Consider the following 112,070-nt stretch of genomic DNA (forward strand, 5'->3'; position numbering starts at 1 on the left):
TTTGATCCGATAAAGACGTTCTCGCCGATGTCGGTATGGTGTTTCATCACGCCGTCATAGTTGCAGGTGATGGTGCCCGCACCGATATTGGTGCCGCGCCCCAAAGTGGCATCCCCGATATAGCTGAGGTGGTTGACCTTGGTGCCGGTGCCGATCCGCGCGTTCTTGATCTCGACAAAATTACCGACACGCGCGTCTTCGCTGAGTTCGGCCCCCGGACGCAGCCGCGCATAGGGCCCGACGATCGCGCCACGGGCAATGTGACAGCCTTCCAGATGTGAAAACGCCCGTACCGTCACCCCGCTTTCCACGGTGACACTGGGGCCAAAAACCACATTGGGCTCAACAAGGGTGTCGCGGCCGATGACGGTGTCAAAGGCGAAATGCACAGTCTCCGGTGCGGGCAGGGTCACGCCATTCTCGAAGGCGTCGGCGCGGGCGCGGGCTTGAAACGCGGCCTCGGCCCCGGCCAGCTCGGCCCGCGTATTGATGCCCAACGTTTCTGCCTCGTCACAGGTGACGACCGTGGCGCTCAGCCCGCGGGCGCGGGCCAGCCCGACGATATCGGTCAGATAGTATTCTTCGGAGGCGTTATTGTTGTCGACAGCCTCGATCAGGTCGAACAGCAGCGGCGCCTTGCAGGCCACGACACCGCTGTTGCAGAGGGTGATCGCGCGCTCCGCCGCATCCGCGTCCTTGAATTCGACAATCCGTTCCAGCGTATCGCCCGCCATCACCAACCGGCCATAGCGACCGGGATCTGCGGCCTCAAACCCCAGAATGACAACGTCATGAGACGCCTGCGCCTCCATCATCGCGTCCAGCGTTTCAGCCCGCACAAAGGGCGTGTCGCCAAAGAGCACGATCGCCGTGCCATCAAATCCTGCAAGCGCATCGCGTGCCTGTGCTGCGGCATGGGCCGTGCCAAGCTGCTCGGTCTGGGCCACCACCTGCGCGGTCTCGTCATAGGCCAGTGCGGCCTTGCGCACCATATCCGCGCCGTGACCGGCGACCACGACAGTGTGCTCCGGTGCCAGGCTGGCACCTGCCTGCATGGCATGCACGAACAAGGGGGCACCGGCGAGCGGGTGCAGGACCTTGGGCAGGTCCGAATTCATCCGGGTGCCTTTGCCTGCGGCGAGGATGACCAATGCGGTTTTCATGTCGTTTCTCTTTGTGTTCTGCTCCGGCCCTGTTTATCCGTCTGGCGGGGTGGCGCAAGTCACGCGGCCATCAAAGAAGGTTGCGGCTTGCAACATCCCGTGGCGGGGTTACGTGCAGACTACAGCCCGGGGAGCAGGCATGAAAACGGTAATTTTCGATCTAGATGGCACGCTTGCCGACACCAGTGGCGACCTGATTGCCGCGGCAAACCACTGTTTTCGGGACATGGGCGCGGGCGATGTTTTAGATGCCGAGGGGGATGCAGGCACCGCCCTGCGCGGGGGGCGGGCGATGCTGCGTCTGGGAATGGCCCGGCTGGGCCGCGCCGAAGAAGAAGCCACCATCGATACCTATTACCCGGTGCTGCTGGAAGCCTACGGAGCTGCCATCGACGTCCATACGCAGGTCTACCCGCGCGCGATGGCAGCGGTGGAGCAGCTGAAGGTCATGGGCTACGGTGTGGGGATCTGCACCAACAAGCCCGAAGGTCTGGCAGACACGCTGTTGCGCCGTCTTGGCGTGCGCGATGCATTTGGCGCGCTGATCGGAGCAGACACGCTGCCGGTGCGCAAACCGGACCCGGAACCGCTCTACGAGGCGGCACGCAGAGCCGGGGGGGATCCGATGAAATGCGTGCTGATCGGGGATTCCGATACCGACCGCAACACGGCCAAAGCCGCTAATGTGCCCTGCGTTCTGGTCACTTTCGGCCCTGCGGGCGGGGACATGGCGGCGCTGTCACCTGAGGCGCTGTTGCAGGATTACGCCGATTTGCCGGAGATCGTGGATCGCCTGCTGGCTTGACCAAAGGCATTGGCATCGGCAGAGTTTCAGCCAAGAAGAGGCGCGCTATGACAGAAGTTTTCAAAGGCAGTTTCACCCAGCAGGAACCGATCCCGGAGGCCGGTATCGAGGCTGCGATGGCGGTTTTGCGGCACGGTCGTTTGCACCGCTACAACACGGCACCTGATGAGATCAGCGAGACGGCGCTGCTGGAGCAGGAGTTTGCGGCAACCGTCGGGGCGAAATACTGCCTGGCGGTGGCGTCCGGCGGCTATGCCATGGCCACGGCCCTGCGCGCGGTTGGGGTGAAGCCGGGCGATCCTGTCTTGTCCAACGCCTTCACGCTGGCGCCAGTGCCTGGTGCGATTGCTGCTGTCGGGGCGCGGCCGGTGTTTGTCGGCGTGACCGAAGCGCTGACCATCGATCTTGATGATCTTGAGGAAAAGGTCGGTGCGGCCCGCGTGTTGTTGCTCAGCCACATGCGCGGTCACATCTGTGACATGGACCGGTTGATGGCGATCTGCGAAGCAGCGGGCGTCACAGTGATCGAAGATTGCGCCCATACGATGGGGGCCGCCTGGAAGGGTGTGCCCTCGGGGCGTCAGGGCGCCGTGGGCTGCTATTCCTGTCAGACCTACAAACATGTGAATTCCGGCGAGGGCGGATTTCTGGTCACGGATGATGCAGAAATTGCGGCGCGTTCGGTGATGCTGTCGGGGTCCTATATGCTTTACGAGCGTCATCTGGCGGCACCGCCGAAGGAGGCGTTTGACGCCATTCGCTATGAAACGCCGAATATCTCGGGCCGGATGGACAATCTGCGCGCTGCGATCCTGCGCCCGCAGGTGGCTGATCTGGCAACCCAATGCGCGCGGTGGAACGAGCGCTACCGGTGCCTTGAGGACGGGCTGCGCGGCACACCGGGGTTGACCGTGATTGAACGGCCCGCGCCCGAGACAATCGTGGGCTCGTCCATTCAGTTCCTGTTGCTCGACTGGGGCGCGGCGGATGTGCGCCAGGTATTAGCCCGCTGTGCTGCGCGGGGTGTCGAGCTGAAATGGTTTGGCGGCGCAGAGCCCGCAGGCTTTACCAGCCGGTACGACAGTTGGCGTTATGCGGAGACACCGGCCATGCCCAAGACCGACCGTGTGTTGGCGGGGATCGTGGACATGCGGGTGCCGCTGACCTTCTCGCTGGAAGATTGCGCGCTGATTGCGCGGATCATCCGCGCTGAGGTGAGCGCGGTGTTCCAGGGACAGTCCACCGCCGCCGAATAGGCCGCACGCCCATCGCTAAAATGCGTGCCGTGTGACGGTTGCGTTGATCTGCCTGCCGTTTGCTGGCTTGACCGAGCGCGCGCGCTGTGGCATTTATGAACGAGTGTTCAATAAACACCGAGGGGAGTGCGGCGCGATGTTTATGGCAACCATGGCTTTCGATCTGGGCGAAGATGTGAACGCGCTGCGCGATATGGTGCACCGATGGGCGCAGGATCGTGTGAAGCCCATGGCCGCCGAGATCGACGCGAAAAACACCTTCCCGTCCGAGCTTTGGACCGAAATGGGCGCGCTGGGTCTGTTGGGCATCACTGTGGATGAGGAATTTGGCGGCGCGGGCATGTCCTACCTGGCCCATACCGTTGCCATCGAAGAGATCGCGCGGGCCAGTGCCTCGGTGTCGCTGTCCTATGGCGCGCATTCCAACCTCTGCGTCAATCAGATCAAGCTGAACGGTACGGATGAGCAGAAACAGAAATACCTGCCCGGTCTGATCTCAGGGGAACACGTGGGCGCGCTGGCGATGTCCGAAGCGGGGGCGGGATCGGATGTTGTGTCAATGAAGCTGCGCGCGGAAAAGCGCAACGACCACTACCGCCTGAATGGCACGAAGTATTGGATCACCAATGGTCCGGATGCGGATACGCTTGTGGTCTATGCCAAGACCGACCCCGACGCCGGATCCAAAGGCATCACCGCCTTTCTGATCGAAAAGGAGATGGTCGGATTCTCAACCTCCCCGCACTTTGACAAGCTGGGCATGCGCGGATCGAACACCGCCGAGCTGATTTTCGAGGACGTGCAGGTGCCGTTCGAGAACGTGCTGGGCGAAGAAGGCAAGGGCGTGCGCGTGCTGATGTCGGGGCTGGACTACGAGCGTGTGGTGCTGGCCGGGATCGGCACTGGCATCATGGCGGCCTGCCTGGATGCGGTTATGCCGTACCTGAGTGAGCGCAAGCAATTCGGCCAGCCCATCGGGAATTTCCAGCTGATGCAGGGCAAGATCGCCGATATGTATACGGCGATGAATTCCGCGCGGGCCTATGTCTATGAGGTGGCCAAGGCCTGTGATCGTGGCGACGTGACGCGACAGGATGCGGCGGCCTGTTGTCTCTATGCCTCAGAGGAGGCGATGAAACAGGCGCATCAGGCGGTGCAGGCCATGGGGGGCGCGGGGTTCCTGAACGACAGCCCGGTGGCGCGGATTTTCCGGGATGCAAAACTGATGGAAATCGGCGCGGGCACGTCCGAGATCCGGCGCATGCTGGTGGGCCGCGAACTCATGACGGCAATGGCGTGACCCGATGGGATGCACCGGGTCAGCCTTGAGCGAGGATTTGGTCCCTTCCTGCCGGGCCAAAGACCTAGAATTTATGGACGTAGGCCACGCCAACGAGGATGGGATCGATCTCGGCGGTGCCAATCGACGCGCCGTTGAGCGTGGCGTCGGTGTCGATGTCAAACCACCGCACGTTCAGCCGCAGCGAGCCTGCATCGCTGATCTGGTAGTCCACACCAGCCTGAAGCGAAACGCCGAAGGAATCGTCCAGCTCAAGGGTGCCCAAAGCCGATTCTTCCTCAAAGAAGGTGGTGTAGTTGATGCCCGCGCCCACATAAGGGGTCCACGCGCTGGCATTCGCAAAGTGGTAGTTCAGCGACAGGGTCGGGGGCAGATGTTTGGTGCTGCCCGCCGCCGCGCCGCCAATCGAGATGTCATGCTCGAACGGGGTGGCTGCCAGCAGTTCAATGCCAAGATTGTCCCGAATGAAATACTCGAATGTGAAGGTAAGCGCGATGTCGTCGTCAATATCCGCTTCACTGCCCGCGAGGGTGCCATTGCCCGATTTGGGGTTCACGTTGGCAAGCCCCAGACCAATTGTCCAATCGCCCTGAGACTGCGCAAGCGCGGGGGCGGCGAGCAATGCAAGCGCGCTGGAGAGAAGGAGGGCTTTGGGGGTGAGTTTCATGGTCGTTCTCTTTCCTTGTGTTGTTTCGAAGAGGTGATGCGCCCCGCCGGTTGCAATCGCATTGACGCAGATCAAGAGGGTCACGAAACAGCCTGTGCAAAATTGCCGCAGCCGCAGTGTGCTCCCACGCAGCTGGGGCGTGAAACCGACCAAAAAAGCAGCGGATACCGGTTGGCGACGCGCGCGCTTCCGCGCCGCCCGGTGAGCTGATGCCGCGCTGGATGTGGTTCCTGCCCCTGGCCGTTTTGGCCACCGCATTGGCCGCCTGGGGCTTCAGATGGGGATGGATCGCCGCGACGATCACCGAGACCGATGTGATCACCACCTATGCACAGCGCTACCTGGATGAAACCGGGCAAAACGCGCGCCTAACGGATTGCGCAGGCGTGCCGGGTGGGCAATCGGGCGTTTGGATCGTGGTCAGATGCATCCGGGACGGCGCGCGCTACGACTACCCGGTGGACCGGTTCGGACGGCTGCTGGATGTGCCCGGCGACCCCGAACGACCCGCGGAACCCCAAACATGAATGATGCTCTGACGCAGCCCCGCGTGATATAGGAGAGACTATGAGATTAACGTCACAGGCTTTGCCCTCGTCAGAGAGTTTTCAGTCGAACCGGGCCGCGCATCTGGACGCCTTGGCGGAGATCGCAGAGGTCGCGCAATCGGCAGCGCTGGGCGGCGGCGAGAGATCCCGCGCACGGCACGTGAGCCGGGGCAAGATGCTGCCCCGCGACAGGGTGGCGAACCTGCTCGACCCTGGCAGCCCGTTTCTGGAGGTGGGCGCGACAGCCGCGCATGGGCTTTACGACGGTGCGGCCCCCTGCGCGGGCGTGATCGCCGGCATTGGTCAGGTGCGGGGCCAAGAGGTCATGGTCGTTTGCAACGATGCCACGGTGAAGGGCGGCACCTATTACCCGATGACGGTGAAAAAACACCTGCGCGCGCAGGAGATCGCGCAGGAGAACCACCTGCCTTGCGTCTATCTGGTCGACAGTGGCGGGGCGAACCTGCCCAATCAGGATGAGGTGTTCCCCGACCGCGATCATTTTGGCCGCATTTTCTACAATCAGGCGCGGATGTCGGCGCTGGGCATCCCGCAGATCGCGGTGGTCATGGGGTCGTGTACGGCGGGGGGCGCTTATGTTCCGGCGATGTCCGATGTAACAATCATCGTGCGCGATCAAGGCACGATCTTTCTGGCCGGTCCGCCGCTGGTCAAGGCCGCGACCGGCGAAGTTGTCAGCGCCGAAGACCTTGGCGGCGGCGATGTCCACACCCGGCTGAGCGGGGTGGCGGATTATCTGGCGGAGGATGACGCTCATGCGCTGAGCCTCGCGCGGCGGGCGGTGGGGTCGCTGAACCGCGCCAGGCCAACAACCGTGCAGTGGGAAACACCCGAAGACCCGGCCTATGATCCGGAGGAAATCCTCGGCGTGGTGCCTGCCGACCTGCGCACGCCTTACGACATCCGCGAGGTGATTGCCCGCCTTGTGGATGGATCGCGGTTCGACGAGTTCAAACCGCGGTTTGGCGAGACGCTGGTGACCGGGTTCGCGCATCTCAAGGGCTGCCCTATCGGGATCATCGCCAACAATGGCGTGCTGTTTTCCGAATCCGCTCAGAAAGGCGCGCATTTTGTCGAGCTCTGCTCGCAACGCTCTATCCCGCTGGTTTTCCTGCAGAATATCACCGGCTTCATGGTCGGGCGCAAATACGAAAATGAAGGCATTGCGCGGCACGGGGCCAAGATGGTGACCGCCGTCGCCTCCACCGAGGTGCCCAAGATCACCATGCTGGTGGGTGGCTCATTTGGGGCGGGCAATTACGGCATGGCGGGGCGCGCCTATTCTCCGCGCTTCATGTGGACCTGGCCCAATTCACGGATTTCGGTCATGGGCGGGCCGCAGGCGGCGGGTGTGCTGGCGACCGTCAAACGGGAGGCGCTGGAGAAGGCGGGCGAGAGTTGGTCAGCGGAGGACGAAGCCAAATTCAAGCAGCCCACCATCGACATGTTCGAACGGCAGAGCCACCCGCTTTATGCCTCCGCGCGCCTTTGGGATGACGGGGTGATCGATCCACGCAAAAGCCGGGACGTGTTGTTCCTGTCGCTCTCTGCGGCGCTGAATGCCCCGATTGAGGAGACGCGGTTCGGCGTCTTCCGGATGTGAAGAGGATGAGCGCTCTGCCTCCCGTCGGATGTGCAACCCGATCGGATCGCTGCGCCAGGTGCGGAGGTTCAGGAAGATGGTGACATGTGATGAAGCCAAACAGCGTTACCCGGAAGCCGAAGTCTTCAGCTTTGGCGACACGCCGGAACTGATCGCCGAACTCACCGCGCTGGTCCGGTCAGGTGCCAAACGGGCGACCTGTTCGGCCATGGCCGACATCGAGGCCGGACGACAGGCGCCGCCCCGTGTCGGGCGGCGCGACATTGCGCTGGCGCCGGATGGTACGCCCGCACTGGTGATTGAAACCCTGGAACTGCGCGAGACGACCTGGGAGATGATGACCGAGGAGATGGCGCTGGCAGAAGGCGAGAATGAGACGTTGGCGGGCTGGCGCGAAGGGCACAAGCGCTACTACACGCGTCAGGGCATCTTCGACCCGGACATGAAGCTCATCTGGGAGCGCTTCGAGGTGGTTGAAGATTTCGGAGCAGACGGATGAAGGGCATCAAGGGCCTGGGCGACAGGATTGCGGAAACGGTCAGCGGGTTGAAACTGCCGACGCTCGGGCGCGAAGTGGAACTGCCGGTCTATGTGATTCACAATTCCCCGGATGCCGAAGACTATTTCTTCATCTTCGATTTTGAGGACTTCGTGGAACAGTCGCGTCAGGGCTGGTTTGTGCGGCCCAAATTACGGCTCTGGGCCGGGCGGTCGGATTTCAACCGCCGCGCCTTTGCCCGTCAGTTCCGGCAAAGTTTTGCGCAGGAATTCGAAATGGCGCGCGCGGATCTGGCCGCGCAAAAGGATGTCAAGCGCGGGTGGTTTGGCGGTCTGCCGGGCTTTTTCCGCGATATCGCCGCCCCCACCTTGCCGGGGGTGCTGTCCAATCTTGTCTTGCTGGTTGCGCTCTCCGCCGGAAGCAAGGTGCTGACACAGATTTTGCCAGCGGGCTGGATGCGGCAGAAAACCGATGCGCAAAAGTTGGAAGACGGCATTCAGGAGACCAGGGATAAGGTCGATGCCGCCCTCGGACAGATCGAGATCACGCTGCATATGGACCTTTATCGCCATGCGTGGCGGGGCCAGCCGCCCGGTCGGATGACGGGGGTCGACTATGACGCCTGGCCGCTGCCGCAATACGTACAACAACACTTGATGGATGGGACATCCGGCTCATGGTGGTAACTCATGTTTGATACAATTCTGATTGCGAACCGGGGCGAGATTGCCTGCCGGGCTATGGAAACCGCCCGCGCCCTGGGGGTCCGATGTGTGGCGGTCTATTCCGATGCGGATGCAGGTGCAAAGCATGTCGCGATGGCTGATGTGGCCGTGCATATTGGCGGGTCCGCCCCGGCGGACAGCTATCTGCGCGGCGATGTGATCATTCAGGCCGCACGTGAGGCAGGTGCCCAGGCCATCCACCCCGGCTACGGGTTCCTGAGCGAAAACCCCGATTTTGTCGAGGCCGTGGAAGCGGCGGGTCTGACCTTCATCGGACCCTCCGCATCGGCGATCCGGGCAATGGGTTTGAAGGATGCAGCAAAGGCGCTGATGGTGGAGGCGGGCGTGCCCGTGGTGCCGGGCTATCATGGCGCAGACCAGGATGATGGGCTGCTGGCCGCAGAAGCCGAAAAGATCGGCTACCCGGTGCTGATCAAGGCGGTGGCGGGCGGCGGCGGCAAGGGCATGCGTCTGGTCGAAACGGCAGATCAGTTTGCCGCAGCTCTGGCATCGGCGCGCAGCGAAGCGCAGACGGCATTCGGCAATTCGGATGTGTTGGTGGAGAAATTCGTGACCCAGCCGCGTCACATCGAAGTACAGGTCTTTGGCGACGGCAGCCGCGCTGTGCATCTGTTTGAGCGGGACTGTTCGCTGCAGCGCCGCCATCAGAAGGTGATCGAAGAGGCCCCCGCGCCCGGCATGACCGAAGAGATGCGCAGCGCGATGGGCGCAGCTGCGGTACGTGCGGCGGAAGCGATCGGTTACAGCGGCGCGGGCACCGTCGAATTCATCGTTGATGGGGCAGGCGGGCTCAAAACGGACGGGTTTTTCTTCATGGAAATGAACACCCGCCTGCAGGTCGAACACCCGGTGACGGAAGCGATCACAGGCGTCGATCTCGTCGAGTGGCAGCTGCGGGTCGCCGCAGGCGAAGGCCTCCCGACCGCGCAGGAGGACCTGAAGATCGAAGGCCATTCCTTTGAAGCGCGGCTTTATGCCGAAGACGTGCCCGCCGGGTTCCTGCCCGCAACCGGTACGCTCAGCCATCTGTGTTTTCCAGAGGATGTCCGCGCCGACAGCGGCGTGCGGGCTGGCGACGTCATCAGCCCGTTCTACGACCCGATGATTGCCAAGCTGATCGTGCATGGCCCCAATCGCGATATCGCCTTGGCCCGTTTGCGCCAGGGTCTGGCAGGCACCGAAGTCGGCGGAACGGTCACGAACCTCGCTTTTCTGGGCGCCTTGGCGAGTCATACCGGGTTCGGGCGTGGGGAGGTGGATACCGGGCTGATCGGTCGTGAGATTGATGCGCTGACACGCCCGCCAAAAGCCGCGCCGCACCACATCGCAGCGGCGGGCATGGCCGCCCTGACCCTCACCAATCCAGCGGACAATGCCGGGTTCAGCCTCTGGCACCCCTTGCGCCACGGGGTGCAACTGGTCTGGCAGGAAGAGATCTTAGATCTCTCCGTCGAGGTCATCGATGCGGACCACCAACGCTGGGATGTCGTAGGAGAGATCGTCGCGGCGCACCGCCGGGACGGACGATGGCAGATCGCCGGACAGCCTGCGCCAAACGTAAGCGTCGCCGGGGCCGTCATCACGGTGTTCGACGGCTATGGTCTCGCCTTTCGCCACGTCGATCCACTTGACCGGGCCAGTGGGGCGGCAGGCGATGGCAACCTGATCGACGCGCCGATGCCGGGGCTCGTCAAAACCATTGACGCCACGGTCGGGCAATCGGTGACACAGGGGGATCGTCTCGCCGTCCTGGAGGCGATGAAAATGGAGCACGCCTTGCTGGCGGCGCGCGACGGTGTGGTGGCCGAGGTGCTGGCGCAGGCTGGTGATCAGGTCGAAGCGGGCGCCGCCCTCATCCAGCTTGAACCCGAGGAGGCGTCATGATCACCTTGCACCACTGCCCGCAGACGCGGTCAATGCGCACGCTTTGGGTGCTCAATGAATTGGACGTGCCGTTTCAGCTGCGCAGCTACCCCTTTGACCGCACGCTGCGCAGCCCGGAATTTCTGAGTCTGTCGCCCGCTGGCCGGGTGCCCGCGCTGGAAATCGACGGGGAGCGGATGTTTGAAACCGGTGCCATCACCGAATACCTCTGCGAGCGCTTTAGCCCTGAGCGTTTGGGCCGGATGCCGGGCAGCCCGGATCGGATGTCCTGGCTGGTCTGGCTGCATTTTTCCGAAACCCTCAGCCAGCACACCGCCGCCCTGACCCAGCAGCATGTGGCCCTTTACGAAGACCGGATGCGCAGCCCGATTGTCATGAAACTGGAAGCCGCGCGAGTTCGAAAATGCTACGGCGCCATCGAGGCGCGGCTGACAACGCCGGTTGAAAACCGCGACTACCTGCTGAACTCGGGGTTCACGGCGGCGGACATCTCGGTGGGGCAGGCGGTCTATATGGCACGGCACTTTGCGACGCTGGATGATTTCCCAGCCACTGCCGATTGGTATGCGCGGATCACCGCGCGCGACGGCTTTCAGGCCGCTCTGCCAAAAGGTGACGGCATTTATGACCGAGACTTTTACGCGCCATGGCCGTTAGAGTGATCAGAACGGTGATCAAAGGGGAGGGTGTCGGGTGAGTCTAGGGCCATGCGAAATATTCGAGGTCGGTCCGCGGGACGGGCTGCAAAATGAGGCACGCGATATTCCCGTGGCGGAAAAGGTGGCGCTTATTGACAGGCTGAGCCGTGCCGGGTTCCGCCGCATAGAGGTTGCGAGCTTTGTATCCCCGAAATGGGTGCCGCAGATGGCGGGATCCGGCGAGGTGCTCGCCGCCATAAAGCGCGCCGACACGATACGCTACGCCGCCCTCACCCCGAACATGCGCGGGTTTGAGGATGCCAAATCTGCAGGTGCGGATGAAATCGCGATTTTTGCCTCCGCCTCGGAAGGGTTTTCCAAAGCCAATATCAACGTCAGCATCGCCGAAAGCATCGAACGTTTTAAGCCCATCCTGGAGGAAGCGCGCCACATTGACCTGCCGGTGCGGGGCTATGTCTCTTGCGTCGTGGAATGTCCCTACGACGGTGCGGTGGCACCCGCGGCAGTGGCCGACGTCGCCGACCGGCTTTTTGGCATGGGGTGTTATGAGGTCAGCCTTGGGGACACCACGGGGGCGGGCACACCCGATAGCATCGCACGCATGCTGCTAGCGGTGCGCGATGTGGTGCCGGTGGGCCGGCTCGCTGGGCACTATCACGACACCCACGGCCGCGCGATGGAGAACATCGACGCCTCGCTCAGCCTTGGTGTCCGGGTGTTCGACGCAGCGGTCGGGGGCTTGGGCGGCTGCCCCTTCGCGCCCGGTTCAGCCGGGAATGTCGCCACGGAAAGCGTGGCGCGCCATCTGGCGACCCTTGGCTATGAGACCGGTCTTGATCTTGATGTGATCGAGGAAGCCGCGGAAATGGCGCGCGCCATGCGCTCCGGCTGACAGGACCTGCGCGGTGGATTTCTTCAAGGGCACAGAACGGATGATGACCATGGACGATGGCGTCTGGTTGCGCCATGCCAACCCGTGGTCGGGCTGGACACGCATGCTGACCTGCCTGCCGTTTCTGGTGCTGGCGATCTGGAGCCGGGTCTGGATCGGCACATGGGCCCTGATCCCTGTGGCGTTGGCGATCTTCTGGATCTGGGTTAATCCGCGCGCCTTTCCGCCCCCCGCACGTCTGGACAGCTGGATGAGCAAGGGCGTGCTGGGGGAGCGCATTTTTCTCAACCACCGGGCGGAGGTCGCAGATCATCATCGCCGTGCCGCCATCGTTCTGAGCCTGCTCAGCCTGCCGGGTTTTGTTGTGATGGTCTGGGGGCTCTACGGGCTGTGGTGGGAAGGGGCCGTTTTTGGCACCATCCTGACGGCGCTGCCCAAGATCTGGTTCGTCGACCGCATGGTCTGGATTTATGAAGATTGGGTGCGGGACGGGCGTTCTGTGCCGGGATTGGAGAGCAGGGATGTTTGACACAATCACCATCGAAACCGACGCGCGGGGCGTGGCGACGCTGACCCTGAACCGGCCGGAAAAGCACAACGCCATGTCGGCGCAGATGCTGGCGGACCTGACCGAAGCGGCGTCTCTCTTGGGGGCGGATGACGCCGTGCGGGTGGTGGTGCTGACCGGGGCGGGCAAGAGCTTTTGCGCAGGCGGCGATCTGGCCTGGATGCAGGCACAGCGCGAGATGGACGCGGAAACCCGCTCTGCCGAGGCGCGCAAGTTGGCGACCATGCTGGGCGCGCTCAACAGCCTACCGAAACCGCTGATTGGTGCGGTTCAAGGCAACGCCTTTGGGGGCGGTGTCGGCATGGCCTGCGTCTGCGATGTGGCCATCGCGGTGGAGGGTGCGAAGTTTGGCTTCACCGAGACGCGGTTGGGCATCATCCCCGCCACCATCGGCCCCTATGTACTGGCGCGTATGGGCGAGGGCCGTGCCCGCCGCGTGTTCATGTCCGCGCGGATTTTTGGCGCGGCGGAAGCAGTCGACCTGGGGATACTGGCGCGATGCGTTCTACCGGAAGGCCTGGCCGAAGCCATCGAGGCGGAAGTGTTACCCTATCTTGCCTGCGCGCCGGGGGCTGTGGCGGCGGCCAAGCAGCTGGCCCGCGATCTGGGCCCTCGGATTGATGCCAGCGTCGTCGATCACACGATTTCGGCACTCGCCGCACAGTGGGAAACCGAGGAAGCCGCTGAGGGCATTGCGGCGTTCTTTGACAAACGTAAGCCCGGTTGGGTCGGGTGATTGGCTCCTGGAGAAAACTCTATTGGTTTTGAAGAAACGACAGGTCCGTCAAGTGTGTTCTTACAATCCGATGACAAGAAATACATGGCCAACGCCTCGATTTCTAAACCCGCGGCGGCTTGATTTCGGGGGCTCGGTCGTCCTGGGTGGTTTAGAATGCGCCCAACCAGCTCGCGAGCGCGAGCGTTACCGCCAGAGCCACAACCGGGATTGCGACGGAAACAACAAAGATCGGGCCATAAGCCTCCTTGTGGGTCAGTCCGGCGATCCCAAGCAGGGTCACAACCGCCCCGTTATGCGGCAGCGCGTCGAGGCCCCCGGTTGCCAAAGCAACAACCCGGTGCAGCGCCTCAGGATCAATCCCCTCGGCAAGAGCGATATCCAGATATCGTGCGCCCAGGGCATCAAGGGCAATCGACATACCGCCTGAGGCCGAGCCCGTGATCCCGGCAAGCAGGCTGGCCGATGCCGCAAGGCCGATCAGCGGGCTGCCCGGTATCTGGTCGGTCAATGCATTCACGGCGGCAAAAGCGGGGAGAGCAGCCACAACCGCGCCAAAGCCTACAAGCATGGCTGTATTGAAGAGCGGCAGGAGCGCGTCTTGCGACCCATCTGATAGCGTCTGCCGCGGATTGGCCAGTCGCCGCCACGACAGAGCCAGCAGCAGTAGGATCGCAAGCATCAGTGCACCGATCAATGCCCAAACCCCGATGACCCGAGACGGCGCTACCCCGCCCCAGGACGGGTCCGCCAGATAGCCCAGATCAAGGCGCGGGAACGCCAGCTCGGCGAGCAGCCAGTTCATGGCGAAAACCGTCAAGATTGGCAGCAGTGCCAGCCATAGAGAGGGCAGTTCAGCATCGTCGAATGCTCCCGCGTCCAGTACGGACTGTGCGGTGTTTGGCGTTACTTTACCGGCGGCATAAGATAGGTAGAGCAGCCCACCCATCCCCATGATGAGGCCTGCGATCACGCCCAGGCCCGGCGCTGCGAAGGCCGTTGTTCCGAAATACGGCATCGGGATTGCATTCTGAATGGCGGGCGATCCGGGCAGCGCGCTCATTGTGAAGGTAAAGGCACCCAAGGCGATGGCTGCCGGGATCAGCCGATGGGGCAGCCCGGATGCGCGGAACAAAGCGACAGCGAGAGGGTAAATTGCAAAGGCCACGACGAAGAGCGAGATGCCACCATATGTCAGAGCTGCGCAGGAGAGCACCACAGCGGGCAGAGCCTGAGCTGGCCCAAGTTTCGCAACGATCGCGCGGGCCAGAGCCATCGCTGCGCCGGAAGCCTCCATCAGTTTGCCAAAGACCGCGCCAAGCAGGAACAACGGAAGGAAAGCAACCACAAAACCACCGGTTGCCGGCATGAAGCGCTGCGTCAGCGTCGCGAGCAGCGGATCGGTGGCGAGTAAGGCGGCCAGCAACGCCATGACCGGTGCCGCCAGGAGCACCGGCCAGCCGCGATAGACCGACCAGATCAGCAATCCCAAGGGCAAAAGAAGGGTGAGAAGCGGCAGCATGGCGCCAACCTAGTCGCGAATAGATCGGGAATTAGCACGGCAATTTGCCGCAGTGCAGAATGAAGCGGCAGCCAAGTTGCTTCCGGTCAAGAAGTGGCCGGTTCCTGACGTTCGGGAGCTTGCGCCGCAGCCCGCAATGCCAAGCATCCGCAGCACGGTCCCGAGCGACTGAAGGTCGATAACACGCGCTCAAGCGGTCCTTGATGGACATCCGGCATGCCAGATGGAAAGCTTGTCTCAAGGAGAGCAAAAATGAAGATCAGAGACGCAACAACAGAAGATGTGGCGGAGATGAGCGCCTTTCTGCAACAGCTCGCTGCCTTGGGGAAGCGAACGAGCCGCAGCGATCCCGCGTTTGTTCTATCGAATTACATTCACGATCCGAACAAGGTGCAATGCGCCGTGGCAGAGGATGATGACGGAACAATACTTGGCTTTCAGTCCCTGAAATTCGCAACGGAAGCGAATATCTATGGTGTGGAGCCGGGGTGGGGGATCATCGGAACACACATCCGTCCCGACGCAGCCCGCCGCGGTGTGGGCAGAGCGCTTTTTGCAGCCACGCGTGAAGCGGCCCAGAGATCGGGGCTGACAAAGATTGACGCAAGCATCGCGGCGACCAACCCTGAGGGGCTTGCATATTATGAAGCGATGGGCTTTCGCAGCTACAGGACATCTGACGGCACGATCTGCAAGTGTCTTGATCTGACGTCTTAGTCGCTGGCTGTCCAAAGTTCTATGGACGCGCTTCCTAGAGGTCTTCCCAGCGGCTCAATGCGTATTTCCACTGGCTGTAGGCGAAGTAGATCAGCATGGTCGAGCCCAAAGCCAGCCCGATCAAAACCGTCCTGATCCCGAACTCGGTGACTGATCTGCCGTCAGGTCCGGCGGCGGTTGAAAACGAGACAAACCCCATCAAAAGGGTGAAGAAAACGCTCTGCCCCAGGAAACTACGCCAAAGCGGTTTGTAGTGGGGTGGCACGGGTCTCAACCCCAACCTGCGCAGGAACCTTGTATAGGGCGGTACCGCATTGGACGGCCAAATCCCCGCTTGCTCTAGTTCGGCTTCTGCAGCTTCAAAGCGGCGTTGATAGTCGGACATCGGATATACCTCCTTGCGCTTGAAACATCGCAAGAACGCAAGCGCCTTTCAAGCTTGGTGCAGGCCCATATGGCGTATGTTTGCCGACGCTTTCAGTACGCCAAGGGCGCTCCTGCATTCACTATTGCGCTGCTTGTTGCGGGACAGAAACCTCTGGAAGTTGGAGCGTCCAGGCTTCTCTTTTGTCTGAGAGCGCGGGTTCAGAGTCACACGCAACACCAGAGTGCAATTGGGCTGGGCGCAGAACTTCTCGCAGCAGATCCACCGCTCCAATGCAGAGTCCAAATCTGCCTGGCGCGGCCATGTAAAGCGGCTTCCATCGTGGGGCGAAGGCTGATTTGAATTGGTACAGTCCCTTTGCTGCCCAGTTTTCTCTGAGGCAGGCGAGTGTCTTTCGCCAAATCCCATTTTCATCACTGCAATCGGCGGGCACTGCTGCCAAAGACAGCTCATCGACCTGTGCTGCTGCGGCCATTTGGATTGCATGGTGGACGAGAAGATACATTGTGCCATCTGGCGCCGATGGATCGTCCCGCATCAAATCGAGTGCCCATTCTTCCAATCCTTGATGAAGACTGATGAAGGCGACGGGAGTGCCATGATGCTCTGCGACCAGGACCAGCTGATTTGCCAGATAACAGCGACAGAACCGGCCCATCGTTCCGCCACGCGCACCACCGCAGCGCGCTTGCCACGCAGCGTCGATCGCTGCCAGTGCGGTCATGTGGTCAGGTCGCAATGGCTCAATGGTGACACCGGCACTTGTAGCCTTGCGCAATTTACGACGCAGCCCGGAGAATTTTGACCCCTCAACATGGAAGGTCGTGGGGGTAAGGATCGCGTCCTTGGCCACGCTGACTACGCGCCAACCGTGCTTGCGAGCCATCGCTGCGTTGCGGGCGGAGCACTTGTAGATAACAGGTAGCAAGTTGCGTGATCGGGCATAGTGTTTGAAATCCCGCAACCATGCTGCACCCATTGGCTTGGTCGGATCAAACAGTGAAACGAGGCTGTTTCCTGCGGGCCATAAGGCCGCTGTTCCCGACGCAAGCGCAATCATCTGCCCGCCATTCTGGGCAATGACCTTGGTTTCAGCATGGGGTGCGCGGTGCGTCGAGACATAGCGCGGCGTTACTCCCAATTTTGGAGCAGCAGTGGGCGCGCGCAAAACGAAGAAAGCGGCGATAAGCGCAGGCAGCAGATAGTAGACGGCGCGGAAGCCGAAGATCGCTGTCAAAAGACACGTTTGATCAATAGGTGCGGGGAATTCCGGTGCGGTCAGACCCAACAACACAAGCTCAAACGGCCCAACGCCGCCCGGAGCACCAGACAGGATACCAGCAGCCAGTGCGATACAGAATACTGGCAGGAAGGACAGGAATGTAATCTCCACACTCGCAGGTAAAAGTATGTAAAACGACGCGGCGGCGGCCACGACATCCGCAACTGCCCAAAAGATGGATGCGGCGACCGCAAACAGGCCTGGCATGGCTATCTCTTTGTGCCAGAGGCGCACCCGGGGGCGCAGCAGCGTCAACACCATCATGCATGCAACCAGACCTAGCAAAGCAACAATGCCAAAGGTGCTGTCAATCAGCGTGCCGGAAATCGCAATCGCAAATACTGTTGCGAAAGTCATACCGGTCAGGAAAAATATCGTCACCAATCCAGTGACCTGACCTGCGCGCAGCGCGCCTTCATCCGGGCGAAGCCGGTACCGCACGAGACCGCCCGTGATCAGACCAAACCCGAGCACCTGAGAAAGAGCTACCGTCATCATTCCATTTTGACGTGCGTGCGCCTCTGATCCTGACAGGCCAAGGTGGCGTCGGGCAAGGACATCATATTGCCCAACAGCATAAAAGCTCAGCACGGTGAAGAGGATGGCCGTAAGCCAGACCCAGGCTGGAAGGCCCCCGATGAGTGCAACCACATCGGGCAGAGAAACGGTGGTCAAAAACTGGGGGGTCGAATAGAGACAGATAGCCACCAATGCGAGCGGCATTCCGTGGCGGAGAACAGTTTCCGCCGACGCGTTCATTACTCGTACACTCATCTGTCGTCACCACTCCCGTGGCTTTGATAGAGCAGACATCTCACCAAAGTCCTAAGAGCGCTGAAACGCGCGGATGGATACGTAACAAGCCGCTAGCGCCCCTTGAAATCCATTCTGGCATTGGGCGCGTTGCGATCATCGCATACGGCGCGGCGTGGGGGCCTTACGCTGGTGTTTTCCGCCTAGGTGCCGGACTGAAAAGCACCATTCGCAGGATGCGTGACTGGAAGAGGACGCCTTCGACTACTGGCGTTGATCGCCCGAAAAGGCGCCAACCAGTCTGTCCATTGCCGCGAAAACAAGTTCCACAGAATATCCGGCCACAAAAGCCAGCGCTAAAGGTTGCAGCGCTTCCAACCCACTCGTCGCTTCATCCGGGCGAAGCAATAGCCCGACGGCGATGCCCGCCAGCCCGCCCAGCGGTAAGCGTATCAGATAGTTCAGCATGCTCCCCAGACTAAGTGACTGGGATTGCAGGCCGACCGAGATTTGCCGAAGCACGAAAGCGACCGTGCCGAGCAACCCATAGATCGAAGGTAAGATGAAGTCGTTCAGCAAACGGAGCTGGGAGAGCGCCTGCTGCACACCGTACTGAAATTCATGCGGATCGAGCCTTTCCTGACTTAGCCGCCATTCCGCGTAGGCCACGTCATAGGCGGCTTTGTCTTCGGCTGACGAAAGCCATCCCGGCTCTTCGGGCGCGGGACCATCATCCAATCCCGTCACCCATTCGGAGAGGATCGCATATTGCGCGCGCAACTGTGTTTCCAGCCGATCAATCTCCAGGTTCAGGGTCGCTTGCTCGCGGGTGAGTTCGGAAATCTGCGTTTCCATCGCGTCGGTGCGTTCGATCCGCTCCTGTGGCTCTGTGGCCTGATCCTGTGCTGAGGTGCTCTGCGACCTAGGCGCCGATGCGCTCAGTCCCTCCTGAAGCGCTGGCAGTGTCGCGCCAACTTCAATGAGCCTCGCTTCTTTGAGGGTCAATGCCTCTTCTGTTTCGACATAGCTCGAAGAAGAATCGTGCAGATAAATGACCCGGTATTGCAACAGGATCAGTGCGACGAGCGCCGAGAATCCAAGGACTGCGACCGCTAAGGTGACATAACTACCGTATGTGCGCGACCATTCTATGGATTCGCTGCTGACGTCACCAAGTTCGCGCGACATGCGGCTGTAGGCTGCAAAAAACTCGTCTTCGAGGTTACCGGTCCATTCGTCGGTCCCATAAGCCCGCACCGCCGTATTTATTGGCGTGACGACCTCTGCGTTGAGCTCAATCCCCTTGTCGATCGCAAAAGTGAGCATGCTCTGTGCCTTCCGCAATGCCCTCACGATATTCTGCTTGCGAATACTGCTTAAGTCTTCGGCAGAAGGCACGCCGTCTTGATTGTTTTCAGAGGCACCATCCTCGCGAGCATCCGCGTCGATGTCAGCGGGTGTGTTTGCTGTTTCGGCGGCAGTATTCGGAGCTGGTGCGGCGGGCTCTGTTGTGCTGTCAGGACCGTTGCCTGAACTTGTGTCGACAGGGTCTTTCTCGGGTTCAGCCAGATCACTGGCGACTTTTGCGGTCACCGTCATAGTGTCACTTTCAAATAGTGTTTTTGTTAAATTAATACTCTAAAATCACAGCTTTCGTGCCAAAGTAGTATGCCATTGGTGCATTATTCGATCAAGTTGTTAGGCGGATATCGTGTTTTTCGGTGCTTCAAGGCTAAGAATGCCACCTCGATACGGTGCCAGAAGGATTCTTCCAGACAGTGAAAAAACCTCAGTATAAAAATGCTGCACAGCTAGGCGTTGAACATGAAGAAAGCTCAGGACGCCGCCGCGAGCTCTGTTCAAGCTGCCAAAAATTCGCTAGGTTTTTGCGATCCGTAAGAACGGCCTCGCTATGCTCGCTCTGTATGGATCGGTGGCAACCGGTAGTTAACCAGACATCGCGTAAAGCAGTATCCCGTTACTTCAATTCGGGCTCATTTCGGAACAGTTAAATTGCCAGCGTTTGGAGAAAGCAGAGGTGGCACCCGCTGCGGCGAAGCGGCGGGTGCTTTGATGCGGCCAGCAGGATTATTGCGGCAGCAGCACTTTGTCGATTGCGTGGATCACGCCGTTGGTTGCCAGAATATCCGCGGCGATCACATTGGCATCGTTGACCTTGACCGCTGGTCCGAGCTTGCTGCCTGTGCCATCGACGCGCACGGTCTGGCCCTGCACGGTGGCCACATTGGTCACCGATCCCAGCACGTCGCCCGATTGCACGGAGCCGGGCAGCACGTGGTAGGTCAGGATGCTGACCAACTGATCCTTGTTCTCCGGCAGCAGCAGGCTTTCGACGGTGCCAGCGGGCAGGGCGGCAAAGGCTGCATCCGTGGGGGCAAAGACCGTGAACGGGCCGGGGCTGCGCAGGGTGTCCTCAAGACCGGCGGCCTGTACGGCAGCCACCAGCGTGGTGAAATTGCCGTCAGAGGCGGCAATGTCGACGATATCACTGCCCTGCTCTGCGGGGGCGCAGGCGGTGAGGGCCGCGAGGGCGGCGCCAGCAAGGGTCGCTTTGAGTGCAAAACGTCTGTTCATGGTCAGTCCTTTTTCCCTGGGTTTATCGGGCCACCGCAGGCATATGCGCGACGATTGGTCCCGACGATAGAACGGAAGATACGCAGATTTTTGGGCGATGGATCATATATGAATATGGCAGGGATCAGTTTCGGCGAACTCTTGCACAGATGCCTGATGCCGTGGGCGGAAAAATTCGGGGCAGAACAAGGGGTTTTCCCAAGCGGCATCTGTTGACCCTGCGGGGCCACAAGCGTAAACCCTTTGCAGCCCCTTTCGCCGCGGGGCAGCGTGACGTCTTTCACGCGTGAGCAGACTGAGAGGAGCCAACCCTTGGACGAGATGCTGCGGGAATACCTTCCCATCCTGATGTTTCTGGCTGTGGCCATAGGCTTAGGGCTTGTTTTGATCCTTGCTGCCGTCGTGCTCGCGGTGCGCAATCCGGACCCTGAAAAGGTCTCTGCTTACGAGTGCGGGTTCAACGCATTTGACGATGCGCGCATGAAATTCGATGTCCGCTTCTACCTCGTCTCGATCCTCTTCATCATCTTCGATCTGGAGATTGCATTCCTCTTCCCCTGGGCGGTGGCCTTCAAGGACATCTCGATGGTCGGTTTCTGGTCGATGATGGTATTTCTGGGAGTGCTGACCATCGGGTTTGCCTATGAATGGAAAAAGGGAGCACTGGAATGGCAGTAGCCGCCGGAGCCAACGTCGCGGGCGCTGACCGCGATGTCGCCACGCAGGAGTTGAACCGCGAATTGCAGGACAAGGGTTTCCTGCTGACCTCGACCGAGGACATCATCAATTGGGCGCGCACCGGCTCGCTGCACTGGATGACCTTTGGACTGGCGTGCTGCGCGGTGGAGATGATGCACACCGCCATGCCGCGTTACGACATGGAACGTTTCGGGACCGCCCCGCGCGCCAGCCCGCGCCAGTCGGACCTGATGATTGTGGCGGGCACGCTGACCAACAAGATGGCGCCGGCCCTGCGCAAAGTCTACGACCAGATGCCGGAGCCGCGCTATGTGATCTCCATGGGGTCCTGCGCCAATGGCGGCGGCTATTATCACTACAGCTATTCCGTGGTGCGCGGCTGTGACCGCATCGTGCCGGTGGATGTCTATGTCCCTGGCTGCCCGCCCACAGCGGAAGCCTTGCTTTATGGCATCATGCAGCTGCAACGCAAAATCCGCCGTACCGGCACGATCGTTCGCTAAGGGGGCCTCATGTCTGATGCATTGACCGAACTGGGCGGCTACATCGAGGCTAAGCGCACCGATTGCGTGCTGGCCTGGGATGTGACCCATGGCGAGCTGAACCTCGATGTCACGCCCTCAAACATCACCGGCCTGGTGGAGTTCCTGAAAACCGACCCGACCTGCAGGTTTTCCACATTGGTGGACATTACGGCGGTCGATTATGCAGGCCGCGCAAAACGCTTCGATGTCGTCTACCATTTCCTGTCGATGTATCAGAACCAGCGCATCCGTCTGCGGGTCAGCATCCGCGAAAACCAGATGGTGCCGTCAGTCAACACGGTCCATCCTTCGGCGAATTGGTTCGAGCGCGAAGTTTTCGACATGTTCGGTATTCTGTTTTCCGGCCACCCCGACCTGCGCCGCATCCTGACCGATTACGGCTTCCGGGGGCACCCGCTGCGCAAGGATTTCCCCACCACGGGCTATACCGAGGTGCGCTATGACGAGGCGCAGAAACGCGTGGTCTATGAGCCGGTGTCCTTGGTCCAGGAATATCGGCAGTTCGACTTCATGTCCCCCTGGGAAGGCGCGGAATACATCCTGCCGGGAGATGAAAAGCAGGAGGCGAAGTAATGGGCGGCATCTGGTGGCTGATCCTCTCGGCCCTCACGGCAATCCCGATGATCAAGCTGCTGCCGTTTTTCGGCATCAACAAATACTGGGCGGCGGCGTGCCTGATTCCGCTCGGCACCGTTGCCTTGCTGTGGTGGATGGGCCTCAAGCTGCAAGAGCTGGAGAAGTTGTGATGGCGAACTCCTCTTCGTTTACTGCGTTGTTTGTCGAGGGATTTAAACTCGTTTTCTTTGGTCCCGTCATTTTGGTTTTGTACTTCTGTGCCATTGGTTTCTTCTTCGGTGGGAGAAGCGGCGGTTTTCTATATGTTTCAATCTTCTTTTTCTCGATTGGGTTGATTGGGGCTATTAAATTTCTTTTCGACCCAGAGGCAGGTTTTGATTTTCCCGTGCCTGACGGCACCGCGTGGCAGCGCACTACGAGTATATTTGGCAATATATTTGGGTATTCGTGCCTGATCGTATCTGGGTACATAGCAAGGCGAATTTATGATCCTTGCAAAACACTGGTCTCCAAACTGCGAGGGTCTGCATAATGGACGGCACCAAAGGTTTCGAAGACGCCCTGACCGGCGAACAGAAAATCCGCAACTTCAACATCAACTTCGGGCCACAGCATCCGGCGGCCCACGGCGTGCTGCGGCTGGTGCTGGAGCTGGATGGCGAGATCGTCGAGCGCTGTGATCCGCACATCGGTCTGCTGCATCGGGGCACCGAAAAGCTGATGGAGAGCCGGACGTATCTGCAAAACCTGCCCTATTTCGACCGGCTCGACTATGTGGCCCCGATGAACCAGGAGCACGCCTGGTGTCTCGCCATCGAGAAGCTCACCGGCGTCGAAGTCCCACGGCGCGCCTCGCTCATCCGCGTACTCTTTTGCGAGATCGGTCGGGTGCTGAACCACATCCTCAACATCACCACCCAGGCGATGGACGTGGGCGCGCTGACCCCGCCGCTTTGGGGCTTTGAGGAACGTGAAAAGCTAATGGTGTTCTACGAGCGGGCCTGCGGTGCGCGCCTGCACGCGGCCTATTTCCGTCCCGGCGGTGTACATCAGGACCTGCCGCCCGACCTGATCGATGATATCGAGACCTGGGCCAAGGAATTCCCCCGTGTGATGGAAGACATCGACGGGCTGCTCACGGAAAACCGCATCTTCAAGCAGCGCAACGCCGACATTGGCGTGGTGACCGAAGAGGATATTCTCGAATACGGATTTTCCGGCGTGATGGTGCGCGGGTCGGGGCTGGCCTGGGATCTGCGTCGCGCGCAGCCCTATGAATGCTACGACGAGTTCGATTTCCAGATCCCCGTAGGCAAGAACGGCGACTGCTATGATCGCTATCTGGTGCGCATGGAAGAAATGCGCCAGTCGGTCTCGATCATCCATCAGGCCATCGAGAAATTGCGCGCGCCCGACGGGCAGGGTGATATCCTCGCCCGTGGCAAGATCACCCCACCATCACGCGCGGACATGAAAACCTCGATGGAAAGCCTGATCCACCATTTCAAACTCTACACCGAAGGCTTCCACGTGCCTGCGGGCGAGGTCTATTGCGCCGTCGAGGCCCCCAAGGGCGAGTTTGGTGTCTATCTGGTGGCCGATGGCACCAACAAACCCTACCGCAGCAAAATCCGCGCGCCGGGCTTTTTGCACCTTCAGGCGATGGACCACATGTCGCGCGGCCACCAGCTGGCGGATGTGGCGGCGATTATCGGGACGATGGACGTTGTGTTCGGAGAGATCGACCGATGACCGTCAGATTGATCGCCCTCTCTTTCTGCATTGTTCTTGCCTTGGTTCTTAAGGTGCACGGCCCCGGTGACCGCCATGAGCGGACCGTCGAAATGCACCCGCAGGCGCCCTGTGAGCAACCGAAAATCTGGACAAACCCGCAGGCGGGTAGCCCCTGCTATCAGCCACCGATTGTCTGCCCGACGGATCACACAATCTGTGACACGGCCCCGCAGCTTTGGACAAACGCAAACCCGCGCCCATCTGTGGACAGGCTCTAACGACATCGACGTGCCTTGGCGCGTTCAAAGGACACCGAAATGCTTCGCAGACTTCATCCCGACCAACCCGAAAGCTTCGCCTTTACCGCGGCCAATCAGGCCTGGGCGGAAGGGCAGATCACGAAATACCCCGAGGGCCGTCAGGCTTCTGCGATCATTCCGCTGTTGTGGCGCGCGCAGGAGCAGGAGGGGTGGCTCAGCCGCCCCGCCATCGAACACGTGGCGGCGATGCTGGGGTTGAGCTACATCCGTGCGTTGGAAGTGGCGACCTTCTACTTCATGTTCCAGCTGCAACCCGTTGGCGCCATTGCCCATATTCAGGTCTGTGGTACCACGTCCTGCATGATCTGCGGCGCAGAGGACCTTGTGGCCGTGTGCAAGGAGAAGATCGCGCCGAACCCGCATGAACTCTCCGCCGATGGCAACTTTAGCTGGGAAGAGGTGGAATGCCTGGGCTCCTGTTCCAACGCGCCGATGGCGCAGATCGGCAAGGATTACTACGAGGATCTGACCACCGAGCGCATGAGTGAGATCATTGATGAGCTTGCCGTCGGCAAGGTGCCCGTGCCCGGCCCGCAGAACGGACGTTACGCGGCAGAACCGCTGAAGGGTCTGACGTCGCTGACCGAATACGACAGTGGCAAAACGCAGTACAACGCCTCTGCGCAACTGGCCGTGGACATTGGCGACACTGTCAAGCGCATCGATGGCACGGAAGTCCCGCTGGTGATGCCGTGGCAGGGCAAGGCCGCGAATAAAGCGGCCAAACCTGCAAAGCCCGCCAAAAAGGCAGCGCCCGTTGCAGAAACAGGTACGAAACCGCAGGTCATGACGGCCGCGCGGGACGAGGGCGCTGATGATCTGAAAAAGATCAAGGGCGTCGGGCCGAAGCTGGAAAAGATGCTGAACGGCATGGGGTTCTTCCATTTCGACCAGATCGCAGCCTGGAGCGCGGATGAGGTCGCCTGGGTGGACGAGAACCTTGAAGGCTTCAAGGGCCGGGTCAGCCGGGATCAATGGGTATCGCAGGCGCGTGCGCTGGCCGAAGACAAAGCCACATAAGTTTTCCAATGGCGGGGAAAATCGTTAATCATACAGTTTGAGATGCGAATAACCGGAGAGTGAGACAGCAATGGACAACAATCAAGGTTTGATCGGAATGGCGCTTGGCAGTTGGCTTGTGGCCGCCGCCGCGGGCGCGCTGGTGGCGATTTTGCTGTGGGTTCTGGGAAGCTGGAGCTTCATGCAGGGCGCGTTCATGGGATTTGTCGTATTCGCCGTTTTGGGCGCCGTCGTTAGCTGGATCATGACCCGGCCGCTGCCAGCCCCGCAGGGCAGGACGCCTGCGGCGGTCGATAAACCCGCACCTGCCGCGGCGCCGAAAGCAGCGCCACAGGCTGCCCCGACTGCCACAGCCGCGGCATCAACCGAGCCCAAGGTGAAACCGACAACGCGCCTGCCGGGTCAGGAAGATCTGGCCGCCCGCAAAGGCAGCTGGAAATACGAAGGCGAGGCAGAGGCCAAGCCTGCGCCCAAGAAGAAGGCACCAGCCAAGAAAGCGGCACCAGCCGCTGCCTCTGGCGACCGGCCCACGGGCTTCTCTGATGCCGCGCGTGAGGACGGTGCTGATGATCTAAAGCTGATCAGCGGTGTTGGCCCGAAACTGGAAGAAACTTTGAACAGCCTCGGCATCTGGCACTTTGATCAGGTGGCGGGACTGAAAAAGAAAGACATCGCCTGGGTCGACGAACGCCTGCGCTTCAAGGGGCGTATCGAGCGGGACGACTGGGTCGGTCAGGCAAAGACCCTTGCCAAAGGTGGCGAGACGGAAGCCTCCAAGAAGAAACGTAAAAGCTGAGAGAAGGGCGGGAAACCGCAATGAGTGCGCAAAATCAACCGGATGAGACGCAGGAGGCGTCTTTGGCTGCCAAGGGGCGGCTCGTTAGCATTGTGATCGTGAGCACGATGGTTTTGTGGCTTTTGTCTTTGTGGCTGGGCCCAAAACTGGGGTTGCCCGGGCGCTACGCGTTTCTTTTTGATTTTGCGGCACTGGCGGGGCTCTTCTGGGCGCTGATGGTGTCTTTACAGATACGGCGCGCGCGCAAAGCCGCGCGTGGCAACGAGTAAAAGGGGAAGCGTGATGCTTCAGGACAAGGACCGCATCTTTACCAATATCTACGGCATGCATGACCGCACGCTGAAGGGCGCGCAGCAGCGTGGCCATTGGGACGGGACCGCCGGGATCATCAAGAAGGGCCGCGATTGGATCGTGGATCAGATGAAGGCCTCTGGTCTGCGCGGGCGCGGGGGCGCGGGTTTCCCCACGGGGCTGAAGTGGTCCTTCATGCCCAAGGAAAGTGACGGGCGACCTGCCTATCTGGTGGTCAACGCGGACGAATCCGAACCGGGCACCTGCAAGGATCGTGAGATCATGCGCCACGACCCGCACACGCTGGTCGAGGGCTGCCTGATTGCGTCGTTCGCGATGAATGCCCATGCCTGCTACATCTACATTCGCGGCGAATACATCCGCGAGAAAGAGGCGCTGCAGGCCGCGATTGACGAGGCCTATGACGCCGGGCTGATTGGCAAGAATGCGGCGGGGTCCGGTTGGGATTTCGATCTCTATCTGCACCATGGCGCGGGGGCCTATATCTGCGGTGAAGAAACTGCGTTGCTCGAAAGCCTTGAGGGCAAGAAGGGCATGCCGCGCATGAAGCCGCCGTTCCCGGCGGGCGCGGGGCTTTATGGCTGCCCGACCACGGTGAACAACGTGGAATCGATTGCCGTGGTGCCGACGATCCTGCGGCGCGGGCCGGAGTGGTTTGCGGGTTTTGGTCGGGCGAACAACGCGGGCACCAAGCTCTTTGCGATCAGCGGTCACGTGAACAACCCCTGCGTTGTCGAAGAGGCGATGTCGATCACCTTCGAGGAGCTGATCGAGACCCATTGCGGCGGCATTCGCGGCGGCTGGGACAACCTCAAGGCAGTCATCCCCGGTGGGTCCTCGGTCCCGATGATCCCGGGCAAGGACATGAAAGACGCGATCATGGATTTCGACTACCTGCGCGAGCAGCGGTCAGGTCTGGGCACGGCAGCGGTGATCGTGATGGACAACTCCACCGATGTGATCAAGGCGATCTGGCGGCTGTCGAAGTTCTACAAGCACGAAAGCTGCGGCCAGTGCACGCCCTGCCGCGAAGGCACCGGCTGGATGATGCGGGTGATGGACCGTCTGGTCACCGGCGAGGCCGAGCCCGAAGAGATCGACATGCTGCTGGATGTGACCAAACAGGTCGAAGGCCATACGATCTGCGCCCTGGGCGATGCGGCGGCCTGGCCCATTCAAGGGCTGATCCGGCATTTCCGCGACGAGATCGAGGACCGCATCAAGCACAAGCGCACGGGCCGCGTCAGCGCGGTGGCGGCGGAGTGATGGCAAGCCGAAACGCGCTGGCTTTCGCCGCACTCGTGATGGTCATGGTCGCTTTGCCGCGCGTCGCCGTTTCACAGAGCGCCGCCTATCAAGATGCGGTCGGGCAAGTCTATGCCGCATTTCATATAAGCAGACGTTGCGAGGGGTTCGGAACGATCACTGTGGAAGGTTACAACGGCTATCAGGGTCTTGTAATCGGTGCGTCGAATGCGATGAAGGCCCAAGGGCTGCGCACGCAAAAAATCCGTAAGTACCTGTTTTATAGCAGAAATGAATGGATCGTATACCAGATGGAACGGATTTTGGCAGATCGGCAAGTCCCGGCGTTTGCACCCAGCAGGCTGTGTCCATTCGCAAGAAAGATTGCCGGAAAGAACGACACCATTGGTCGTTTCCTGGTGCGGGAGTAGCGTATGACTGACTATCACCTCGCCGAACTGAACGTCGGACGCCTTGTCGCTCCCACGGACGATCCAAGGGTGGCGGACTTCATGGCCAATCTCGACCGGATCAATGGGCTCGGCAAGCGCATGCCGGGGTTTGTGTGGATGATGGAAGGGTCTGGTGCGCCGGGCACTGGCAATACCGACAACGCCATTGGGGGCGATCCGCTCTTTGTGCCGAACCTGAGCGTTTGGGAGAGTGCGGAGCAGCTCGAAACCTTTGTCTGGGGCACGATCCACAAACAATTCTACGCGCGCCGCGCGGAATGGTTCGAGGTGCTGGGAGAGATGCATTTCGTCATGTGGTGGGTGCCGGAAGGGCATCAGCCGACGCTTGAAGAAGCACTGGACCGGCTGGAGCATCTGAAAATCAACGGAGACAGCGACCACGCTTTTGGCTGGGCGCATTTGAAGGAAGCAACCCAGTGGCGCGACAACGGATGCGCCCCGGTGGCGGCGGAGTAGGCGGGATGAGAACGGTTGTAAGTATTTTGATGCTGAGCGGGGCCTTGATGGCCTGCACCAGCGAAGCCGAAAAGATCACCTTTGACGGGCAGTTCTACCGCACCGACCTTGATGATCTGGACGAACGGCATAAGTTTCAGGTGACGGCCTCGCCCGTTTCCGCGTCCCTGCTGGGTGCAAAGGAAGCCGCGCGGTACGAGGCGACGGTGTTCTGCGTGAATGAATACGGCAGCTCCGCGATTGACTGGGTGATTGGCCCGGATGACGCTGACGAAACGCTGCCCATTGCCAACGACACGCTGACGCTGCAGGGAGCTTGCCCGCTGTGATCCGCGTCATGCAACATCAGGCCGCGCCGGATCGGGCACCGCTGATATTGCATATCAGCCCGGTGGCCTCACATGTGATCGCTCAGCAAGGGGGCATGTCGCCCCGGTTGGGAGAATGATGATGCGTCGTAAAATGTTGCCTTTGTTTGTCGCAGGCGTGCTGTCGGTCACAAGTGCTATGGCCGATATTGCCCCGCTCAGAGACGTGAAATCCATTGACGATGGGCTCTTTGTGATCGGGCTGGCTGATCAGATCCGCAAGAATTGCCCCACGATTTCCGCACGTGTTTTCAAAGCCTTGGGTGCCCTGCAGGACCTGAATAATCAGGCGATGGCCATGGGCTACACCAAGGCGGAGATCGATGCGCATGTGGAATCGGATGCGGAAAAAGACCGGTTGCGTGCCCGGGCGCGGGACTACATGGCGGCGCAGGACCTGAAGCCGGATGAGGCAGGGTATTGCGCGCTCGGTCAGAAGGAGATCGAGCGGAATTCGAAGGTGGGTGCGCTGTTGAGGTCGTCGCAATGAAATGGCGCTTCGTGATATCATTGTGCGTGCTGTCGGCGCTGGCGGCACCGGCATGGGCGCAGCCCAATGTCCGGCTGGCGATTCAATTCGAGAAGTTCCCCAGGGGCACCCAATGCGGGGTCGAGGATTCCTACAACCCGGTGCGGATCTTTGATCGCAAGGGCAAGCCGCGCCTGCTGATGGTCGGCTTCGTCTCGGTGGGGCAGGTCTATTGCGACTTACCGGGCGGCAAGCGCATCGGTGTTGATGTGAACAAAAGGCTGCGGCCGCAGACCCGCACCGTGGGGTTCCGGGTTTTTCCCAGCGGACGGGCCGTCATGACGACAAGTGTTGTCGGCGGGATCATCAAAGATGAACTCCAACGGGTGATCACCCCTTGGAAATGAACAGAAATCAGCGCGCAGTGCAGCGTGTGCGACGCGATAAAAGGCAAATGATATGAGCGACTTACGCAAGGTCATTATTGATGAGCAGGAAATCGAGGTGGATGGCGCAATGACGCTGATCCAGGCCTGCGAAGAAGCGGGAATCGAGATCCCCCGGTTCTGCTACCACGAACGCCTGACCATCGCAGGCAACTGCCGGATGTGTCTGGTCGAGGTCGTGGGCGGCCCGCCCAAACCGGCGGCATCCTGTGCGATGCAGGTCAAGGACCTGCGCCCGGGGCCGGAAGGGCAGCCGCCGGTGGTCAAAACCAACTCGCCGATGGTCAAGAAGGCCCGCGAGGGGGTCATGGAATTCCTGCTGATCAACCACCCGCTGGATTGCCCGATCTGCGATCAGGGCGGCGAATGCGACCTGCAGGATCAGGCGATGGCCTACGGGGTGGATTTCAGCCGCTATCGCGAACCCAAACGCGCGACCGAAGACCTCGATCTGGGCCCGTTGGTCGAAACCCATATGACGCGCTGCATTTCCTGTACCCGCTGTGTGCGTTTCACCACCGAGGTGGCGGGCATTCACCAGATGGGCCAGACCGGGCGGGGCGAGGATGCGGAAATCACTTCCTATCTCGGCCAGACCCTGGACAGCAATCTACAGGGCAACATCATCGACCTGTGCCCGGTTGGAGCTTTGGTTTCGAAGCCTTACGCCTTTACCGCGCGCCCGTGGGAGCTTACTAAAACCGAGAGCATCGACGTCATGGACGCGCTGGGATCCAACATCCGGGTGGACACCAAGGGCCGCGAAGTCATGCGGTTCCTGCCGCGCAACCATGATGGCGTGAATGAGGAATGGATTTCTGACAAGACGCGTTTTGTCTGGGACGGGCTGCGCCGTCAGCGGCTCGACAAACCCTACATCCGCGAAAATGGCAAGCTGCGTCCGGCCAGCTGGCCCGAAGCCCTTTCGGCCGCTGCAGCAGCGATGGACGGTAAATCTGTCGCTGGCCTGATCGGTGATCTGGTGCCGGTGGAAGCCGCCTTTGCGCTGAAACAGATGATCGAGGGTCGCGCCGGGGTTGTTGAGTGCCGGACGGATGGGGCAAAGCTGCCTGCGGGCAACCGCTCGGCCTATGTCGGCACGGCCAGCATCGAAGATATCGATGACGCCAAACGCATTCTGCTGATCGGCACCAATCCGGCCATCGAGGCGCCTGTGCTGAACGCGCGCATCCGCAAGGCCTGGACCATGGGCGCAACCGTCGGTCTAGTGGGGGAAGCGGCGGACCTGACATATGAGCATCTGCATCTGGGCACCGATCGCGCGGCGCTGAAGAAGATCAGCGAGATGGATCACTCCGATCAGCATGACATCCCGGGCATCATCATCGTGGGGCAGGGCGCGCTGCGCGAAGCGGATGGCCCGGCTGTGCTGGCGATGGCCATGCAACTGGCTGATGCCGCCAAATCCAAGCTGCTGGTCCTGCACACCGCTGCCGCGCGTGTTGGTGCGATGGACATCGGCGCCTGCAATGACGGCGGGATGGAGGCGGTCGCGGCGGCAGGCGTGATTTACAACCTCGGCGCGGATGAGATCGACATCGCAGATGGCCCTTTTGTGATCTACCAGGGCAGCCACGGGGACCGCGGCGCGCATCGGGCGGATATCATCCTGCCGGGCGCTGCCTATACCGAGGAACCGGGGCTATTCGTCAATACCGAAGGACGCCCGCAATTGACCCTGCGCGCCGGGTTTGCGCCGGGGGAGGCCAAGGAAAACTGGGCGATCCTGCGGGCGCTCTCCGCCGAGACAGGCGCGCAACTGCCCTATGATAGCATCGCCCAGCTTCGGCAGGCGCTGGTGAAAGCGGTGCCGCATCTGGCAAAAATCGATGAGGTCATCAAAAACGACTGGCAGCCACTGGCGGCCGGACCGTTGGGCGATGCTACCTTTAAACCCGCTATCACGGATTTCTACCTGACCAATCCGATCGCGCGGGCCAGCCAGCTGATGGCGGAACTCAGCGCCAATGCCAAAGCGCGGCGCGAAGAGGCCATTGCGGCGGAATGAGGCAACTAGCGCTCATATCCCCTCTGGCGCTGGCGGCCTGCGCGCCGCCCGTGCCGGTGGCAGAGGATTTCATCCCCGACTACCTGGGTGTTGAAACCGCGCTGTTGGACGGGGATCTGGTGCAATTCAACGTGGCCATGACCAAGGCGCAGTCTGAAAAAGACGTTCAGCGCTACGCCGAATGTGCCGCCGCGCAATACGCCTTGATCCGCGGATACGGATTTGCACGACATTTGCGCACAAATGTGACGGAAGAGGGTGGCGTGTGGGCGGCAGATGCTGTTTACACCATCTCGCCAACCCTGCCTGACGGGCTAGCTACAATCGACGCCGAAGTCACCGTGGCCGCCTGTGAGGAAACTGGAATACCGACGGTGTGAGGACCTATGGCTGACTTCTTTACCACCCCTGGCGGCATCGCCGTCCTGATCCTGGCGCAGGTGCTGGCGGTCGTGGCCTTTGTCATGGTCTCCCTGTTGTTCCTGGTCTACGGCGACCGCAAGATCTGGGCCGCGGTGCAGATGCGGCGCGGGCCCAACGTGGTGGGCACCTTTGGGTTGCTGCAAACGGTGGCGGATGCGCTGAAATACGTGGTCAAAGAGGTCGTGGTGCCCGCGGGCGCGGACAAGACCGTCTTTATGCTCGCCCCGATGACATCCTTTGTACTGGCGCTGATCGCCTGGGCGGTGATCCCGTTCAACGAAACCTGGGTGCTTAGCGACATCAATGTCGCCATCCTGTTTGTCTTCGCGGTCTCCTCGCTGGAGGTTTACGGCGTGATCATGGGCGGCTGGGCGTCGAACTCGAAGTACCCCTTCCTCGGGTCCCTGCGATCTGCGGCGCAGATGATTTCCTACGAAGTGTCGCTGGGCCTGATCATCATCGGGGTGATCATCTCCACCGGGTCGATGAACTTCGGCGGCATTGTCGCGGCCCAGGATGGCGCCTACGGGTTCTTCAGCTGGTACTGGCTGCCGCATTTCCCGATGGTTTTCCTGTTCTTCATCAGCTGTCTGGCGGAGACCAACCGTCCGCCCTTTGATCTGCCTGAGGCGGAGAGCGAACTGGTGGCGGGGTATCAGGTGGAATATTCCTCGACGCCCTTCCTGCTGTTCATGGCCGGTGAATATATCGCCATCTTCCTGATGTGCGCACTGACCACGCTGCTCTTCTTTGGCGGCTGGCTGTCACCCATTCCGGGCCTGCCCGATGGCGCGCTGTGGATGGTCGCCAAGATGGGCTTCTTCTTCTTCCTCTTCGCGATGGTCAAGGCCATCACCCCGCGCTACCGCTATGACCAGCTGATGCGGCTGGGCTGGAAAGTCTTCCTGCCGTTCAGCCTCGTCTGGGTGGTCTTCGTGGCCTTTGCGGCCAAATTCGACTGGTTCTGGGGCGCTTATGCGCGCTGGGGCATGGGAGGCTAGTGATGGACCGATTGGATAATGTCCTTGCAATGCGCAAAGCGCATTGCATCGCGCCCGACCCCGCCCCCCAGGGCGGGCGCGATTGCGCCCCCCCTCGGTGCCGGGCGCGATGCTGGGGTGTCGGAGGTGAACGATGACACAGATCGACTATACACGCGCCGCCAAGTATTTCCTGCTGCAGGATTTCTGGGTCGGTATGAAACTGGGGCTGAAGTACTTTTTTGCCCCCAAGGCCACGCTGAACTACCCGCATGAAAAGGGTCCGCTCAGCCCGCGCTTTCGCGGTGAGCATGCGCTGCGTCGGTATCCGAACGGCGAGGAACGTTGCATCGCCTGCAAGCTTTGCGAGGCGATTTGCCCCGCACAGGCGATCACCATCGACGCGGAGCCGCGCGAGGACGGTAGTCGTCGCACCACGCGCTACGACATCGACATGACCAAATGTATCTACTGCGGCTTCTGTCAGGAAGCCTGCCCGGTGGATGCGATTGTCGAAGGGCCGAACTTCGAGTTCTCTACCGAGACGCGCGAAGAGCTTTACTACGACAAGGAAAAACTGCTGGCCAATGGCGAGCGCTGGGAGGCCGAGATCGCCCGCAACCTCGAACTGGATGCCCCTTACCGATGAGCAGCACGGACGCATACACCCGTGGCAAGGCGATGGCGGAGGCCACAAACCCAGGCATCGAGGAGGCGCTGGCGGCGCGCTATGATGCCATCCTGCCGGGGTTTTCGACCACGATGATGGAGGTGGCTTTTGGCCATTACTACACGCGCGAGGGCCTCGACGACAAAACCCGCTATCTGACCACGGTGGCCGCGCTGACGGCGCTTGGCGGGCAGACGGGGCCACAGCTCAAGGTACACATTCGCAACGCGCTACGTTCCGGGGCGACGCAGCGCGAGGTTGCCGAGGTGATCAACCAAATGGCGCTCTACGGTGGGTTCCCGGCGATGATCAACGCGCTCAACGCGGCGTTGGAAGTGTTTGAAGACGAGGCGGCCGCATGAGCGATCCCAAGAACCCCTTTGAAGGCACAAACCCTTTTGCCGCGATGATGGCGCAGGCGCAGGAGATGGCGAAGAGCTTCCCGGCGATGGAGGCGTTTTCGCCCAAGGGGTTCGAGAAGATGATGGGCACCATGCCCAAGGACATGATGGAAATGATGTTCGGCAACGCGCTGAACGAAGGTTCGCTGGACGCCCGCACACGGATGCTGTTGACGCTCGCAGGGCTGACCATGCAGGGCGCGCAGAATGACGTGGCCTTCCGGCAAGCGGTGCGCCATGCGCTGGAGGCAGGGGCCTCCGAGCAGCATATTGTCGAGACGATCGGGCAGATGTCGATGTTTGCAGGCCTGCCCGCCATGACCCGCGCGCTGGAACTGGCGCAGCAGGTATTGGACGAAGAGAAGGACAAGGAATGACGGTTTTTGCCTTTTACCTGTTTGCGATCAGCGTAATTGCCGGGGGGCTCTTTACGGTCATCAGCCGCAATCCGGTGCATTCCGTGCTCTGGCTGATCCTGGCGTTCCTCTCCTCGGCGGGGCTCTTTGTGCTGCTGGGCGCGGAGTTCGTCGCCATGCTGCTGATCATCGTCTATGTGGGCGCGGTCGCGGTACTGTTCCTCTTCGTGGTGATGATGCTGGACGTGGACTTTGCCGAGCTGAAGGCGGAGATGGCGAAATACATGCCGCTGGCGCTGCTGATCGGGCTGGTGATCCTGATGCAATTCGTGATGGCCTTCGGGGCCTGGGAAAGCAACGCTGCTGCCGAAGGGCTGCGCGCGCAGGTGATGCCGGTCGACCGACACAACACCGAAGCGCTGGGGATGATCCTTTACGATCAATATTTCCTGCTCTTCCAACTGGCGGGTCTGATCCTGCTGGTGGCGATGATCGGGGCGATTGTGCTGACGCTGCGCCACCGCTCGGATGTGAAGCGGCAGGATGTAGTTGCCCAGATGATGCGCGACCCCGCCGTCGCGATGGAACTGAAAGACGTCAAGCCGGGGCAGGGCTTGTAATGGACGGAGACCAGATAGCCATACTGGTCGCTGTAGCTGTCGCAGTCCTTGCGGCACTTGGATACTTCAACCGGACCTAGATGCCGGGAGGGACGAAATGATTGGACTAGAACATTACCTGACAGTGGCGGCGACGCTCTTTGTCATTGGCATCTTCGGGCTGTTTCTCAACCGCAAGAACATCATCATCCTGCTGATGAGCATCGAATTGATGCTCTTGGCGGTGAACATCAATCTGGTCGCCTTCTCCAGTTTCCTCGGGGATCTGGTGGGCCAGGTCTTCACGCTCTTTGTTCTGACGGTTGCTGCTGCGGAGGCGGCAATCGGTCTGGCCATTCTGGTCTGTTTCTTCCGCAACCGCGGCACCATCGCCGTGGAAGACGTCAACGTGATGAAGGGCTAAGGCACAATGGAAACCATCATCCTCTTTGCCCCGCTGGTGGGCGCGCTTTTGTGCGGGTTCGGCTGGCGCGTCTTTGGCGAGACCGCTGCGATGTGGATTGCCACCTCGCTGCTCTTTGTCTCGGCGATCCTGTCCTGGGTTGTGTTCCTCACCTTCGACGGCACGACCGAACAGATCCAGATCTTGCGCTGGATCGAAAGCGGCACGCTCAGCACCGATTGGGCGATCCGCCTTGACCGGCTGACGGCGATCATGCTGATCGTAATCACCACGGTTTCCAGCCTCGTACACCTCTATTCCTTTGGCTACATGGACCACGATCCCCAGTGGAAAGAGGGCGAGACCTACAAACCCCGCTTCTTTGCTTACCTCTCGTTCTTCACCTTTGCGATGTTGATGCTGGTGACAGCGGACAACCTGGTGCAGATGTTCTTTGGCTGGGAGGGTGTCGGTGTCGCCTCCTACCTGTTGATTGGATTTTACTACCGCAAGCCCTCCGCCAATGCGGCGGCGATCAAGGCCTTCGTGGTCAACCGCGTTGGCGACTTCGGCTTTGCGCTTGGGATCTTTGCGCTGTTCTTCCTGACCGATAGCATCAATTTCGACGATGTCTTCGCCGCCGCGCCGGATCTGGCGGAGACGCAGCTGACCTTCCTCTGGGGGGAATGGAACGCGGCCAATCTGGTGGCTTTGCTGCTCTTCATCGGGGCCATGGGTAAATCGGCACAGCTGCTGCTGCACACCTGGCTGCCGGACGCGATGGAAGGGCCGACCCCGGTTTCCGCGCTCATTCACGCGGCGACCATGGTGACCGCAGGCGTTTTCCTCGTTTGCCGCATGTCGCCGATCATGGAATTCGCGCCGGAGACCGCGGCCTTCATCACCGTCATCGGCGCCACCACGGCCTTCTTCGCCGCGACGGTTGGCCTCGTGCAGACCGACATTAAACGGGTGATTGCCTACTCAACCTGCTCGCAGCTCGGCTATATGTTCGTGGCGGCGGGCGTCGGCATGTATTCGGCGGCGATGTTCCATCTCTTCACTCATGCCTTCTTCAAGGCGATGCTGTTTTTGGGCGCGGGCTCGGTCATCCATGCGATGCACCATGAGCAGGACATGATGAACTACGGCGGGCTGCGCAAAAAGATCCCCTATACCTTCTGGGCGATGATGATCGGCACGCTGGCCATCACCGGCCTGGGTATTCCGGTCTGGATTCTCACGCTGGGCGAGATCCCGATTGGTTTTGCGGGCTTCCAGTCCAAGGATGCGATTGTCGAAAGCGCCTATGCGGCGGGCTCTATGTATGGGTTCTGGGCGCTGGTGGTCGCGGCGCTCTTCACCAGCTTCTACAGCTGGCGGCTGATGTTCCTCACCTTCTACGGCGAGCCACGCGGCGACAAACACACGCATGACCACGCGCATGAAAGCCCGATGACAATGATTGTCCCGCTGGGCGTGCTGGCGCTGGGGGCGATTTTTGCGGGCATGGTCTGGTACGGGTCCTTCTTTGGCCACACCGACAAGGTCGCGAAATTCTACGGTATTCCTTACGCGGAAGCCGGGGCGCATGGCGCGGGTCACAGTGACGAGACCCACGCAGAACATGTGGCGGATGGCACCGCCGATGAACACCATGGCGATGCGGCAGAGGGTGCGCATGCGGACGACGGCCATGGCGAAGCCAAAGGCAAAGACGGTGAGCATCACTATGCCTTCACCGGCCAGCCGGGGGAAGGCGCGCTCTACATTGCCCCTGAGAACACGCTATTGGATGATGCGCATAAGGTACCCTATTGGGTGAAAACCTCACCTTTCGCCGCCATGCTGCTGGGCTTCCTGACCGCCTATTGGTTCTACATCAAGAACCCGTCGCTGCCCGGTCGTCTGGCCGAAAACCAGCGGCCCCTATACCTGTTTCTCAAGAACAAGTGGTACTTTGACGAACTCTATGACGTGATCTTCGTTGGTCCCGCAAAATGGATCGGCAGCTTCCTGTGGAAACGCGGTGATGGCGATGTGATCGACGGCGGCCTGAATGGCGTGGCCATGGGGATCATTCCGTTCTTCACCCGCCTCGCGGGCCGGGCGCAGTCGGGCTACATCTTCACCTATGCTTTCGCGATGGTCATTGGCATCGCGGTGCTTGTCACCTGGATGACGATGAGCGGAGGAGCAAACTGATGGACAATCTTCTGTCGATTGTGACCTTCATCCCGGCGATGGCGGCGTTGATCCTCGCGGTGTTCCTGCGCGGCGATGATGAGGCGGCGAACCGCAATGCCAAATGGCTGGCCATGGCGGCGACCTCGATGACCTTCTTGGTGTCGCTTTTCATTCTCGCGGAATTCGATCCGAACGACACGGGTTTCCAGTTTGTCGAACAGGCGCCGTGGCTTCTGGGCCTGCAATACAAGATGGGCGTCGATGGCATTTCCGTGCTCTTCGTGATGCTGACTACCTTCATGATGCCGCTGGTGATCGCGGCCTCCTGGAACGTGGAAACCCGCGTCAAGGAATACATGATCGCCTTCCTGCTGCTGGAAACGCTGATGCTGGGTGTGTTCATGGCGCTGGATCTGGTACTCTTCTATCTGTTCTTTGAGGCAGGGCTCATTCCGATGTTCCTGATCATCGGCATCTGGGGGGGTGCGAACCGCATCTATGCGAGCTTCAAGTTCTTCCTCTACACCTTCCTCGGCTCGGTGCTGATGCTGGTGGCGATGGTGGGCATGTTTGCGGATGCCGGTACCACCGACATCGAAGTGCTGCTGAACCACCAGTTCGCCTTTGAGACCTTTTCCATCGCCGGGGTGACCATCGTTGGCGGGCTGCAGACACTGCTCTTCATCGCTTTCTTCGCCAGCTTCGCGGTCAAGATGCCGATGTGGCCGGTACACACCTGGCTGCCGGATGCGCACGTGCAGGCGCCCACCGCAGGCTCCGTCGTCCTGGCGGCGATCCTCTTGAAAATGGGGGGCTATGGTTTCCTGCGCTTCTCGCTGCCGATGTTCCCGGTGGGTTCCGAGGTGATGACACCGCTGGTCCTGTGGATGTCGGCGATTGCGATTGTCTACACGTCGCTTGTCGCCCTTGTTCAGGAAGACATGAAGAAGCTGATCGCCTATTCCTCGGTGGCGCACATGGGCTTTGTGACCATGGGGATTTTTGCCGCGAACCAGCAGGGTGTGGATGGCGCGATTTTCCAGATGATCAGCCACGGGTTTATCTCCGGCGCGCTCTTCCTCTGCGTCGGCGTGATCTATGATCGGATGCACACCCGTGACATCGATGCCTATGGCGGGCTGGTAAACCGGATGCCGGCATATGCGCTGATCTTCATGCTCTTCACCATGGCCAATGTGGGCCTGCCGGGCACCTCCGGGTTTGTCGGTGAATTCCTGACACTGATGGCGGTTTTCCAGGTCAACACCTGGGTGGCGGCGGTAGCGACCACAGGCGTGATTTTCTCGGCGGCCTATGCGCTCTGGCTTTATCGCCGGGTGGTCATGGGGGACCTGATCAAGGAGAGCCTGCGCTCGATCACCGATATGACGCCGCGGGAACGCTGGATCTTTGCGCCATTGGTGGTGATGACGCTGCTGTTGGGGGTCTACCCGGCGCTGGTGCTGGACATCACCGGGCCTGCCGTTGCGGCACTGGTCGGCAATTACGATACGGCACTGGCCGCAGCCGAAGCTGCGTCCCAGTTGGCGTCGAACTAAAGGACGGACATCATGGTATCCGCTGATTTGACACTTGTGCTGCCGGAAATTCTGCTGGCGGTTTATGCCATGGTCATGCTGCTGGTGGCCGTCTACACATCCAAGGACGGGCTGGCCTCGACGCTGCTGTGGATGACCGCGGCGGTGATGGCCGCTCTGGGCCTCTGGATCGCAACCACCGGCGAAGGATCGGCCACGGCCTTCAACGGGATGCTGATCCTGGACGGGTTCTCGCGGTTTGCAAAGGTCACCATTCTGCTGTCCGCCGCTGCCGTGCTGATCATGTCGGAAGGCTATATGAAGGCCCGCGACCTGCTGCGGTTCGAGTACCCGCTGCTGGTGGCGCTGAGTGCCGTGGGCATGATGGTCATGGTGTCGGCGGGCGATCTGATGGCGCTTTACATGGGGCTGGAACTGCAATCGCTGGCGCTTTATGTGGTCGCCTCGCTGCGCCGCGATAGCGTGAAATCGACCGAAGCGGGGCTGAAGTATTTCGTGCTCGGCGCGCTCTCTTCCGGCTTGCTGCTTTATGGGGCGTCGCTGGTTTATGGCTACGCGGGCACCACGCTCTTCTCCGGCATCATCGAAACCGCGCAGCATGGCGAGGTGTCTCTGGGCCTGCTCTTTGGTCTGGTGTTCCTGATCTCCGGCATGGCCTTCAAGGTCTCCGCCGTGCCCTTCCACATGTGGACGCCGGATGTGTATGAAGGCTCGCCCACACCGGTCACCGCCTTCTTTGCCACCGCCCCAAAGGTGGCGGCGATGGGTCTCTTTGCGCGCGTGCTGCATGATGCGTTCGGCAATGCGGTCAGCGACTGGAGCCAGATTGTGGCGCTGCTCTCTGTGCTCTCGATGTTCCTGGGCGCGGTGGCGGCCATTGGACAGAGTAACATCAAACGTCTGATGGCGTTTTCCTCGATTGCGCATATGGGCTATGCGCTGATGGGATTAGCCGCGGGCACCGTGCTGGGGGTGCAGGCGATGCTGATCTATATGGCGATCTATGTGACGATGAATGTCGGCACCTTTGCTTTCATCCTGATGATGGAAAAAGATGGCCAGCCGGTCACGGATATCGCCTCCCTCAACATGTATGCCAAACGCGAGCCGGGCAAGGCGCTGGCCATGCTGGTGCTGCTTTTCAGCCTTGCAGGCGTGCCGCCGATGCTGGGGTTCTTCGGCAAGTTCTACGTGCTGCGCGCAGCCTATGAGGCGGATCTCGCCTGGCTTGCCATTGCCGGCGTGATCGCCTCAGTGATCGGGGCCTATTATTACCTGCGGATCGTCTTTTTCATGTATTTTGGCGACGAAAGTCAAGAAGGGCTCGATTCCGGTGGATCGACGACGGTCCTTTGGGGGTTCCTCATGGCGTCTGCTGCGATCATGGTTCTGGGCATCGTGAATATGTTCGGTGTGGAATCGGCAGCAGCAGCAGCGGCTGCGACGTTGGTCAACTGACCTGGGCGCTGCACGTTTTGGCTGACCGACCCTTCGGGGAGGATATTTTGGGCCAGAAGAAATCATGAAAGGCTGGCCTGAGGGATATGGCCGTGTGGTTCTGGAGCGTGTTGGCTCGACACTGGACGAGGCGGCGCGGCGTGCCCCTGAAACACCCGGTGCGTTCTGGGTTCTGGCCCATCATCAGACAGTTGCGCGGGGCAGGCGGGGTCGCGCTTGGGTCATGCCGGTTGGCAACTTTGCCGCGACCCTTCTGTTGCATCCGACTGAACAGCCCGGCGTGGCCGCCTTGCGCTCTTTTGTGATGTCGCTGGCGGTTTACCGGGCATTCGTGGATGTCACCGGGGAGCCTGATGCCTTCACCCTGAAATGGCCCAATGACGTCTTGCTCAATGGCGGTAAGGTTGCGGGCATCCTTTTGGAAAGTGCGGGTCAGGGCGGGCAGATGGGGCCATTGGCCATTGGCGTGGGGGTCAATTTGATCGCAGCACCAGAGGCCTCCGAGGTGGAAGCACATGCCATTGCGCCGGTTTCGCTGAAGGGCGAGACCGGGGCTGAGGTGGGACCTGAGGGGTTTTTGGCGGTTCTGGCGGGTCACTACGCCGTGCTTGAGGCGCAGTTTACGAATTTCGGTTTTGCGCCGATCAGAACCGCATGGCTCGCTCATGCCGCGCGTTTGGGTCAGCCGATTGTTGCGCGCACGGGCCGCGAGGAAATTGCCGGTACCTTTGAGGACGTGGACGCCGATGGTAACCTGATGCTGCGCACATCGCGCGGCTTGCGCGCCATTGCCGCTGCGGATGTGTTTTTTTAACCCATGAAGGAGGGTACCCATGCTCCTGGCGATTGATTGCGGGAACACGAACACGGTCTTTGCCATATGGGATGGTGAGCAGTTTCTGGCCTCCTGGCGCACCTCGACGGAATGGCAGCGCACGGCGGATCAATACTACGTCTGGCTCTCGACCCTGATGCGGCTGCAGGGCATTGAGGCGCAGATCACCGATATGATCGTCTCATCAACCGTGCCGCGCGTGGTCTTCAACCTGCGTGTTCTGGCGGATCGCTATTTCAACACCCGGCCTTTGGTGGTGGGCAAATCCGATTGCCTTTTGCCCGTGGACGTCCGCGTCGATCAGGGCACGCAGGTGGGCCCGGACCGCTTGGTCAATACCGTCGCAGGCCATGATCTTTACGGCGGTGATCTGATCATGGTGGATTTCGGCACGGCCACCACCTTTGATGTGGTCGATACCGATGGGGCCTATATCGGTGGCGTTATTGCTCCCGGCGTGAACCTGAGCCTTGAAGCCTTGCACCAGGCCGCCGCCGCTCTGCCACATGTGGACATCTCCAAACCACAGGCGGTGATTGGCACCAATACGGTGACCTGTATGCAATCTGGTGTTTTTTGGGGTTATGTCGGGCTCGTGCGTGAGATATGTGCCCGGATTAAAGCAGAGCGTGATCGAGAGATGCGCGTGATATCAACGGGGGGGCTGGCCCCGCTTTTCCAGCAGTCCGAAGCGCTATTTGACGCTTTTGAGGACGATCTGACGACACACGGCCTGACCGTGATTCACAAGTATAACAAGGACAACGCTTAACTCTTATGAGCAATGAAAGACTGATCTACCTGCCTCTTGGAGGGGCGGGGGAAATAGGCATGAACGCTTATGTGTATGGCTATGGCCGCCCGGGCAAGGAACGCCTGATCGTGGTGGATATCGGTGTGGCTTTTCCGGATATGGACACCAGCCCCGGTGTCGACCTGATCCTGGCGGACATCAGCTGGCTGGTGGAACGCCGCGACCAGATTGAGGCCGTGTTCATCACCCATGCCCACGAGGATCACATCGGCGCGGTGGCCCATACCTATGCGCAGTTGAAGGCCCCCGTTTTTGCCCGCGCCTTCACCGCCAACATCGCCCGGCGCAAGATGGAAGAGCATGGCCATCCCGATGACGCGGTTACCGTTGTTTCGGCCTGGCCGGAAAAGGTGACGGCGGGGCCCTTCACGGTTGGGTTCCTGCCGATGTCGCATTCCATTCCGGAAAGCTCTTCGATGGTGATCGACAGCCCCGAGGGCCGGGTGATCCACTCCGGTGACTTCAAGCTGGACGAAACACCTCTGGTCGGCGAACCCTTTGATCCCGACCTTTGGGCGGAGGTGAGCAAGGATGGGGTCAAGGCACTGATCTGCGACAGCACCAATGTGTTTTCGCCCAATCCCGGACGGTCCGAGGCCACGCTGGGCCCGGACATCACCAATCTGGTGCAGGGGGCGAAGGGCATGGTTGTTGCCACCACCTTTGCCTCCAATGTCGCGCGGGTCAAAACGCTGGCTGAGGCCGGGGTGCGGGCCGGGCGCTCGATCGTTCTGATGGGGCGCGCAATGAAACGGATGATCGAAGCTGCGGTTGAAACCGGTGTGCTGACCGACTTCCCGTCAACGGTGCCGCCAGAGGATGCAAAATCGATCCCGCGCGAAAATCTGATGTTGCTGGTCACCGGCAGTCAGGGTGAACGCCGGGCGGCTTCTGCGCAATTAGCGCGCGGCAAGTATCAGGGGATGGAGATGAAGGAGGGCGATCTCTTCCTCTTTTCCTCCAAGACGATCCCCGGCAATGAAAAAGGCGTGATCCGCATCATCAATGCTTTCTCGGAGCAGGGCGTGGATGTGGTCGATGACAGCACCGGGCTTTATCACGTGTCGGGGCACGCAAACCGGCCCGATCTGGAACGGTTGACCGCCATCGTGAAGCCGCAGGTGCTGATCCCGATGCACGGCGAACACCGGCATCTGCGTGAACATGTCAAGATCGCCAAGGGCAACGGCGTGACCGGGGTGCTGGCGGTGAATGGGATGATGGTCGATCTGTCGGGCAACCAGCCGACGATTGCCGACTACATTGAAACTGGGCGCACCTACATTGATGGCACGGTGCAGATCGGCGCCATGGATGGTGTGGTGCGCGACCGAATTCGCATGGCGTTGAACGGTCATGTGGTGGTGACGGTCATTCTAGACGATGAGGATGAACCGTTGGGAGAACCCTGGTGTGAACTCAAGGGGCTGCCTGAAACCGGCACCAGCCGTGCGGCGCTGGTCGATGTGATGGAAGCTGACCTCGGGCAATGGCTGGGTCGCGCTGGGGCAAAGACCCTGCGCGACGATGACAAGCTGCATGACGGGCTGAAAAAGGTCGTGCGTCAGACGGCGCTGGAAGAGATCGGGCGCAAGCCGGAAGTGACGATTGTGGTCAGCCGGCTCAGCTAAGTTTCTTGAAAGCGAATATGGGCGCGGCGTTTATGCCGCGCCCATACCGTCTTGATATCTCGTGCTTTGGGGCTGTTTGAGTGGGCAGCGCCCGCTCTTAGCCAGCGGCGCTGCGTTCCTTGAAACTCAGGCCGATGAACTCGGGGGTATGATCTCCCAGACCCACGACCTTGTTGCCGCCCCGATCCCCGCCTGACGACCGCCCCCGGCTGGAGGACCGTCCGCGATTGCCGCGCTTGCTATCTTCGCTTTTGCTTTCTTGCGACACGGCTGGGGCTTCTTGCACGTCCGCCGGTTGCTCTTTGGCCACGTCATCCGTTTTACGGCTGCGCGACCGGCTGCGTTTTGGTTTTTCGTCACCCTTTTCCGCCGTCTCGGGCCTCGGGTCGTCTGCTTTGGCAGCTTTCGCGGCAACCGGGTTTTCGATGCGCGGAATTTCCCGCTGCACCAGCCGCTCAATATCGCTCAGGTTCTTTTCATCGCGCGGTACGCAAATCATGATCGCCTTACCATCGCGGCCCGCGCGACCGGTGCGGCCAATCCGGTGCACATAGTCCTCGGCGTGGCTTGGGACATCAAAGTTAAACACGTGGCTGACGGAGGGTACATCCAATCCGCGCGCCGCCACATCGGAGGCGACAAGAAAACGCAGCGTGCCTTCGCGAAACCCGTCGAGGGTCTTGGTCCGCTGGCTTTGATCCAGATCACCGTGGATCGGTGCTGCGTCATAGCCGTATTTTTTCAAGGACTTGGCGACGATATCCACATCGACCTTGCGGTTGCAGAAGACAATCGCATTGGTGCATTTGTCGCCTTCCGCATCGATCAGGCCGCGCAACACCTTGCGCTTTTCCGTTGCCTCGCGGTCGCGGCGGCTGCCCTTGAACATCACCACACCCTGTTGAATGTTTTCGCCTGTCGTGGCCTGACGGGCCACTTCGATCCGCTCGGGGGCAGACAGGAAAGTGTTGGTGATGCGTTCGATCTCGGGTGCCATTGTTGCCGAGAAAAACAGGGTCTGGCGTGTGAAGGGCGTGAGGCCAAAGATGCGTTCGATGTCCGGGATGAAGCCCATGTCGAGCATCCGGTCGGCCTCATCCACCACCATGACTTTCACATCGTTGAGGATCAGTTTACCGCGCTCGAAATGATCGAGCAGCCGACCCGGTGTGGCGATCAGCACATCGACACCCTTGTCGATGAGCAGGTCTTGTTCCTTGAAGCTGACGCCACCAATGAGCAGCGCTTTGGTCAGCTTGACGTGTTTGGCATAGGTATCGAAGTTTTCGGCCACCTGTGCTGCCAACTCGCGGGTGGGGCAGAGCACAAGGCTGCGCGGCATGCGCGCACGGGCGCGGCCGCGGGCCAGTTGGGTGATCAGCGGCAGCACGAAGCTGGCGGTCTTGCCGGTGCCGGTTTGGGCGATGCCCAGAACGTCCTTGCCTTCGAGGGCAGGGGGAATCGCACCCGCTTGAATGGGTGTGGGGCTCTCATAGCCCGCTTCGGCGATGGCTTTCAGGACTTTTGGATTCAGGCTCAGGTCAGAAAATTTGGTCATATGTGTCCGGTTTTGGCGGACACTCTCTTGGCCCGCAGCAGCGTTCATGTCGGCCCGCATGGCCCAAGGGGCGACTTCTGTCGCGACATGCTGCGCGTAACTAGCAACAAGTGCTGCCTGCGTCAAACAGATGCGCTATCCATTTGTGAAATCAGGAAAATGCGGGATCAGATACCCGTCAAGGTAGAAAATTCAGCCCCTGATCCGATTGCTGATGCGAGTCTGCCCCGAAATCAGCCCGGTCAGACCATCATTTCCTTTGTCGCCGTCAGGGTGATGTCCGGATAGTCGCGCGCCACGCGGTCGATGTCCCACTGCAAGCGGGTCAGATAGACGATGTCGCCATCGTGGTCATGCGAAATATGCTGTTTGTTGCTCTCGGTGAATTTATCAACGGCTTGCTTGTCGCCGTTCACCCAGCGGGCAGAGGTGAATTGCGAGGCCTCAAACCGCACCGGCAGCCCGTATTCCAGCTCGATCCGGCTGGCGAGCACTTCAAATTGCAACTGCCCGACCACACCGACAACAAAGCCGGAGCCAATCGAGGGTTTGAAGACCTTCGCGGCCCCTTCTTCGGCAAATTGCATCAGGGCTTTTTCCAGATGCTTGGCTTTCATCGGGTCGCCCGCGCGCACGCCTTGCAAGAGTTCGGGCGCAAAAGACGGGATGCCGGTGACCCGAATGGCTTCGCCTTCGGTCAGCGTGTCGCCGATGCGCAGCTGCCCGTGGTTGGGAATGCCGATGATGTCGCCCGCCCAGGCCTCTTCCGCCAATTCGCGGTCAGAGGCCAGAAACATCACCGGGTTGGTGATCGCCATCGGTTTTTTCGACCGCACATGGGTCAGTTTCATCCCGCGTTCAAAATGCCCCGAGGCCAGACGCACAAATGCCACGCGGTCGCGGTGTTTCGGATCCATATTGGCCTGCACCTTGAAAACGAATCCGGCCACTTTCTTTTCTTCGGGCAGAATCTGGCGCGGCTCGGCTGACTGGATTTGCGGCTGCGGCCCATAGGTGGCGATGCCCTCCATCAACTCTTTGACACCAAAGGAATTGATCGCCGAGCCAAACCAGATGGGCGTCAGCGACCCTTCATGCATCGCGGCCATGTCCAGCGGCGGCAGGAGTTCCCGCGCCATTTCCAGATCTTCGCGCAGCTTTTCCAAAAGATCCGCGGGCACATGTTCGGCAAGTTTCGGATCGTCCAGACCGTTGATCTCGATAGATTCGGCGACACGGTTGCGGTCCGCACGGTCCATCAGTTCCAGACGGTCGCGCAGCATGTCGTAACAGCCCAGAAAGTCTCGCCCAACACCGATGGGCCAGCTTGCAGGTGTGACGTCGATGGCGAGGTTTTCCTGGATTTCATCGATGATCTCGAAGACATCGCGGCTTTCGCGGTCCATCTTGTTACAGAAGGTCAAAATGGGCAGATCGCGCATCCGGCAGACCTCGAACAGCTTTTGCGTCTGGCTTTCAACCCCCTTGGCTCCGTCGATGACCATGACCGCCGCGTCCACGGCGGTGAGAGTGCGATACGTGTCTTCGGAGAAATCCGAGTGGCCGGGTGTGTCCACCAGATTGAACCGGAACTCCTTGAAATCAAAAGACATGGCAGAGGCTGAGACAGAGATGCCCCGGTCCTTTTCCATCGCCATGAAATCCGAGCGGGTGCGGCGTGCTTCGCCCTTGGCGCGCACCTGACCGGCCATCTGGATCGCCCCGCCAAAGAGCAGGAATTTTTCCGTGAGCGTGGTCTTGCCCGCATCCGGGTGGCTGATGATCGCGAAAGTGCGGCGGCGCGCAATTTCAGGGGGCAACTCGGGGCGGTTTTGGGGCGTGTCCAACATGAGCGAGCATATAGCGATGCGCAGACGGGGCGGCAAGCGCAGAGGGTGTTTTCGAAAAGCGAGAGGTTGGCAGCGCCAGGCTGGGGGTCAGACCACCGGCGATCAGCGCAAGGACGCGCGGCGCAAGACTTCCGCCGCATCCGGGTGGTCCAGCAATTGTTCCTGCACGTCCAGACGTTTGAGGTCGCTGCGATGACGGGCGGGCAGCATCACCCCCGGTTCTTCGGTCACCATCCGGGACAGGAGCGGTGCGGTGCGGTCGTCCACCAGCATGGATTCCGCCGCAATCCCCTCGGCATAAATAATCTGATGATTGTCGAAAAGCAGTTGGAAATACTCGACAAAACCACCGTGCTGCACCGTGACCGTTTTGCCATTCACCAGATGGCGCGCCTTAACCAGAACTTCCGGTCGTCCCGCGCCCAGACGGTCGGTGCGCTGATAGATGAACAACCGATGATCCGGACTGACAAGCAGGTCGCGCGTGTTGTTCAAAGCCCCTGCGGCAATGCAAATCGGCGCAAAATCCCCCACAGCGCGCTGGGTGCTTTGCCCGACCCACCGGATCTTTTGCATGCCCTCATCGCGGGTCAGCACCGCGTCGCCGGGACGCAGGGTTTCAATCGGGCGCTGCCGACCGGATGCCATCGTGATATTGGTGCCGCGCGCAAAGGAGACGCAGGCCACCTGCGCGAGCCTTTCGCTGACCTTCAGGGTATCAAGACCAACGATGTGATAGTCTTTCAGCGGCAGAAGCGGTGCCAGGGGCAGCGCGAATATGTCTTCGGCCTCACCGGTGTCATCGATCTGGACCAGCACAATCACTTCTGTCACGGGCGCATCCGGTGACATCAGCGTTAATGCGCAATCAAGGTGGATCTTTGCGCCGGGGGTGCCCACTTCGGAGGTTTCCGCGATCCGGAAAGCATCCGTCTCATCCCGTATCAGGGTGAGCCTGTAGGATTGTGCATCGCTTTGTAAACGGTAGACATCGTCCATCACCAGATCACTGGCAAAGCTCAGCCCTTCGGCTTCGTTCACGCCGGAGACGACCACGATATCCGCGCCGCGCAGAACTGAAACCGATTGACTGCCGATCTGTGAGGACATCAGGGATACATACTTTTCGTCTCGAATTTACAATGAGTTATTCTAGAATTGTGGCGCTCTGCGGTCAACTTTCCGGTGTTTTACTGGTCTCTCCAGCATATGTGGTGTTAGGCATGAGCCCAAACGCAACAGGGAGCATGACATGGATTTGGGAATTAAGAGTAAACGCGCGGTTGTTTGTGCGTCTTCCAAGGGCCTGGGGCTGGGCTGCGCGCAGGCATTGGCCGCGGCAGGGTGCGATCTTGTCATGAATGCGCGCGGATCAGAGGCGCTTGAGGCCGCGGCGGAGGCGATCCGCGCGGCGCATGGTGTAACCGTGCAGACGGTGGCGGCGGATGTCACCTCCGACGCTGGCCGGGCGGAGCTTCTGGCCGCTGCAGGGGACGCAGATATTCTGGTTAATAACGCAGGCGGTCCGCCCCCCGGCATGTGGCACGACTGGGACCGCGAGGATTTCATCAAAGCGCTCGATTCCAACATGTTGACGCCAATCGCAATGATCAAAGCGCTGGTGCCCGGCATGATGGCGCGGGGCTGGGGCCGCGTGGTCAACATAACCTCGCAGTCTGTCAAGGCGCCGATCCCGCAACTGGGTCTCAGCAATGCAGCGCGCACCGGATTGACCGGCTATGTGGCAGGCACCAGCCGTCAGGTCGCGGGCAAGGGAGTCACCATCAACAATCTGCTGCCCGGCATTCATGCGACGGACCGTGCCGAAGCGCTGGACGGGCCCGTGGCCAAACGCGAAGGCATTTCCATCGACGAGGCCCGCGCGCGGCGCGCCGCGATTATTCCGGCGGGGCGCTATGGCACGGCTGAGGAATTCGGGGCAGCCTGCGCGTTTTTGTGCTCGCAACACGCGGGTTTCATTGTCGGGCAGAACATCCTGTGTGATGGCGGCGCCACCAACGCGACGATTTGATCCATGGCTGAAAAATTCTCGCTCAAGGATCATCTGTTCAACGTCACGACAGTCGCACAATTGGCGCATGAATACGCATCCGGCGTGCCCGGCTTCGATCCTGCGCGGTTTCAGAAAGAGGCGCTAGCGGGGTTTCCGGAGCGGGAACTGATGGCGCGGCTGGATTGGCTAGCAGATTGTGTGGAAGCGCAGCTTTCAAACGCATTCCCTGACATGGCCGACCAACTGGAAGCCGCCATGCCCGCGCCGTTGGATCCTGGTCTGAAAGATGATGATTTTGGCCAGTTTATCCACGCGGTGCCGGGTATCCTTGCGGTGCGCCACGGTCTTGAGGAGCATCGCGAGCGGGCGATGGCACTTCTTTATCGCGCAACGCAGCGGTTCTCGATGGAATTCTACATCCGCCCGTTTCTGAACCGGTGGAAAGCGGAAACGCTCGCCGACCTGAGCGTCTGGGCGGAGGATGACAACTACCATGTGCGGCGCTTGGTCAGCGAAGGGACCCGCCCCAAGCTGCCCTGGGCCAAGGCCGTCACATTGACCCCGGAGCACACGCTGCCCCTGCTCGACAGGCTGCATGGCGATCCGACGCGTTATGTGACGCGGTCCGTTGCCAACCATCTCAACGACCTGACAAAGCAACACCCGGACCTGGTTCTGGACACCCTCGACGGGTGGCAGGGGCAGGCTGCGCAGCAGGCCAAGGAATTGGATTGGATGACCCGTCACGCCCTGCGCACGCTGATCAAACAGGGACATGCCGGGGCCATGACCGCCTTGGGGTTTGACGCCGATGCACCGGTCACCGTCGATCTTGAGATCGCGGCGCCCAAGATCAAGATCGGCGATACCCTGACCTTCACCTGTGTCATTGACGCCCCTGCGGACCTGCCGGTGCTGGTCGACTACCGTATTGGTTTTGCGCGCCCGGACGGCAAGTCGGGGGAAAAGGTGTTCAAACTGAAACAAGGGCAGGTGCGGCCCGGCAAGCCGCTGACCCTCAAAAAGGCGCATAAGCTGAAGGGGGATGCGACGACCTTCAAGCTTTACGCCGGCACGCATGCGTTGACGGTACAGGTGAATGGCGTTGATCGGGCGACAGGCGCCTTTGAACTGGTTTGAGCGCGGGGCATGTCATGACAGCAGCGCTTGCGGGCGCAGAGCAGGGCTGATAGCCCCTTATCCGATGAATTCTATCGGATTTGGAAGACCCGCGTGACACCTCCCCCGCCACGGCTAGAGATCAGGAACCTGCGCCGCGCCTTTGACGGTCGGGCCGTGGTGGACGATATCAGTTTTGCCATCCAGCCCGGGCAGGTGACCTGCCTGCTGGGCCCCTCGGGGTGCGGCAAATCCACGACCCTGCGGATGATCGCCGGGGTCGAGATGCAGGACAGTGGCGAGATTTACGTGGACGGGCAGCTGGTCTGTGACACGATTTTCCGCCTGCCGCCGGAGCGGCGCGAGATTGGGTTGATGTTTCAGGACTTTGCCCTTTTTCCGCATCTGAGTGTGGCGGACAATGTGGCCTTTGGGCTGAAATCGGGTGCGAAAGCCGACAAACGCAAACGGGTCGAAGAACTGCTAGACCGGGTCGACCTGATGCGGTTCATCGATGGCTACCCGCATCAGCTTTCGGGGGGTGAACAGCAACGCGTGGCCCTGGCCCGGGCGCTGGCACCCAAGCCCAAGATCATGTTGATGGACGAGCCCTTTTCCGGCCTCGACAACCGCCTGCGCGACGGCATCCGGGACGAGACGCTGAACATCCTCAAGGAAGAGGACACAGCTGTCCTGCTGGTCACCCATGAGCCGGATGAGGCCATGCGCATGGCCGATGAGATCGCCCTGATGCGCGACGGGCGGATCGTGCAACAGGGCGCGCCCTACAACGTCTACACTCGCCCGGTGGACCGCGCCGCCGTGGCGTTTTTCTCCGATGCCAATGTGCTGCATGCGGATGTCAGCGGTGCGCTGGCGGAAACGCCTTTTGGACAGTTTCTCGCCCCCGGCGTGCCGGACGGGACATCGGTCAACATCGTCTTTCGACCGCAGCATGTGCGCATCGATTTTGACCGCAACGGCACGGGGCCGAAGCCAACAGCAACGGACGGTACGGCGGCGCGTGGCGTGGTGCAGCGCGCGCGCTTTATGGGCAATGAGAGCCTTGTCGAGTTCGTCATGGATTACGATGGCTCCGTGCTGCGCGCGACGGTGCCCAATGTGTTCCTGCCACAGCCGGGCACGGTGATGTGGCTGACGATCCGGCGCGACCGGTGTTTTGTATTTGATGCCTGACGGGCAAAGAGGGAGACGGCGATGAAGCGGCTTTTGGTGGAATTCGGTATGGGCACATCCCTGCGGCGCGGGGATTACACGCAAGCAGCGGTGCGCGGTGTGAAAGACGCGCTGTGGCACAATTCGATCAACCTTGCGGAGCTTTTCGGTTTTGAAAAAACCGACATGCGGATCACCGTCGACATCGGCGTGCAGGACCCTGACACGGTGGATGTCGAAGAGGTGCGCAAGGTCTTTCCCTACGGACAGACAGAGGTGCGGGTGCATCACGGCGGCCTGGATGTGGCGCGCCCGGAAGGTGAGGGCAACCCGACGATCATGGCCAATGTGGCGCTGACGGTGGGCTTTGACATGGAGCGGGCAGATGGCTGAGCAACGTTTGATCATTGAGATGGGCATGGGCAACGACCTGCACGGGCAGGACTATACCAAGGCCGCCAAACGGGCGATCGAAGATGCGTTTCGCCATTCCTCGCTGCCGATCTTCGGGGCTGTGGGCATGGGGCATGACCAGATGCGGGTGCAGGTCACGGTCGGCGTTCAGGAGCCGGATGCGGTCGATACCGCGGCGCTGGCGGCGACCCTGCCCCGGGGACGCGCCGAGGTGCGGGTCGTCAAGGGCGGGCTGAATGTCGCGACCGATACCGACGATCCAATCGTGATCGCGCAGGCCAGTGTCGAGGCGTTTCTGCCGCCCCAGAAGGGGTGGCGCCTCAAACCCTAGATCGGCGCTTTTCCGCCTGAGCGCGCGGCGCCAATCCGCTTTTTGGAACAATCTGCGTCTTGCTGCGTTATCGCGGTGCACTTAAAAAGCAAAGCGCCGGAGTTGATCTGGCAAATTTTGACAAGGAAATAACCAATGACAAAAACTGGTATCGTAGTAACTCTCGCCATGATGGGCCTGTTGCAGGCCTGTGCAACGACACCCCAACAACAAAGACAGGTTGGGTGCGTCGGCGCCGGTGTTGCCGGTGCATTGGCGGGTGCCGCTGTCGGCAATCAGCTTGGTGGCGGATCCGGTAATGATATCCTGACGGCCGGTGGTGCTGTTGCGGGCGGTGTTGCCGCAAATAACGCAGCGGGCTGCTGATCACGCCGCTCCGAGAGGGGCGGTCAGATAAACTGAAATGGTGCTGTTTCGGCCCGAAACGAAATAGCGCCCTTTTGCCCCAAATTTTTCAAAAGCAATTTGCTTCCCCGCGCGACGCGTGCTGCATATTTCTTCACGGCACATAATCGGCAATCGTCTTGCCCGGTTCGTCGACAAAGAGTTCGGGCAAGGCCTCCGCAGTTTGGATCAGATCGACGCGGAACACACGGAAGGCATCGCGCATTTCGCACCACGCGGTCAGGGTCCAGATGCGCCCCCAGTATTCCATATGCAACGGACGGATGGTGCGGGTCGTAACCTGCGCCTCCTTGGAGGTATAGGTCAGGCGCAGCTTTTGTTTGGCGCGGATGGCCGCGCGCAGCGTTGGCATGTGAGAAAAGCCGCGCGCTGCATCGGCAAAGGGGTAGACCGCAAACTTCCACGCGTCCGCTTCGGCGATGGTCTGGGTGGGCAGCACGGCATCAACCTTGTCTGCAAGGCTGAGGGCTGCGGATTTCAGATCGGTATCAGCGGCTTCTGCAACGATGGCCACGCCGAGATTGAGCGCTTCAAGCTCCTCGACCGTGAGCGTAAGCGGTGGCAAGGTGATGGCTTCGGTGATCATATAACCCACGCCGCGTTCACCTTCGACCGGAACACCCGAGGCCATCAGCGTGTCCATGTCGCGGTAGATCGTGCGGGTCGAGACCTCCAGCCGTTCAGCGATGTCCTGCGCGCGGTGCAGTTTTCCGTCACGCAGGATCTGGATGATGTCAAAGAGGCGGTCAGTACGGCGCATGGCGCAGTTGTGCCAGCCGCGGGTGGGTTAGTCCATTGTCAGCAGGATGGGTGCATGCCGCAGTGTCACGCTGTCCGCGGCGATCACGGTCATCATGGGCGCCGCCTCGGGTTGCGCCATCAGGGCATCTGCGGCGTCCTTCGCGGCCTGCAAGGAGGTCCAGACGATATGATCCGTCCAGATACCGTCCGCATCCACGCTTAAGGTGCGCGAAATAACCGCGCCGGTGCCCCGCAGATAGGGTTCGATCCCGCGCGCTGCCGCGACGAATGCTTGGGGATCGGTGCCTGCCACCAGCTTGAAGGTGACAACCTCGGCAACCGGTTCCGCCTGGGCCGGGCTGCGCATGGCGTCCGCGGCGGCAAAGGCGATGAGAGTTGTGAAAAGGGGAAGTCTACGCATGAAGGGGTCCTTTCAATATTCTGCGATGTGAATGGACATGGCAGAGGACAACTGACATAAACCTGTCAGTTGAGACCGCGTGCTATCACTTTTTCAGGGGTGATCGCAGTTTGAAGGGGTCAAATCGGGCTTCGGCGCTTTCCGCGCGGGCCTGATTTCCGTAATCCTGAGCCGGAAATGCGCGTTCCTGCATTGGAGCGCCAATGTTATGGGAGACTTGAGATGTTGAACAATATTGGCCTGCCGGGTCTTTTGCTGATCGCGGTGGTGGTGCTTGTGCTCTTTGGGCGCGGCAAAATCTCCAGCCTGATGGGCGAAGTGGGCAAGGGCATCACGTCGTTCAAGAAGGGCATCAGCGAAGGCCAGGACGAAATCGCCAAATCCGAAGAAGCCAAGGATGTGACGCCCGAGTCTGAGAAAGACAAGGTCTGATCCATGTTCGATATTGGCTGGACGGAGATGCTGGTGATCGGCATCGTCGCGCTGATCGTTGTGGGGCCAAAGGATTTGCCCGTACTGTTCCGGACATTGGGGCAGTTTGTCGGCAAGGCCAAAGGCATGGCACGTGAATTCAGCCGCGCGATGAACGATGCCGCGGATGAGACCGGCATGAAGGATGTTGCCAAGGGTCTGAAGACGGCCACCAATCCGATCAATTCAGCCATGGAGGGGGTAAAAAGCGCCGCCGCTGACCTGGGCAAGTTCGATCCGGAGAGTGAGACCGGCAAAATGGCCGCGGACCGCGCGGAGCAGACCAAGAAGATCCAGGCGGCCACGGCCCGCGCGGCGGCAGACCGCAAGATGAAAGAGGCGCAGGAGGCGCAGGCGGCTGCGGCAAAGCTGGAAGCGGCGCGTGATGCAGATCCGACGCCGCCCGCAAAGAGTGACACATGAGTGCATCCGAAGACATTGACGAAAGCGCCGCCCCGCTGATCGAGCATCTGGCGGAGCTGCGCACGCGGCTGATTCGCTCCGTGCTGGCCTTTCTGGTGGGCATGATCATCTGTTTCACCGTGGCCACGCCGATTTTCAACTTTCTCACGGACCCGCTATGCACCGTGCTGTCCGACCGCGGGCAGGATTGCGATTTGATCTTCATCAGCCCGCAGGAGGGGTTCTTTGTCGCAATCAAAGTGTCGCTTCTGGGTGGATTTATCCTGTCTTTTCCAGTGATTGCGCATCAGATGTGGCGGTTCGTGGCGCCTGGGCTCTACAAGAATGAAAAGGGCGCCTTCCTGCCCTTCCTGATCGCGTCGCCGGTGATGTTTCTGCTGGGCGCGTCTTTTGCCTTCTATGTGGTCACACCACTGGCCTATGATTTCTTCCTTGGCTTCCAGCAGTTCGGCGATGGCGGCGAGGCGGTCGTCGGTGACCCGGCCACATCGCCTGGTCTGAGCGTGGTTTTCCAGGGGTCCGCGCAGGAATACCTGAACCTGACGATCAAGTTCATCGTGGCCTTTGGCATGTGTTTCCAACTGCCGGTGCTGCTGACCCTGATGGGCAAGGCCGGGCTGGTGAGTGCGGAAGGCCTGGGCAATGTGCGTAAATACGCCGTGGTGGCTATTCTGGTACTCGCGGCTCTGGTGACCCCGCCCGACGTGATCACACAGGTGATCCTCTTTGTGGTGGTCTACGGGCTCTACGAGGTGTCGATCTTTCTGGTGAAACGTGTGGAGGGCAAACGCGAAGCCCGGCTGCGCGCCGAAGGCTATTACGACGATGAGGACGACCTGACGTGATCGACGACCCGATGGACCGCATCGCGGCCGCGCTGGAGCGGATGGCTCCGGCGCCGCAGGCGGCCCCTGATTTTGCTGCGGCTTCCGCCTTTGTCTGGCATATTGATCCGGACCGTTTGGAACCGGTGCCACAGGTGGCGCGGGTTGATCTGTCGCTGCTTGTGGGGATCGACCGGTCGCGCGATACGCTTTTGGCCAATACAGAGCAGTTTGCCCGCGGATTGCCCGCAAACAACGCGCTGCTCTGGGGCGCGCGGGGGATGGGAAAATCCAGCCTTGTGAAATCGATACACGGCGAAGTTCATGCAAGACATGAAGCTTTGCGGATTGTCGAACTGCAGCGCGAAGATCTGCCCTCTGTCGGTCGGTTGCTGAACCTGCTGCGCGGTGCGCCTTACCGCTTTATCCTGTTTTGCGACGACCTGAGTTTTGGCCATGATGACGCGCATTACAAAAGCCTGAAAGCGGTTCTGGATGGTGGCATCGAGGGGCGGCCCGATAATGTGGTTCTCTATGCGACCTCCAACCGGCGCCACCTGATGCCGCGTGACATGATCGAAAACGAACGCGGCAGTGCCATCAACCCGTCAGAGGCGGTGGAGGAAAAAGTCTCGCTCTCGGATCGGTTTGGCCTCTGGCTCGGTTTTCATCCCTGCGACCAGGATCAGTATCTGGAGATGATCCGCCGGTATTGCACAGCCCATCACGTTGACATTGATGATGAGGACCTGCGCGCGGAAGCAATTGAATGGCAAGCGACACGCGGGTCCCGATCCGGTCGCGTTGCGTGGCAGTATTTCACCGACCTGGCGGGGCGTAGGGGTGTGACGCTGTCGGGTTGACCGCCTGCAGCAGTTGCACGACCTTGTTGGATCGCCGCGCGGACGCCTTAGCATCCCGCCCGCATCCCAATGTGATTTGCAAAGATTTACAGGCGCCCAAGCCACGGATCCCGAACGAAAGAGACGTGGTGACGTCATGCAGGGGTTTGATCGGGCGCCGAATCATGGGGTGAGACAGGCGGCTTCAAAATGGCGCAGACACCGCGCGGCCTTCGGACCATAGGCGGCAAGATCGGGAAAAAGGTGCTCGATCTCCGCGCGCGCCGCGGGGTTGACAGTCTGAAGTGTCATGTCCCCGGGGTAGAGGCTTTCTGACCACAGCCCCGATGCGCGCACGAGCTGGTGTGCGTCAAACAGGATATGACAATAGGTGATCGTGCCTCCCGGGCGGCGATAAACGCCATCATGAGCCAAGAGATCCACCGCGCGCACAAGCACATCGGGCGCCCCATAGAGCAGCTCCGCGCGCCAATCCTCGACCAAAAGAGCATGTTGTGGCGAGACGACAAGATCAGCCTCATTACCGAACACACCGGCTGAGACCACAATCGGCGCCAGATCCCCCATGGCAGGCACTGTTGTTGTCCCCGCCCAGCGGAGCGGTTGCAGACCGTCATCGCGGGTCAATACGTTGTCGCCAACGCGCAATTCCTGAACCGGGCGCGGACCTTCGGCTGTCTCGATCAGCGTATCGGCGGCGAAACAGACAACCGTCGCGCCCAGGCCCAAATGTGGTGTGCTGTTGTCATTCTCGACAATAGCGCCAACGGTCAGATCGGTATCCGCGGGGGGCATGCCATCGGGAAAGACAAGATAATATCCGTTTTCCGCGCCCGCTTCGATGGTGTCGTTGTTGTTCAGATCCACATCAATGACCGCGACGCGCCAGGTGGTGGTGCCGTCGGTGACCTCAAAGGTGTAGTCCCAGATCAACTGTGTCTGGGTGCCGCCGATGTTGGTGGTCTGCTGCCAGACCCCTCCGATCTGTTCCTGGGCCGAGACGGTCTCGTTGGTCGGGTCACCGTTGAATTGTGTGGCGCCATCGTTTTCTTCGACAACGAAATAGGTATCGGGGCCCGTATAGCGCCACGTGCCGCTTGGCGCGAAGCGATAGTCAATTGCCGCGCCGCCGGAGGTTGAGCTCTGGCTGCCCAGAATGGCAGAGGTGTAGCCGTAAAAAACAGCCATGCGTTCAATCCAATAGTTTGGAACCGTTGGAATTGTTTCTGCCGGGGAAACCGGGCACGACCATGGCCTGCTCCCCTTGGATTGGGGCAAAGCCATGGCGATTTCAGGGTGTTTTCAGTGCTTTAACACTTTTTACGCGAAGGCGCCCCGGCGTCGATCACCGCAGGTAGGGCATTGGATCGACGCTGTCGAAGCCCTTGCGCACTTCGAAATGCACATAGGCGTCATTGCCTTCGCGCAGCTTGGCAATGGTCTGACCGCGGTTGACCTTTGTGCCTTTTTCGACCGAGACGTCGGTGACATTCGCATAGACGGTCAGCAATTCGGGGTCATGCCGGATCACGATGATCGGCACACCATCTGCGCTTTTGGTAATGGCTGCGACCGTGCCGGCATCCGCTGCATTCACCGGGTCACCGGCATTTGCCTTGATGTTGATGCCTTCGTTCTTGCCCTTCGCATATTCACGGATAATGGATCCGCTCACCGGGAAGACCATGGCCGCACCCGATGCGGTTTGGGTCTGTTCGCCGACATCTACCGGCGGTGGCGCTTCGGGCGTTACGGTTTTTTCAGGCTCAGGCAGGGGCTTTGTTGCACTGGGCGGCGTTGGGGTCGGTGATCCTGCACCGGGCTGGGTGACGGCGGCCTCCGCCGTTGTCGTCGCGGGGGCGGCCTGTTTGGCCACTGGGATCAACAGATACTGACCTTCGCGGATCGCAAAATCCGGTCCCAACCCGTTCCATTCAGCCAGAGATTTGACAGGAACACCGTAGAGGCGGGCGATGGTATAGGCGGTCTCGCCACGTTCGACCTTGTGGCGCGTCGGCTCATCGCCGGTCTGGGGTTGCGGTGCGGTCTGGGCCGGGGGCAGGGCGGCGGTCTGCACGCCTTGTGTTTCCGGGGAGCGGTTGATGGCATCGCCCGCGAGGGTGCCGATATCGACACCGCCGGGCTGAATGGGACCTGTGCCAATGGCACCGGTAGCGGGCGAGGGTTCGGCCACACGATTGGGCAGGGCAATGACTTCACCGCTACGCAGGGTCGCACCAGGTTCGATGCCATTGAAACTGGCCAGTTCCGGCGCGCTGACGCCCAGACGATTGGCCACCGTTTCAATCGTATCGCCGCGTTCGGCCACCGCCACCTGGTAATTCGGATAGGAGATGACGCCACGATTATCCGGGCTGGGTCGCTGTGCGGTCACCACCTGGGTTGCGGCATCAGCTGTGCTGAACCCGCCGAGCCCGCCGCGCAAGTCAAAATCAAGCGGTTGGCCGCAGGCCGAGAGCACAACCAGCCCGGTTGCAGTCATCAGCGAGAGGCGCGCGCGGCTGCGCGGAAATACTTGGATCATCTGCTTGTCCTCAATAAGCCATCGGCACGCATTGGTTGTTCCAACACTTTATCCGCCCTTTATAGCAGCTTATCCGTCCTTTCCCAAGCCTTCGAGCAAGGGAACAAAGCGAACCTGCCGTAATTCGTCATATTCAAAGCCCTCCGGCGTCTTGCGCACGACAATCAGGTGCTGCACGGCGTCGGACTGGCCCACAGGCACAACCATGATCCCGCCCACCTTGAGCTGCTCCATCAGCGTGCCGGGGGGGTCTTCTGCGGCCGCGGTGACAATGATGCGGTCGAAAGGCGCCTGATCCGACAATCCAAAGCTGCCATCTCCGGTGATGGCGGTGATGTTCGTCAAATCCATGTCATCAAAGATATCGCGGGCCTCACGGACAAGGCGGCTGTGCCGGTCAATCGTATAGACACGGCGCGCCAGCTTGCTCAGGATCGCGGCCTGGTACCCAGACCCGGTGCCCACTTCGAGCACCTTGTCGCGCGGGCTGATGTGCAGCGCCTGTGTCATGAGTCCCACGACAGAGGGTTGGCTGATCGTTTGACCACAAGCGATGGGCAGCGGCATATCCTCATAGGCGCGTTCTGAGAAGATCCCACGAATGAAGGGGCCGCGGTCAATGGTTTCCATGGCCGAGAGCACGCGCTTGTCCGTGACGCCCTTGGAGCGGAGCGCATAGAGGAACTGCATCTTGCGCGTCGCGTCGTCACTCATGTAGCGATGCCCGACAATTGTCCCATCATCTCATGTGCTGTGAGATCCGCGCGCATTGGTGTGACAGAGACGTATCCGTCCAGATTGTCCGCCGCGTCGCTGCCCGGTGCTGTCGCGATCTGCTGGTTCCCGCCCTTGATCCACAGGAACCTGCGCCCGGAGGGCGAGCTGTGGGGTTCCGTCGAAAAGCCGGTGCCGGGACGCATGCCTTGGGTGGACAGGCGGATGCCTTTGACGCCCGCGCCAGGGACGGGTGGAAAATTCACGTTGTAAAACAGGCGGTAGCCGCCGTTCTCTTCGGGTGTGTGGGCCAGGATGCGTCGCACAACCTCGGCGCCATGTTGAGCGGATGCCTCAAACGGATCTTCGGTCTGTGCATTTTGCGGACCATAGTATTGAGAGAGTGCGATGGCTGGCAGCCCCTGCAACGCGGCCTCCATCGCGCCGCCGATGGTCCCCGAATAAAGCGTGTTTTCCGCAGAGTTGTTGCCCCGGTTGACGCCTGAGAGCACAAGGTCGGGCGGCGTTTCCTTCATCACGTCGTGCAGCCCGGCGAGCACACAGTCGGCGGGCGAGCCTTCGGCGGCAAAGCGGCGCGGTTCAAATTCACTGATCATCATCGGATGGGTGTAGCTGATGCAATGCCCGACGCCTGATTGCTCGAAGGCGGGCGCCACGGTCCAAACCTCGCCGGTGTCCCCCGCGAGGTCGGTTGCGATGGCATGCAGGACCTTCAGCCCCGGAGCGTTGATGCCGTCGTCATTTGTGATGAGAATGCGCATGGATAAATCCCTTTGCGCCTTGATAGGCGAGGGTCGCGCAGGCGGCAAGGGCGGGAGCCTCCGGCGGGGATATTTAGGGCCAGAAGAAGCGTTAGAGCTGCGCGAGAATGTCGGCGGCCGCTTTTGCAGGTGTGGTCAGCCCCGTGCGGTTCTCGCCCGGGTAGAAGCGGGCCCGCGTGGCGGTGGGCATGGGCGGTGGTGACAGAATACTGACCTTTGGCCCCGTGTTTGCCGTCTCTGCTTGCCAGCTTTTGGCCAGCGCGATTTGTGCAGCCTTGGTGGCGCCGTAGCTGCCGAAGAATTTTGTGCCCGCCTGTGCATCCTCAAAGAAAACCGCATGTCCGCTTTGGCCGAGCAGTGGCGAGATATAGGTGATCAATTTCGATGTGGCGGCAATATTGGCCGTGACGGATTTGGAAAAATCCTTGCTGTCGATGTGATCTGCCGGGGCGAGGGGGGCTGCGTGTATTGCCGTGTGGCACCACAGATCCAGCCCGTTCCACCGATCAAAGATGCCACGACACAAGGTCGCCATGGCGTCGGCGTTGGTGATATCCATGGGCGCAAGGGTTGCAGACCCGCCTTTGGCGGTGATCCGGTCGTCGAGTTCTTCGAGCGCGCCGGTGGTTTTGGCGACCGCGATGATGTGATGCGTCGGCGCGAGGGCTTCGGCGAGTGCTGCGCCCAGGCCACGTGAGGCGCCGGTGATGAGAACTGTTTTTGTCATGCGGGGGTGATGGGCACGAATAGCGGGCGCGTCAAGCGATCTTGCGATGATATGTGAGTGTCAGAAAGGCGCAGTGGTCAATGGCATGCAGGGAGCGGTGCCCGCCCAGCGGCATGCGCATCGCGCGATTGCCATCATACTCGAAGGCATTTGGGTACAGCGTTTTCATCGTCTCGATCAGCGTCGTTTGGCAATGGACATAGAGGCTGAACTTCTCGGGCGCGTCCGGGTCCCACCCACATCGCAAGGTGGTCCCGATGCGCGGTTTCCTTGGCAACCACGAAGGCTGCCCCCATTTCAGCGTCTCGGTGAGTGGGCCAATTTCTGCGCGGGCTGCCGCATCATGTACCGTTTCACGGATTCTGCAGAACAGGTCGCGTGCCGGTACTGGCCAACTGGCGGTTTTCGCGGCGATATCACGTGGTATGGGAGGCATGGGATCGAAGATGCCCTTTCGCCCTGACAGTTTCAGTCAGCAGCGGGTTATTCCGCGGCCTTCATTTCAAAACCGCTTTCGATCTGATCGGCGGGTTCAACAGGGTATTCACCTGAGAAACAGGCGTCGCAATACTGTGGCTGAGCGCTGTTGCGCCCCTTGGTCTCGCCCACAGCCCGGTAAAGACCATCAAGCGAGATGAAGCGCAGGCTGTCGACCTGCAGATGGTCGCGCATCTCTTCCTCGGACATGGTCGCAGCGAGCAGTTTTTCGCGTTGCGGCGTGTCGACGCCATAAAAACAGGGCCATGCCGTGGGCGGGGACGCGATGCGGAAATGCACCTCGGCAGCGCCGGCATCGAGGATCATCTCCTTGATCTTGCGCGATGTGGTGCCGCGCACTACGGAATCGTCGACCAGAATGACCCGTTTGCCCGCGATCAGGGCGCGGTTCACGTTCAATTTCAGGCGCACGCCCATGTTGCGGATCTGCTCGGTCGGCTCGATAAAGGTCCGCCCCATATATTGGTTGCGAATGATGCCCATCGCGTAGGGAATGCCTGATTGCAGCGAATATCCGATGGCTGCGGGCGTGCCGGAATCGGGCACCGGGCAGACCAGATCAGCCTCAACCGGCGCCTCCTTGGCCAATTCGCGGCCGATGGCCTCGCGGGTTTCGTAGACGGACCGACCGCCGAGAATACTATCGGGGCGGCTGAAGTAGACATGTTCGAAGATGCAGAAACGCGGTTTTTGCGGGCGGAACGGGAAGTGCGATTCAACGCCCTTATCCGTGATCACCACCATTTCGCCAGGTTCGATCTCGCGGATGAAATCTGCGCCAATGATGTCCAATGCGCAGGTTTCGGAACTCAGCGCCCAGCCTTCCCCGACACGGCCCAGCACCAGAGGCCGCACGCCCAACGGATCGCGCACGCCGATCAGCTTGGTGCGGGTCATGGCCACCACCGAAAACGCGCCCTCGACCCGGCGCAGGGCGTCTTCCATCCGTTCGGGTATTGTGCGCTGCAGGCTGCGGGCCATCAGGTGGATGATGCATTCGCTGTCGGAGGAGGATTGGAAAATCGAGCCGCGTTCGATCAACTCGCGGCGCAGCGCATTTGCGTTGGTGATATTGCCGTTGTGCGCAATGGCAGCACCGCCCATGGCAAACTCGCCAAAAAACGGTTGCACATCGCGGATGGCGGTCTGGCCTTTGGACCCCGCTGTGGAATACCGCACGTGACCGATGGCGAGCGGGCCGGGCAGGGTTTCCATGATCTTCTGTGAGGTGAAGTTGTCGCGCACGTATCCGAAACGTCTGGCGGACTGGAAGCCCTGATCCGGGTGATGGGAGACGATGCCGCCCGCTTCCTGCCCCCGGTGCTGCAGCGCGTGCAGCCCAAGCGCCACGAAATTTGCCGCGTCCACAACGCCAATGACGCCAAAGATGCCGCATTCTTCCTTGAGTTTATCGTCGTCATCGCCATCGCGCAGATAGGATGCGTCAAAAGGGTGTGCGGCAGGCATGATTTTGGACAACGGGGCAGCTCCGAATCCGATGTAAGCGACACGCTCTATGTAGGGCGTTGGGAGAAGACTGTCACGAAACTATCATGGTTCAATCGATGAATGTCGCCCCTTGGCAACGGTCACGACACCTATGACGCGAAGTTATCCTGTTTTTCAGGCGCCCGCCTGGCGCACACGGTTTTCAGGCTTGCCACCGACAATGCTTCCGGGAAGCGAAAAGGTAATCGCGCTGCCGCCATTGCCCGACATCTCATCAATGGAAATCTTGCCGCCGCGCGCCAGCAGCAGACGCCGCACGCTGAGCAAGCCGTATCCGCTGTCGCTGCGGAAGGAGCCGGTTTCCAGAAACGCCTGACCAGGATTGTCAAAGCCTGAGCCATCGTCCTGCACCACGACGCTGACCATGCCGGGTGCCGCGGCGTGGACCGAAATATCAACATGCAGCTTCGATTTCTTACCGTGCTTCAGTGCATTGTCGAGCAGGTTGCGCAACACGATCTGAAAAGCGGTTTTGTCGCCATCCACCACCATGTCTGGCCAGCGGATGTCATGCGCGGCCCAAGGGTCCAGGACATCACATAGCGTCTGACACAACAGGCCCAAATCAAACGGGCCTTCGCAGGGATGGGCCGTTGTCTCTTGAGTGTGTGACAGGACATCCCGGATCAATTCGCCTGACTTGACGGCGACATCTTCGAGCATGTCGATCAGTTCCAACTTGCCGTCGCCCCGATCCTCAAAGTCTTCGCGCAGCATGTCGATCAGAATGGAGATGTTGCGCATGGGCGTGCGCAGATCATGTGCAGCCAGGGAAATGAATTGTTCCCGTTCCGTCATCGGTTTCATGATCGGCGCCTCAGGCGCATAGGAGTGAAGCATTGGCGAGGCTTCGGTTGCCGTACCGATGAGGCGCAATATGGTTCCATCCGACCCGCGTTTGGGGATCCAGGTGGTGCGCATGCGTTTGGATCGCCCTTCTACCGGCAGGATCACCTCACTGACGGCGGTATCCCCCATGGCAAAGGCCAGCGCCTGGCTTTCGTACATCGCGTCGCCGCAGGCGCTGGGAAAAACGTCGCGCGCGGTGCGTCCGATGACCCGCGCGCGGGGCAGGTCAAAGGCGGTCTCAGCGGCGCTGTTCCAGCCGGTGTAGCGCAGTACGCCCTGCGCATCCGGTTCAGTTACAAACACAGATGCCGCGACATGTTCGAAGCAGTCAAAGAATGGATCGGTCACACGGTGCCCCTCAGCGTCTTCCTTGCGCGGAAGCTAGGGTTTTACTCTTTAAACCGCGTTAAAATCGCAGCAATTTTGTGCAACTATCCGGGTTTGCCATCAGGCTCCGCAGTTTCCAACCAGCGTTTCATATTGCTGGGTGATCCAGCCGAGCGCCTGTTCGGGCTCGGAATTTTGAATCCGGTCTGAAATCTGCGCGAACACCACGGCCGACCGGCTTTCGTCGACGACCGTATAGGTCTCGCCCGTCACGACGGTTTCGTAGACAAAAAACGCGATGGCAATCAACAGCACGCCGCGTGCGACGCCGAAGAGGAAGCCAAAGCCCTGATCGATGCCGCCAAGCGCCGAGCGCTGCACCACCGAGGCAAACAGCGGGGTAAAGAGCGAGACAACGATCAGCGCGACCGCAAACACCAGGGCGAAAGCGCCGATGATCGATAACTCGCAACTGTCGGCAAGGAACTCGCCCACCACCGGGATCTCACGCACCAGTGGCTCAACCTGTGGCGCAAAGAGAAAGCCCAGGATTGCCGCGGCAATCCATCCGACAATTGCCATGACCTCGCGCACGAGGCCGCGCCCATAGGCCAGCAACGCCGAGACAACGATGATCAGCGCCACAACGCCGTCAATGATGGTAAAACCTTCCATAGTCTCCGAAGCCTTTCGTCGCCGTGCCTATCCGGCACCAAATATTTCACCCACAAACCCGGTCAGATCCCCCATCGTGTTCAGGGAAATCCCACTCACACCAACCGGTTTGCCGCCTCCGGGGGCAATTGCAGCGGTGAAACCAAGTTTTTGCGCCTCTTTCAACCTGTTTTCGGTCTGTGTCGCGGGACGTAACGCGCCGGACAGGCTGATTTCGCCAAAAACCACGGTGTCGGCGGGCAGGGCGGCGTCTTCTCGCGCGCTCAGCAAGGCGGCCGCGACGGCGAGATCGGCGGCAGGTTCGGAGACCTTCATGCCACCCGCGACATTGAGGTACACATCAAGCCCGGCAAAAGGGATGCCGCAGCGCGCCTCCAACACCGCAAGGATCATGGCAAGGCGTCCACCGTCCCAGCCGACAACGGTGCGTCGCGCTTGGGCATGGGGCGAGGGGGCCACCAGGGCCTGAAATTCCACCAGCACAGGCCGCGTGCCTTCGACACCGGCAAAAACCACCGATCCGGGTGAGGGCTCGCCCCGTTCAGAGAGAAACAGCGCCGAGGGGTTCGCCACCTCGGCCAGCCCCTTGCCGGTCATCTCGAAAACGCCAATCTCATCGGCGGGACCAAAGCGGTTTTTGACTGCGCGCAGGATGCGGAATTGATGCCCGCGCTCGCCTTCGAAATAAAGCACCGTGTCGACCATATGTTCGACCACGCGCGGGCCGGCGATCTGGCCTTCCTTGGTGACGTGACCCACCAGAATGACGCTGATGCCCTTGCGTTTGGCAAAGCTGGTCAGCTCATGGGCGGCGGCGCGCACCTGGCTGACGGAACCGGGGGCGCTTTCGACGTTGTCGGCCCACATCGTCTGGATGGAATCGATGATCGCCAGTTGCGGCTTTTCTGCCTCCAGCGTGGTGAGGATGTCGCGCAGGTTGGTTTCGGCGGCGAGCTTCACGGGCGCGTCGGCGAGGCCAAGGCGCTGTGCCCGCATGCGAACCTGGGCCGAGGCCTCCTCCCCCGAGACATAGATCGTTTTCAGCCCGGAGCGCGCAAACTGCGCCGCGGCCTGCAGCAACAGGGTCGATTTACCGATACCGGGATCGCCGCCCACCAGAATGGCAGAGGCCGGAACCAGCCCGCCGCCCAGGACCCGGTCCAGCTCTTCGATCCCCGACTGGGTGCGGGGCGGTGGGGCTTCTTCTGTTGCTAGATCGGTCAGGACAATTGAGGAGCCGCGTTTCGCGCCGAGTGATTTGGCGGGGCCTTTGGAGATCCCTGCGTCTTCGGAGATGGTATTCCACTCGCCACAGGCTTCGCAGCGCCCGGCCCATTTGGTGGTGACATTGCCGCAAGCAGAACAGGAAAAGGAGGGGGATTTGGCCATTTTGCTTTCATGCCCCAGCGCGACGGGCGGGTCAAAGTCAAAAGTGACGTCGCCTGTTGCAAAACCAGGCAGGGCCACATTGACGCGGGCCGGGTTTTGCCGCCACATCGCGGAAAGGTGTTGAAAAGGGGGGCGGCATGACGGTTATCAGCACAGAGACAGCATCGCATTACCTCTGGCAGCAGGTCTGTGACGGCTGGCCGCTGGTGGATCATCCCGGTTTGTCGGTCAAACAGGAACGCATGCCACCCGGAAAAGCGGAAGACCGTCACCATCACACATTGTCACGGCAATTTTTCTATGTGCTGGCAGGGGAGTTGACCATGGAACTGGATGGAACACGTCATGCCATCAGCGCCAATCAAGGGATCGAAGTTGCTCCCGGTCTATCCCATCAAGCCCGCAATGACAGCCCCGGGCCGGTTGATTTTCTGGTGGTGTCCAGCCCGAGTGCTGCCGACGACCGGATCTTGGAAAACCGCTAACGCACCGCCTCGATCGGCCCCTCGGCCTTGCCCTGAATGAACTGGTCGAGATAGGGGTTGCCGCTCGCGTCCATCTGGGCCACCGGACCGGTCCATTGGATCACCCCGTCGTGCAGCATGGCGATGTTATCCGCGATGGCCCGCACCGATGTCATATCATGGGTGATGGTCATGGCAGTCGCGCCCATTTCCACCACGATCTCGCGAATGAGCTCGTTGATCACGCCCGACATGATCGGATCAAGGCCGGTGGTGGGCTCGTCAAAGAAGATGATCTCTGGCTCCGCCGCAATGGCGCGCGCAAGGCCGACACGTTTGGCCATGCCGCCTGACAGTTCGGCGGGAAAACGATCCGCCACATCCGGCTTCAGGCCCACGCGCCGCAGCTTTTCAATGGCAATTTCACGCGCCTCGTCGCGCGGACGTTTCAGCGAGCCGCGCAGCAGGCGAAACGCGACGTTTTGCCAGACGGGCAGGCTGTCGAAAAGCGCACCACCCTGAAACAGCATCCCGAAACGCGCCAGAAAGGCATCGCGGTCTCCGGAGGCGGCGTCCTTGCCGTCCACGCTGATGGTGCCTTTGTCTTGTTTGACCAGGCCCAGAATGCATTTCAGCGCGATGGATTTCCCGGTGCCCGACCCGCCGATGATCACCATCGAGGTGCCGGTTTCAATGTTCAGGTCCAGCCCGCGCAAAACATGGTTGCTGCCGAAGGATTTATGGACGTCTTTCATCTTGATCATAGCGAGAAAAACACCCCGGTGAGCAGGAAGTTCGCGGCAAGGATCAACACCGCGGCCCCTTCGACGGAGGATTTGGTGGCGCGCCCCACACCCATCGCGCCGCGGCCCGAGTGCATGCCGTAGTAGCATCCCATCAAGGTGGCGGCGAAGCCGAAGAACGCGCCCTTGGTCAGCGACGAGATCAGATCCAGCGGCTCCAGGAAATCCACCGTATTACGGATGTAGCCTGCCGGATTGAAGCCAAGCGTGCCGGTGGCAACCGCGTAGCCGCCAAAGACGCCGACGATATCGCCCACTGCGACCAGCACCGGCACGACCAGCACCCCCGCGAGCACCCGCGGCACGGCGAGATATTTCATCGGATGCGTCGACAGGGTGATCAGCGCGTCGATCTGTTCGGTGACTTTCATGGTTCCGATTTCGGCGGCAATTGACGAGGTGACGCGGGCGGCGATCATCAGCCCAACCATCACCGGCCCAAGTTCACGCACAATACCGATGGCAACGATCTGCGGCACAACGGCTTCGGCGTTGAACCGCGAGCCACCTGCGTAGATCTGCAGGGCCAGCGCACCGCCGGTGAAAACGGCCGTCAGACCGACCACGGGCAGCGACAGCCAGCCGATGTTCAGCAGCGCGGACAGGAATTCGCGACCGTAAAACGGCGGGCGCAGCATATGGCTGATGGTTTCGAAACCAAAGATCGCGATGCGTCCAATGGTGGCGAGCACGGTCAGGACAGTGCGACCTATGAGAGCGAGCGGATTTGTCAAAGATAGACGCGCTTGTAGCGCGCTCCCAGTGAGGTCAGGATTTCGTAACCAATGGTCTCAGCGAAGCCTGCGACGGTGTCCACCGATTGATGGGGTCCAATCAGTTCAAGATGTTCGGGCTCTTCGGCGATGCCGGTCACATCCACGCCGATCAGATCCATGGAAATGCGCCCTACCACCGGCACGGATGAGCTGCCGGTGTGCAGGCGCGCGTTGGGGCCCATGGCGCGGATGATGCCATCGGCGTAGCCCGCCGCAATCGTGGCGATCCGGGAAGGGCCGCGCGCCACCCATGTGTTGGAATAGCCGACGGTCTCTCCCACCGCGACATCGCGGATCTGGATCACCGGCGCATAAAGCGACACAACCGGGCGCGCATCGATATAGGGCAGGCCCCCGTAGAGGCCGATGCCCGGGCGCACCATGTCAAAGTGGTAATCAGGCCCCAGAAGCGTACCGCCTGTCGCTGCCAGCGAGCGCGGCACGCCGACATCCTGCGTCATCTCATGGAACACCTGCAACTGGCGCGCGTTCATCGCGTGATCGGGTGCGTCGGCACAGGCCAGATGCGACATGATCAGGGTTGGGCGCTGTTCCAGGGCGACCTCGCGCAGGGCGGTCCATTCTGCGTCCTCCATGCCCAACCGGTTCATGCCGGTGTCAAGCTGGAGCCCGAAAGGATGCCCGGGCAGGGCCTCCACATGGCGCAGCATCTGGTCGATGGAATTCAGCATCGGGGTCAATTCAGCGTCACGGATCAAAGGGGTGTCCCGCTCCATATGTCCCGAAAAGACATTGATCTGCGGGCCTTTGCCCAGGAACTTGCGCAGGGCGGCCCCTTCTTCGGCCACGGCGACAAAAAACGTCCGGGCGCCGGCGCGGGTCAGCGCCTTCACAACCTGTGGCATGCCCAGCCCATAGGCGTCGGCTTTGACAACCGCGGCCGCCTTGCCACCCGCCATCGCGTTGAGGTTCCGCCAGTTCTCGGTCACCGCCGAAAGATCAATTGTCAGGGTCGCTATCGCCATGGCCGGGTTTTGACAGGGATGCCGAGCGCGTCAAGTAGAAAATGGGACGAGGGTCGGAACCATGCCGATGATCGGACCGATCTCAGGGAATATCAAAATACGCCCGGTTCTGCTCCCACATCTTTTCACCGACCAGACAATCATAGGGAGCAGGGGACTGATATTGCGCCGGGTGGAGGCGCGCGGGCAGACCGGCGATCTCCAAAACCAGCTTGCGTTTGACCGCCTGGGCAAATTGATCCCAGGCCAGAACCGGGATCACAAAGGCGCCCGGGCCGCCGATCACGCAGTTTTTGTAATAGACATCGAGATCGGGAATGCCCCAGATCTCGCTGAGCTGATCCTGGGTCATCAAGGGCAGGCCATTTATGATGAAACCCCGTTCAAGCGCTGCATCGCGCGCGCGCAACACGGGGCGGCCCTGATTGTTGGGACCATCCCCCGATACATCAATGACCCGGCGCAATCCGGCAAAGCCGTTGCCGTCAAAATCATCCGCGGCATACATCAGTGCGCCCGAAATCGAGGTGCGCCTGAGCCCTTCGTCGAAGCGCGCGGTGATCTGATGGGCGATGTCGCGTGCGTCTTCGGCGGATTGCAACAGCGTCCAGGGGACGATGACGCGCTGCGAATATTCGCCCGCCCATTCGACATAGGTGATGGCGATGCGCCCCAGCAGGCCGCTGTCGATTGCGTCTATCACCTGGCGGCTGGTCAGGGCTTCGGCGTATCCGCGCCGCTGGATCTCCAGCTCCGCCGGGGACATGGAGCGGGAAACATCAACCGCGAGGAAGAGCTCCACATCAACTTCCATATCCTCGGCGCGGGCTGCAAAAGAAGCCAAAATCAGGCAGAATGTCAGGAGCCAGCGCATGGGGCTACTGCGCCAGAAAACGGCCCAGCTGTCCAATCACAATTCTGATCAGAAGTTCTGGTCGCTGCCCTGCTGCCAGGGTTGCACGAGGTTGCCAAAGCGGGTGAAACGGCCCTCGAAGCTAAGCTCCACGGTGCCGATGGGCCCATGCCGTTGTTTGCCGATCACCACTTCGGCGCGGCCATGCAGGCGTTCCATCTCTTCCTGCCACTTGGCCATGGCTTCGAGATCGTGATCGCCAGGTTTCTCGCGTTCCTTGTAGTATTCTTCGCGGAACACGAACATCACCACATCGGCGTCCTGCTCGATGGAGCCGGATTCGCGCAGGTCGCTCAGTTGCGGGCGCTTGTCCTCACGGCTCTCCACCTGCCGCGACAGCTGCGAGAGACCAATGACCGGAATGTCGAGCTCCTTGGCGATGGCCTTGAGCCCCATGGAGATCTCGCCGATCTCCTGCACCCGGTTGTCCGAGGTGCCGCGTGCGAGCTGGATATAGTCGACGATCAACAGATCGAGCCCGTGGGTCCGTTTCAGCCTGCGCGCCCGGGTGGCCAGCTGCGCAATCGGGATGGAGGGTGTATCATCGATAAAGAGCGGGCAGGCTTCGAGCGCCTTGGCTGCATCCACGAAGCGGCGGAACTCTGCTTCGGTCATATCGCCGCGACGGATCTGTTCGCTGGGCACTTCTGCTGCCTCTGACAGAATCCGCGCGGCGAGCTGCTCGGCACTCATCTCCAGCGAAAAGAAACCCACGACACCGCCTTCGATGGCGCCTTCGCTGCCGTCGTGGCGTTTACCCTTCTTGTAGGCCTTGGCGATGTTGAAGGCGATGTTGGTGGCCAGGGAGGTCTTGCCCATGGAGGGGCGCCCGGCAAGGATCAGCAAATCCGAGCGGTGCAGGCCGCCGAGCTTTTTGTCCATATCGATCAGGCCGGTGGAGACACCCGCAAGCCCGCCTTCACGTTGGTAAGCTGCATTTGCAACATTAACAGCGTCCGTTACCGCCTTGAGAAAACTTTGAAATCCGCCTTCGGTCTGGCCTTGTTCGGCGAGCTTGTAGAGCGCTTGCTCGGCCTCGACGATCTGCTCCTTGGGCTCGGAAGCCACATCAACCGTGGCAGCCTTGTCGGAAATCTCACGGCCCAGTTGGATGAGGTCGCGACGCACGGCAAGATCATATATCATCTGCGCGTAGTCGCGCACGGCAAAGGCGGAAATCGCGGCCCCTGCGAGGCGCGCGAGATAGGCGGGGCCGCCCAGTTCCTTCAGCCCTTCGTCGTCTTCCATGAAGGTTTTGAGCGTGACGGGAGAGGCCAGATTGTTCTTGGCGATCCGTGCCGCCGCGATCTCAAAAATACGCGCATGCACGGGGTCATAAAAATGTTTCGGACCGATGATAGAAGCGACCCGATCATAGATATCGTTGTTGGTGAGGATGGCGCCCAGAAGCTGTTGCTCAGCCTCGATGGAATGCGGCATCGTCTCGGGCGACTGCACGTCCACGCCCGTTGGATTGAATGCTGTAATCTCGTTCATGCCTGTCCCACTCTTCCCGGGGGTGTCTTAGCTCGTGTCGTTTGTCCGAGGCAAATTGTATGTTTCTCTGGACAACCTGTGGATAAGGCCAATCATACATCATGCTGCGGCACGATGCACGCGAATACCCATATGTTGACACCGGTTAAGTCGTTTTACGCGCGTTCTGCCAGGTGCGCGGGGCCTTTAGAAAGGCCTCGACCTCGGTCAGGGTTTCGCTGTCGAACGCGCTTTGTGCCTTGGCTTCGGCGAGCACATCCCACCAGGTACACAGGTGGTGGAGCGCAACCCCATGATCGCCAAGGGTCTTTTCAGTTTCGGGGAAAATCCCGTAGTAGAAAATCACCGCCGTATGGCCGCAAGTGGCGCCCGTGTCGCGAATCGCATCCACGAAGGAGAGCTTTGAACCACCATCGGTTGTAAGGTCTTCCACCAGCAGCACCCGCTGGCCCTCGCTCATGTCGCCTTCGATGCGCGCATTGCGACCGTAGCCTTTGGGTTTTTTGCGCACATAGGTCATCGGCAACCCCATGCGTTCGGCAACAAGCGCAGCAAAGGGGATGCCCGCGGTTTCGCCGCCGGCGATGTTGTCAAAGGCCTCGAAACCCGCGTTGCGCATGACGGTGACGGTCAGAAAATCCATCAACGTGCTGCGGATGCGCGGGTGGCTGATCAGTTTGCGGCAATCGATGTAGGTGGGGCTGGGCAGACCTGAGGCAAGGATAAAGGGGTCGGTCGCGTTGAAGTGGACGGCCTTGATTTCCAGTAGCATCCGGGCCGTGAGACGGGCGATTTCGGCTGGGTCGGGATAACTTGTGGGGATCATCATGCGGTCCTTTGCTGTCACGCCAGAAGAGATCTTGCCTCCGGCGGAGATATTTGCGGCCAGAAGAAGCCTAGCGCACCGCCCAATCCAGCGGGAAGCCGGGATCAAAAACGGTCACTAGCCCGTCAGCGGTATCAATGTGAGAGGGGTAGTTTGCGCCGGATTTTTCCAGGGTGATGGTGTCGGTATTTGCAGGCAAACGGTAAAAGGCGGGCCCGTTCAGGGAGGTGAAACCCTCTAACTGGTCGAGCGCGCCATCTTCTTCAAAGACCTGTGCCAGGATTGACAGCGTATTGGGGGCGGTGAAGCAGCCCGCACAGCCGCAGGGCAGCAGTTTGTTGGCATCCGTGTGCGGGGCCGAATCCGTACCCAGAAAGAAACGCGCGTCTCCGGAGGTTGCGGCGGCGCGTAGGGCCAGGCGGTGCTCCTCGCGCTTGGCCACGGGCAGGCAATAGTAATGTGGTTTGATGCCCCCGGCGAGAATGTGGTTTCGGTTGATCACGAGATGATGGGTTGTGATCGTGGCGCCCAGCGTATCGTCCTGGGTGCGGGCATAATCAACCGCGTCCTTGGTGGTGATATGCTCCATCACCACGCGCAGGCCGGGCGTTGAGAGACGGATGGGATCCAGCACGCGGTCGATGAACACGGCTTCGCGGTCGAAGATGTCGATGTCCGGATCGGTCACCTCCCCATGCACGCAGAGCGGCAGGCCGATCTCAGCCATCTTTTCCAGCACGGGCCGGACCTTGTCGAAATTGGACACACCGCTGGCGGAGTTTGTCGTGGCCCCGGCGGGGTACAGCTTCACCGCATGAACGAGGCCGGAGGCCTGCGCGGCAGCGACATCTGCGGGGTCTGTGTCCTCGGTCAGATAAAGCGTCATCAGCGGCGTGAAATCTGCGCCCTCGGGCACCGCTGCAAGAATGCGGTCGCGGTATTCCATCGCCTTGGCAGAGGTCACCACCGGCGGCACCAGATTGGGCATGATGATGGCACGGGCGAAATGGGCGGTGGTGGCAGGCAGGACAGCTTGCAACATGGCGCCGTCGCGCAGGTGCAGGTGCCAGTCATCGGGGCGGCGGATTGTGAGGCTCTGGGTCATGGCGATGCGCTAGCACAGCTCTGCGCGCAGCACCAGCGTCAGTCGGTGCTCTCGGAGGTCAGTTGTTGCAGTCGTTTGGCAAAGCGCGGCGCGCGCCTGCGGCTCACCACGTTGCGGCAGAGGGCAATGACCAGCGACCGCCGTTCCAATTGATCGAGCCGTGCCAGAAGCCTGCGCAGATAGGGCATATGATCGCGACGCGCCCGGGCCAGATTTGCAAAATATTCCGGTGTCAGGTTGCCCGCCGCCGCCGCGGCCATAAGCGGGTGGAGCAGCTCCATCGTCAGCAGGTCGGTCTGTATCGCGCCGCCCATGTGGGCCAAGCGCAGTTTCGTCACGCCCGGTCTGGTGAAAAGTGCTGCGTGCATGGCGTCTTCGGTCTGGTAGGGATCGTAAATAACATGCGTTTGCTCCGCTGCATCAAGCATATCGGGCGCATAGCCGTAGCGGTCGGTGAAATTGGTGCGGCGCATTTCGAAAAAGCGTTTGTCCCAGGCTGTCACTCGCGGATCGAGCGTGGCTTGTGGCTGGACGACAAGAACCCGCGCGCCGGGGGCCGCCACCGAATAGGCCGTCGCCGCGTAGCCACAGGGCCCCGCGCCGTAGAAGAGAACCGTTTCGAATTCGTCGAAGAACCCATCGTCGACCAGCCGGTCGAAGAAAGCGTAAATGGCCTTGTCGCGGAACCAGGTGTCGCCGTCACTGATGATCGCGAGATGCGACCAGCCGTGTGATTTCACCATGTCCCAGCCCAGGGGCTGCGCCTCCGGAGAAAGTGTCTGTATGCCTTGATGGGTTTCGAAAGACACCAGCAGCGTTGGCCCGTCTTCGACAAAAGCAGCGGTATGACGTTTGCCAAGCGGCGTCAGATAGCCATGTTCGTCAACGATGTTGGCGACTTCGGCGAGCCATTCCCGCTTGCTCAGGTTTCTGAGCGAATATTCAAAATCGAACGCCGCGTCCGGCATGTCAGGCATCCTCAAATCTGTGCGCCGGTCATAGGTGGCGCCGAATTCAGAGTAAACTAAGTACGATTTGAGGCAAAATTACGGAAACAGCTTCTGGTTTCATAGTTAACTGTTGCGGTTCCGGATATCGCGAAGCGCATATTGCACCAGTGTCTGCGCCGTATCCGCGTCGATGTTCCGTGAGGGGGCCGCCATCAGCAACCGTCCGAAAAGCGCTCTGAACGGTTCTTGCAGCATCAGGGCTTCGAATCTTTTGTGACGCCAGGCCACCGCCGCTGCATGCAGTCGGGAAAGCTGCTGATCTGCCAGGAGACCCTCCAGTATCGGCTGGCTCTTGGGCGCGATGGCGTGGATAGATGTATCTTCATCCGAGTTGAAATTCCGCTCGACCCAATAGTCCAGATCCAGCGCCGTATCCGAATGCACGGCACGCCCGCGGTCGGCTTTGAGCACGTAGCTCTCCATCGCGCCCAGCGGATAGTGGTTCAACTGCGCCAGCCGATGATTGGATTGGCCGTAATCGGAAAAAATCCGGTTCTTGCGAAAGGCTTCTCCGAGGGGGCGTCCTTCGCCATCGAACCAGCGTGCATTGGCCAGTTTGTCCGGGTCAGGTGATTTCGGCCGGTGCACCCCCAGCTTCCGATAGGCACCATCGTTGCGGTAAAGGGTCTTGAACATTGCCGCGCGCCAGGGCCAATAGATGACGTGCGGGGCACAGCGGGTGAAAGTCTGCGTCACCGGGGCATCCTCAAAACGCACCTGGCCCGCATTCCCGAACAACCGCCAGGTCAGGGTGATCGCTGTCGCGTCGGGCAGGGTTGCGATCAAGGCCGGCAGCGTCTTGTCCCCCACATGCACATTCACAAACTCGTCGATGTCCAGCGGCAACAGCCAGTCTGCTGCGGCTGTTTTCGGGTGCTTGTCGGCAAGACGCAGGGCGTTGAACTGGACACCGCGATTGCCATAAGGACCGGGATTGCGCAGATGCGTCAGCCACCCCATTTCCGCCAATCGGTCGAGCATCACATCGGTGCCATCCGCGCAGTCATTCGAACAGACGATGAAATCGGTGACGCCAATGGCCCGGTGATGCGCCAGCCATTCCAGCAGGAAAGCGCCTTCATTGCGAACGGTCAGGACAGCGAGGATGTTCAACAGGTCACCACTTGTGGTCGAAGCTCATACCCTTGGTGATCGACCAGACGGGAATAGGCAAGAGCCGGGCCTGTCGATTTTCGAGACCGAAGATCGATTCGAAACAGCATTATCGGCGCAGGCTATAGTACCAATTGCTTATCCCCGACGCGATCTTTTGCTTGACGACCGGGTGCTGCAATGCAGGTTACGATCCAGTAAAAGGAGCGATCATGTCCGAAGTGGAAACCATCGATGCCGTGCAGCAGATGCTGTCGGATCAAGGATACGTATGTGACCGATCCCTGGGCACGGTGGTGTTTCTGGCATTACGCCTCGGGCGGCCCCTGTTCCTCGAAGGCGAGGCGGGCGTGGGCAAGACGGAAATTGCCAAGGCGCTTTCCACCGGTCTGGGCCGCAGGCTGATCCGCTTGCAATGTTACGAAGGGCTGGACGCGTCGAGCGCCGTTTACGAGTGGAATTTCCCCGCGCAGATGGTTGCCATCCGCACCGCTGAGGCGGCAGGCGATACCTCACGCACAGCGCTCCAGACGGAGCTCTTCAGCGATGACTATCTGATCGAGCGGCCACTGCTCGAAGCCATGCGCCCGGATGAAAACGGTGCGCCGGTCTTGCTGATCGATGAGCTCGACCGGACGGATGAACCTTTCGAGGCCTTTCTGCTGGAAGCGCTCAGTGACTTTCAGGTGACGATCCCCGAGCTTGGCACCATCAAGGCACCTGAACCGCCCATTGTCATCCTCACGTCTAACCGTACCCGCGAAGTGCACGACGCCTTGAAGCGACGCTGCCTTTACCACTGGGTCGACTACCCCGATTTTGACCGCGAGATGGACATCCTGCAGGCGCGTGCACCCGAAGCCGCCGAGGCGCTCAGCCGGGAAGTGGTCGCATTCGTCCAACAGCTGCGCACCGAAGACCTCTTCAAGAAACCCGGCGTTGCGGAAACCATCGATTGGGCGAAATGCCTGCTCGCCCTGGATGCGATCACCCTCAGCCCGGAGGTCATCGCGGATACGCTGGGCGCAATCCTCAAGTACCAGGACGACATCCAGAAATTGCAGGGCTCGGAGGCCAAGCGCATTCTGGATCAGGTCAAAGCGTCACTGGAACCGGTGTGATGTTTCTTCTGGCCCAAAATATCCCGGGGAGGCGCGCAGCGCCGGGGCAGCGCCCCAAAAGGCACCATGCCTGAATACGCACCGCTGGATCTGCCGGAGGATCCAAAGCTGGCGGGCAACATCACGCATTTCGCGCGCGCCCTGCGCCGCGCGGGCCTTCCCATTGGTCCGGGCCGGGTGATTGATGCCATTCGCGCGGTCGAGGCCGCGGGTTTCACCGAAAAACGCGACTTTTACTGGACCCTGCATGCTTGTTTCGTGAACCGTCCGGAGCATCGCGTGGTCTTTGCTCAGATTTTCCGGCTCTACTGGCGCGACCCGCGCTACCTCGAACATATGATGTCCTACATGATCCCCGCGGTCCGCGGCGTGCAGGAAGACCGCAAGGCACAATCCGCTGAGAAACGAGCGGCTGAGGCTTTGCTCGACGGGGCGGAAGCCCCCGATTTCAACGAGGACAAACCAGAGAGCGAGGACGCCACCGAGGTCGAGATCGACGCCAGCCTTACGATGTCCTCGCAGGAGCGGCTGCGCTCTCTCGATTTCGAACAGATGAGTACCGCGGAAATGGCCGCCGCCAAACGCATGCTGGCCAAGCTGAACCTGCCGGTGCCGCCGATCCGGTCGCGGCGCGCAAAATCCAGCCTGACGGGACGACGTGTCGATGCGGCACGTTCTTTACGCGCGGCGATGCGACAGGGCGGAGAGATGCACAAGATCGCGCTGCAGGAACCGCGCCCGCGCTGGCCCAACCTGGTGGTGCTTTGCGATATTTCCGGCTCCATGAGCCAATACAGCCGCGTGGTACTGCACTTTCTGCATGCGGTCGCCAATGCAAAGGGCGCGGGCTGGGCTAAGGTCCACGCCTTCACCTTTGGCACCCGTCTCACCAACATCACGCGTCATCTGAAACACCGTGATGTGGATGCGGCGCTTGCTGCCGCCGGGGCCGAGGCGCAGGATTGGGAAGGCGGCACGCGCATCGGTCAGTGTCTGGAAAGCTTCAACCGTGACTGGTCACGCCGGGTGATGGGGCAGGGGGCGGTGGTCTTGCTGATCACCGATGGGCTGGACAGGGACGATCCCGCTGCACTGGCGCGTCACATGGAACGGCTGCATCTATCCTCACGCCGTCTGATCTGGCTCAATCCGTTGCTGCGCTGGGAGGGCTTCGCGCCGAAAGCCCAAGGGATCAAAGCGATGCTGCCACATGTGGACAGCTTCCGCGCGGGCCATTCCATTGCCTCGCTCGAAGATCTCGCGCTGTCGCTTTCCCGCCCGGAGGATATGGGCGAGAAAGACCGGCTGATGCGGCTGATCGGCGTCTGAAGGTCAGGCAACCGATTGCGCAAAGGCGGTGCGGTAGGTCACGGAGAGCGCCGTCACTGAGGCCCGGCTGGCCCCCATGCAGACGTCATACCCGCCAAAACGGCCCACCTGCGTCAGGCTCAGCCCGGCGGTGCCTGCGGCCTCCATCAGCGTCTCGGCCTGCGCCGCACTGCAGGCGATCAGATAGCGGCCCTGATCCTCACCAAAGAGGGTGCCGGTGTCATCTGTTTCCAGCGTTACGCCCATGCCCGCGTTTTCCGCCATCTCGAAGGCCGCCAGCGCCAGCCCGCCGTCAGAAAGGTCCGTGCAGGCACCGATCATCGCGCGGTGTGTCCGGATGAAATTGCCATGGGCGACTTCCTGTGCCAGATCGACAGCAGGCGCATCGCCCTCCGTCCGGCCAAACACTTCGGCCAGCAGTGCCGATTGCCCCAGATGGCCCGCCGTCTCGCCCAGCACCAGCGCCACATCATGTTCGTGCACATCACATCCGATGATGTCGTCGGTGTGAGCGAGCAATCCAACGGCACCGATGGTCGGTGTCGGCAGGATCGCAGCGCCATCTGTTTCATTATAGAGCGATACATTCCCCGACACGATGGGCATGTCCAAAGCCTCGACGGCGGCGCCGATGCCTTTGATCGCGCCCACGAATTGCCCCATGATCTGCGGCTTTTCCGGATTGCCGAAATTCATGTTGTCGGTGGTCGCCAGCGGGGTGGCCCCCACGGCGCTCAGATTGCGGTAGGCTTCAGCCACGGCCTGTTTGCCGCCCTCAACCGGGTTGGCCTTGACGTAGCGCGGCGTCACATCCGAGGTGAAGGCCAGCGCCTTATCGGTGCCATGTACCCGCACGATGCCAGCACCCAGCCCGGGAATGCGGACCGTGTCGGCCATGACCATTGTGTCATATTGCGTGTAAACCCATTCCTTGGACGCGTAGTTCGGGCTAGAGATCAGCGCTGTGAGCCCCTCGATCGGATCGACCGTGAGGGCCTCGTCAAAGGCGGCGGGGGCAGGGGTTTCTTCCCACGGGCGGTCATATTCCGGCGCGGTGCCCGCCAGCGTTTTCAACGGCAGATCGGCTTTGACCTCGCCGTTGTGCACGATCAGGAAACGATCCTCGGCAATGGTTTCACCGACGATGGCGAAATCGAGGTCCCATTTGTCAAAGACCGCTTTTGCTTCTGCCTCAAGCTCCGGGCGCAGCACCATCAGCATGCGTTCCTGGCTTTCTGACAGCATCATCTCATAGGCGGTCATCATCTCTTCGCGCACCGGCACGTTTTCCAGATCGAGCCGCACGCCGAGGTTGCCCTTGTCACCCATCTCCACGGCGGAACAGGTCAGGCCTGCCGCCCCCATGTCTTGAATTGAAATCACCGCGCCGGTCTGCATCAGCTCCAGCGTCGCCTCCATCAGGCGTTTTTCGGTGAAGGGGTCGCCCACTTGCACGGTGGGGCGTTTTTCCTCAATGGTATCGTCAAATTCGGCGGAGGCCATGGTCGCGCCACCAACGCCGTCGCGCCCGGTTTTGGCGCCCAGATAGACCACCGGCATGCCAACGCCGGACGCTGCCGAATAGAAAATCTTATCCGCATCGGCCAGACCAGCGGCGAAAGCATTCACCAGGCAGTTGCCGTTATAGGCAGGATCGAACCGCACCTCGCCGCCCACGGTGGGCACGCCAAAGCAATTGCCATAGCCACCGATGCCCTCAACCACCCCATTCACCAATTGCCGGGTTTTGGGGTGGGACGCTTCCCCGAAACTCAGCGAATTCATCGCCGCAATCGGCCGCGCGCCCATGGTGAAGACATCGCGCAGGATGCCCCCCACGCCGGTGGCCGCCCCCTGATAGGGTTCGATGTAGGAGGGGTGATTGTGGCTCTCCATCTTGAAGACCACGGCCTGCCCGTCGCCGATGTCGACCACGCCGGCGTTTTCGCCAGGACCGCAGATCACCTGCGGGCCGGTGGTGGGCAGGGTGCGCAGCCATTTCTTGGAGGACTTATAGGAGCAATGCTCGTTCCACATCGCCGAGAATATCCCAAGCTCGGTGAAGCTCGGCGTGCGGCCCACGATTTCCAGAATACGCTCGTATTCCTCCGGGCTCAGCCCGTGGCTTGCGATCAGGTCCGGTGTGATGGCAGGTTCGGTCATTGCGCGTAGGCCCCCCGTGGCAAATCCTTGGGGGTTCTTTAGAGGAAGGGGCAGGTGGGGAAAAGAGCAAAGCCCGCTTTGCATGGCGCAGGCGCCCGATCTCATCCGAACCGGCAGCTTTGGGCACCGTACCGGTCGAAAAAAAAGGCCGAGCACGAAGCTCGGCCAAGTCCAACAGGGAGGTATGAAGGCAGATGCAGGGCATCCGCTCCTTCAAGAGATGAAATAGGTGGCAGCGTGCACACGATCAAGGCTGATTCAGTATGAGACACGTCATGTCAGATATGCATCGTTTGCATAGCTGGCGGCGTTGTCAGAACTTTTGCTTGTCTCTCAACTGTTTGCGATAGCTTATGATCTCTTCCTGGACAAAGTCCTTGAAGGCAGAAACCCGCTGCGAATGCCGCAATTCTTCCGGATATGCCAGAAAAACCGGCACATCTGCAGACTCCAGGTCCGGCAATACCTGCACGAGATCCGGGAAGTCTTCGGTCACGTAATCGGGCAGCACACCGATTCCCAGATTGTTGAGCACCCCCTGCAAGACACCGTAGTAGTTATTGACCGTCAGCGTGGAGCGGATTTCATAGGTCATGAGATGCTGCACAAGGTTCAGACCGGCGCCAACCTGGTCGCTGTCCGTGTTCTGACAGATCAGACGGTGATCCATGATGTCTTCAATCTCCACCGGTGTGCCATGCTCTGCCAGATAATCGGGCGTGGCATAGAGGCACATGCGGATCATCATCAGTTTCTTGCGGATCAGGTCGGCCTGGCTGGGTTCTTTCATGCGGATGGCCACGTCCGCTTCCCGCATGGGCAGGTCAAGCACGCGTTCTTCGAGCATCAGATCAATCTTCAGATCCGGGTATTGCTCGTAGAGCTTTGGCAGGCGCGGCGACAGCCATAGCGTGCCAAATCCGGTGGTGGTCGTGACCCGCAATTCGCCAAAGACTTCCTCTTCGCTGTCGCGGATGCGGGCAGACGCGGTGTCCAGCCGTTTTGTCATCGCACTGGTGGCATCAAAGAGTAATTCACCCTGTTCGGTCAGAATCAGCCCGCGCGCATGCCGGTGAAAGAGGGTTGTATTGAGCGATTCCTCAAGGCCCCGCACCTGCCTGCTGACGGCAGATTGGGACAGGTTCAGTTTATCGCCCGCATGGGTCAGCGACCCCGCGTCCGCCACGGCGTGAAAAATTCTCAGCTTATCCCAGTCCATACCACTACCCGTTTTATCGTTACGCTTCCTGTTAGCGGTATCCGCCTTCGAAATACAGTGGCGGGCAGCGCAAAAGCGGCTAATCGCGAAAATTTGGCTATACAGGTCAGCTTTTGTGACCTATTATGGTAGCAAATATGTGCAACACTGGTTTAGCGCTGGGGAGGCGTCCGATGAGCACTCAGAAAATTACACTCAACGACCGATATGATCTGACCAAGAGCCCGGTTTTGTTGAATGGCACGCAGGCGCTTGTGCGCCTGATGATGATGCAAAAGGCCAAGGACAAGGCCGATGGGCTGAATACTGCGGGTCTGGTGACCGGATACCGCGGATCGCCGCTCGGGGCGGTCGATATGCAGATGCAGCGGGCTTTGAAACCGCTGACCGAGCATGATGTGACCTTTCAGGCTGGCCTCAACGAGGATCTCGCCGCAACCGCGCTTTGGGGCAGCCAGCAGGCGGAACTGCGCGGTGAGGGCAAATACGATGGTGTTTTTGGCCTGTGGTATGGCAAGGGGCCTGGGGTGGATCGGTCCGGCGATGTGATGCGCCACGCCAACATGGCGGGCAGCGCCAAAAACGGCGGTGTCCTGATGGCCATGGGCGATGATCACACCGGTGAAAGCTCGACCGTTTTGCACCAGTCCGAATGGGCGATGGTCGATGCCTATATGCCGGTTGTCAGCCCCGCAGGTGTGCAGGAAATTCTCGATTATGGGCTCTACGGCTTTGCGCTCAGCCGGTTTTCCGGCCTGTGGGTCGGGTTGAAGACGATGAAAGACACCATCGAGGTGACCTCGGTTGTTGATGCTCATCCCGCGCGCGCGCCTTTTGTGATCCCCGACTTTGACCTGCCCGAGGGCGGGTTGAACATCCGGCTGATCGACACACCGCACGAGCAGGAAGCGCGGATGATCGATTACAAACGCTTTGCGGCTGAAGCTTTCAGTCACGCCAACAAGATGGATAAGCGCATCTGGGGCAAGGCCGGGGCCAAGATCGGTTTTGTTGCGGCGGGCAAGAACTGGCTCGATCTGGAGCACGCGCTGACCTTGCTGAACATCGATGCGGATGAGGCTGAACGGCTGGGCATCACCACCTATAAGGTCGGCCAGACCTTCCCACTTGATATGAAAGGCTTCCACGACTGGGCCGAAGGGCTCGATCTGATTGTCGTTGTGGAGGAAAAGCGCAAGCTGATCGAGGTCCAGATCAAGGAGGCGATTTTTGACGACCGGTGCGGGCGGCGCGTCTTTGGCTGGCACAAGGGCGGCGGCGCGGGATCGATGCATGGGGAGGAACTCTTTCCCACCCGCGGTGCGCTGGACCCGATCATGATCGCCGAAAAGCTCGGCGCTATTCTCATTGAAGAAGGGCGTGATACTGAGAGGTTACGCGCAGGCCTTAATGTGCTGGAGGATGCGCGCCGCAATGACAATGCCGAGGATATCGCGGCGCGACTGCCTTATTTCTGTTCGGGCTGCCCGCATAACTCGTCGACGAAACTGCCGGAGGGGTCACGCGCCTATGCGGGCATCGGCTGTCACTACATGGTGCAGTGGATGGACCGGGAAACCACCGGGTTCACCCATATGGGCGGTGAGGGTGCGAATTGGATTGGCGAAGCCCCGTTTTCGACCCGTGATCACGTGTTTCAGAATCTCGGCGATGGCACGTATAACCACTCCGGCGTGCAGGCCATTCGCGCGGCGCTGAATGCCAAGACCAATATCACCTACAAGATCCTCTATAATGACGCGGTCGCAATGACCGGCGGACAGCACAATGAGGGCGATCTCGACGCCCCGCGCATCGTGAAGGAACTGCAGGCGATGGGCGTTGCGCATATCGCTGTGGTCTACGACGAAAAGGAAGATGTCGATCTGGCGGCGTTCACAGGGGTGGAAACCCACGAGCGGGCAGATTTGCAAACTGTGCAGGAGAAGTTTGCAAAGACCCCCGGCGTCTCTGCGATTGTCTATATTCAGACATGTGCTGCTGAAAAACGTCGCCGTCGCAAACGGGGGCAATTCCCGGACCCTGACAAGCGGGTTTTCATCAACTCGGATGTCTGTGAGGGCTGCGGCGATTGCGGGGTGCAATCCAACTGCGTGTCCATCGTGCCCAAAGAAACCGAACTGGGCCGCAAGCGCGCGATTGATCAATCCTCGTGCAACAAGGATTTCAGCTGCGTCAAAGGGTTCTGCCCCTCTTTCGTAACGCTCGAAGGGGCCCAGGTCCGCAAGGATCCGACAACCAAGCTGGAGATCCCTGATTTGCCAGCGCCCGAACTGCCAGCCATCGAAGGCACATTCAACGTGGTCATCACGGGCGTTGGCGGCACCGGCGTTGTGACCATCGGCGCGGTGATGGCACAGGCCGCCCATATCGACGGCAAGGGTGCGGGTATGATGGAAATGGCGGGGTTGGCGCAAAAGGGCGGTGCGGTGCACATCCATTGCCGCCTTGCCGAAAAGCCAAGCGACATCAGTGCCATACGGGTGGCAACTGGTGAGGCTGACGCGCTGATCGGCGGTGATCTGGTTGTCTCCGCCGGGGCCAAAACACTTGGGCTGACGCGCGCCGGGCGCACGGGCGCCGTGGTCAACAGTCATGAGATCATCACCGGTGACTTTACCAGAGATACCGAATTCCAGCTGCCAAGCGAGCGGTTGTCGCTGGCCTTGGAGGCACGACTCAAGGATCGCGTCGACCTCTTTGATGCATCCGATCTGGCCAAGGCGACGTTGGGCGATTCCATCTTTTCCAACATGATGATCTTCGGCGCGGCCTGGCAGCGGGGATTGGTGCCCCTGTCCCAAGCGGCGATATCTGAGGCGATCGCGTTGAATGGCGCCGCCGTCCCGCAAAACCAGCGGGCTTTTGAAATTGGCCGTTGGGCGGTTCTTTTCCCTCAGGAGGCGCAGGCGCTGTTGCAGCCCAAAGTCATCAATCTGCCGAAGACGCTGGCCGAAAAAATCGCTTTCCGTGCGGATCATCTGAAGCACTACCAAAGCAGCAGGCTGGCGAAACGGTACCAGCGCTTCATCGACAAGATCAAGGATCGGGAGGTCAAAGAAGCGGCTTTAACAGGGTATCATAAGCTGTTGTCTTATAAAGATGAATATGAGGTTGCGAGGCTGTTGCTCTCAACACGCGACAAGGTGTCAGCCGAGTTCGAGGGCGACTTCAAGATGAGCTTCAACCTCGCACCTCCTATGCTGTCGAAGATGGGCCCCGACGGTCGCCCGATGAAGCGCACCTTTGGCCCCTGGCTCGAAAAACCTTTGCGGCTGCTCGCGAAATTCAAACGGCTGCGCGGCACACCGCTTGACCCGTTCGGATACACGCAGGAACGCCGGATGGAGCGTGCGCTGATCAAGCAATATGAGCGGGATATGACGGAAGTGCTGCCGCTGCTGACCGACGCCACACGCCCGGCGATTGTGGCACTTGCGGCGCTGCCCATGCAGATCAAAGGGTTCGGCCCGGTGAAGCAGCAAAACGAAGCACAAGCGGCAAAAAGACGTGAAGAACTGCTTGGAGTGATCCGTGCCGGCGGCACTGAGGCGGCACAAGCGGCGGAGTGACACGTCACACCTTTGTAATATTGGCTAGGCATACTTCATCGCCACACGTATGGTTGCGCAGCGAGTGATGGAGACACCGATGGGAATGACGCGCCCCCGTTCTGCGCGAGATATCAGCTATTCCTTTTCCGCCGAAACCAAGGGCGGGCGGGCGTTGATCCGTGTGATGGAAAACAGCACGGGCCGGTTGCGGCTGATCAAGCGCGCGCGCGGGTATGAGGATGAGGTGGCCGCAGGGCGCGATTTCTTCGATGTCATGGTCGAGCGCTACGGTCTGACGCTGGAGACCGTGTCGGGGTCGCTGGATCTGATCCCGCGGGACGGCCCGCTGATCATGATCGCAAATCACCCTTACGGCATTCTGGATGGTCTGATGATGGGCCATATTCTGGCGCGGACACGGGGTGATTTTCGCATTCTGGCCAATTCGGTGTTTCGCAAGGCCGAAGACCTCAACCGGATCATCCTGCCCATCAGTTTTGACACCACCAAGGAGGCGATGGCGCTGAACATTGCCACGCGCAAGACGGCGCTGGATTATCTGAGCAATAACGGCGCCATTGGTATTTTCCCCGGGGGCACAGTGAGCACAGCGGCCCGGCCCTTTTCGCGGCCAATGGATCCGGGCTGGCGTAGTTTCACCGCGCGGATGATCGCCAAATCGGGTGCCACGGTGGTGCCGCTTTATTTCGACGGCCACACCAGTAGGCTGTTCCAGATCGCCAGCCATATGCATTCGACGTTGCGCATGGGACTGCTGATCAAGGAGTTTCGAAAACGGGTGGATACGCCTGTGAAAGTCGCGATTGGCCAGCCCATCGGCCGCGACGTTCTGGAGCCGCTGGCAAAGGATGGCAAAGCGATGATGGATTTCCTGCGAAAAGCAACGTATGAGCTATCCACGGACCCCGAGAAGCGGTTTGATCTGGGGTATGAATTCGAAGAGCGGCATCGGGTCTGACCAGGTGCCACAAGGGCACCAGAGACAATGGCAGTTGGGATTTTTGATAGTGGTTTGGGTGGGTTGACCGTCCTTGATGCGGTGGAAAAGCGCCTGCCGGATGTGCCCTTTGTCTACCTCGCCGACAGTGCCAACGCGCCCTATGGTGTGCGCACCTCTGATGACATCTACGCCTTGACCTGTGCTGCTGTGACCCGGTTGTTCGATGCGGGATGCAATCTGGTCATTCTGGCCTGCAACACCGCTTCGGCGGCGGCCTTGCGGCGCATGCAAGAATCCTGGGTGCCGCCGGACAAACGGGTGTTGGGCGTATTTGTGCCGCTGATCGAGGCTATGACGGAGCGGCAGTGGGGCGACAATTCACCGCCGCGCGAAGTGGACGTCAAGCATGTGGCGCTTTTTGCGACCCCGGCCACCGTGGCGAGCCGTGCGTTTCAACGGGAGCTGGCCTTTCGCGCCATCGGTGTGGACGTCGAGGCCCAAGCCTGTGGCGGTGTCGTGGATGCCATCGAAGACGGCGACATGATTCTGGCCGAAGCGCTGGTGCGCAGCCATGTGGATGCCTTGAAACGCAAGATGCCCGATCCCGACGCCGCCATTCTTGGATGCACGCATTACCCGTTGATGCAGCAGGAATTTCAGGATGCGCTTGGGGGTGATGTCCGGGTGTTCAGCCAGGCCTCGCTGGTTGCGGAAAGCCTTGCGGATTATCTCCTGCGCCACCCCGATATGCTTGGCACCGGCGCGTCCGATTTTCTGACCACGGGCGACCCCCGGCGTGTGAGCGACCGTGCGACACAGTTTTTGCGACGACAGATCACATTCCAATCTGCCTGACGCATATCAACACTTTCGAGACGGACTTCAAATGACCTATTCCATCGCTATTCTCGGCGCCTCTGGCTATACCGGGGCCGAACTGATCCGGCTGATCGCCGATCATCCGCAGATGAAAATCACGGCCCTGGGCGCTTTTTCAAAGGCCGGGCAGACCATCGCGCAGGTGTTTCCGCATCTGCGGCATTTGTCCTTGCCCAGGCTTTTGCAAATAGAAGAGATCGACTTTGCAAACATCGATCTGTGCTTTTGCGCGCTGCCGCATAAGACCAGCCAGCAGGTGATCGCCAATCTGCCTGCAGATCTCAGGATCATCGATCTCAGCGCGGATTTCCGGTTGCGTGACCCGGACGCTTACAAAACCTGGTATGGGAACGATCACACGGCCTTGGCCCAGCAGAAAGAGGCGGTCTATGGCCTCACTGAATTCTATCGGGAAGAGATCAAGGGCGCGCGCCTTGTTGCGGGCACCGGGTGCAATGCGGCCACCGGGCAGTTCATGCTGCGGCCCCTGATCAACCCGGCTGTGATTGATCTTGATGACATCATCCTGGATCTGAAATGCGCCGTGTCCGGCGCCGGGCGCAGTCTGAAGGAAAACCTGCTGCACGCGGAGCTCTCCGAAGGGTATCACGCTTACGCCGTGGGCGGGAAACATCGGCACCTTGGTGAATTTGATCAGGAATTCAGCCTGTTGGCGGGGCGGCCCATTCAAGTGCAATTCACGCCGCATCTGATCCCGGCCAATCGCGGCATTCTGGCGACCGGATATGTGAAAGGCGACCCGGCACAGGTGCATGAGGTCTTGTCCAGGGCCTATGTCACTGAGCCCTTCATCGAGGTGCTGCCTTTTGGGGAGACGCCAAGTACGCGCCATGTGCGGGGGTCGAATTTCTGTCACATCGGCGTTGCCAGTGACCGCATACCGGGGCGGACGATCATCGTCGGCGCGTTGGACAATCTCACAAAAGGTTCGAGCGGGCAGGCGTTGCAAAACGCCAATCTGATGTTAGATATTGAGGAGACAGAGGGCCTGATGATGGCTCCGCTTTTCCCGTGAGGCCCTGATGAAAAGCCTAAAGAAGCAGCGCCGTATCCAGGTCATTGCCGTTGCGGCAGTGGCATTGGTACTGTCGACGGCGCTGATTGGCTATGCGATGCGCGACGGGATCAATTTCTTTCGCGCACCCAGTCAGATCATCGCAGAACCCCCCGGTCCGTCTGAGGTGTTTCGCATTGGCGGACTGGTGGAGGAAGGCTCTATCGTGCGCGGGCAGGGTAAGACCATCCAGTTCAGTGTCACAGATGGCGGCGCGGTTGTGCCCGTGACATACACGGGCGTACTGCCCGATCTCTTTGAAGAAAATCAGGGCATGGTGGGGACTGGTCGTTACATTAACGGTGTCTTTGAAGCGTCTGAAATTCTTGCAAAACACGATGAAACCTATATGCCTAAGGAGGTCGTGGACGCGCTGAAAGAGCAGGGCGTCTACAAGGAGCCCGAAGGCTGACACCGTACGCTGCTCTTAAGATGAATTAACCATTTTGATCCCATCTTTGCCGCCGCGATAGGCGAGCAAAGGGGATATGCATGCAGACGGTCAGAGAGATCGCGTCAGAGATCGTGGCGCGAGAAGGCGGTTTTGTGAACGACCCGGATGATCCGGGCGGGGCCACAAACTTCGGGGTGACCATTCACACGATGCGCACTTTGGGCATTGATCTGGACCGCGACGGGGTGATTACAGTCGCCGATGTGCGGGCGCTCAGCAAAGAGCAGGCCATCGAAGTCTTCGAAAAGCATTATTTCGAAAAGCCGCTGATCGCGCTGTTGCCGCCAGCGCTGCATGCGACCGTTTTCGACATGTACGTGAACGCCGGCAGCAACGCGATCAAGATCCTGCAGAGGCTCTTGCGGGACATGGGGCATGACATCGTGGTCGATGGGGCGCTGGGGCCGCAAAGCATCGCTGCAACGCAGGCCGCCTATGTCGAAGCGCCGGAGCATCTGGCGGATGCCTACGGTATCGCGCGGCGCAACTATTACTTTCGCATTGCGGATCGCCGTGCGGCGAGCCGGAAATACGCGCGAACCCGCAAAGGCGGTAAAGGTGGATGGATCAAGAGGGCCGAGGAGTTCATTTCCTCCCGCTACCATCTGACAGAGCAACAATTTCAACAGAGGGTCGCGGCATGGGTTTGATCACAGGGATACTCAACGTTCTTTTCGGCAACGGGCGCAACATGATAACGGACACCGCCGAAGTGTTTCGCGAGAACACCGAAGAGGGTGCCGCACGGTCGCAGGAGCTGCGTCTGGAGGCGATGCAGCAGTTTGCCGGTGAATTCGACGCCTCCAAACAGGGGTGGTTTGATCGGCTGATGGATGGCGTCAACCGCCTGCCGCGCCCGGCGCTGGCCCTGGGCACGCTTGGGCTTTTCGTGGCGGCGATGGTGGACCCGATCTGGTTTTCCGCCCGCATGCAGGGAATTGCCCTGGTGCCGGAGCCGCTCTGGTGGCTGCTGGGGGTGGTCGTGTCCTTTTATTTTGGCGCGCGTCACCAGATCAAAAACCAGCAATTCCAGCGGTCCATTGCGCAGACGATGTCCCTGGCGCCGCGTGTGGTGGAGAACATCACCGCGCTCAACAGCCTGAAACCGACCACGCCCGGACTGGCCGACACCGGTCACGACGCGCGCTTGTCCGCCTTGTCGGTCCGGCCCGATGGCAACCCGGCACTGGCGGATTGGCAGTCCCGGCGCAAGCAGACCGCGACAAAGTGATCACCTGATCCGCGCGATTGTCATTGGACGTCATTCGCCCGCGCCGTATACTGCGGGTATGATTACAGAGTTTGGACATTTCGCGCTGATCCTGGCCTTCATTGTCGCCATCGTTCAGATGATTGTGCCCCTGATCGGGGCGCATAAACGTTGGCCTGCCTGGATGGCCGTCGCGGAACCGGCGGCCTCTGCGCAGTTCTTCCTAACTGCCTTTTCCTTTGGCGCGCTGATGTACGCCTTTATCGTGTCCGATTTCAGCCTGCGGCTGGTGACGCTGAACAGCCATTCCGCCAAACCGATGCTCTACAAAATCAGTGGGACATGGGGCAATCATGAAGGTTCGATGCTGCTCTGGGTGCTCATCGTGACGCTATTTGGCGCCATGGCCGCGTGGTTTGGCGGCAATCTGCCACCCACCTTGCGGGCGCGGGTGCTGGCGGTGCAATCCGCCATCGGCGTGGCGTTTTTCGCCTTCATTCTCTTCACATCCAACCCGTTTTTGCGCCTTGCCGTGCCGCCTTTTGACGGTCAAGACCTCAACCCGTTGTTGCAGGACCCGGGCTTGGCGTTTCACCCGCCATTCCTCTACCTCGGATACGTGGGTTTGAGCATGGCGTTTAGCTTTGCCGTGGGCGCTCTGATCGAGGGCCGTGTCGATGCGGCCTGGGGCCGGTGGGTGCGGCCCTGGACGCTGGCGGCCTGGGTGTTTCTGACCATCGGCATCGCGCTGGGTTCCTGGTGGGCCTACTATGAACTCGGTTGGGGCGGTTTCTGGTTCTGGGACCCGGTGGAAAACGCCTCCTTCATGCCTTGGCTGCTGGCTGCGGCGCTGCTGCATTCGGCCATTGTGGTGGAAAAACGCGAAGCGCTGAAAAGCTGGACCATCCTGCTGGCCATCCTCGCCTTTGGTTTCTCGCTGATCGGCACCTTCATCGTCCGCTCCGGCCTGCTGACCTCGGTGCACGCCTTTGCGAATGACCCCGAACGCGGCGTGTTCATCCTCATGATCATGGCGTTTTTCATGGGCGGGGCTTTGATGCTCTTTGCCTTCCGGGCCGGCACGATGGAAGCGAAAGGCGTGTTCAGCGTGGTCAGCCGTGAAAGCGCGCTGGTGGCCAATAACCTGCTGCTTGCCGTGTCCTGCTTTGTCGTCTTTGTCGGCACCATGTGGCCGCTGGTGGCGGAGATGTTCTTTGACCGCAAACTCAGCGTCGGACCGCCCTTCTTCAACATGGCATTCTCGCCCTTCATGCTTGTTCTGGGGCTGATCCTGCCCATCGGATCGGCGATGCCCTGGAAGCGCGCGCGCATCCTGCGGGCCATGCAACCGCTGCGCTATGTCTTTCTGCTGGCGCTCGCCATCGGCGGGTTGGCCTTTGCGATGCAGACCGGGCGCAGCCTGCTTGGCCCGATTGGCATGTTCCTTGCCGCGTGGATCGTGATGGGCACCATCGTCGATCTGGCGCAGCGCACCGGCCGGGGATCCGGACGGTTGGCCCGGCTGACCCGCTTGCCGCGTGCGGATTGGGGCAAGATGGTCGCGCATTCCGGTCTCGGGATTACCATGATGGGGGTGTCGGGTCTGATGGCATGGCAACAGGAAGACATCCGCGTCGCGCAGTTTGACGAACCCTTTGAGGTGGCTGGCTATACGCTGACCCTGAACGATGTCGTCACCAGCCAGGGGCCGAATTTCATATCGACAACCGGCTATATCACACTGGCCGAAGACGGACGCCAGATTGCCGAACTGCGGCCTGAAAAGCGCATCTACCCGGTGGCACAGATGCCGACGACCGAAGCAGCGATCGACTATGATCTGGCGCGCGACGTCTACGTGGTGATCGGGGACGAGCAGGTTGGCGGCGGCTGGGCGGTACGGACCTACATCAAGCCCTTTACCAATTGGATCTGGATCGGGTCCGGCTTGATGGCGTTGGGGGGCCTCTTGAGCCTGTCGGACCGGCGCTTCCGCGTTGCGGCTGGCGCGCGCAAAGCTGTTCCGGTGCCCGCCGAATGATCCGCCTCATCCTCATATTGGTGATGTTGGCGAGCCCGCTCTGGGCGCTCAGCCCGGATGAGATGCTGGACGACCCGGGGTTGGAGGCTCGTTCACGGGCGCTGGACCACGCCTTGCGCTGCGTGGTCTGCCAGTCGGAATCGGTGGCCTCCTCCAATGCCAATTGGGCGGAGGATGCACGGCGCACCGTGCGCGAATTGGTGGCCGGTGGCGCGACGGATGACGACGTGCTGGATTTCTTTGTGGCGCGCTACGGCGAATTTGTCCTGATGTCACCGCGGGTCAACGGGTCGAATTGGTTGCTCTGGGCGGCAGGTCCGTTGATGCTGCTGCTCGCCATGGGCGTTGGCTATGGTTATCTGCGGGGACGCTCAAAGACAGCCGCACCACAAGAGGAAGCCCTTTCCGACGCCGAGGCCGCGCGCCTGCGCGAAATCCTCAAGGAGTGACGTCTCGTTGCCCTTTTCTGAACCGCTCAGTTTGATATGACGGGGCGAGCCTGAGGAAAAGGATGCCAGATGGACTATCAAACGCTGAGCTGCACGCTGGATAATGGCGTTGCGACAATCACGCTGAACCGGCCCGACAAGATGAATGCGCTGAGCACGCAGATGCGTGCTGAGATCGCCTATGCGGTTTCCGAGGCGGGCAAGACAGCGCGCGTTGTGGTGTTGACCGGCGCGGGCCGGGCCTTTTGCTCCGGACAGGATCTGGGGGACCGGGTCAGTGCGGCAAACCTCGATTTGGAGCGCACCCTGCGCGATGAATATGCGCCGATGCTGCGCGCGATTGTGGAGTGCCCGGTGCCGACAATTGCAGCGGTCAATGGGGCCGCAGCGGGGGCCGGGGCCAATCTGGCGCTGGCGGCGGATGTGGTGATTGCGGCACAGAGCGCCTATTTCCTGCAGGCCTTCGCGCGCATTGGTCTCATCCCGGATGCGGGCGGCACCTATGTGTTGCCGCGCACCATGGGCACAGCCAAGGCGATGGGAGCCGCCCTTTTTGCCGATAAGATCACCGCGCAACAGGCCGATGACTGGGGCATGATCTGGGAGGCGGTGCCGGATGCAGAATTCGACGCCCATTGGAAAGCCCGCGCCGCCCATCTGGCGCAGGGGCCAACCGCTGCCTATGCCGCAATCAAAAAAGTGATCCGCGGCAGCTGGGACAACTCCATGGAAGACCAGCTGACCTTCGAGGCCAAGCAGCAGGGCAACTGTGGCAAATCACGTGATTTCAAAGAGGGCGTGTTGGCCTTTACCGAAAAGCGCCCCGCACGGTTCGAAGGGCGTTAGGCTCCCTCCACGGCGGTCACAAATCGCTCCACCAGCAGGATGTCATCCACGGTTAGGCGGGGGCCATCGGCGCAGGCGACAACGGCCACCGCCACGCCATTGGCCAGCACCGTCTGCACACTGCCCGAGACGTCTGAAATCGTGATTTCGGGCGGCACCTCGCCCTTGTTGTAGACCACCGCGATCTTGTCTGCGCTGGCTTCGTCATCTGAGATGATGGCGCCCTCTGGTCCGCTATCCCAGGCGCTGGCCAATGGCATGTGTTTCGCCAGACCCTGCCCGGAGAATCGCATTTCGCTTCCGTCACGTACCATTTGCGCCTCGCACACTATCAAAAGGGGGATGCGACGTGCACCTCAGCGGCACTTGCGCGCCCGGCCCCAAGACTACCCAAGTCGGCCAGGTGGATCGAAACACTGCGCGTTCCCCGGCCCGGATCGGTCGAGGGATCTGCGCGCCCACATGGCGATTGCGATAACCTAGGGGCTGGCGTGGAAGCAGGTCAAGAAATCTGCAGTATTATGCACCGGCGCGAAACAATGACATATTTCGAACACATTTCCCGATGGGGATCGGAGACAGTGCGCGCGGCAAACACCGGAAATATCAGCGAAAAAGCTGAATTTCTTGGTGTCGCGCTATGTGATTCGCAAGTGTTCAGCCCTCAACGACAGGGCCTTAAATCTCGCGTGCCTCGCCACCGGGCGCCGCACGCGAGGGACGCGTTCAGCGGTTTTCGATGTCCACGTAATCGCGCGCTGTTTCGCCGAGATAAAGCTGGCGCGGGCGACCGATCTTGTTCTGTGGATCGGCGATCATTTCTTTCCATTGCGAAATCCACCCAACCGTGCGGCTGAGCGCAAAGATCGGCGTGAACATCGATGTCGGGAAGCCCATCGCCTCCAGGATGATGCCGGAATAGAAATCCACATTCGGGAACAGTTTTTTGTCCGCGAAATAGGGGTCCGCAAGCGCTGCGGCTTCAAGCTCCTTGGCAACCTGCAGGATCGGGTTATCCTCGACACCCAGCAGATCCAGCACCTCATCCGCAGATTGCTTCATTACCTTGGCACGGGGGTCGAAGTTCTTATAGACGCGGTGACCGAAGCCCATCAGGCGGAAAGGGTCATTCTTGTCCTTGGCGCGGGCGATGAATTCGGGAATGCGGTCCGGCGTGCCGATCTCGTTCAGCATCTCCAGGCAGGCCTGGTTGGCGCCGCCATGTGCGGGGCCCCAGAGACAGGCAATGCCGGCGGCGATACAAGCAAAGGGGTTCGCGCCCGAGGAGGAGGCAAGGCGCACGGTCGAGGTCGATGCGTTCTGCTCGTGATCCGCGTGCAGCGTAAAGATCCGGTCCATCGCGCGGCTGAGGATCGGATTGACCTCGTAGTTCTCGGCAGGCACCGCAAAGCACATCCGCAGGAAATTGGAGGCGTAATCCAGATCGTTCCGCGGATAGACGAAGGGTTGGCCAATGGTATATTTATAGGCCATCGCGGCGATGGTCGGCATTTTCGCGATCAGCCGGATCGAGGCGACCTCACGCTGCCAGGGGTCGGAAATATCGGTGCTGTCGTGGTAGAAGGCAGACATCGCGCCCACGACCCCGGTCATGACCGCCATCGGGTGCGCGTCCCGGCGGAAGCCGCGGAAGAAATTCATCATCTGCTCGTGCAGCATGGTGTGAATGGTCACACGGCTTTCGAAATCCTCAAGCTCTGCCGGTGTGGGCAATTCGCCATAAAGCAGCAGGTAGCACACCTCCAGATAATGCGATTTGCTGGCCAGTTGGTCGATCGGATAGCCGCGGTGCAAGAGCTCGCCCTTGTCGCCATCGATAAAGGTGATGGTGCTGTCGCAGCTTGCGGTCGAAGTGAAGCCCGGATCGTAGGTGAAAACACCCGCCTGCGCATAGAGCTTGCGGATGTCGACCACATCAGGCCCGGCGGTTGGGGCAAAAATGGGCAGGTCATATTCCTTGCCGTCGATGCTCAACGTTGCGGATTTCGTGCTTTCAGCCATTGGTGGTCCTTCCTGTCTTACTTGCGGGCGCGCCCGCCGTCCGGCTCCGAACGCTCAGCGCGTCCGGCCAATTATCTGTGCAAGGTCATGGCCTCGCGTCCTCAGCTGCGTCGGTCAAGCGGGCGAGGGTTTCATCTTTGCCCAGAACCAGCATCATATCGAAGACCGAAGGTGTCGCGGCCCGGCCTGCCAGCGCCGCGCGCAACGGCCCGGCCAGTTTCCCGAACTTGGTTTCTTTGCGCGCGGCAAAGCCATTCAGGAGCCCCTCCAGATTTTCTCTGTCCCAGCTATCAGTTTGCAGCTGCGGCGTCAATTCGCTCAGCATACCACGGGATACCGTATCGAGGTTTTTCGCGGCCTTCTCGTCAATGTCGACCGGGCGCGAAACCAAAGCAAACCGTGCTTTTTCAAGAAGTTCCGGCAGGGACTTCGCGCGCTCTTTGACACAGTACATGGCGCGTTCCAGCATCTCCGACTGCCCCTGCGTCAATGCAGGTTGACCCGCTGCGGCAAGAAATTCGGTGATTTCTTGCTGCAGTGCGGCATCATCCGACTGTGCAATGTGCTGCCCCGAGAGGTTTTCGAGCTTTTTGAGGTCAAACCGGGCGGGGCTTTTGCCGATCCCCTCCAGATCGAACCAGTCGCGCGCCTGCGCGTCGGTAAAAAATTCGTCATCGCCGTGGCTCCAGCCCAGCCGCGCCAGATAGTTGCGCATGCCTGCGGCCGGAAAGCCCATGATCTGATATTCCTGCGCGCCCAGGGCCCCGTGGCGTTTGCTGAGCTTCTTGCCATCCGGTCCGTGGATCAGCGGGATATGCGCCCAGACTGGCACCTCCCAGCCCATCGCCTCGTAGATCATCATCTGACGCGCGGCATTGTTCAGGTGATCGTCCCCGCGGATCACATGGGTCACGCCCATGTCATGGTCATCTACAACAACGGCCAACATATATACGGGCGTGCCATCGGAACGTAACAGAACCATGTCATCCAACTGCTCATTGCGGATGGTGACATCGCCCTGCACCCGGTCGCGGATCACGGTTTCGCCCGATTGCGGCGCTTTGATACGGACCACGAAGGGCGCCTCAGGGTGTGTCGCCGGGTCCGCATCGCGCCAGGGCGAGCGGTAAAGCGTGTTGGTGCCCTGCGCCCGTGCCTTCTCGCGGAATGCGGTGATCTCTTCCTGCGTCGCGAAACACTTGTAGGCCTTGCCCGCCGACAGCAATTCATGGGCAACCGCTGCATGGCGGTCTGCGTTCTCAAACTGGCTGACGATCTCGCCATCGTGATCCAGCCCCAGCCAGGCCATGCCCTGCAAGATGGCTGCCGTGGCCTCCGGCGTGGAGCGTGCACGGTCCGTGTCTTCGATCCGTAACAGGAACTTGCCGCCGCGCCCCCGCGCGTAGAGCCAGTTGAAGAGCGCCGTGCGCGCGCCCCCAATGTGCAGAAACCCCGTGGGTGAGGGGGCAAAACGGGTAACAACGGGCGCTGACATGCTGGCGTTTACCTTTCAGTAACCATGAGGGGCGTAAACCTAGAAGGTCTGTCTATCCAGTGCAGTGAACGGGGGCAAGGAGGTGCTGCGTGACACAGATCCGAGCCATCCTGCTCAACCAGCGCGGGTCGCTTTTTGAGTGGATCCCTGTGTGCCTTGCCATCGGCATCGGCTGCTACTTTCTGCTGCGCTTTGAACCGTCGACGCCTTTCCTGATCGCGGTTGCCGCGGGTGCTGTGCTGCTCTTGGCAACGACGCGGTGGATGGGCGAGGCCCTCAGTCCTCTCGTGATCGCGGTTGTTCTGGTGGCTACCGGGTTCATTCTGGCGGCCCACCGGGCGCATGACGTGGCCAGCCCCAAGATGGGGTGGCGTTACTACGGCCCGGTCGAGGGGCGCATCATCAACATGGATCGCAGCAGTTCTGACGCGCTGCGCCTGACCCTCGATCAGGTGGTGTTGGAGCGCACCAGCCCGCAGCGCACCCCCGAAAGAGTGCGGATTTCCCTGCATGGCGATCAAAGCCTGAGCGTGGCGCCGACGCCTGGCTTGCGGGTGATCACCACGGCGCATATTTCGCCGCCCGGCGGTCCGGTGGAGCCCGGGGGCTTTGATTTCCAGCGCCACGCCTGGTTTGGCCAGCTTGGCGGTGTGGGCTATTCCCGCGTGCCCTTGCTGGCGATCGCCCCGCCGGAAAAAGGCCAGTGGGAGCTGGTGATTTTTCAGGTGCGCATGGCCGTGGCCGCGCGAATGCTCGACATCCTGCCCGGCGATGTGGGTGGTTTTGCCGTTGCGGTCACCACGGGTGCGCGCAGCGCCATCAGTCAGGAGGCGCTGGATGACCTGCGCGCCAGTAACCTCGCGCATTTGCTGGCCATTTCCGGGTTGCACATGGGGCTGCTGACCGGGTTTGTCTTTGCGCTTCTGCGGATCGTTTTTGCGCTGATCCCGCCGCTGGCCCTGCGGGTGCCCGCGCGCAAACTGGCGGCGGGCGGGGCGCTGATCGTGGCGTCGGGGTATCTTGCGCTCTCCGGCGGGAATGTGGCGACTGAGCGTGCTTTCATCATGGTGGCCGTTGCCTTGACCGCGCTGATGCTGAACCGTCGCGCCATCAGTCTGCGCGCCGTGGCAATTGCGGCGACGATTGTCCTCTTCTTGCGGCCAGAAGCCTTGTTGGGCCCCGGGTTCCAGATGTCTTTCGCCGCGACAACCGCGCTGGTCGCGGTTTTTGGCTACATGCGGGATCACCAGATTTCCATGGGCCCGAATTGGGCAAAGCCGGTGGTCGCGGTATTGATTTCATCGGGTGTGGCCGGTCTGGCCACGGCTCCCATCGGGGCGGCGCACTTCAACGCGATTTCACACTACGGCCTTTTCGCCAATCTGACCTCGGTGCCGATGATGGGCACGGTTGTCATTCCCGCGGCCGTTCTGGCGCTGGTGCTCGCCCCCTTCGGTCTCGACTGGATTGGTCTGTGGATCATGGGCTGGGGGCTGCGCTGGATTTTGGAGGTTGGCAGTTTCGTGGCTGGTCTCGATGGCGCACGATCTTTTGTGCACGGGCCAGGGATGGCGGTGTTGCCGATGATTGCCCTGGGGTTTTTGTGGCTGTGTTTGTGGCAGGGGCGCAGCCGGTTGGTGGGCGTTCTCCCGGTGCTCGCGGCGTTTTGGCTGTGGGCCAATGCGGACCGTCCCATCGGGTTGATTGCGGAGAACGGCGCGCTGGTCGGCGTGATGACGGCAGAAGGCCGCGCGCTGAGCAAAGCCAAAGGAGCCGGGTTTGTCGCACAGAACTGGCTGGAAAACGATGGCGAGGCCACGGATCAGCTGACAGCGGCGGAACGCTGGCCCGATACGCGTGTTGCGGCGCTGCCTGGCGGTATCGAGGTCACCCATCTGGCGGGTAAGAAAGCGGTGGCCGCGTTCGCAGGCTGCGCCGAGGGCCAGATCATTGTCGCCAACCTGAACCTGCCCAAAAACGCATCCGGCTGCGTACTGCTGGACCCAAAGCGGCTTGAGGATATGGGGGCTGTGGCCATCACCGAAACCAAAGGCGGGGTGCACCTCAGATCGGTGCGCGATGTCACCGGTGACCGGCTCTGGACGCCCTGGTACCCGGCCAGCGGCCAGAGAGAAAGATGGCATCAGTAGGTGCGGATGAGGCCCACCAATTTGCCCTGAACCTTCACCTGGTCTTCGTTGAAAATCCGGGTTTCATAGGCCGGGTTGGCGGCTTCCAGCGCAATAGCGTGTCCTTTGCGCATGAAGCGTTTCAGCGTCGCCTCATGATCTTCGACTAGCGCCACGACGATATCGCCATTGTCGGCCACGCTGGTTTCCTTGATCACCACCACGTCGCCATCGTTGATCCCGGCCTCAATCATCGAATCCCCGCGCACTTCAAGCGCGTAGTGCTCGCCCGAACCTGACAGCATCTGGCTGGGCACGGCGACATTGTGGGATTGCTGGTTGATGGCCTCAATGGGCACACCGGCGGCAATGCGGCCCATCAGGGGCAATTCGGTTGCAGCGCTGGTGCTCACAGGCTGGGCGCTCGCCGGCTTGGGCGCATCGGGCTTGTCGCCATCGATCACCCGTGGGGTGAAGCCGGAGGTGGAGGCGCCGCCAAGGCTTTCGGGCAGTTTCACGATTTCGATGGCGCGGGCGCGATGGGCAAGGCGGCGGATAAAGCCGCGTTCTTCCAAGGCGGTGATCAATCGGTGGATCCCGGACTTGGAGCGCAAGTCCAGCGCTTCTTTCATCTCGTCAAAACTGGGGGGCACACCGTCGCGCTGCACGCGGGTGTGAATGAACTCCAACAAATCCAACTGCTTCTTGGTGAGCATCTTTTGGTCCTCCGACGCCTGAATTTGCGTTTGTTCTAGTGATGTTCCCGTTTTGTGTCAATGCTTTCGGTGCGGGGTGTCACAACGGCAGGTAGGCGACGGGCTCCCCGATAGCGCGCGCAGGATCATGGGGCGGGCGCACCAAAAGCGCGTTGGCCTGCGCCAGAACGGTCAGCAGAGAGCTGTCCTGCCGGTCAAAGGCGCGCAACCCTTCGGGCGTCACCGTGGCGCGCATATAGTGCTCGCGCGGCCCGTTGGGCGGCAGCGCGGCGGCAAGCGTTGTTTGCAGACGCGCCGCGGGGGCGATCCCCAATCCCAGCATAGCGCGCACGATGGGGGCCACGAAGACGGTGCCGCAAACCAATGCCGAGACTGGGTTGCCGGGCAGCCCGATCATCGGCACCCCGTCCAGCCGTCCCGCCATCAGCGGTTTGCCCGGGCGCATGGCCACTTTGTAAAAGGATTGTTCCATGCCGAGCTCTGCGGCGACGGGGGCCACCAGATCGTAGTCACCAACCGACGCGCCGCCGATGGTGACGATCAGATCGGCGGAGGCCGCCAGTTCGAACGCGGTTTTTAGCGAGGCCGCCGTATCCCGCGCGATGGGCAGCATCCGCGCCTCGGCGCCTTCGGCCTGCAATTGCGCTGCCAGGCCAAAGCTGTTGGAGGCGATGATCTGATCCGGCCCGGGGGTCTCGCCCGGCATGACCAATTCATCGCCCGTGGCGAGGATCGCCACCACCGGGCGGCGCGTGACGGGCGCTTCGGCGATGTTCATCGCCGCCAGTAGGGCCACATCGGGCGGTCCCAGACGTCGCGGCGCTTCGATCCGGTCCCCGGCTTTGAAATCGCCGCCTGCGGGGCGCACATTGTCCTTGCTGTCCATGTCCCGGTTCACGGTGATGACATCGCCACGGCGCGTGACATCCTCCTGAATCACAACAAAATCAGCCTCTTGGGGCATCGGCGCGCCGGTGAAAATGCGCACGCATTGCCCGGCGCCGATACGGCCCTGATAGCTGTGCCCGGCGGCGGCTTCGCCCACCACCTTGAACATCGCGTCCGGTTCGACCTCCGCGCGGCGCAGCGCGTAGCCATCCATGGAGGAGGCGTCAAATGGCGGTTGCGTGCGGGCCGCGGTGACGTCACGGGCCAGCACCCGGCCCGCCGCCTGCCGCAGCGGGATGGTTTCGATGTCCATCGGCGCCACGAGCGCAAACAGCTGATCCAGCGCTTCGGCGACAGAGATCATTGCGCTTCGAACCGTCCGGATTTGCCGCCGTCTTTCAAAACCACGCGCAGGTCATTGATCTGCATCGCCTTATCAACGGCTTTTGACATGTCATAGACCGTGAGCGCTGCCACAGAGGCTGCGGTCAGCGCTTCCATCTCGACCCCGGTCTGGCCGGTTGTCTTCACCGTCGCCTCGATCTGAAACCCAGGCAGGGTCTGATCGGGTGTGAATTCCACCGCGACCTTGGTGATCGGCAGGGGATGGCACAAGGGGATCAGATCGGAGGTGCGTTTGGCCGCCATGATCCCCGCCAGCCGGGCCACGCCCAGAACATCACCCTTTTTCGCGCGGCCTTCTGAAATGATATCAAAGGTTTCTGGCTGCATCTTAATGTTGCAGTGCGCCACGGCGATGCGGTCTGTAACCGGCTTGTCGCCAACGTCGACCATATGGGCGTCGCCCTTGCTGTCAAAATGGGTCAGCTTTCCCGCCATGCTACATTCCCGTCGCAATCATCGGGTTGACCAGAAGATCGCGCGTGGCCTTTTCGACGTCCTGCTGACGCATCAGGCTTTCCCCGATCAGGAAAATCCGAGCGCCGTAGCGGGCCATATCCGCGAGGTCCGCAGGCGTGCTCAGACCGGATTCGGAAACGATCAGCCGGTCTGCGGGTACATCACCCGACAAGGTGCGCGTCGTGTCGAGCGAGGTCTCAAAAGTCTTCAGGTTGCGGTTGTTGATGCCGATCAGGCGGCTTTTCAAATAGCTCGCGCGCTGCAGCTCTTCGGCATCATGCACTTCGATGAGCGCATCCATCCCCCATGCGGCGGCGGCCTCTTCGAGCTCCTCGGCCTGATCGTCACTGACCGAGGCCATGATGATCAGAATACAATCGGCCCCCAGCGCGCGCGCCTCTGCCACCTGATAGGGATCGTACATGAAATCCTTGCGCAGCACCGGCAGGTCGCAGGCGGCCCGCGCCTGCACCAGAAATTCCTTGGCCCCCTGAAAGCTTGGCGTATCGGTCAGCACCGACAGGCAGGTGGCGCCGCCATCGGCATAGGCCTCAGCCAGAGTCGCGGGGTCAAAATCTTCGCGGATCAACCCTTTGGAAGGGCTCGCTTTCTTGATTTCGGCAATCAGCCCGTAGCCATCAAGCGTCGCCCGGTGCAACGCGTCGGCAAAAGGGCGGACAGGGGGGGCATCGCGGGCTTCGGCTTCCACGTCGGCGAGTGGTTTTTCCGCCATGTCAGCGGCCACTTCTTCGAGCTTGTAGGCCTTGATCTTGTTGAGGATCGTTTCGGTCATGATGTCTCCGGCGGGTTGGCCCAGTTTATGGCCTGCGCGCCGCGCGCCTGCAACCACCCATTGACGCGGCTGAAGGGTCGGGAGCCGAAAAACCCGCGTCGGGCAGACAGCGGCGAGGGGTGCGCCGTTTCTATTTTCAGGTTTGCGCGGGCATCGACGCCCTGCGCGGTCTTATGCGCGCCCGCACCCCAGAGCAGGTAGGCGCGCGGCTGATCCGCCAGCCGATTCAGGATTTGCCGCGTCAGGATCTGCCAGCCCAGTTTATCGTGGCCTTTGGCCTCGCCCGCGGGCACGGTCAGCACGGTGTTGAGCAGCAAGACCCCCTGATCTGCCCAGAAGCTCAGATCCGCGTTGGGCGGGCAGCCCCCGATATCCTCCTGCATTTCCTTGAAAATATTGCCCAACGATCTGGGCAAGGGGCGCACATCGGCCTCAGCAGAAAAGGCGAGCCCATGCGCGTGACCGGGGGTCGGGTAGGGGTCCTGACCCAGAACCACAACGCGCACCGCATCTGGTTGCACCTGCTCCAACGCGCGAAAGATCAGCGGCGCGGGGGGCAGGATCTGACGTTGCTCGGCGTGCAGGGCGGCCTCAATCCGTGGCCAATCGGTGGTGAAAAACGGCAGGTCGGCCCAGGCGCCCAAGTGGGTCAGGCGGTGATTACTCACGCGGCCTGGGTGATCCTGGCCACGGCGGTGATCTTGTCGCGCGCAGCCCCGCTGTCGATGGCGGCGGCGGCTTTCTCCACGCCTTCTTTCAGATCCGACACGGCATCGGCTACCAATAGCGCCGCGGCGGAATTCAGCAGCACCGCGTCGCGGTAGGCGGAGGGCGCGCCGTCCAGCAGCGCCTTGAAATCACGTGCGTTTTCTTCAGGCGTGCCGCCGATGATGGCCTCAAAGGGATGGACCGGCAACCCCGCATCCTCCGGATGCAGTTCGACATCGGAAACCGTGCCATCCACATCCAGGGCGCTGACCCAGGAGACGCCGGTAATGGTCAGCTCATCGGTCCCGTCCGAGCCATGCACCAGCCAGGCTTTTTCCGACCCCAGCGCGCCCAGCGTCTCCGCCATCGGGCGGATCAGGTCGCGGGAGAACGCGCCCGTGAGTTGCCGTTTCACCCCCGCCGGATTGGTCAGCGGCCCGAGAATGTTGAAGATGGTGCGGGTCCCAAGCTCGGCGCGTGTGGGCATCACATGGGCAATCGCGGGGTGGTGCATCGGCGCCATCATGAAGCCGATCCCGGCCTCGCTGAGCGCCTTCTCAACAACCGCAGGCCCGACCATCACGTTCAGCCCCATCTGCGTCAGCGCATCCGCCGCGCCGGATTTTGAGCTGAGGTTGCGGTTGCCGTGTTTGGCCACGACCACACCCGCGCCTGCCACCACGAAGGCGGTGGCGGTGGAGATGTTCAGCGTGCCCTTGCCGTCGCCGCCCGTACCAACGATGTCCATCGCCCCTTCGGGCGCCCGCACGGCATTGCATTTCGCCCGCATCACGGCAGCGGCGGCAGCATATTCATCCACGGTTTCGCCGCGGGTGCGCAGGGCCATCAGGAAACCGCCGATCTGGCTGGGCGTGGCTTCCCCGTCAAAGAGAATGCCAAAGGCGGTTTCGGCCTGATCCTTGGTCAACGGGCCCGTTGCGGCGGCCCCGATCAGCGGTTTCAGCGCGTCGCTCATGCCGGGACTTTCATCTCGTTCAGGAAATTCTGCAGCAATGCGTGCCCGTGCTCTGACCGGATCGATTCCGGATGGAATTGCACCCCGTGGATCGGCAATTCGCGGTGCTGCAGCCCCATGATCGTGCCATCCTCCAGGTCGGCGGTGATCTCCAGCACATCCGGCACCGTATCGCGGTCCACTGTCAGCGAGTGATAGCGCGTGGCGGCAAAAGGCGAGGGCAGACCCGCAAAAAGACCGCTGCCGTGATGGCGGATATGCCCCATTTTGCCATGCACGATGTCCTTGGCCTGAACGACTTTGCCACCAAAGGCCTGACCGATGGTCTGGTGTCCGAGGCAGACGCCCATGAGCGGTGTGCGGGTTTCCGCTGCTGCGAGCGTCAGGCTAAGGCAAATTCCTGCCTGATCGGGGTCGCAGGGGCCAGGGGACAGCAAAATACCCGCCGGGTTCATCGCCATCGCCTGCTGCACATCCAGCGCGTCATTGCGGTGCACCACAACATCCGCCCCCAGGCTGCCCAGATAATGCAAAAGGTTGTAGGTAAAACTGTCGTAGTTGTCGATCAGCAGCAACATGTCCAAAACTTCGAATTCGGGGCTGGAGGCGCAGGCCCCGAGCGCGATATACATCACGGATACATGTTCAGGCTTGCAAGGCCGCGTCAAGGGGCGCAAATAAGAGCAAAAGGTCGGAATATGACCAGGGTAGACGGTTCATTGATGCGCGCGCGGGTCGCGTGTCGGGGGCGAAACGAGGTGAGCAGAGAGTGGCACGAGGTTTTCTGAACGGAGCTCTTTGGGGCAGCGCTGCAAGCATTTGCGCGTTGGGTCTGTTGTCGACCTTTGCCGAAGGGCCGGTGGCCCCGGCTGTAAAGGCGAATGCGCCTGCGACGAACCAGGCGCCGCGCCCGGTGGCGTCAGATACCAATCAATCGCAGGGCGACCGGGTGCCGGTGACCGGCCAGCAGGCCCCAAAAGCCCCTGCGCCGAAACCCGATACGCTGGCCGCGGTTCCCAAAGAGGCAACCGACTCTGCGGCACAACCGGAAACGGGTGAGGCCTCCGCGCTGAGCGATCCGGCGGTGGATGCCTCCCAGCCGGGCATCGGGACACGCCAGAATACGACACCGGTGGTGCCGGGCGCGTCCTCTTCGGGTCTTGAGGCGCCTGCAGCCGAGCCGTCCCTTTCGGTCTCGACCGACCCGGCGGAACCCGTCGCGCCAAAGGTCACAGAAGAGCTGGCGTTGACAGAAGATCCGGTGCAACCCACGGCCCCTGGTGGCGCGCAGCCTTCGTCAGGGCTTTCCACAGGTGTTAAAGAACCCGCCTCCGCGCCCGAGGTGTCGACATCCATTTCTGTCGATCCGGATCAGCCGCCGCTGCCGGATGTTCCGACAGAGACGCAGGCCTTTGAGACACCGGAGGTGCCTGAAGCCCCGTCGGAAGCGCTGCCTGTTCAGCCCTCGCAAGCACCGGAAGCGACCCCTCAGGATGATGAGATTACGCAGGCAGATGCCGTGCCAGAGGGTGATGCCACGCCTGATGCTGTTGCGACCCCGGATCCGGTGCCCGCGCCCGAGGAGACACCTGCCGAGGCCACACCGACACCTGCGCCGGATGTGCAGACCGCACAGACGCCGGATGCTGACGAAGTTTTGTCCAATCCTGGCACCCCAGCCGGAACGGTGGGCAATTTGGCCCCAGAGGTTCAAATCAATCGCCTGCCCACGCTGGGAGGTCAGGCCGAGCCTGATGCTGAAACGATCACGCAATTGCCGGAGGCCGAAGAGGACCTCGCGCTCCCCGAACCCGGAGATATGCGCCCGGTGGAGCGCTATGCGCAGCCCTTTGAAAATGTCGACAACAAGCCGGTGATGGCGATCGTATTGATGGATGAGGGCGTTGATTTATCACGCGATACCATTGGGTTACCAGCGCTGCGCAGCTTTCCCTATCCGATCAGCTTTGCCGTGGACACAAGCCTTCCGGACGCGCAGGCGCGGATGGCGGCCTACCGCGCCGAAGGGTTTGAAGTTCTGGCCACCATCGATCTGCCACAAGGGGCAAAGGCGCGGGACGCTGAGGTTTCGCTGGCCGTGGCGCTGGAAGCTGTGCCCGAAGCCGTGGGTGTGCTGGAAGGGATCGGCGAGGGCGTGCAGTCCAGCCGGGACGCGGCCCAGCAGGTCACTGAGATCCTCGCAGAGACCGGTCATGGGTTTGTGACCCAGAACAAGGGCCTCAATACCGTTCAGAAACTGGCGGCTAAGGCGGGTGTGCCATCAGCTGTGGTGTTCCGCGATTTCGATAGCTCGCAGCAATCTCCCACCGTGATCCGCAGATTTCTGGATCAGGCCGCGTTCCGGGCGGGCAATGAGGGGGGTGTGATCATGTTGGGCCGGTTGCGCGAAGACACGATCTCCGCCTTGCTGATCTGGGGGCTGCAGGACCGGGCGGAGCGTGTGGCACTGGTGCCGGTCTCCGCGGCCTTGAAGGCACAATAACCCCGCGCGCTGTGATCCCGACCAGCCGTTCTAAATGATTTCATCTTCGTCAAAGAGCGGATCGGTTTCCAACTGGGTCGCCAGATCCTCGACCGTGGCTTCCGACACGCGCGGGCTTAGGGCCGCGAGGTGGAAAACGGCATCGCCCTCATTGACCACCGGCAGGATGGCGCGCCCGATCAGGATGCCGTCAGAGGGGGCCAACATATCCGTCTCAACGCCGCCGAATGGGTCCGAGACCGTCGCCAGGACGTCGCCTGCCTCAACGGTTTCGCCTTCGGCGCGGAAGGTCCGCAACAGCCCACCCGCAGGCGCCCGCAGCCAGGTTGAGGATTTGCAGAAATAGGGGGCCGCCTTGGCTTTGGCGATGCCTTTGGCGGCCACCATATCCAGGCTGCGCATCACCCGCAGGATGCCGGCAACGCCCGCGCGCACGGCCATTTCGTCAAAGCGCAGCCCTTCACCCGCTTCATAAAGCAGCACCGGCGTGCCGCGTTCGGCGGCTTCGGCGCGCAGCGAGCCATCCCGCAGCGCGGAGGTCAATACAACTGGCGCGCCAAAGGCCGCGGCCATGCTGCGGGTTGTCTCATCCCGCGGTGAAACTCTGATTTGTGGCAGGTTCGTGCGATGAATCGCTGCCGAGTGCAGGTCGATCCCGACATCGCAGCGCAGCACCACGTCGTTCAAAAAGATATGCGCCAGACGCGATCCGAGCGACCCTGAAGGATGCCCGGGAAAGCAGCGGTTGAGGTCACGCCGGTCCGGCAGATATCGCGAGCGGTTGAGAAAGCCGAAAGCGTTGACCACCGGCACCACCAGCAAGGTCCCCCGCAAGGTTTTCAGCTGCGGCGCGCGCAACAGGCGGCGTACGATTTCGACCCCGATCACCTCATCCCCATGCACGGCGGCGGAGACAAAAAGCGTGGGCCCCGCGCGTTTGCCATGGTGCACCTGCACCGAGAGGTTAACGGGCGTATGATCGGGCAGGGTGGAGACCGGCAGATGCACCGTTTCGCTGCTGCCCGGCGCAATGCGTTTCCCAGCAATATCAAAGGGCTGGCGCGACATGGGCTCAGCTGTTCCCTTGCCCCGAGAAGCGTGCCGCATCCGCTGCCGCGCGCCGGATGGCGTTGGATTTATGCACGGTTTCCTGGTATTCGGCTTCCGGATCGCTGTCGTAGACAACGCCGCCACCGGCCTGGATATAGAGCTTTTGATCCTGCACCACGGCGGTGCGCAGGGCGATGCACATGTCCATGTCACCACCCGCGCTGAAATAGCCGACACCGCCGCCGTAGACACCGCGTTTTTCCGGCTCCAACTCGTCAATGATTTCCATTGCGCGGACCTTGGGGGCGCCGGAGACCGTGCCTGCGGGCATGCCCGCGAAAAACGCGTCCAGCGCGTCCTTGCCCGCGTGCAACTCGCCCACGACGTTGGAGACGATGTGCATCACGTGGCTGTAGCGCTCGACGATGAATTCCTCGGTGGGGCGCACCGTGCCGATCTTGGCCACGCGGCCCACGTCGTTGCGGCCCAGATCGAGCAGCATCAGGTGTTCGGCGAGCTCTTTCTGATCGGCGAGCAGGTCTGCTTCCAGCGCCTTGTCCTCTTCGGGCGTGGCGCCGCGTGGGCGTGTCCCTGCGATCGGTCGGATGGTGACCTCGTCGCCAAAGACTCGCACTAGGATTTCCGGGCTGGCGCCAATGACCTGAAAGCCACCAAAGTTGAAATAGAACATGAAGGGCGAGGGGTTGGTGCGGCGCAATGAGCGATAGAGCGCAAACGGATCCTGCTTGAAATCCTGGGACCAGCGCTGCGCGGGCACCACCTGAAAGATGTCGCCTGCGCGGATGTAGTCGCGGGCCTTTTCAACGGCGGCCTTGTATCCCTCGTGGGTGAAATTGCTGACCGGCGCGCCGGGAGCCTCGGCCTCGCCCAGATCGCGGGTGGCCATGGGCATGGCGCGTTCCAGATCGCGCACCGCATCCATCACCCGCTCGGCGGCCTGCGCATAGGCGGCGCGCGCCGATTGCCCATCCGACACCCAGGCGGGGGAGACCACGGTGACCTCGCCCTTGACCCCGTCCAGCACCGCGACCACCGAGGGGCGCAGCATCACCGCATCGGGCAGGCCCAGTGGGTCAGGGTTGATGTCCGGCAGATGCTCGACCAGCCGCACCATATCATAGCCCAGATAGCCAAAAAGGCCTGCCGCGGCCTGCGGCAGATCATCGGGCAGGTCGATCCTGCTTTCGTCCAGCAGCGCGCGGAAGCTGTCGAGCGGATTGCCGTCCTGAGGGGTGAAGGCCTCGGCGTCATAGCGTGCCGCGCGGTTAATCTCGCTGGCCTCACCCCGGCAGCGCCAGATCAGATCGGGCTTCATGCCGATGATCGAATAGCGCCCGCGCACCTCGCCGCCCGTCACGGATTCCAGCACAAATGCGTCTTTCTGCGCCCCGGTGAGTTTGAGCATCAGCGAGACCGGCGTGTCCAGATCCGCCGCCAACCGGGTATAGACGATCTGATTGCGACCGGCGGCGTAGGCGGCCTCAAAGGCGTCGAAGTCGGGGGTCAGGGCCATGGGTCAGGGGAAATTGACGTGCACGGCCTGCAGCGCCTGCGGGTTGATCTGTGGATTGGCGCGCAGCGTGACGTCGGAGTTGAAGATATCATAGACATCCTGCGCCAGCGCCTGACCCGCCTGTTGCGATAGTTGCGTGCGCAGGGCGGCGGTATCCTCATTCTCCTCGGGCGCGGCGATGGCGTCCAGACGCACGATCACAATCGCACCCTCATCGGGGTGCACCGCCACATCGCCCTCCGCCATATCAAACACGTCGGACATGAAGCCCGGGGGGGTGCCGCCGACAAAATCGCTGCGCAGCAGGTTTTCCTCGCGCACCGCATCGAGGCCAAGTTCCGCAAAATCACTGCCTTCGCGCAATTGCGGCAATTGCGCCTCCACCTGTGCGATCAGGCGCGCCTCCACTTCAGCGGCCTGCCAATGCGCCAGAACATCTTCGCGCGCCTCCTCAAACGGGGCCGGGCGTGGCGGCAGCACGGCATCCAGACGCAGCGCAACAAGGCCCCCATCGTCAAGCTGTTCGATCTCGGGGAAATCATCGATGGTCACCGCCGACGCAGCGCTGCGGAAGGCCTCATAAGCCGCGATATCGTCGGTGCTTTGCGCGGTCCAGTCGATCTGGCCCAGCTCCATGTCGCTGTCGGTGTCGAGTTCCTCCAGCGTGGCACCGCCCGCCAGCATGTCATCAAGGCTCTCGGCTTGCGCCTCAACCAGACGCCGCGCACGGTCCGCGGCCAGTTCCGGGCGCAGGATCGCCTGGGCTTCCTCAAAGGGGACGAATTGCGCGGGCAAGACCGCGTTCATGCGAAAGAGCGCCGGTCCAAGACTGCTGGGCAACGGGCCCACCACATCACCGACATTGGCGCTGAAAACCTCTGCACCCGCCGCACCAAGCTCGGCTTCGGTCACATCGCCAAGGTCGATATCCGCCAGCGCCAGACCGCGGTCCTCCACCAGTTCTTCGAAACTGCTGCCAGCCTCCAGGGCCGCTTTCGCCTGATTGGCGGCGTCTTCATCAAGATAGACAAGGCGTTCGACCAGCCGCCGCTCCGGCTGATTGAACTCGCTGTCGCGCAGGTCGTAGGCTTCGCGCAGATCGGCCTCCGCAATCTCGACCTCATCAATCAGGGCATCCGGGGTCAGCACTGCATAGGTGATCTGCTTGGTCTCAGGCAGGGTGAAAGCGTCGATATTGGCGTCATAATGCGCTTGCAATGTGGCGTCATCCGGCGCGGAAATGGGCGTGTCCAGATTGGCCTCATCCAGACGGGTCCAGGTAAAACTGCGCTGCTCGCCGACATAGTTCACCAGTGTATCCACATAGGCATCCGGCATGATCACACCGCTGAGGATCGCGCCCTGGATCAGCGTACGTGACACTTCTTCGCGCAGCTGCGTTTCAAACTGCGCCTCGGTGACGCCATTCTGTTCCAGCGCAAAACGGTACCCTTCGCGATCAAATTCACCATCCACGCCGCGGAAGGCCGGGATTTCCAGAATACGGTCCCGCAGGTTGGAATCGCCAATCGACAGACCGATTTGCGCGGCTTCGTGGTCCAGCGCGCGGGTGGCGATCAGACGTTGCAGCACCGCGCGGTCCAGCCCGATCTGCTGGGCCTGCGCAAAGGGCAGAACCTGACCGGTCTGTTGCTGAACCGCCTGGATTTCCTGTTGCAGCTGGCGGGCATAGCTGTCAACCGAAACCGGCATGTCTCCGACGTTGCCGATGGTGCGGATATTTCCCGACAGGCTGGTTGCGCCAAAGCCACCCAATCCGAGGATCAGCAGACCCAACAGAATCCAGACGGCGGTTTTCGAAATGCTTGATGAGCCCTTGGCCATGATCACCCTGTGCGCTTGTCACGATTTGACGTTCTGTCTATGCGCAGCGGGCCTAAGGGGCAAGGGGTGTCACACGCCTGTGTCCACCGCCGCCAGACGGTCAAAAAGCACGCCAATGCCGGCCGTATCCAGATTGGCGAAGGCAATGCGCAGCTGCCGCGCGCCGTCGCTATCCGTATCGGGGCAAAACATCGTGCCCGGCAGGCTGAGAATGCTCTGATCACGCACCAGACGTGGCGCCAGCTCTGCGGAACTGATGGGCAAGGGATGGGCCATATAGGCGAAATAAGCGCCTGATCCCAAGAGCGTCCAACCACGTGCCGCGAGCTTTGGAAACCCGGTTTCAATCGCCGCGCGCCGGGTCAGGATTTCGTCACGCTCACCGGCCAGCCACTGGCCCAGGTTCTGCATGCCCCAAAGTGCCGCGTGCTGGCCAATCTGCCCGGGGCAGATAGCAACCGTGTCGAGAAACTTCTCGACCTCGGCCAGGCGTGATGGTGACGTGACCAGTGCGCCGACGCGGTGACCGGTCAGCCGATAGGCTTTGGAGAAGGAGTAAAGATGGATCAGCGTGTCGTCCCAATCGGGATCTTCAAACAGCGCGTGGGGCGCGCCGCTCTGCCCATGAAAATCGCGGTAGGTCTCATCCAGGATCAGGGCAATGCCGTGACGCCGCGCCAGATCAAAGAAAGCGCCGATCAA

General features: G+C 60.9%; 114 protein-coding genes (2 of these 114 running past the window's edge). 67 read left to right on the forward strand and 47 right to left on the reverse strand.

What is annotated here, in order from left to right:
- Positions 1-1,163 carry the 5' portion of a bifunctional UDP-N-acetylglucosamine diphosphorylase/glucosamine-1-phosphate N-acetyltransferase GlmU gene (glmU, locus tag Q1A63_RS06245; protein ID WP_298969932.1) on the reverse strand. 190 nt of this gene lie to the left of the window's left edge, so only the first 1,163 of its 1,353 coding nucleotides appear in the window; it begins with the start codon at positions 1,161-1,163; the stop codon falls past the left edge of the window.
- A 139-nt stretch (positions 1,164-1,302) separates the two neighbouring features.
- Between glmU and Q1A63_RS06250 the strand changes: the two genes are divergently transcribed.
- From Q1A63_RS06250 to Q1A63_RS06260, 3 genes are all read left to right on the forward strand, one after another.
- Complete coding sequence (locus Q1A63_RS06250) at positions 1,303-1,968, forward strand: HAD-IA family hydrolase (protein ID WP_298969931.1); 666 nt, start codon at positions 1,303-1,305, stop codon at positions 1,966-1,968.
- Positions 1,969-2,015: 47 nt separating this feature from the next.
- Complete coding sequence (locus Q1A63_RS06255; protein WP_298969930.1) at positions 2,016-3,224, forward strand: aminotransferase class I/II-fold pyridoxal phosphate-dependent enzyme; 1,209 nt, start codon at positions 2,016-2,018, stop codon at positions 3,222-3,224.
- 136 nt (positions 3,225-3,360) lie between these two features.
- Complete coding sequence (locus Q1A63_RS06260) at positions 3,361-4,524, forward strand: isovaleryl-CoA dehydrogenase (RefSeq protein ID WP_298969929.1); 1,164 nt, start codon at positions 3,361-3,363, stop codon at positions 4,522-4,524.
- A 64-nt stretch (positions 4,525-4,588) separates the two neighbouring features.
- On the opposite strand, the gene Q1A63_RS06265 is transcribed toward Q1A63_RS06260, so the two are convergent.
- Positions 4,589-5,191, reverse strand: a complete 603-nt coding sequence (locus Q1A63_RS06265) for an OmpW family outer membrane protein (protein WP_298969928.1) — start codon at positions 5,189-5,191, stop codon at positions 4,589-4,591.
- 209 nt (positions 5,192-5,400) lie between these two features.
- On the opposite strand from Q1A63_RS06265, the gene Q1A63_RS06270 reads away from it, so the two are divergent.
- The 9 genes from Q1A63_RS06270 (at position 5,401) to Q1A63_RS06310 (ending at position 13,347) form a co-directional block, all read left to right on the forward strand.
- Positions 5,401-5,718: a hypothetical protein gene (locus tag Q1A63_RS06270; RefSeq protein ID WP_298969927.1), complete on the forward strand. Its 318-nt coding sequence runs from the start codon at positions 5,401-5,403 to the stop codon at positions 5,716-5,718.
- 40 nt (positions 5,719-5,758) lie between these two features.
- Complete coding sequence (locus tag Q1A63_RS06275; protein ID WP_298969926.1) at positions 5,759-7,363, forward strand: carboxyl transferase domain-containing protein; 1,605 nt, start codon at positions 5,759-5,761, stop codon at positions 7,361-7,363.
- 76 nt (positions 7,364-7,439) lie between these two features.
- Positions 7,440-7,862, forward strand: a complete 423-nt coding sequence (locus Q1A63_RS06280; protein WP_298969925.1) for an ASCH domain-containing protein — start codon at positions 7,440-7,442, stop codon at positions 7,860-7,862.
- Positions 7,859-8,548 (forward strand): hypothetical protein, encoded by a 690-nt coding sequence (locus tag Q1A63_RS06285; protein ID WP_298969924.1) that lies wholly within the window; start codon positions 7,859-7,861, stop codon positions 8,546-8,548. Before Q1A63_RS06280 ends, Q1A63_RS06285 begins: the two co-directional genes overlap by 4 nt.
- A gap of 3 nt (positions 8,549-8,551) precedes the next feature.
- Complete coding sequence (locus Q1A63_RS06290; RefSeq protein WP_298969923.1) at positions 8,552-10,492, forward strand: acetyl/propionyl/methylcrotonyl-CoA carboxylase subunit alpha; 1,941 nt, start codon at positions 8,552-8,554, stop codon at positions 10,490-10,492.
- The gene (locus Q1A63_RS06295; RefSeq protein WP_298969922.1) at positions 10,489-11,154 is read left to right on the forward strand and encodes a glutathione S-transferase family protein; all 666 of its coding nucleotides are present in this window, start codon (positions 10,489-10,491) and stop codon (positions 11,152-11,154) included. Before Q1A63_RS06290 ends, Q1A63_RS06295 begins: the two co-directional genes overlap by 4 nt.
- Positions 11,155-11,185: 31 nt before the next feature.
- The gene (locus tag Q1A63_RS06300) at positions 11,186-12,043 is read left to right on the forward strand and encodes a hydroxymethylglutaryl-CoA lyase (RefSeq protein ID WP_298969921.1); all 858 of its coding nucleotides are present in this window, start codon (positions 11,186-11,188) and stop codon (positions 12,041-12,043) included.
- Positions 12,044-12,056: 13 nt separating this feature from the next.
- Positions 12,057-12,572, forward strand: a complete 516-nt coding sequence (locus Q1A63_RS06305) for a DUF6653 family protein (RefSeq protein WP_298969920.1) — start codon at positions 12,057-12,059, stop codon at positions 12,570-12,572.
- Positions 12,565-13,347: a crotonase/enoyl-CoA hydratase family protein gene (locus Q1A63_RS06310; RefSeq protein WP_298969919.1), complete on the forward strand. Its 783-nt coding sequence runs from the start codon at positions 12,565-12,567 to the stop codon at positions 13,345-13,347. Before Q1A63_RS06305 ends, Q1A63_RS06310 begins: the two co-directional genes overlap by 8 nt.
- Positions 13,348-13,498: 151 nt before the next feature.
- Here Q1A63_RS06310 and Q1A63_RS06315 read toward each other — a convergent pair whose 3' ends face one another.
- Positions 13,499-14,869, reverse strand: coding sequence for a GntP family permease (locus Q1A63_RS06315; RefSeq protein WP_366524287.1), 1,371 nt, complete (start codon positions 14,867-14,869; stop codon positions 13,499-13,501).
- A 252-nt stretch (positions 14,870-15,121) separates the two neighbouring features.
- Between Q1A63_RS06315 and Q1A63_RS06320 the strand changes: the two genes are divergently transcribed.
- Entirely contained in the window at positions 15,122-15,586 is a 465-nt protein-coding gene (locus Q1A63_RS06320; protein WP_298969918.1) for a GNAT family N-acetyltransferase, read from the forward strand.
- A 34-nt stretch (positions 15,587-15,620) separates the two neighbouring features.
- Here the strand turns inward: Q1A63_RS06320 and Q1A63_RS06325 are convergent, their stop codons facing one another.
- The 4 genes from Q1A63_RS06325 to Q1A63_RS06340 form a co-directional block, all read right to left on the reverse strand.
- Positions 15,621-15,971, reverse strand: coding sequence for a DUF6404 family protein (locus tag Q1A63_RS06325; protein ID WP_298969917.1), 351 nt, complete (start codon positions 15,969-15,971; stop codon positions 15,621-15,623).
- A 121-nt stretch (positions 15,972-16,092) separates the two neighbouring features.
- On the reverse strand, positions 16,093-18,027 hold the full coding sequence (locus tag Q1A63_RS06330) for a phosphatidylglycerol lysyltransferase domain-containing protein (protein ID WP_299631065.1): 1,935 nt from the start codon (positions 18,025-18,027) through the stop codon (positions 16,093-16,095).
- Positions 18,028-18,270: 243 nt separating this feature from the next.
- Positions 18,271-19,605 (reverse strand): hypothetical protein, encoded by a 1,335-nt coding sequence (locus tag Q1A63_RS06335; protein WP_298969915.1) that lies wholly within the window; start codon positions 19,603-19,605, stop codon positions 18,271-18,273.
- Positions 19,606-20,094: 489 nt separating this feature from the next.
- A complete protein-coding gene (locus Q1A63_RS06340) occupies positions 20,095-20,601 on the reverse strand; it encodes a fasciclin domain-containing protein (protein WP_298969914.1) in 507 nt (168 codons plus the stop codon).
- Positions 20,602-20,913: 312 nt separating this feature from the next.
- On the opposite strand from Q1A63_RS06340, the gene Q1A63_RS06345 reads away from it, so the two are divergent.
- The 29 genes from Q1A63_RS06345 (at position 20,914) to Q1A63_RS06485 (ending at position 44,405) form a co-directional block, all read left to right on the forward strand.
- Positions 20,914-21,279, forward strand: a complete 366-nt coding sequence (locus Q1A63_RS06345) for an NADH-quinone oxidoreductase subunit A (protein ID WP_159974460.1) — start codon at positions 20,914-20,916, stop codon at positions 21,277-21,279.
- A complete protein-coding gene (locus Q1A63_RS06350) occupies positions 21,270-21,803 on the forward strand; it encodes an NADH-quinone oxidoreductase subunit B (protein WP_298969913.1) in 534 nt (177 codons plus the stop codon). The genes Q1A63_RS06345 and Q1A63_RS06350 overlap by 10 nt, the downstream gene beginning before the upstream one ends.
- A 9-nt stretch (positions 21,804-21,812) precedes the next feature.
- Positions 21,813-22,418, forward strand: coding sequence for an NADH-quinone oxidoreductase subunit C (locus Q1A63_RS06355; protein ID WP_298969912.1), 606 nt, complete (start codon positions 21,813-21,815; stop codon positions 22,416-22,418).
- Positions 22,418-22,591 carry a hypothetical protein gene (locus Q1A63_RS06360; RefSeq protein ID WP_298969911.1) on the forward strand — a complete coding sequence of 58 codons (174 nt, stop codon included), beginning with the start codon at positions 22,418-22,420 and terminating at the stop codon, positions 22,589-22,591. The genes Q1A63_RS06355 and Q1A63_RS06360 overlap by 1 nt, the downstream gene beginning before the upstream one ends.
- Complete coding sequence (locus Q1A63_RS06365; RefSeq protein ID WP_298969910.1) at positions 22,591-22,953, forward strand: hypothetical protein; 363 nt, start codon at positions 22,591-22,593, stop codon at positions 22,951-22,953. Before Q1A63_RS06360 ends, Q1A63_RS06365 begins: the two co-directional genes overlap by 1 nt.
- The gene (locus Q1A63_RS06370; RefSeq protein WP_298969909.1) at positions 22,953-24,173 is read left to right on the forward strand and encodes an NADH-quinone oxidoreductase subunit D; all 1,221 of its coding nucleotides are present in this window, start codon (positions 22,953-22,955) and stop codon (positions 24,171-24,173) included. Before Q1A63_RS06365 ends, Q1A63_RS06370 begins: the two co-directional genes overlap by 1 nt.
- A gap of 299 nt (positions 24,174-24,472) precedes the next feature.
- On the forward strand, positions 24,473-25,495 hold the full coding sequence (gene nuoE / locus Q1A63_RS06375) for an NADH-quinone oxidoreductase subunit NuoE (RefSeq protein WP_298969907.1): 1,023 nt from the start codon (positions 24,473-24,475) through the stop codon (positions 25,493-25,495).
- Positions 25,496-25,565: 70 nt separating this feature from the next.
- Complete coding sequence (locus Q1A63_RS06380; RefSeq protein WP_298969906.1) at positions 25,566-26,291, forward strand: hypothetical protein; 726 nt, start codon at positions 25,566-25,568, stop codon at positions 26,289-26,291.
- 20 nt (positions 26,292-26,311) lie between these two features.
- Positions 26,312-26,560: a DUF5337 domain-containing protein gene (locus Q1A63_RS06385; protein WP_298969905.1), complete on the forward strand. Its 249-nt coding sequence runs from the start codon at positions 26,312-26,314 to the stop codon at positions 26,558-26,560.
- Positions 26,561-26,573: 13 nt separating this feature from the next.
- Positions 26,574-27,869, forward strand: coding sequence for an NADH-quinone oxidoreductase subunit NuoF (nuoF, locus tag Q1A63_RS06390; protein ID WP_298969904.1), 1,296 nt, complete (start codon positions 26,574-26,576; stop codon positions 27,867-27,869).
- Positions 27,869-28,279 carry a hypothetical protein gene (locus Q1A63_RS06395; RefSeq protein WP_298969903.1) on the forward strand — a complete coding sequence of 137 codons (411 nt, stop codon included), beginning with the start codon at positions 27,869-27,871 and terminating at the stop codon, positions 28,277-28,279. The genes nuoF and Q1A63_RS06395 overlap by 1 nt, the downstream gene beginning before the upstream one ends.
- 3 nt (positions 28,280-28,282) lie before the next feature.
- Positions 28,283-28,777 (forward strand): DUF3291 domain-containing protein, encoded by a 495-nt coding sequence (locus tag Q1A63_RS06400; RefSeq protein ID WP_298969902.1) that lies wholly within the window; start codon positions 28,283-28,285, stop codon positions 28,775-28,777.
- Between the two features lie 5 nt (positions 28,778-28,782).
- Positions 28,783-29,106: a hypothetical protein gene (locus Q1A63_RS06405; protein ID WP_298969901.1), complete on the forward strand. Its 324-nt coding sequence runs from the start codon at positions 28,783-28,785 to the stop codon at positions 29,104-29,106.
- 121 nt (positions 29,107-29,227) lie between these two features.
- On the forward strand, positions 29,228-29,635 hold the full coding sequence (locus Q1A63_RS06410; RefSeq protein WP_299631072.1) for a DUF5333 domain-containing protein: 408 nt from the start codon (positions 29,228-29,230) through the stop codon (positions 29,633-29,635).
- Positions 29,632-30,021, forward strand: a complete 390-nt coding sequence (locus Q1A63_RS06415; protein WP_299631075.1) for a hypothetical protein — start codon at positions 29,632-29,634, stop codon at positions 30,019-30,021. Before Q1A63_RS06410 ends, Q1A63_RS06415 begins: the two co-directional genes overlap by 4 nt.
- Before the next feature lie 52 nt (positions 30,022-30,073).
- Positions 30,074-32,089 carry an NADH-quinone oxidoreductase subunit NuoG gene (gene nuoG / locus Q1A63_RS06420; protein WP_299631077.1) on the forward strand — a complete coding sequence of 672 codons (2,016 nt, stop codon included), beginning with the start codon at positions 30,074-30,076 and terminating at the stop codon, positions 32,087-32,089.
- Complete coding sequence (locus Q1A63_RS06425; protein WP_298969897.1) at positions 32,086-32,469, forward strand: hypothetical protein; 384 nt, start codon at positions 32,086-32,088, stop codon at positions 32,467-32,469. The genes nuoG and Q1A63_RS06425 overlap by 4 nt, the downstream gene beginning before the upstream one ends.
- Positions 32,470-32,475: 6 nt before the next feature.
- Entirely contained in the window at positions 32,476-33,513 is a 1,038-nt protein-coding gene (gene nuoH, locus Q1A63_RS06430) for an NADH-quinone oxidoreductase subunit NuoH (RefSeq protein ID WP_298969896.1), read from the forward strand.
- Positions 33,514-33,646: 133 nt separating this feature from the next.
- A complete protein-coding gene (gene nuoI, locus Q1A63_RS06435; RefSeq protein WP_298969895.1) occupies positions 33,647-34,141 on the forward strand; it encodes an NADH-quinone oxidoreductase subunit NuoI in 495 nt (164 codons plus the stop codon).
- Positions 34,138-34,524, forward strand: coding sequence for a carboxymuconolactone decarboxylase family protein (locus Q1A63_RS06440; RefSeq protein WP_299631080.1), 387 nt, complete (start codon positions 34,138-34,140; stop codon positions 34,522-34,524). Before nuoI ends, Q1A63_RS06440 begins: the two co-directional genes overlap by 4 nt.
- Positions 34,521-34,940, forward strand: a complete 420-nt coding sequence (locus tag Q1A63_RS06445; protein WP_298969893.1) for a carboxymuconolactone decarboxylase family protein — start codon at positions 34,521-34,523, stop codon at positions 34,938-34,940. Before Q1A63_RS06440 ends, Q1A63_RS06445 begins: the two co-directional genes overlap by 4 nt.
- A complete protein-coding gene (locus Q1A63_RS06450) occupies positions 34,937-35,539 on the forward strand; it encodes an NADH-quinone oxidoreductase subunit J (RefSeq protein WP_298969892.1) in 603 nt (200 codons plus the stop codon). The genes Q1A63_RS06445 and Q1A63_RS06450 overlap by 4 nt, the downstream gene beginning before the upstream one ends.
- A gap of 97 nt (positions 35,540-35,636) precedes the next feature.
- Complete coding sequence (gene nuoK / locus Q1A63_RS06455) at positions 35,637-35,942, forward strand: NADH-quinone oxidoreductase subunit NuoK (protein ID WP_187428658.1); 306 nt, start codon at positions 35,637-35,639, stop codon at positions 35,940-35,942.
- Between the two features lie 6 nt (positions 35,943-35,948).
- On the forward strand, positions 35,949-38,126 hold the full coding sequence (gene nuoL / locus Q1A63_RS06460) for an NADH-quinone oxidoreductase subunit L (RefSeq protein WP_298969891.1): 2,178 nt from the start codon (positions 35,949-35,951) through the stop codon (positions 38,124-38,126).
- The gene (locus Q1A63_RS06465; RefSeq protein ID WP_298969890.1) at positions 38,126-39,667 is read left to right on the forward strand and encodes an NADH-quinone oxidoreductase subunit M; all 1,542 of its coding nucleotides are present in this window, start codon (positions 38,126-38,128) and stop codon (positions 39,665-39,667) included. The genes nuoL and Q1A63_RS06465 overlap by 1 nt, the downstream gene beginning before the upstream one ends.
- Before the next feature lie 12 nt (positions 39,668-39,679).
- Positions 39,680-41,125, forward strand: a complete 1,446-nt coding sequence (gene nuoN / locus Q1A63_RS06470) for an NADH-quinone oxidoreductase subunit NuoN (RefSeq protein ID WP_298969889.1) — start codon at positions 39,680-39,682, stop codon at positions 41,123-41,125.
- A 64-nt stretch (positions 41,126-41,189) separates the two neighbouring features.
- Positions 41,190-41,939, forward strand: a complete 750-nt coding sequence (locus Q1A63_RS06475) for a biotin--[acetyl-CoA-carboxylase] ligase (protein WP_299631084.1) — start codon at positions 41,190-41,192, stop codon at positions 41,937-41,939.
- Between the two features lie 19 nt (positions 41,940-41,958).
- A complete protein-coding gene (locus tag Q1A63_RS06480; RefSeq protein WP_298969887.1) occupies positions 41,959-42,732 on the forward strand; it encodes a type III pantothenate kinase in 774 nt (257 codons plus the stop codon).
- A 5-nt stretch (positions 42,733-42,737) separates the two neighbouring features.
- The gene (locus tag Q1A63_RS06485; protein ID WP_298969886.1) at positions 42,738-44,405 is read left to right on the forward strand and encodes a ribonuclease J; all 1,668 of its coding nucleotides are present in this window, start codon (positions 42,738-42,740) and stop codon (positions 44,403-44,405) included.
- 97 nt (positions 44,406-44,502) lie between these two features.
- Here Q1A63_RS06485 and Q1A63_RS06490 read toward each other — a convergent pair whose 3' ends face one another.
- The 3 genes from Q1A63_RS06490 to Q1A63_RS06500 form a co-directional block, all read right to left on the reverse strand.
- Positions 44,503-45,963, reverse strand: coding sequence for a DEAD/DEAH box helicase (locus Q1A63_RS06490; RefSeq protein ID WP_298969885.1), 1,461 nt, complete (start codon positions 45,961-45,963; stop codon positions 44,503-44,505).
- Between the two features lie 242 nt (positions 45,964-46,205).
- Positions 46,206-47,813, reverse strand: a complete 1,608-nt coding sequence (locus Q1A63_RS06495; RefSeq protein WP_299404148.1) for a peptide chain release factor 3 — start codon at positions 47,811-47,813, stop codon at positions 46,206-46,208.
- A 102-nt stretch (positions 47,814-47,915) separates the two neighbouring features.
- Positions 47,916-48,923 carry a Hint domain-containing protein gene (locus Q1A63_RS06500; RefSeq protein ID WP_298969883.1) on the reverse strand — a complete coding sequence of 336 codons (1,008 nt, stop codon included), beginning with the start codon at positions 48,921-48,923 and terminating at the stop codon, positions 47,916-47,918.
- A gap of 142 nt (positions 48,924-49,065) precedes the next feature.
- On the opposite strand from Q1A63_RS06500, the gene Q1A63_RS06505 reads away from it, so the two are divergent.
- From Q1A63_RS06505 to Q1A63_RS06530, 6 genes are all read left to right on the forward strand, one after another.
- Entirely contained in the window at positions 49,066-49,845 is a 780-nt protein-coding gene (locus Q1A63_RS06505; protein WP_298969882.1) for an SDR family oxidoreductase, read from the forward strand.
- A gap of 3 nt (positions 49,846-49,848) precedes the next feature.
- On the forward strand, positions 49,849-50,967 hold the full coding sequence (locus Q1A63_RS06510; RefSeq protein WP_298969881.1) for a hypothetical protein: 1,119 nt from the start codon (positions 49,849-49,851) through the stop codon (positions 50,965-50,967).
- A 93-nt stretch (positions 50,968-51,060) separates the two neighbouring features.
- A complete protein-coding gene (locus Q1A63_RS06515; protein WP_298969880.1) occupies positions 51,061-52,143 on the forward strand; it encodes an ABC transporter ATP-binding protein in 1,083 nt (360 codons plus the stop codon).
- 21 nt (positions 52,144-52,164) lie between these two features.
- Positions 52,165-52,515, forward strand: coding sequence for a Lin0512 family protein (locus Q1A63_RS06520; RefSeq protein ID WP_298969879.1), 351 nt, complete (start codon positions 52,165-52,167; stop codon positions 52,513-52,515).
- Positions 52,508-52,867, forward strand: coding sequence for a Lin0512 family protein (locus Q1A63_RS06525; protein WP_298969878.1), 360 nt, complete (start codon positions 52,508-52,510; stop codon positions 52,865-52,867). Before Q1A63_RS06520 ends, Q1A63_RS06525 begins: the two co-directional genes overlap by 8 nt.
- A gap of 135 nt (positions 52,868-53,002) precedes the next feature.
- A complete protein-coding gene (locus Q1A63_RS06530; protein ID WP_298969877.1) occupies positions 53,003-53,233 on the forward strand; it encodes a hypothetical protein in 231 nt (76 codons plus the stop codon).
- Between the two features lie 133 nt (positions 53,234-53,366).
- Here Q1A63_RS06530 and Q1A63_RS06535 read toward each other — a convergent pair whose 3' ends face one another.
- Both Q1A63_RS06535 and Q1A63_RS06540 read right to left on the reverse strand, forming a co-directional pair.
- Positions 53,367-54,032 (reverse strand): YafY family protein, encoded by a 666-nt coding sequence (locus tag Q1A63_RS06535; RefSeq protein WP_298969876.1) that lies wholly within the window; start codon positions 54,030-54,032, stop codon positions 53,367-53,369.
- A gap of 27 nt (positions 54,033-54,059) precedes the next feature.
- On the reverse strand, positions 54,060-54,434 hold the full coding sequence (locus Q1A63_RS06540) for a hypothetical protein (RefSeq protein WP_298969875.1): 375 nt from the start codon (positions 54,432-54,434) through the stop codon (positions 54,060-54,062).
- A gap of 222 nt (positions 54,435-54,656) precedes the next feature.
- On the opposite strand from Q1A63_RS06540, the gene tatA reads away from it, so the two are divergent.
- The 4 genes from tatA to Q1A63_RS06560 are packed head-to-tail and all read left to right on the forward strand — an operon-like array spanning position 54,657 to position 57,015.
- A complete protein-coding gene (tatA, locus tag Q1A63_RS06545) occupies positions 54,657-54,866 on the forward strand; it encodes a twin-arginine translocase TatA/TatE family subunit (RefSeq protein WP_298969874.1) in 210 nt (69 codons plus the stop codon).
- A gap of 3 nt (positions 54,867-54,869) precedes the next feature.
- The gene (gene tatB / locus Q1A63_RS06550) at positions 54,870-55,328 is read left to right on the forward strand and encodes a Sec-independent protein translocase protein TatB (protein ID WP_299631091.1); all 459 of its coding nucleotides are present in this window, start codon (positions 54,870-54,872) and stop codon (positions 55,326-55,328) included.
- Positions 55,325-56,173: a twin-arginine translocase subunit TatC gene (gene tatC / locus Q1A63_RS06555; protein WP_298969872.1), complete on the forward strand. Its 849-nt coding sequence runs from the start codon at positions 55,325-55,327 to the stop codon at positions 56,171-56,173. The genes tatB and tatC overlap by 4 nt, the downstream gene beginning before the upstream one ends.
- Positions 56,170-57,015, forward strand: coding sequence for an ATP-binding protein (locus Q1A63_RS06560; RefSeq protein ID WP_298969871.1), 846 nt, complete (start codon positions 56,170-56,172; stop codon positions 57,013-57,015). Before tatC ends, Q1A63_RS06560 begins: the two co-directional genes overlap by 4 nt.
- Before the next feature lie 162 nt (positions 57,016-57,177).
- Here the strand turns inward: Q1A63_RS06560 and Q1A63_RS06565 are convergent, their stop codons facing one another.
- From Q1A63_RS06565 to radA, 10 genes are all read right to left on the reverse strand, one after another.
- Positions 57,178-58,203 (reverse strand): Hint domain-containing protein, encoded by a 1,026-nt coding sequence (locus tag Q1A63_RS06565; RefSeq protein WP_298969870.1) that lies wholly within the window; start codon positions 58,201-58,203, stop codon positions 57,178-57,180.
- Between the two features lie 157 nt (positions 58,204-58,360).
- Entirely contained in the window at positions 58,361-59,560 is a 1,200-nt protein-coding gene (locus Q1A63_RS06570) for a LysM peptidoglycan-binding domain-containing protein (RefSeq protein WP_298969869.1), read from the reverse strand.
- Positions 59,561-59,629: 69 nt separating this feature from the next.
- Positions 59,630-60,274 (reverse strand): protein-L-isoaspartate(D-aspartate) O-methyltransferase, encoded by a 645-nt coding sequence (locus Q1A63_RS06575; protein WP_298969868.1) that lies wholly within the window; start codon positions 60,272-60,274, stop codon positions 59,630-59,632.
- Entirely contained in the window at positions 60,271-61,056 is a 786-nt protein-coding gene (gene surE, locus Q1A63_RS06580; protein WP_298969867.1) for a 5'/3'-nucleotidase SurE, read from the reverse strand. Before surE ends, Q1A63_RS06575 begins: the two co-directional genes overlap by 4 nt.
- Before the next feature lie 91 nt (positions 61,057-61,147).
- Positions 61,148-61,783, reverse strand: coding sequence for an SDR family NAD(P)-dependent oxidoreductase (locus tag Q1A63_RS06585; RefSeq protein WP_298969866.1), 636 nt, complete (start codon positions 61,781-61,783; stop codon positions 61,148-61,150).
- Between the two features lie 31 nt (positions 61,784-61,814).
- Positions 61,815-62,219, reverse strand: a complete 405-nt coding sequence (locus tag Q1A63_RS06590; protein ID WP_298969865.1) for a hypothetical protein — start codon at positions 62,217-62,219, stop codon at positions 61,815-61,817.
- Between the two features lie 47 nt (positions 62,220-62,266).
- Positions 62,267-63,748 carry an amidophosphoribosyltransferase gene (gene purF, locus Q1A63_RS06595; RefSeq protein ID WP_298969864.1) on the reverse strand — a complete coding sequence of 494 codons (1,482 nt, stop codon included), beginning with the start codon at positions 63,746-63,748 and terminating at the stop codon, positions 62,267-62,269.
- A gap of 156 nt (positions 63,749-63,904) precedes the next feature.
- Positions 63,905-64,987 (reverse strand): PAS domain-containing sensor histidine kinase, encoded by a 1,083-nt coding sequence (locus tag Q1A63_RS06600; protein WP_298969863.1) that lies wholly within the window; start codon positions 64,985-64,987, stop codon positions 63,905-63,907.
- A 99-nt stretch (positions 64,988-65,086) separates the two neighbouring features.
- A complete protein-coding gene (locus Q1A63_RS06605) occupies positions 65,087-65,641 on the reverse strand; it encodes a CvpA family protein (RefSeq protein ID WP_298969862.1) in 555 nt (184 codons plus the stop codon).
- 27 nt (positions 65,642-65,668) lie between these two features.
- Positions 65,669-67,030, reverse strand: a complete 1,362-nt coding sequence (gene radA, locus Q1A63_RS06610) for a DNA repair protein RadA (protein WP_298970482.1) — start codon at positions 67,028-67,030, stop codon at positions 65,669-65,671.
- Positions 67,031-67,167: 137 nt separating this feature from the next.
- Here radA and Q1A63_RS06615 point away from each other — a divergent pair, with 137 nt between their 5' ends.
- Complete coding sequence (locus tag Q1A63_RS06615; protein ID WP_298969861.1) at positions 67,168-67,515, forward strand: cupin domain-containing protein; 348 nt, start codon at positions 67,168-67,170, stop codon at positions 67,513-67,515.
- Here the strand turns inward: Q1A63_RS06615 and Q1A63_RS06620 are convergent.
- The 9 genes from Q1A63_RS06620 to Q1A63_RS06660 form a co-directional block, all read right to left on the reverse strand.
- Positions 67,512-68,258: an ATP-binding cassette domain-containing protein gene (locus Q1A63_RS06620; RefSeq protein ID WP_298969860.1), complete on the reverse strand. Its 747-nt coding sequence runs from the start codon at positions 68,256-68,258 to the stop codon at positions 67,512-67,514. The two genes, Q1A63_RS06615 and Q1A63_RS06620, sit on opposite strands and share 4 nt — an antisense overlap.
- On the reverse strand, positions 68,255-69,031 hold the full coding sequence (locus Q1A63_RS06625) for an ABC transporter permease (protein ID WP_299631092.1): 777 nt from the start codon (positions 69,029-69,031) through the stop codon (positions 68,255-68,257). The genes Q1A63_RS06620 and Q1A63_RS06625 overlap by 4 nt, the downstream gene beginning before the upstream one ends.
- Complete coding sequence (gene alr / locus Q1A63_RS06630; RefSeq protein WP_299631093.1) at positions 69,028-70,059, reverse strand: alanine racemase; 1,032 nt, start codon at positions 70,057-70,059, stop codon at positions 69,028-69,030. The genes Q1A63_RS06625 and alr overlap by 4 nt, the downstream gene beginning before the upstream one ends.
- A gap of 82 nt (positions 70,060-70,141) precedes the next feature.
- Positions 70,142-70,933 carry a DUF1194 domain-containing protein gene (locus Q1A63_RS06635; protein WP_299631094.1) on the reverse strand — a complete coding sequence of 264 codons (792 nt, stop codon included), beginning with the start codon at positions 70,931-70,933 and terminating at the stop codon, positions 70,142-70,144.
- Between the two features lie 48 nt (positions 70,934-70,981).
- Positions 70,982-72,469 carry a replicative DNA helicase gene (locus tag Q1A63_RS06640; protein ID WP_298969856.1) on the reverse strand — a complete coding sequence of 496 codons (1,488 nt, stop codon included), beginning with the start codon at positions 72,467-72,469 and terminating at the stop codon, positions 70,982-70,984.
- 145 nt (positions 72,470-72,614) lie between these two features.
- A complete protein-coding gene (locus Q1A63_RS06645; protein ID WP_298969855.1) occupies positions 72,615-73,295 on the reverse strand; it encodes an orotate phosphoribosyltransferase in 681 nt (226 codons plus the stop codon).
- 70 nt (positions 73,296-73,365) lie between these two features.
- Complete coding sequence (pyrC, locus tag Q1A63_RS06650) at positions 73,366-74,400, reverse strand: dihydroorotase (protein ID WP_299631095.1); 1,035 nt, start codon at positions 74,398-74,400, stop codon at positions 73,366-73,368.
- Between the two features lie 38 nt (positions 74,401-74,438).
- The gene (locus Q1A63_RS06655) at positions 74,439-75,368 is read right to left on the reverse strand and encodes a phosphoadenosine phosphosulfate reductase (RefSeq protein ID WP_299631096.1); all 930 of its coding nucleotides are present in this window, start codon (positions 75,366-75,368) and stop codon (positions 74,439-74,441) included.
- Between the two features lie 105 nt (positions 75,369-75,473).
- A complete protein-coding gene (locus Q1A63_RS06660) occupies positions 75,474-76,523 on the reverse strand; it encodes a glycosyltransferase family 2 protein (RefSeq protein WP_299631097.1) in 1,050 nt (349 codons plus the stop codon).
- 212 nt (positions 76,524-76,735) lie between these two features.
- Between Q1A63_RS06660 and Q1A63_RS06665 the strand changes: the two genes are divergently transcribed.
- Positions 76,736-77,644, forward strand: a complete 909-nt coding sequence (locus tag Q1A63_RS06665) for a MoxR family ATPase (protein ID WP_298969851.1) — start codon at positions 76,736-76,738, stop codon at positions 77,642-77,644.
- Positions 77,645-77,710: 66 nt separating this feature from the next.
- A complete protein-coding gene (locus Q1A63_RS06670) occupies positions 77,711-78,973 on the forward strand; it encodes a VWA domain-containing protein (protein ID WP_298969850.1) in 1,263 nt (420 codons plus the stop codon).
- Positions 78,974-78,976: 3 nt separating this feature from the next.
- Here the strand turns inward: Q1A63_RS06670 and purL are convergent, their stop codons facing one another.
- Positions 78,977-81,136 carry a phosphoribosylformylglycinamidine synthase subunit PurL gene (gene purL, locus Q1A63_RS06675; RefSeq protein ID WP_298969849.1) on the reverse strand — a complete coding sequence of 720 codons (2,160 nt, stop codon included), beginning with the start codon at positions 81,134-81,136 and terminating at the stop codon, positions 78,977-78,979.
- A 313-nt stretch (positions 81,137-81,449) separates the two neighbouring features.
- Positions 81,450-82,355: a LysR family transcriptional regulator gene (locus Q1A63_RS06680; protein WP_298969848.1), complete on the reverse strand. Its 906-nt coding sequence runs from the start codon at positions 82,353-82,355 to the stop codon at positions 81,450-81,452.
- A gap of 173 nt (positions 82,356-82,528) precedes the next feature.
- Between Q1A63_RS06680 and Q1A63_RS06685 the strand changes: the two genes are divergently transcribed.
- The 10 genes from Q1A63_RS06685 (at position 82,529) to Q1A63_RS06730 (ending at position 93,845) form a co-directional block, all read left to right on the forward strand.
- Positions 82,529-85,948, forward strand: coding sequence for an indolepyruvate ferredoxin oxidoreductase family protein (locus tag Q1A63_RS06685; protein WP_298969847.1), 3,420 nt, complete (start codon positions 82,529-82,531; stop codon positions 85,946-85,948).
- A gap of 85 nt (positions 85,949-86,033) precedes the next feature.
- On the forward strand, positions 86,034-86,909 hold the full coding sequence (locus Q1A63_RS06690) for a lysophospholipid acyltransferase family protein (RefSeq protein ID WP_298969846.1): 876 nt from the start codon (positions 86,034-86,036) through the stop codon (positions 86,907-86,909).
- Between the two features lie 27 nt (positions 86,910-86,936).
- Positions 86,937-87,746, forward strand: a complete 810-nt coding sequence (gene murI / locus Q1A63_RS06695) for a glutamate racemase (RefSeq protein ID WP_298969845.1) — start codon at positions 86,937-86,939, stop codon at positions 87,744-87,746.
- Positions 87,747-87,777: 31 nt separating this feature from the next.
- On the forward strand, positions 87,778-88,806 hold the full coding sequence (gene argC / locus Q1A63_RS06700) for an N-acetyl-gamma-glutamyl-phosphate reductase (protein ID WP_298969844.1): 1,029 nt from the start codon (positions 87,778-87,780) through the stop codon (positions 88,804-88,806).
- Positions 88,807-88,813: 7 nt separating this feature from the next.
- Positions 88,814-89,257: a cytochrome c maturation protein CcmE gene (gene ccmE, locus Q1A63_RS06705; protein ID WP_298969843.1), complete on the forward strand. Its 444-nt coding sequence runs from the start codon at positions 88,814-88,816 to the stop codon at positions 89,255-89,257.
- Between the two features lie 80 nt (positions 89,258-89,337).
- Positions 89,338-89,949: a holin-associated N-acetylmuramidase gene (locus tag Q1A63_RS06710; protein WP_298969842.1), complete on the forward strand. Its 612-nt coding sequence runs from the start codon at positions 89,338-89,340 to the stop codon at positions 89,947-89,949.
- Entirely contained in the window at positions 89,940-90,530 is a 591-nt protein-coding gene (locus Q1A63_RS06715; protein WP_298969841.1) for a holin family protein, read from the forward strand. Before Q1A63_RS06710 ends, Q1A63_RS06715 begins: the two co-directional genes overlap by 10 nt.
- Positions 90,531-90,588: 58 nt before the next feature.
- The gene (locus Q1A63_RS06720; protein ID WP_298969840.1) at positions 90,589-92,550 is read left to right on the forward strand and encodes a heme lyase CcmF/NrfE family subunit; all 1,962 of its coding nucleotides are present in this window, start codon (positions 90,589-90,591) and stop codon (positions 92,548-92,550) included.
- Positions 92,547-92,999: a cytochrome c-type biogenesis protein gene (locus tag Q1A63_RS06725; protein WP_298969839.1), complete on the forward strand. Its 453-nt coding sequence runs from the start codon at positions 92,547-92,549 to the stop codon at positions 92,997-92,999. Before Q1A63_RS06720 ends, Q1A63_RS06725 begins: the two co-directional genes overlap by 4 nt.
- Before the next feature lie 69 nt (positions 93,000-93,068).
- Positions 93,069-93,845 (forward strand): enoyl-CoA hydratase-related protein, encoded by a 777-nt coding sequence (locus Q1A63_RS06730; protein ID WP_298969838.1) that lies wholly within the window; start codon positions 93,069-93,071, stop codon positions 93,843-93,845.
- Here Q1A63_RS06730 and Q1A63_RS06735 read toward each other — a convergent pair.
- The 3 genes from Q1A63_RS06735 to gltX form a co-directional block, all read right to left on the reverse strand.
- Complete coding sequence (locus tag Q1A63_RS06735) at positions 93,842-94,138, reverse strand: hypothetical protein (protein WP_299631098.1); 297 nt, start codon at positions 94,136-94,138, stop codon at positions 93,842-93,844. The genes Q1A63_RS06730 and Q1A63_RS06735 overlap by 4 nt on opposite strands.
- Before the next feature lie 433 nt (positions 94,139-94,571).
- Positions 94,572-95,867, reverse strand: a complete 1,296-nt coding sequence (gene gltA, locus Q1A63_RS06740) for a citrate synthase (RefSeq protein WP_298969836.1) — start codon at positions 95,865-95,867, stop codon at positions 94,572-94,574.
- 85 nt (positions 95,868-95,952) lie between these two features.
- Positions 95,953-97,365 (reverse strand): glutamate--tRNA ligase, encoded by a 1,413-nt coding sequence (gene gltX, locus Q1A63_RS06745; RefSeq protein WP_298969835.1) that lies wholly within the window; start codon positions 97,363-97,365, stop codon positions 95,953-95,955.
- A gap of 89 nt (positions 97,366-97,454) precedes the next feature.
- Here gltX and Q1A63_RS06750 point away from each other — a divergent pair, with 89 nt between their 5' ends.
- Positions 97,455-99,515 carry a ComEC/Rec2 family competence protein gene (locus Q1A63_RS06750; protein WP_298969834.1) on the forward strand — a complete coding sequence of 687 codons (2,061 nt, stop codon included), beginning with the start codon at positions 97,455-97,457 and terminating at the stop codon, positions 99,513-99,515.
- On the opposite strand, the gene lexA is transcribed toward Q1A63_RS06750, so the two are convergent.
- The 7 genes from lexA to Q1A63_RS06785 all read right to left on the reverse strand — a co-directional run bounded on the left by lexA (position 99,509) and on the right by Q1A63_RS06785 (position 105,014).
- Positions 99,509-100,210 carry a transcriptional repressor LexA gene (gene lexA / locus Q1A63_RS06755; protein WP_298969833.1) on the reverse strand — a complete coding sequence of 234 codons (702 nt, stop codon included), beginning with the start codon at positions 100,208-100,210 and terminating at the stop codon, positions 99,509-99,511. The genes Q1A63_RS06750 and lexA overlap by 7 nt on opposite strands.
- Positions 100,211-100,289: 79 nt before the next feature.
- A complete protein-coding gene (gene glp / locus Q1A63_RS06760) occupies positions 100,290-101,462 on the reverse strand; it encodes a gephyrin-like molybdotransferase Glp (RefSeq protein WP_298969832.1) in 1,173 nt (390 codons plus the stop codon).
- Positions 101,459-101,938, reverse strand: coding sequence for a cyclic pyranopterin monophosphate synthase MoaC (moaC, locus tag Q1A63_RS06765; protein WP_298969831.1), 480 nt, complete (start codon positions 101,936-101,938; stop codon positions 101,459-101,461). The genes glp and moaC overlap by 4 nt, the downstream gene beginning before the upstream one ends.
- A 1-nt stretch (position 101,939) precedes the next feature.
- Complete coding sequence (gene trpC / locus Q1A63_RS06770; protein WP_298969830.1) at positions 101,940-102,752, reverse strand: indole-3-glycerol phosphate synthase TrpC; 813 nt, start codon at positions 102,750-102,752, stop codon at positions 101,940-101,942.
- Positions 102,749-103,420, reverse strand: coding sequence for a uracil-DNA glycosylase (locus Q1A63_RS06775; protein WP_299631102.1), 672 nt, complete (start codon positions 103,418-103,420; stop codon positions 102,749-102,751). Before Q1A63_RS06775 ends, trpC begins: the two co-directional genes overlap by 4 nt.
- Positions 103,417-104,436, reverse strand: coding sequence for an anthranilate phosphoribosyltransferase (trpD, locus tag Q1A63_RS06780; protein WP_298969828.1), 1,020 nt, complete (start codon positions 104,434-104,436; stop codon positions 103,417-103,419). Before trpD ends, Q1A63_RS06775 begins: the two co-directional genes overlap by 4 nt.
- A complete protein-coding gene (locus Q1A63_RS06785) occupies positions 104,433-105,014 on the reverse strand; it encodes an aminodeoxychorismate/anthranilate synthase component II (protein WP_298970480.1) in 582 nt (193 codons plus the stop codon). The genes trpD and Q1A63_RS06785 overlap by 4 nt, the downstream gene beginning before the upstream one ends.
- A gap of 191 nt (positions 105,015-105,205) precedes the next feature.
- Between Q1A63_RS06785 and Q1A63_RS06790 the strand changes: the two genes are divergently transcribed.
- Complete coding sequence (locus Q1A63_RS06790; protein WP_298969827.1) at positions 105,206-106,939, forward strand: divergent polysaccharide deacetylase family protein; 1,734 nt, start codon at positions 105,206-105,208, stop codon at positions 106,937-106,939.
- 30 nt (positions 106,940-106,969) lie between these two features.
- Here Q1A63_RS06790 and Q1A63_RS06795 read toward each other — a convergent pair whose 3' ends face one another.
- The 4 genes from Q1A63_RS06795 to Q1A63_RS06810 form a co-directional block, all read right to left on the reverse strand.
- Positions 106,970-108,007, reverse strand: coding sequence for a succinylglutamate desuccinylase/aspartoacylase family protein (locus Q1A63_RS06795; RefSeq protein WP_298969826.1), 1,038 nt, complete (start codon positions 108,005-108,007; stop codon positions 106,970-106,972).
- Positions 108,008-108,011: 4 nt separating this feature from the next.
- Positions 108,012-109,523, reverse strand: a complete 1,512-nt coding sequence (trpE, locus tag Q1A63_RS06800) for an anthranilate synthase component I (RefSeq protein ID WP_299631105.1) — start codon at positions 109,521-109,523, stop codon at positions 108,012-108,014.
- Between the two features lie 3 nt (positions 109,524-109,526).
- Positions 109,527-111,368, reverse strand: a complete 1,842-nt coding sequence (locus Q1A63_RS06805; protein ID WP_298969824.1) for a peptidyl-prolyl cis-trans isomerase — start codon at positions 111,366-111,368, stop codon at positions 109,527-109,529.
- A gap of 69 nt (positions 111,369-111,437) precedes the next feature.
- Positions 111,438-112,070, reverse strand: partial view of an aminotransferase gene (locus tag Q1A63_RS06810; protein ID WP_298969823.1) — the 3' portion only. Its footprint extends 549 nt past the window's final position; only the last 633 of its 1,182 coding nucleotides appear in the window; its start codon lies off the right edge, out of view — the gene reads right to left on this strand; the stop codon is at positions 111,438-111,440.

The organism is uncultured Roseobacter sp., assembly GCF_947499265.1.
Lineage (GTDB): Bacteria > Pseudomonadota > Alphaproteobacteria > Rhodobacterales > Rhodobacteraceae > Roseobacter.

What these genes read in the sequence shown, in the direction of transcription:
- tatB (WP_299631091.1), top strand. Translation starts at nt 54,870, where the DNA reads ATGTTCGATATTGGCTGGACGGAGATGCTGGTGATCGGCATCGTCGCG.
- Q1A63_RS06690 (WP_298969846.1), top strand. Translation starts at nt 86,034, where the DNA reads ATGACGCGCCCCCGTTCTGCGCGAGATATCAGCTATTCCTTTTCCGCC.
- Q1A63_RS06635 (WP_299631094.1), bottom strand. Translation starts at nt 70,933, where the DNA reads ATGCGCTGGCTCCTGACATTCTGCCTGATTTTGGCTTCTTTTGCAGCC.
- Q1A63_RS06640 (WP_298969856.1), bottom strand. Translation starts at nt 72,469, where the DNA reads ATGAACGAGATTACAGCATTCAATCCAACGGGCGTGGACGTGCAGTCG.
- Q1A63_RS06605 (WP_298969862.1), bottom strand. Translation starts at nt 65,641, where the DNA reads ATGGAAGGTTTTACCATCATTGACGGCGTTGTGGCGCTGATCATCGTT.
- Q1A63_RS06465 (WP_298969890.1), top strand. Translation starts at nt 38,126, where the DNA reads ATGGACAATCTTCTGTCGATTGTGACCTTCATCCCGGCGATGGCGGCG.
- Q1A63_RS06575 (WP_298969868.1), bottom strand. Translation starts at nt 60,274, where the DNA reads ATGAGTGACGACGCGACGCGCAAGATGCAGTTCCTCTATGCGCTCCGC.
- Q1A63_RS06400 (WP_298969902.1), top strand. Translation starts at nt 28,283, where the DNA reads ATGACTGACTATCACCTCGCCGAACTGAACGTCGGACGCCTTGTCGCT.
- Q1A63_RS06565 (WP_298969870.1), bottom strand. Translation starts at nt 58,203, where the DNA reads ATGGCTGTTTTTTACGGCTACACCTCTGCCATTCTGGGCAGCCAGAGC.
- Q1A63_RS06590 (WP_298969865.1), bottom strand. Translation starts at nt 62,219, where the DNA reads ATGCCTCCCATACCACGTGATATCGCCGCGAAAACCGCCAGTTGGCCA.
- Q1A63_RS06680 (WP_298969848.1), bottom strand. Translation starts at nt 82,355, where the DNA reads ATGGACTGGGATAAGCTGAGAATTTTTCACGCCGTGGCGGACGCGGGG.
- Q1A63_RS06450 (WP_298969892.1), top strand. Translation starts at nt 34,937, where the DNA reads ATGACGGTTTTTGCCTTTTACCTGTTTGCGATCAGCGTAATTGCCGGG.
- Q1A63_RS06535 (WP_298969876.1), bottom strand. Translation starts at nt 54,032, where the DNA reads ATGCGCCGTACTGACCGCCTCTTTGACATCATCCAGATCCTGCGTGAC.
- Q1A63_RS06720 (WP_298969840.1), top strand. Translation starts at nt 90,589, where the DNA reads ATGATTACAGAGTTTGGACATTTCGCGCTGATCCTGGCCTTCATTGTC.
- Q1A63_RS06490 (WP_298969885.1), bottom strand. Translation starts at nt 45,963, where the DNA reads ATGACCAAATTTTCTGACCTGAGCCTGAATCCAAAAGTCCTGAAAGCC.
- Q1A63_RS06655 (WP_299631096.1), bottom strand. Translation starts at nt 75,368, where the DNA reads ATGCCGGACGCGGCGTTCGATTTTGAATATTCGCTCAGAAACCTGAGC.
- Q1A63_RS06425 (WP_298969897.1), top strand. Translation starts at nt 32,086, where the DNA reads ATGAGGCAACTAGCGCTCATATCCCCTCTGGCGCTGGCGGCCTGCGCG.
- nuoH (WP_298969896.1), top strand. Translation starts at nt 32,476, where the DNA reads ATGGCTGACTTCTTTACCACCCCTGGCGGCATCGCCGTCCTGATCCTG.
- trpD (WP_298969828.1), bottom strand. Translation starts at nt 104,436, where the DNA reads ATGAGCGACGCGCTGAAACCGCTGATCGGGGCCGCCGCAACGGGCCCG.
- Q1A63_RS06315 (WP_366524287.1), bottom strand. Translation starts at nt 14,869, where the DNA reads ATGCTGCCGCTTCTCACCCTTCTTTTGCCCTTGGGATTGCTGATCTGG.
- Q1A63_RS06710 (WP_298969842.1), top strand. Translation starts at nt 89,338, where the DNA reads ATGCAGACGGTCAGAGAGATCGCGTCAGAGATCGTGGCGCGAGAAGGC.
- trpE (WP_299631105.1), bottom strand. Translation starts at nt 109,523, where the DNA reads ATGGCCCTGACCCCCGACTTCGACGCCTTTGAGGCCGCCTACGCCGCC.
- trpC (WP_298969830.1), bottom strand. Translation starts at nt 102,752, where the DNA reads ATGACCGAAACGATCCTCAACAAGATCAAGGCCTACAAGCTCGAAGAA.
- Q1A63_RS06285 (WP_298969924.1), top strand. Translation starts at nt 7,859, where the DNA reads ATGAAGGGCATCAAGGGCCTGGGCGACAGGATTGCGGAAACGGTCAGC.
- pyrC (WP_299631095.1), bottom strand. Translation starts at nt 74,400, where the DNA reads ATGACCCAGAGCCTCACAATCCGCCGCCCCGATGACTGGCACCTGCAC.
- Q1A63_RS06795 (WP_298969826.1), bottom strand. Translation starts at nt 108,007, where the DNA reads ATGTCGCGCCAGCCCTTTGATATTGCTGGGAAACGCATTGCGCCGGGC.
- Q1A63_RS06615 (WP_298969861.1), top strand. Translation starts at nt 67,168, where the DNA reads ATGACGGTTATCAGCACAGAGACAGCATCGCATTACCTCTGGCAGCAG.
- Q1A63_RS06360 (WP_298969911.1), top strand. Translation starts at nt 22,418, where the DNA reads ATGGGCGGCATCTGGTGGCTGATCCTCTCGGCCCTCACGGCAATCCCG.
- purL (WP_298969849.1), bottom strand. Translation starts at nt 81,136, where the DNA reads ATGACCGAACCTGCCATCACACCGGACCTGATCGCAAGCCACGGGCTG.
- Q1A63_RS06355 (WP_298969912.1), top strand. Translation starts at nt 21,813, where the DNA reads ATGTCTGATGCATTGACCGAACTGGGCGGCTACATCGAGGCTAAGCGC.
- Q1A63_RS06290 (WP_298969923.1), top strand. Translation starts at nt 8,552, where the DNA reads ATGTTTGATACAATTCTGATTGCGAACCGGGGCGAGATTGCCTGCCGG.
- moaC (WP_298969831.1), bottom strand. Translation starts at nt 101,938, where the DNA reads ATGGCGGGAAAGCTGACCCATTTTGACAGCAAGGGCGACGCCCATATG.
- Q1A63_RS06540 (WP_298969875.1), bottom strand. Translation starts at nt 54,434, where the DNA reads ATGCGTAGACTTCCCCTTTTCACAACTCTCATCGCCTTTGCCGCCGCG.
- radA (WP_298970482.1), bottom strand. Translation starts at nt 67,030, where the DNA reads ATGGCCAAATCCCCCTCCTTTTCCTGTTCTGCTTGCGGCAATGTCACC.
- Q1A63_RS06500 (WP_298969883.1), bottom strand. Translation starts at nt 48,923, where the DNA reads ATGTCCTCACAGATCGGCAGTCAATCGGTTTCAGTTCTGCGCGGCGCG.
- Q1A63_RS06410 (WP_299631072.1), top strand. Translation starts at nt 29,228, where the DNA reads ATGCGTCGTAAAATGTTGCCTTTGTTTGTCGCAGGCGTGCTGTCGGTC.
- Q1A63_RS06665 (WP_298969851.1), top strand. Translation starts at nt 76,736, where the DNA reads ATGTCCGAAGTGGAAACCATCGATGCCGTGCAGCAGATGCTGTCGGAT.
- nuoE (WP_298969907.1), top strand. Translation starts at nt 24,473, where the DNA reads ATGCTTCGCAGACTTCATCCCGACCAACCCGAAAGCTTCGCCTTTACC.
- Q1A63_RS06670 (WP_298969850.1), top strand. Translation starts at nt 77,711, where the DNA reads ATGCCTGAATACGCACCGCTGGATCTGCCGGAGGATCCAAAGCTGGCG.
- Q1A63_RS06645 (WP_298969855.1), bottom strand. Translation starts at nt 73,295, where the DNA reads ATGATCCCCACAAGTTATCCCGACCCAGCCGAAATCGCCCGTCTCACG.
- gltX (WP_298969835.1), bottom strand. Translation starts at nt 97,365, where the DNA reads ATGTCAGCGCCCGTTGTTACCCGTTTTGCCCCCTCACCCACGGGGTTT.
- Q1A63_RS06525 (WP_298969878.1), top strand. Translation starts at nt 52,508, where the DNA reads ATGGCTGAGCAACGTTTGATCATTGAGATGGGCATGGGCAACGACCTG.
- Q1A63_RS06485 (WP_298969886.1), top strand. Translation starts at nt 42,738, where the DNA reads ATGAGCAATGAAAGACTGATCTACCTGCCTCTTGGAGGGGCGGGGGAA.
- Q1A63_RS06310 (WP_298969919.1), top strand. Translation starts at nt 12,565, where the DNA reads ATGTTTGACACAATCACCATCGAAACCGACGCGCGGGGCGTGGCGACG.
- Q1A63_RS06735 (WP_299631098.1), bottom strand. Translation starts at nt 94,138, where the DNA reads ATGCGATTCTCCGGGCAGGGTCTGGCGAAACACATGCCATTGGCCAGC.
- Q1A63_RS06265 (WP_298969928.1), bottom strand. Translation starts at nt 5,191, where the DNA reads ATGAAACTCACCCCCAAAGCCCTCCTTCTCTCCAGCGCGCTTGCATTG.
- nuoK (WP_187428658.1), top strand. Translation starts at nt 35,637, where the DNA reads ATGATTGGACTAGAACATTACCTGACAGTGGCGGCGACGCTCTTTGTC.
- Q1A63_RS06475 (WP_299631084.1), top strand. Translation starts at nt 41,190, where the DNA reads ATGAAAGGCTGGCCTGAGGGATATGGCCGTGTGGTTCTGGAGCGTGTT.
- surE (WP_298969867.1), bottom strand. Translation starts at nt 61,056, where the DNA reads ATGCGCATTCTCATCACAAATGACGACGGCATCAACGCTCCGGGGCTG.
- Q1A63_RS06370 (WP_298969909.1), top strand. Translation starts at nt 22,953, where the DNA reads ATGGACGGCACCAAAGGTTTCGAAGACGCCCTGACCGGCGAACAGAAA.
- Q1A63_RS06505 (WP_298969882.1), top strand. Translation starts at nt 49,066, where the DNA reads ATGGATTTGGGAATTAAGAGTAAACGCGCGGTTGTTTGTGCGTCTTCC.
- alr (WP_299631093.1), bottom strand. Translation starts at nt 70,059, where the DNA reads ATGGCGATAGCGACCCTGACAATTGATCTTTCGGCGGTGACCGAGAAC.
- Q1A63_RS06415 (WP_299631075.1), top strand. Translation starts at nt 29,632, where the DNA reads ATGAAATGGCGCTTCGTGATATCATTGTGCGTGCTGTCGGCGCTGGCG.
- tatC (WP_298969872.1), top strand. Translation starts at nt 55,325, where the DNA reads ATGAGTGCATCCGAAGACATTGACGAAAGCGCCGCCCCGCTGATCGAG.
- Q1A63_RS06520 (WP_298969879.1), top strand. Translation starts at nt 52,165, where the DNA reads ATGAAGCGGCTTTTGGTGGAATTCGGTATGGGCACATCCCTGCGGCGC.
- lexA (WP_298969833.1), bottom strand. Translation starts at nt 100,210, where the DNA reads ATGCTCACCAAGAAGCAGTTGGATTTGTTGGAGTTCATTCACACCCGC.
- Q1A63_RS06270 (WP_298969927.1), top strand. Translation starts at nt 5,401, where the DNA reads ATGCCGCGCTGGATGTGGTTCCTGCCCCTGGCCGTTTTGGCCACCGCA.
- nuoI (WP_298969895.1), top strand. Translation starts at nt 33,647, where the DNA reads ATGACACAGATCGACTATACACGCGCCGCCAAGTATTTCCTGCTGCAG.
- Q1A63_RS06330 (WP_299631065.1), bottom strand. Translation starts at nt 18,027, where the DNA reads ATGAGTGTACGAGTAATGAACGCGTCGGCGGAAACTGTTCTCCGCCAC.
- Q1A63_RS06585 (WP_298969866.1), bottom strand. Translation starts at nt 61,783, where the DNA reads ATGACAAAAACAGTTCTCATCACCGGCGCCTCACGTGGCCTGGGCGCA.
- nuoF (WP_298969904.1), top strand. Translation starts at nt 26,574, where the DNA reads ATGCTTCAGGACAAGGACCGCATCTTTACCAATATCTACGGCATGCAT.
- Q1A63_RS06785 (WP_298970480.1), bottom strand. Translation starts at nt 105,014, where the DNA reads ATGTTGCTGCTGATCGACAACTACGACAGTTTTACCTACAACCTTTTG.
- glp (WP_298969832.1), bottom strand. Translation starts at nt 101,462, where the DNA reads ATGATCTCTGTCGCCGAAGCGCTGGATCAGCTGTTTGCGCTCGTGGCG.
- Q1A63_RS06350 (WP_298969913.1), top strand. Translation starts at nt 21,270, where the DNA reads ATGGCAGTAGCCGCCGGAGCCAACGTCGCGGGCGCTGACCGCGATGTC.
- Q1A63_RS06340 (WP_298969914.1), bottom strand. Translation starts at nt 20,601, where the DNA reads ATGAACAGACGTTTTGCACTCAAAGCGACCCTTGCTGGCGCCGCCCTC.
- Q1A63_RS06275 (WP_298969926.1), top strand. Translation starts at nt 5,759, where the DNA reads ATGAGATTAACGTCACAGGCTTTGCCCTCGTCAGAGAGTTTTCAGTCG.
- nuoG (WP_299631077.1), top strand. Translation starts at nt 30,074, where the DNA reads ATGAGCGACTTACGCAAGGTCATTATTGATGAGCAGGAAATCGAGGTG.
- tatA (WP_298969874.1), top strand. Translation starts at nt 54,657, where the DNA reads ATGTTGAACAATATTGGCCTGCCGGGTCTTTTGCTGATCGCGGTGGTG.
- Q1A63_RS06725 (WP_298969839.1), top strand. Translation starts at nt 92,547, where the DNA reads ATGATCCGCCTCATCCTCATATTGGTGATGTTGGCGAGCCCGCTCTGG.
- argC (WP_298969844.1), top strand. Translation starts at nt 87,778, where the DNA reads ATGACCTATTCCATCGCTATTCTCGGCGCCTCTGGCTATACCGGGGCC.
- nuoL (WP_298969891.1), top strand. Translation starts at nt 35,949, where the DNA reads ATGGAAACCATCATCCTCTTTGCCCCGCTGGTGGGCGCGCTTTTGTGC.
- nuoN (WP_298969889.1), top strand. Translation starts at nt 39,680, where the DNA reads ATGGTATCCGCTGATTTGACACTTGTGCTGCCGGAAATTCTGCTGGCG.
- murI (WP_298969845.1), top strand. Translation starts at nt 86,937, where the DNA reads ATGGCAGTTGGGATTTTTGATAGTGGTTTGGGTGGGTTGACCGTCCTT.
- Q1A63_RS06805 (WP_298969824.1), bottom strand. Translation starts at nt 111,368, where the DNA reads ATGGCCAAGGGCTCATCAAGCATTTCGAAAACCGCCGTCTGGATTCTG.
- Q1A63_RS06395 (WP_298969903.1), top strand. Translation starts at nt 27,869, where the DNA reads ATGGCAAGCCGAAACGCGCTGGCTTTCGCCGCACTCGTGATGGTCATG.
- purF (WP_298969864.1), bottom strand. Translation starts at nt 63,748, where the DNA reads ATGCCTGCCGCACACCCTTTTGACGCATCCTATCTGCGCGATGGCGAT.
- Q1A63_RS06570 (WP_298969869.1), bottom strand. Translation starts at nt 59,560, where the DNA reads ATGATCCAAGTATTTCCGCGCAGCCGCGCGCGCCTCTCGCTGATGACT.
- Q1A63_RS06480 (WP_298969887.1), top strand. Translation starts at nt 41,959, where the DNA reads ATGCTCCTGGCGATTGATTGCGGGAACACGAACACGGTCTTTGCCATA.
- Q1A63_RS06715 (WP_298969841.1), top strand. Translation starts at nt 89,940, where the DNA reads ATGGGTTTGATCACAGGGATACTCAACGTTCTTTTCGGCAACGGGCGC.
- Q1A63_RS06440 (WP_299631080.1), top strand. Translation starts at nt 34,138, where the DNA reads ATGAGCAGCACGGACGCATACACCCGTGGCAAGGCGATGGCGGAGGCC.
- gltA (WP_298969836.1), bottom strand. Translation starts at nt 95,867, where the DNA reads ATGGCTGAAAGCACGAAATCCGCAACGTTGAGCATCGACGGCAAGGAA.
- Q1A63_RS06730 (WP_298969838.1), top strand. Translation starts at nt 93,069, where the DNA reads ATGGACTATCAAACGCTGAGCTGCACGCTGGATAATGGCGTTGCGACA.
- Q1A63_RS06510 (WP_298969881.1), top strand. Translation starts at nt 49,849, where the DNA reads ATGGCTGAAAAATTCTCGCTCAAGGATCATCTGTTCAACGTCACGACA.
- Q1A63_RS06325 (WP_298969917.1), bottom strand. Translation starts at nt 15,971, where the DNA reads ATGTCCGACTATCAACGCCGCTTTGAAGCTGCAGAAGCCGAACTAGAG.
- Q1A63_RS06260 (WP_298969929.1), top strand. Translation starts at nt 3,361, where the DNA reads ATGTTTATGGCAACCATGGCTTTCGATCTGGGCGAAGATGTGAACGCG.
- Q1A63_RS06365 (WP_298969910.1), top strand. Translation starts at nt 22,591, where the DNA reads ATGGCGAACTCCTCTTCGTTTACTGCGTTGTTTGTCGAGGGATTTAAA.
- Q1A63_RS06495 (WP_299404148.1), bottom strand. Translation starts at nt 47,813, where the DNA reads ATGTTGGACACGCCCCAAAACCGCCCCGAGTTGCCCCCTGAAATTGCG.
- Q1A63_RS06320 (WP_298969918.1), top strand. Translation starts at nt 15,122, where the DNA reads ATGAAGATCAGAGACGCAACAACAGAAGATGTGGCGGAGATGAGCGCC.
- Q1A63_RS06335 (WP_298969915.1), bottom strand. Translation starts at nt 19,605, where the DNA reads ATGACGGTGACCGCAAAAGTCGCCAGTGATCTGGCTGAACCCGAGAAA.
- Q1A63_RS06280 (WP_298969925.1), top strand. Translation starts at nt 7,440, where the DNA reads ATGGTGACATGTGATGAAGCCAAACAGCGTTACCCGGAAGCCGAAGTC.
- Q1A63_RS06380 (WP_298969906.1), top strand. Translation starts at nt 25,566, where the DNA reads ATGGACAACAATCAAGGTTTGATCGGAATGGCGCTTGGCAGTTGGCTT.
- Q1A63_RS06250 (WP_298969931.1), top strand. Translation starts at nt 1,303, where the DNA reads ATGAAAACGGTAATTTTCGATCTAGATGGCACGCTTGCCGACACCAGT.
- ccmE (WP_298969843.1), top strand. Translation starts at nt 88,814, where the DNA reads ATGAAAAGCCTAAAGAAGCAGCGCCGTATCCAGGTCATTGCCGTTGCG.
- Q1A63_RS06530 (WP_298969877.1), top strand. Translation starts at nt 53,003, where the DNA reads ATGACAAAAACTGGTATCGTAGTAACTCTCGCCATGATGGGCCTGTTG.
- Q1A63_RS06385 (WP_298969905.1), top strand. Translation starts at nt 26,312, where the DNA reads ATGAGTGCGCAAAATCAACCGGATGAGACGCAGGAGGCGTCTTTGGCT.
- Q1A63_RS06620 (WP_298969860.1), bottom strand. Translation starts at nt 68,258, where the DNA reads ATGATCAAGATGAAAGACGTCCATAAATCCTTCGGCAGCAACCATGTT.
- Q1A63_RS06685 (WP_298969847.1), top strand. Translation starts at nt 82,529, where the DNA reads ATGAGCACTCAGAAAATTACACTCAACGACCGATATGATCTGACCAAG.
- Q1A63_RS06255 (WP_298969930.1), top strand. Translation starts at nt 2,016, where the DNA reads ATGACAGAAGTTTTCAAAGGCAGTTTCACCCAGCAGGAACCGATCCCG.
- Q1A63_RS06405 (WP_298969901.1), top strand. Translation starts at nt 28,783, where the DNA reads ATGAGAACGGTTGTAAGTATTTTGATGCTGAGCGGGGCCTTGATGGCC.
- Q1A63_RS06295 (WP_298969922.1), top strand. Translation starts at nt 10,489, where the DNA reads ATGATCACCTTGCACCACTGCCCGCAGACGCGGTCAATGCGCACGCTT.
- Q1A63_RS06445 (WP_298969893.1), top strand. Translation starts at nt 34,521, where the DNA reads ATGAGCGATCCCAAGAACCCCTTTGAAGGCACAAACCCTTTTGCCGCG.